Here is a 115,343-nt window from a genome sequence, read left to right on the forward strand (position 1 = left end):
CCCTTGCTGATACTTTTCTACTTAGGATTATAGGGATTTAATGGATAAGTTTAGAATAGATGGATTTAGAGATGATTCAGTCATCAATGGTATAGGCTCTTTGTTTCGGAGAACTGGTGGTTCTCTCTGGCGTATCAATTTATCCACTTCTCCTGTAAAAAGTGAGCGTTCGTATCTTACTTTGTCTCAATCTCCCATTATTGTGCGTCAACGGGTTTTAAATTCAAAAACTGAAGTCAGCAAAAAAGGCTACTATAAATCTTTTACTATCAAAGATACTCATGGCTGGCAGGTTGCTAAGGTAAAAGATTGCCAAGTTATTAAACATCATCGTAAAGCTGACGGTGAGCAGTATTGTTTTGTTTTTCAAATAGGTGATGGTACAACTGTTTACTTACCTCAATTTGAATTAGCTAGAGCATTATTTTTACATGATGGCTACTTATCTCGAACGGCTATGACACCAGATGTGTTACAAGCTGAATTCGATGTAATAGTAAATAAGGACATAGGCATAGCAACAATTGATGTAATGCCTAACTGTACTTATAAAGTTGACTATTATAATGAACCAAGCTGTAGGAGGTTACTTAGCTGGATATTGATAAATGATAACGTGCGTCGTTCGTATGAAAGTATTGGTCGTTATCAACTTTTGGAAGGCGAAGAGCTTGGTAAATACAGAGTTTGGGACTTCAAGTTCGATCCACCATCTTTGGAAAATACACGTTTTTCAGTTAAAGGGTGGTTTGATCCTGATTTAAACTCAATGTTCGTGCATGAAATAGAGGGACTTGCTGACATACCAATTGACTTACCAGATAAAGTACTATTTTCACATCCTAATTTTACTAAAGATGTCAGTGGTAAAGGTAATGGTGGATATGCCGCAGGAACAGAGCGACCACTTGAGCATAATATTAATGATGAAGCGAGTGCTAGTGCTGATAACAAGGTCGTAATAATAAAGCCTCCTAGCATTGCCATGTCATTTGATAAGGCTGTAGAAACGATAAAAGTAACTCAAAAAAGTCGTATTAGTCGAAGTGGTCACCTAGATGATCAAACTGACGATAGTCATTTGTATTTAAATAAATTTGAAAGCTATTTCAAAATGCTAGATTTGCTTAAAGATAATTACGGATGTAAATTAGTAGTTTACTCGTTACGAAAGTTACCTAAGGTTGCTCGCTGTACAAAACATATTCTGGCTACAGACGGTAATCCTAGGTGTGTGTCAGTGTCTTATATTGAAATTGATAATGGTGCATATTACCTGTTAGAAGTTGATACTTCAGATACAAATAAACCTTTGTCTACAAAAGCAATTCAGGCCTCTGCGATAGAAAATATTGATGATTTCATAGAAAATGTTGAAAAGCAGCTGCTTAGAGGTTCTCTTTCGTGGCCTAAAGAGTATTTTGATAATTTTGTAGGAAAAAATAATCACTTCGGAATATCTCATCAACAGTCAGATAAGAATGGAAGCTTAACGCAAGAAGATATTAATAACTGGGGTAAACGATTTTATCAAAAACTCAGCTAACCTCATAAATATGGTGAATAATATGAGCTTTTTTATTAAGTATTGAAGTTTATTCTTGAATACAGGTATTATGATGATGGATTTTTAGCTTGGTATATTAAGGAATAATCTTCAGAGATAAGGTATATTAAATTTAGAAAAATTAATATCTTGGTAGCAAAGCATCTCTAGTCGATAGAAAGGAATAAATAATTAAAATGAAAGAAATCCCCTTTAAAGTATCAGCTCGTGCTGCTCGATTAATTGGTGCAGAAAATATTGCCAATGCTGAAAGCGCAGTTATAGAGTTGATAAAAAACTCATATGATGCTGATGCTGAAACTTGCCTTGTTTATTTTGAACATGTTTTTAATGAAATCCCTTCCTGCTTTACTGAGCAAGAGTTTGAATACCTTTGTACTTCTCCCGCTTTCGATGATTTTTCATGCCACTTCAAGGCTTTACCAAAAAAAAATTATGAAATAGAAATAATATTAACTGACAAAGACATAAAGTTAGGGCTTACAAAAAATGAGCTGTATGAATCATTAGTCAGCTGGTTAAGCAATCTCTGTCGGATTTGGATTGTTGACGATGGCCACGGAATGAATGAAAAAACCATTGAAGACAATTGGATGACAATTGGCACAAATAACAAAGAGAAATCACCAATTACTAAAAAGTTTGAAAGGATAAAATCCGGAGCTAAAGGGCTTGGTAGATTTGCTCTTGATAAGTTGGGTGCCCTATCAAGTGTCTATATCTGTCCAGATTTAGAGTATTATCAGCTAAATAAAGAAAACTCAACGATGGAGTGGTATAACACATGGGAAAGTTTTCTAGAAGAGGGCCAAACACTTGATAATGTTAAGGCTCATCTTGGTTACGGTGAATTAGATGGGTTATTTCATTTAAATTATCTACCAAATGAAATTTTCATAAATGAATTAGACTTAAAATTTGAGAATCATGGCGTAATTATTTGCTGTGATTACAATAAAGAAAATTGGCATAAAGAAAGACAAAAGAGACTCAGTGACAGCCTAGAAACTCTTATTCCTCCAACAGAGAAGGATAATTTTTCTTTATTTTTTGTTTCAAATAAATTTAGTGATCTTAATAAAAAAGTATCGTCCGCAGTAAATACAAATTACGATTACAAGGTTAATGCGAGGTTAAACGATGATCATTCTATTATTATAGAAATAGATCGAAATGAATTTGAAGTATCAGAGTTTCCTGAAGAGTTTTATCAATCAGAAAAATTTAAAAATTTAGATACGACGGTAGATGATTTCAAAAAAGGTATAAAGGTTCACAAATTAACCCTCAAAAACCTCTTTCCAAAAATTGATGAGTTTGAATCAATTGGTGGTCTTTCGCTTAGCTTTTACTTTTCTAAGCAAGGAAGTCCAGGTGCACCTGATCGCGATAAATTTTTGTATAAATCATATGATTTTGCTACGAGAAAAAGTTGGGCAGAGACTTTTGGTGGTATTAGAATTTTTAGGGATAACTTTCGGGTTAGGCCATATGGTGAACCAGGCTCGGCGAAAGATTGGCTTGGGTTAGGTGATAGATCTGCAAGTAGCCCAGCAGGTATTGGTAAACCTGAAGGTGGTTGGAGGGTGAGGCCAAACCAGATATCAGGCGTTGTGAATATATCAAGAGTTAAAAATCCAAAATTAGCAGACAAATCAAGTCGTGAGGGGATACAGGAAAACGATGAATTTGCGCAATTTAAATCTGTAATAATAAAAATAGTAGAAATTTTTGAAAATGATCGTGCAGAAATTGGTGCTGAACTTAAAGCTATTTATGACCGTAAAAATGCGGACGCTCTCAAAGAAGAGCAAGCAAATGCACTTTCTAAGCAGTTATTAAAAGTTCCAAATCGTGGAAATAGTAATACTAGCACAAAAGAAACAACTCCAGAACAAGATAACTTAAAGCTTCTAGCCTCTCAATATGAGAAGAAAAAAGAACAACTAGAGGAGTTAATGGAAGAACAAAAAATTCTAAGAAGTTTGGCTACGATAGGAACGATTAGCTCATCGTTTAGTCATGACCTGAAACTTCTACATGGAAAGCTAATAAAGAGATTTATTCCTGTTCAAAAAGTTTTAGAGTTAAATTATCAATACTCCATTGATAATAACCTTCAATTTACAGAAGACTTACATGACTCATTGGAACGTGTTGAGATGTTCAAAAACCAAGATAGCTCTATGAAAGATTGGATAAATTTCTCACTCTTAGGTGTCAAAAAAGATAAAAGAAGAAGGCGTAAAGTTTATTTCGAACAATATTTTAAACAATTGAAAAAAGTGTGGGCAAAAAAGTTTGAAGATAGAGATGTAGTCTTCGATATTGATGAAATATCCCATGAGTCAGCTTTAAAGTGCTTTGAAATTGACCTAGATTGTATCTTTAACAACTTAGTCGTGAATAGCGTGGAGGCCTTTTCTCAAAAAGACGCTCCTCCAACAAGAATAATCAAGATAAAAATAAAAAGTAGCGATAAGGATATTATTATATTTTATTCGGATTCAGGACCTGGCTTGTCAAAAGATATCGTCAATCCACAACGTATTTTTCAATGTTTTTTCACTACAAAGGTAAATGAACATAGTGGAGAAGATGAAGGGACTGGTATTGGAATGTGGATGGTTAAAAGCACCATCAACGAATATAGAGGAAGCACAAAGCTGCTACTAGATAAAAGTGGATTTGGATTAGAAATAAAAATTCCAAAAAATATATAAAGGAAGAAAATGAATTCTAAGTTTAAAGTGGTCTACGTTGATGAAGATCCGGATGCCCGAAAAGAATTTGAACTAAATTTTGTAAATAAAGAAATGTGTGATCTTGTGATTGTTCACCCTAAATTTCAACTTGATGAAATGGTAGATTTTATCATAGAAGAAGGTCCAGAAGCCGTAGTTTCAGATTTTCGGTTGAAAGACAAAGAGCCGAGTGTAACATACGATGGGGTTGATTTAGTTAAAAAACTGAAAAGTATTAAAACAAAACTTCCTTGCTTCGTCTTAACAAGTTATGAGGGTGAAGCAATCAACGTCGCTTTAGATGTGAACTGGATTCACGATAAAGAAGAAATTCATGAAGATGAGAATGATAGGCCTGTATTTAGTCAGAAAGTTCTTCAACAAATTCATGTGAACAGGGGGTTGTTGGATAACTTACTTAATAAGCAACAAGAACTATTTAATAAACTACAGCAAAGTCAATTAACAGCCGAAGAAGAACGAGAACTAGTCGAGTTAAGTAATGAGATAGAGTTGTTCATTTTTGACGATAAGAAGATTCCAAATGAAATAAAATCTTACGACGGCTTAGCTAAATTAGACTCTTTGATTAAGTTGTCAGATCAGCTTTTAAAAGAAATAGATAAAAACATCGTAAAGTAGAAAGGACTCTTTATGTTATTAAGACGGATAGTTCCTCAACGACGGGATGAAATTAAGCAATATGCATCACATAGAAGTTACAAACCCTATCTAAGAGAAGATTTCAATAAACGCTGTGGTTATTGTGATGCCGATGATAAATTTTTAGGAGCAAGCGCTGCGTTTCATGTAGATCATTTTGCCCCTCAAAGGTTTGAAGAGCGGAAGACCGATTATACTAATCTAATATACTCTTGTCGCTACTGTAATGGTTCAAAATCTGATTATTGGCCATCAGATTGCTCCCAAACTTCAGTTTTAAAAGAAGAAGGTGTGATTGATCCTTGTGAAGCTAAATACGATGAACACTTAGCTAGAAATGAGAAAGGTTACATTTATCCACTGACAAACTTAGGCGGGTTTATACACAAACTTTTGAAATTAGGGTTAACACGGCATAGTGTTTTGTGGAAGCTTCAGCATATAGAATCAAATTTAGATAAGATGGACACCCAGATAGAGGAGCTATCAACAGAACAGTTAAAGATATATCAACTTTTGTCTTCTGAATATCGAAATTTGATCTCCTATATTTGCGAATATGGAAATAAATAAAGTGTAACGTTTATTATATACCTACTCTACTATCATTATAGGTGAATTAGAGTATTTTGACTTCGATGTAAGTGTTTTAGAGCTTAGTTGTGGCTGAGATTTGTTATTCAAGCCTTTGAAGTGGAGAATATTGAAGAAAGTATGTCTAAAAAAATCTTAAATTTTTATTTACCTGCAGACAACACCCCCACAATTACTGTAGTATCTAAACAATACATCAACGGTTGTTTTATCAAACAAATACTTGTTTGAATAATGAGCTCAAGGATTTAATACAAAGTGAGTAAAAAGAGCGGCTCTTATTACACTCCAGAAAATTTAGCTAATTTTATAGTTAAGTACGTGCAGGAAAATAACTTTTTCTCCAATAAACCTATTCATATTCTAGAACCTAGTTGTGGTGGTGGGGCTTTTCTGAAAGCTATCAGTCAGTATTTCTCTGAAAAAAACATATTTATTGATGCGATTGATTTTGATACTTGTGCGATAGAAAAAACAAGGAAAGTAGTTAGTACGCTTCACGGTGAATATACAGTCACTAAAGCCGATTATCTAAATTGGAGTGCTAATACTGACAAGAGGTATGATTTAGTCATTGGTAACCCTCCTTATATTTCTAAAAAGCTTTTAACAGAAGATCAAAAAGAAAGTTGTAAAAATATACATGCCAAGAATGGTGATTTTGGTACTGAAATTCATAACATATGGACTTCATTTTTATGTGATGGAGTAGAAAAGCTTACCTCTGATGGAACATTAGCTTTTGTTTTACCAGCAGAGATTCTTAAAGTTAAGTTTGGTGAAAAAATTCAAAGAGCATTACTTAAATCATTCCCACGAATTGAAATTTTCACTTTTTCTAAGAATGTATTTCCAAATATTGAGCAGGACACTGTAATTCTTTTTTTGTATAAGCAAAGTAACGAAGTAGGGTTATATTTTACAACAATACATGACTCCAATTGTTTAATAAATAATAGGTTTAAGCTTAAAAGGAAACGTTCACTTGAAGCAATGAAATTAAAGTGGAGTGCTTATCCATTAATGGAAAAGCAAATAAAAAGTGTTGTGAGCCTTAAAAAAAAGCTACCTCCAATAATTTCTTATTGTGAAACTATTCCAGGAATTGTTACTGCCGCAAATGATTATTTTATTGTTAACAAGTCAGTGGTGGATGAATTTGAATTAGAGGCTTTGTCTAAACCTATTGTACAAAAAGGAATTTTTGTTAATGGATGTGTGAGCCTTAGCAAAGATAAATTTAAAAGCTTGATCGATAAAGATAAACCGACATACTTTTTAGATTTGTCACAAGCGGATTTAACAAACCAAAAACATAAAAACTACATCAGTATAGGCAAACAAAGAAAAATTGATGAACGTTATAAGTGTACCCTTAGGAACAAATGGTACGAGGTGCCCGGTGCTTGGGTATCTGACGGCTTTTTCTTTAAAAGATGTCATGACTACCCTAAATTTATTTACAACGATGCTGATGCTCTTGTAACAGATTCATCATATAGAATAAAGATGAAAGATGGGTATGATATTCGTTCATTAATATTTTCATTTTATAACTCTCTAACCTTGGCATTTTCAGAGGTTCAGGGAAGGTATTATGGTGGTGGAGTCTTGGAACTTACCCCATCAGAATTTAAATCTTTACCTATTCCATACATGGAAGTTACAACAGAGCAATTTAATGAATTTGTTGAAGCTTTCCATAATAAGAAAAGCATCGATGAAATAATAGAGCGCAATGATGCCATATTACTGTCAGCTCAACTTGGGATGACTGATGATGCTATTGAATCTTTAAAGATTGTTAGAAAAACTCTTATGGACAGACGCCAAAATATTAGTAAGTCACAGTTTAGTTAATCTAGAGCTATTACTTATTTCGGCTGAATTGTTCGTTAATTCAGATTACCACATTATATAATATGGTAAGCCGACCGTTCAATATTTGTTAAGGGCTCATATAGAGGGGTACTCAAGTTTAAATTACATTTCAAATATAAATAAAACATCACACTTCTCAAATATGACACTTTTTTCTTATTATGAACCATCAAGTTTAGTATCTAAAAATCAACAAGCTTTCTTACGATAATGATTATCATAGAAGTAAGTGGAGCTCGAAATAAGTACAAAAGTAGCTCGATATATTATCAAAAAAAACAGGGCCGCCTAAAACATAACCAACTGAACAAATAAATATGAATATTATCTTTACAAGTGTAATTAATTCCACTTAATATGTGCCCGTTTTCAAGGAAGCTGTATTTTAGGAAGTAAATGCAGTTATGAATTATTAATAGGGATAAATGGTATGCAAGGAGGCTTATTTCGAAAAGAAGTTATTGACAATCAAAATAATCGTTTGCATGGTGATGTCATACTTCTTCCAAAGTTTTCTCATACTATTTTAATCATCAGTCTCATATTTTGGATTATTGCTGTAGCTATATGGCTAATAAATAGCTCTTATGAGAGAAAAGAAACCGTTGTTGGTTGGATAACACCTGATAACGGAATTATCAAAGTTTATTCTAAAAAAGCTGGAGTCATTAATAAAATTCTTGTTAAAGAAGGACAGAAAGTACAGAAAGGACAGCCTTTACTTATAATCGGTAATGATAAGAATCTAGCTGATGGGCACGAGCTTGAAGCAACGCTATTAAATGAATATGATTCACAGCGGTTATTGATCAAAGCACAGTTGGTGAGAGCTAATGAAATATATCAGATGCGTCTTATCAGCCTTCACCAAAAAATTAATTCATCCAAACAAAACTTATCTTTGCTTAGCAAACAGATTGTTAGTGCTAATATAAGATATCAAACCCAATTAAACAAAACTGCACAACTGACAACCTTGAAAAATCAAGGGCATATCAATCAAAACGATTTAGACAAAGCTAAAGAAAAAGAATTACTGCTAAAGAGTGAAGTTGAAGAGCTATCTAGAACTCACCTAAATCAAAAAAACCAAATAACTCAACTTACATCAGACACAAAACTACTTCCTGTACAGAATTTAAATGAAATAGACCAATTAAAAGAAAAGCTGAGCAAAATCGCTCAGAATGTAACAAATATACGTGGCGAACAGTCATATGTTGTTAAAGCTTCTAAACTTGGCACTATTACTAACTTGCAAGCGATAGAAGGTCAATCAACCAATTCAGCCTTGCCATTATTAACGATAATTCCTAGTAATTCGGTATTACAAGCAAAATTACTCATTCCTGTTTCTGCTTCTGGTTTTTTAGCTCAAGGTCAAGATATAAAAATTCGTTACGATGCCTTTCCATATCAAAAATTTGGAACATATTCTGGAAAAATACTACAAATTTCTAATTCTGTCCTACTACCCGGCGAACTAGTAACGCCAACTATTAAAGTGACTCAACCTGTATATTTAGTAGTCGCACACCTTGCGTCACCTCATGTAAAAGCATTTGGAAAAAACATTGATTTAAAGGCAGGAATGACACTCTCAACAGATATTACTCTTGAAGAACGCACACTTATAGAATGGTTATTATCTCCTATATATAGCCTTAAAGGGAAAATGTGATGTCGGGTGATTCATTTAAGTTGTTGAATTTTAATGATAAAAGAAAACTTCCTTCAATACTGCAAAGCGAAGCTTCGGAATGCGGTCTAGCATGTTTGTCGATGATATCTAGCTTTTATGGTAATAACTCTAGTTTAAATACAAATAGACAACATTATCCGGTTTCTATTCACGGTATAAACCTTAAGCAACTAATTGATATAGCATCAAAAATGAATTTTACTGCAAGGGCAGTAAAGCTCGATAGTGATCAGGTCGTTAATTTGCCCACTCCTTGTATTCTTCATTGGGATTTAAAACATTTTGTTGTATTGAAAAAAGTATCTGGAAACCAGTTTACAATTCATGATCCAGCTAAAGGTGTACAAAGGTTAAATCTCAAAGAGTTTAATAAGCATTTTACAGGAGTAGCTTTAGAATTAACGCCAACAAATGACTTTGATACTGCTCCAGTAAATGAAAAAAAATTAAAAATAAGAGATTTATGGGGAGATATTTCAGGTTTAAAACGCAGTCTACTTCAAATTTTAGTGCTTTCATTACTATTGCAAATTTTTGGAATTATTTCGCCATTCTATATGCAAACGGTAGTGGATGATGTCCTCTTAAGGAACGACACTAACTTACTTATAACTCTAGCTATTGGTTTTTCATTACTATTAATGATCCAAGTCGGGACTACGGTACTACGTGACCATGTGACTTTATACCTATCTAACCGTTTGAGCATTCAAATGGTCTCAAATCTATTTCGACACCTAATTAGGTTACCAATTGACTACTATGTAAAGCGACACATAGGAGATACAGTATCTAGATTTAATTCTCAAGAGAAAGTACGAAATATTTTGACCAACACAATTGTTGCTGTATTTATAGACGGCTTACTTGGCGTAATCACTCTAATTGTAATGTTTTTCTATGATATTAAGCTTACTTTAATAGTTGTTATTATTGTAGTGCTGTATGCATTAGTTCGATGGATACATTACCACCCTTTTAAAGTCATGACTGAAGAAAGTATAGTTTCAAAAGCCAAACAAGATTCGCATTTTATTGAGTCTGTTAGAGCGATCCAAACTCTAAAAATGTTTCAAAGTGAAAACGATAGACAAGGTCAATGGCAAAACTTAGTTGCAGATACTATGAACAAGAATATTAAAATAGCCAAATGGAATATTGGTTATGACTCATTTAATAAACTTTTATTTGGGTTTGAAAATATTCTCGTCGTATATTTTGCAGCTCAATCAGTAATGTTTGGGGGAATGTCATTGGGTATGTTGTTTGCTTTTATGAGTTATAAGAACCGCTTTACTAATGCTATGAATAGTTTAATCAATCAATGGATATCTATTAAAATGCTAGATCTTCATCTGAGTCGGTTAGCCGATATTGCTTTAACACCAGTAGAAAAAATTAGCAATAATTTGTCAAATTTGCATGATACCCCTTCGATAAAAGGGAAAATAGAAGTTAGGAATCTTTCTTATCGTTATAGCGAAACAGAACCATATGTTTTTGATAATGTAAGTTTCGTTATAAATGCAGGTGAAAACGTTGCAATCACTGGCACTAGTGGTTGTGGTAAATCTACGTTATTAAAATGCTTAATGGGGCTGCTAGAACCAACAAAAGGTGAAATTTTAATTGACGATGTACCATTGAAAAAAATTCCTGATTATCGAAGCCAAATTTCCGGTGTGATGCAGGATGAGCAACTACTTAATGGGAGTATATTTGATAACGTTGCTTGTTTTGAGACTACACCTCACTTAAAGAAAGTTCATAATAGTTGTTACTTTTCAGCTATTCATAGAGAAATAGAAGCCATGCCTATGCAGTATGAAACCTTAGTTGGTGACATGGGTGCAGGGTTAAGTGGTGGACAAAAACAACGGATTGTTATGGCTAGGGCGCTTTATCGTCAGCCTAAGATTCTGTTTATGGATGAGGCAACTAGCAATTTAGATGTGAAGACCGAATTGGTTGTAAATAACAATCTTCGAAATCTCGCTATAACTAGAGTGCTAGTAGCTCATAGACCTGAAACGGTCAAATCTGCCGAAAGGCAAATAAACTTAACCGGCTAATTAAAGCCAAATTTAGTATTTATAAAGGAAAAAAAATGGAAATTACTACTAAAAAAAGCATTACCGAATTATCTGCAAAGGAATTATTCATTGTTGCAGGAGCTGGGGATCATGAACCTGGAGACAATGGCGAACATTGGGAAGATATTGGTTTCAATGGTGGTAGTGCGAGTGGAAACTTAGGCCAGATAGCTGATGGTTTAAGTGATTTTGGTGATTGGTTAAATGATCTAGGTTCAGATCTGGGGGGCTGGGCATACGACACGTGGGGCTAAAATAAAAGCATAATAATAAGCAATTGGATTATCTAATTGCTTATTAAAAAATATCTAAGAAGTAAGTCTATTAACAAATAAAAATTGATACAAATGGACTTACTTCTAATTTAATAAGTGTCAACGCTTATGAGTTTAAAGAGTGGAATTTAGCCTTCTCAAGGCAAAATTAATTAAATGGGCTAATGAAGCCGTATGCGCACTTATAAGCAAAAAGATATGGAAATAATTATTAAAAATATTTACAGAATTAACTGCAAATGAATTATTTGCTGTTGCTGGAGAATATGGGTTTGATGACATTTTTTTAAGATGTCTGTGTTGGCGCGGGCTTTAGTGACTTAGGTGATTGGAACATGATACTTGGGTTTAGAGTAAAAAAACAATAAGAAATCTTCAACGTAATTCTATAAGTATAAAAATATGAAAATTGATATAAATGAGCTCACTCCTAATTTAATAAGCTTTAAGGCATATGAATTAAAGGAGTGTAAGTTATTTTGGCATAACCCCTCACTTCTAAAATCTATGAATATAGAAACAGCTTCTATTCTTTCTTATGCAACATTAAGTAATCAGTATATAAATAAGAGTAGGCTTAATTTAGATAAAGAAATTACTTTTACTGGGGAGCGTTATGGAGGTAAAGGTATCGGAACTAATGGCGGTGGCGCCAGATGTGGTAACTATAATAATTTACAATATAAGGGAATTGGAAGTAATATTTTAGCTAATAGTACAACGAATCATTCGCATACAAATGGAACACTATCATTATTGGATGGTGTTACTGAAGCCATTTATTCTGAAGTATTGAGTCATATATTGCCTAATGGTGTAGTAAAGGTTATTGGACTTATAAATACAGGGAAAGATACTGCATACTGTAATTATTCAGGTAAAGGAAGTAAAAAGATAACAGCTGGAGCTATACTTATTCGCGAAACATGTATTAGGCCTGCTCACTTTTTCCCCATTCCTTATTATCAATCTAAAGAAAACGACTCAGAATTTAATGATGTGATAAGAATCAAAAAATTACATCGTTTATTAGCTAAAAAGTTTAAAGATTTTGATGATTTTGCAAAATATGTTGGCCAAGTGATGAACCTTCATGCAAATCAATTTGCTTTCTCAAGAATTGCTAGGATTAGTCATGGGGCGGTCACCCCATCTAATATATCATTAAGTGGAAAATGGTTAGATCTAAATACAATCAATTTTTTAGATTCAAATAAAAACTATACAACTAGTGAACAACAAGTACCCTTTCATCAAGAATCTGATAGCATTAACCAAATATTTCAAGAGCTAGTTTATACTTTTTGTAAATACAATAATTTAAATTTTTCGTCAAAAAGTTTGTCTTTATTTTATAAAAATAATTTAAATCAGATGATTGAATTTCATACTCCTTGGGTTTTAGGGTTAGACCGCGATATAGTGAATGGTGATATTGGTTATATCAGCCAGTATATTATGAAAGCCATCTCTGCTGATTCTAATATTGTATTTGCTCTATCATATATTAAAACTAAAGATCCTATGACACTGCTTATTTCATCTCTATTTGAAAGTGTTTTTAATAGAAAAAAAACATTAATTCAACAACCAAATTCTGATATCAACAATCACTTCATCAAGCTGTTAAGAGCTGTATATCAGAAGAATATGTCAAGTGGCATGAGCTTTTTTAGCTTTCTTATTCAAACGTATTTAATAGCATCTAAACGCTCTTATTTTCATCAAGTGTTTAATAGAAACCGTATCACAGAATTAGTCATTCCAATGATTAACACTGCTCAGCTTAATAAACTCCCTCTATTTATAGATCAAATTACCAAAGCTTCAACTTGGATATTCGATGATAGTCATACAAAACTTACTAAAATATTTAGCTCCGTTGATGTCTTAATTACTTATAATTCAACGACTGAAACATTTGAATTTAACAACCTACTAATTAAAGATACCCACACTTTTAAGTATGCTTATCAATTAAAAGAATTTATGCAAACTGAAGATAATACAAGATTGGAAACAGCCTCATTTGATTTTAAGCCTGATCTCATAGAGATATTAGGACATATTTCTCATGTCTAAAGCAATCCAAATTTTAAATTATAAAGATTATTATGATCTTAGTCTTATAGCACTTAATTCTTGTGAAATCATTGAAAAAAAAAGGTATGGGTTAATAAAAACAGCATTTGGATATACTAATTTCAAAATTTTTAGAACTGAGAATAAACAACTTCCCATCGCTTATATATTGTGGGCTGAAGTAAGTCATGAAAGTTATAGTCAATTAATAAATTTTGGACGGCTCCCTCAATACAACTATGAATGGGTCGAAGGAAGTTACTTTATTGTTATGGATCTTGCAATTGCTAAAGGGTGGAGGTATTCGGCTATACCATTACTACGACAATTCTTACGGAAACAGTCGAAGTTTGCTTATAAGAGAAATAACAAAATTAAAATTATTAATCAGCCACTAAAAGAAGAATTATGATGCATCACACCCTAGAAAAAAAGCGTAAACTTTCTTTCATAGATATTAAGAAAATAGCCTATTTCACGGCTTTGTCATTAATCACAGCAATTGTTTATAAGTTTATATACATAATCATCGCAAATCTCTTTATTCTAAAAGATCCAATCCCTTTGAACATGATGTTTGAATCAGGGTATCAGATAAGCTTATCAAGATATATTTCATCAATATTAGTAGCGCCTATATTTGAAACGGCAATTTTTATTATATTAATTCATGTGGTTACAAATAAGTTGAATGATAGCCGTTTGTTTTTTATTTTATGTAGCTCGCTTTTATTTGGTATATATCATTTTCCAACAGGGGGCTGGTTCCTTACCATTAGCACGTTTTTGGGTGGTATTATTTTTGCTTGGTCATATCACTACTTTCGTAATAAACTCATTAAAGATCATGCTGCTTATGCAGTTATTTTGATACATATGTTATTTAATTTTGTTTTTTTACATTTGTAATAGTTAAGAACTATTTATTAACATGGAAGCATTTTAAAATGCCACAGAACTTAGTTAACATTCCCACTTCACATGTGAATTTATTTCACAAGTTACTCATTGAGCTTAATAGAGATATAACTATTGAAGCAATTATCGGGTATGGTTCCTTTTTTCAAAAGGAAAACAGCAAGAACAGTGATATCGATATAGTTGTATTAACAAAGCGTTCTATCCACCAAAAAAAACTACTACAAATTGAAAAACAGGACTTTGAAGTTTTTTATTTTGGTGTTGAAAAGTTTGCTACAATATTAAAAAATTTTGATGAGTGTTATGTTCCCGCTATGGCTAATGGGACCATCGTTTATGACCCTAATCAATTAGCCATTGAAGTGATTAATGCTGCGAAAACAATCTATCGAAAAGGCCCTAGAGATTTATTAAAAGATACGATGTTTATGAATAAACTCAGAAGCCGTGCCAGAACACACCTTTTGGATATGAAGGACTCAGTATCCAATCCAATACTATTTAATGTTTGCCATTATCGATTGCTATTTATAATTTATCGATTGATTTGTATGCAATACAAGGAATGGGAGCGTAGTCCTAAAAAAATGTTTGATCATGTTGCCCTGCTATCAACTCACTTACATGATATGTTAATAATTAGCTTAAGTAACATAAACCATAAGACAAGAGTTGAGGCATCTGAAAAATTAATCGAGGAATTATTGGCACCACACGGAGGGTTGTTGCAGCCTAATGAAATAGTATTCTACTAAGATATATTTAGTTGGTTTCTCATTACAGTAGATATTTCAAGTTACAAGTTTGGGATATGCATTCGTGTTCGAGTGATTATTATCTCTATGTTAGTCTTTGTAATAAAAAATTCTTACTATTTTAGTATGAAACTTTATTACTTGAAAAAAGCTATTATATATATTTTAGTATGATACTTTATTTTTTATATTCGTGTATTTTTATACATAAAATAGGCTGTACAGAGTGATTTAGTATGAGACTTTATTACTCTCCTACATCAATAATTGAGATTGAATGTATTTTACTTAAAGTTATAAATAAAAACGATACCGTTAAACGTATCGTTTTTTGTTATTAAGCGTTATTAAAATAGTACATATAAATTAAAATGAATATATAGCACTGTATTTTGAGTAAGTTATATAATTTCATTAGTAATATTTGGTATTAATTAAAAAAATTTGTGTGATATAATTAACGTCAGATTAGGTTTAATTATCATCTAGTCTCTGGCGTGAGTAATACAACCATTTAAGTCGTAAATTAGGGCTAGTTGCATACTTATATAACTCTACATTGATATAAGGTAAATCGCTTTGCGTGTTACGCCGCCCTAATATTCCTAATACAAAGCCATTCAATTTAGTGTGGCGCCCTCATACCGTTTTTCGGTGGGCACGTCAGTGCCAGAATTATTAATAAACAATTAAAAAGCGTTAAAGCATTAAATAAAATTTTTAGTTTAATAATATTGAGCTAAATATCGCATAGGCGTTTTGTTAAACTTATTACAAGGTTATTTATGTTAGAAAAAATGAAACTAGATTGGCTCTCTAATGTTCGAGGTGATCTACTCGCAGGTATTGTTGTAGCGCTGGCTTTGATCCCCGAAGCTATCGCTTTTTCTATTATTGCAGGTGTTGATCCTAAAGTGGGCTTATACGCATCATTCTGTATTGCTGTTATTATCGCTGTTGTTGGTGGACGTCCTGGTATGATCTCTGCGGCTACAGGTGCTATGGCATTGTTAATGGTAACCTTGGTGAAAGAACATGGGCTTGAGTACCTTCTTGCTGCAACCTTACTAACAGGTGTTTTTCAAATATTTGCTGGTTATTTAAAGCTGGGTAGCTTAATGCGATTTGTTTCTAGCTCAGTAGTCACTGGTTTTGTAAACGCACTAGCTATACTTATCTTTATGGCGCAATTACCTGAGCTTACAAACGTTACATGGCATGTATATGCGATGACAGCAGCAGGGCTTGGTATTATTTACTTATTCCCATACTTACCTGTTATTGGTAAAACTATTCCATCTCCATTGGTGTGTATTGTTGTGCTAACGGGGGTTGCTATGACCGTAGGGCTAGATATTCGTACCGTTGGTGATATGGGCGAATTACCTGATACTTTACCTATCTTTTTATGGCCTGATGTACCGTTAAACTTAAATACATTAATGATTATTTTACCTTATTCAGTGGGGCTTGCTGTTGTTGGTTTACTTGAATCTATGATGACAGCAACGATTGTTGATGACTTAACCGACACAAAAAGTGATAAAAATCGTGAGTGTAAAGGTCAAGGTATTGCAAATATTGGTGCTGGTTTAATGGGCGGTATGGCGGGTTGTGCCATGATTGGTCAATCTATTATTAACGTAAAATCAGGTGGTAGAGGTCGATTATCTACGTTTGTTGCTGGTTTATTCTTGATCATCATGGTGGTGTTTATGGATGAATGGATCAAGCAAATTCCTATGGCTGCACTGGTTGCCGTAATGATCATGGTTTCTATTGGAACCTTCTCTTGGACATCAGTGATTAATTTAAAGAAAAACCCGCTTTCAAGCAGCATAGTGATGATTGCAACTGTTGTTGTGGTTGTTGCCACACATAACTTAGCGATGGGCGTTTTAGTGGGGGTATTATTAGCAACCTTATTCTTTGCCAATAAAATTGGTCGTTTTATGGTAGTCAAAGCTGAAAAAACTGGTGAAAACGTGCGTACTTATCAAGTTATTGGTCAAGTCTTTTTTGCTTCCTCTGAGCAGTTTGTTGAGTCGTTTGACTTTAAAGAAGTAGTAAGTAAAGTTGTTATTGATTTAACTAATGCGCATTTTTGGGATATAACATCGGTATCAACACTTGATAAAGTTGTTATTAAATTTAGGCGTGAAGGTGCAGAAGTCGAAATTATTGGTATGAGTGAAGCAACAGAAACAATCGTTGATAAGTTTGGTGTACATAACGATCCGAAAGAAGTTGAAAAATTAATGGCCGGACACTAAGGAGAGAACCATGAAAAATATTATTACATGTGTAGATAGTTCGGCTTATGCGGATGATGTATGTAACGCAGGTATTTGGGTAGCTCAAAAACTGAATAAAACACTCTTATTTTTACATGCTATTGAAAAGGTGAATACGCCTGTAGTAGAAAATTTAAGTGGTAGTATTGGTTTAGGTGCTCATTCATCTTTACTCAAAGAAATGTCTTTACTAGATGAACAGCGTAGCAAACTAGCATTAACGGTAGGTAAAGAAATGCTAGAACAGGCTTGTGAAATAGCAGTTACTCATGGCTGTAGCTCAGTTGAGAAAACTCAGCGCCACAGCGATATCACTGAAGCTATTTGTGATCTTGAAGCCGATGCGCGTTTTATTGTTATTGGTCGTTCAGGTGAAAATCATGGCAAAAACTTTAAAGCTTTAGGTTCGCATATTGAACAAATTATTCGTCATGTAAATACGCCTGTACTTATCGCTAATAAAGGCTTCAAGGAGCCTGAAAACTTTATGTTAGCTTACGATGGACGAGAAACTGCTGATAAAGCTGTTAAGCGTATTATTGATGGTGGTTTACTGCATAATTTAACGTGTCATTTAGTGACAGTAAAAAATAAGCAAAGTGCTTTAGCTGAAAAATTTGAGCAAACTAAAAGTTTACTAATCGAAAGTGGATTTAATGTTAAAGCAAGCCTTTTAGAAGGTAACATTTATGATGTTTTAATGAATTATAAAACTGAAAATGATATAGAAATGCTAGTGATGGGGGCATTTTCACACTCTAAAATTGCGCAAGTATTTTTAGGTAGTAATACGTTAAAAATGATGGAAAATACAAACTTACCTATGGTGATTTTGCGTTAACTTAACCTGTTTATAAAATATCGTATTTTTATTTTAAAAAGTTAATTAGCTATCAAACGCTTTAAAGCTTAGCGTTTGATAGCATCATCATAATGATAAAACAGGTATAAATTATTTAAATACACCTATATATGAAGGGATAGAAATATCTAACTTCATATCAGTACTTGTTAATAAGCCTGTTTTCACATCACGTTTTAGAACCGTTACGGTATTAGAATTTTGATTAGCAATTAATAAGTGATTTTGGTTAGCCGACAATGTGATATCTCTTGGCCAGTTACCTAATGTAGTATGAGATTGAATAAACTTAACCCTTCCATCATCATTAATTTTTAACACAGCTATCTCATTAATACCTCTCACGGCAGCATAAAGATATTGGCCATCGTTAGATATTTTTATGGCAGATGAAATGTTTTTATCCCCTCTTCCTTTTGCAATATCAACGTGCTGAATTTGAGTTAACTTACCTGTTACTTCATTTTGGGTAAATACAGCAACAGTATTTGATAATTCGTTAATAACATATACCCAAGGCTTTTTCGGATGAAAAATCATATGTCTAGGGCCATCACCAGCAGGTAACTTAGCTGCAACAGCTGGCGTAAATGTTTTATCATTTGAATTAAACACTTTTACTTCATCTGTACCTAAATCAACCGCATACAAAAAGTTACCAACATTATCCCAAGTAACAAAATGCATATGTGGTTTTTCTTGTCGCCAACTTGGCCCTTTACCTGAGTTTTTAAAGTAACCCGATTTTGATAACTCTTGTGTTTTTGTATCAATATTAAATAAATGCACATCACCAGAGCCGTAATTAGCAATAGCTATTTGTGTTTCTTGGGGGTTTAACGATATGTGGCAAGTACCTTGGCCTAAATCTTTCATTTGTTGCGCTAAACTGTATTGTCCTAAGTCATTGTTCCAAGTAAGACGATCTACACTACCTGATTTACTTCCTGTTGCTGCAAACAATGTTGATTGGTTTTTTGATAGAGCTAGATAAGAAGGATTTTCAGCGGTCGCAATTACACCATCATTAGTAAAAGATTGTGCTGCTGGGTCTAACGTTACCTTATATACACCTTTACTCGACTCTTTAGTGTAAGTACCAATTAAAAAGTGTTCTTTAGTATCTATTATTGGTGATGCGGTATTTTCTGTTGTTTTACAACCTGTTAGCATTATAAGAGAGCTAATAAGTGCTGATTGTATTATTTTTTTAGATATAACGTTCATTCGAGGCCTTGTTGTCGAAATGTTTTTTAATGGCATTATCATATATAAATTCGTAAATATTTGTACAATTAATCATTTATTTGAAATGAACAAGCCAAATTTTTTATGTGTGAAGGCTATTGACGATATTTTTGATAGTGCGGATGAAATTCAAGAGAATCGCACCAGGTACTAAAACTTGTTTGATCATATAAATGGCTCGCTGCGGAGTACCATTTTGATGCTTTAAAGGGTTCTAATATAAATTTTTTTTTATGGCCATCAATAGCAATATAACAAGCTAAAGTTAATGCAGTTTCATTAGTTACCTTTATTCTTGGTGCTCCTTGTAGATTGGTACTATGTTCTATATTTACTTTAGGCAAAGCCTGTACAGATAAGGTAAACGTTCCTAAAATAGCAAAATAAAAGCAATAAGTTGTAATAGAATAATTATTCATGGTGTGAAGCGCTTAATGTTAAATGAGTCGATAAACTATAGTTAAAGCTAGGGTCTATTGATAAAAAAAATACGATTATTTAATATTTACTATTGAAAGCTTGAATAGCTGCCACCATAACCTTTATAAGAAATTCATATATGCTGCTATCTTTGAATAAAATAACCAGTAGCGATAATAAAAGAGAAAATAAAAATGGCTAATAATGTTCCAGTAAGAAGCGATCAGCATAAAAATTTAAAAGTAGCATCACAGCGTAACTTAGCACATGTAGCAGATCAACATATTGCTCCAATTAACGCGTTAGAGTTCGCACAAGCGGCAACAAGTTACCCTGTTATCATGGTAAAAGATCCAGAATCATCACGTTACCGTAGTGTTGTTATGTTAGGTTTAGAAGCTGGCGAAAATTTATATTACAGTGAAGACAAATGGGATGCTATCTATGTTCCACAAGGCATCTCTATGGTGCCATTTGGTTTAGGTTTAGATCCAGAAAAAGAAAAAACATTAACAACGTGTATTGATTTAGATAGTCCATTTGTTGGCGAAGATAAAGAAAACGCTCTTTTTGATGCTGATGGTAAAGACACTGAATTTTATAAAAATGTACAAGATTCATTAGGTCGTTTATATGAAAGCGAAATAATGACAGATAAGTTCATTAAAGAATTAGAAGAAAATAATTTATTAATGGAATTAGAACTTAATATTACTTTTAGCAACAACCAAACTAAAAAATTAGTAGGTTTATTTGGTATTAATGAAGAAAAACTTTTAGAGTTATCTGACGAAAAAGTTGTAGATTTCCACAAACGTGGCTTATTTATCCCTATTCATGCAATGTTAGGGTCAATTGCTCAAGTTAATCGTTTAGCACAATTACGTAACTTAAGTAGCTCAGAACAGAAAATTGCCGGCATTAAATTTACTCCAGTAGTTGCTGAAGAAAAAAAATAAAGCTTAGGTAGTTATATATAAAGAGGCTTAGGCCTCTTTTTTATTACCTAAAATAAATGAATGAGTTTTTTACCAAGGTAAATGAAGCGATGTTATTAATAAATTTTTAATCGTGGTATAACATTCACACCAGAAAATTATTCATTAACACATTGATTGACCTGTGTTAGTTTAAGCAAATGTTTGGAAAAACTATTGAGGGATATATGACACAGCAATCAAAAGTGCCTTTGGATATTGAGGAGCAAATTCAAAGTCTTGCTGGTGATATTTACGTTCAAATTGAAGATAAGGTATCAGCATTTGTTTCTACGTACGCAAAACCAGCAGAAATTACGAATGAAATAATAGAAAACCATCTAACTTATCAATCACTAAAAGCTGACTTTACAAAGTTAGAAGCAGACTTAGAAAAAGTTAATTCGGTTAATACGACTGAAATCGAAGAATATAAAAAAATTATTGCAGAGCTAAATACGCAAGTTACTAATCGCGATGAAGCTATTAAGAATAATGAGCAGTTAAACACCGCAAAACTGACCGATACTGAACAGGTGTTAAAAGAAAAGCTTGCTGAGTTGTCTACACTGACAGAAGCTTTTAATCAGTTAACACTTGAAAATAAAGAAAAATCAAAAGCTTTAACTCAGGTTACAGAACAGTTAGATGAGTCACTAAATAAAATTAAAACGTTAGAAACATCTGAAAGTTCATTAGTTAAAAATAACAAAGCTAAAGCTGCCACATTAGAAGTTCAAAACCATCAAATATCAGATCTCACATTACAACTTAATAATATAACCAGTGAACTCGATTATCTTAAAGCAGAGCATAGTCAGCAGGCTGAATCATCAAATAAACAATTATCAGAAGAACAACGTACAGTTAAACAATACCAGCAAGAAATAACGGATTTAAAACAAAAAATTACCAATGTAGAAAAATCTTTATCTACTGAAATGTCAGAGAAACAAAAGTTAGAAAGTCAAATTAATACATTAAATCAATCTATTACCAATATTGATAAAACATTAGATAATGAGAAAAATGTAATAGTTAAACTTAATAAAGAAATCGACGTATTAACACAAAAAAATACAGAAATAGAAACATCGCTACAAAGTGAAAAACAAGCGGCTAAACTTTTACAGGATAACATCATTCAATTATCTAAAGAAAGTTCAACACTAGAGCAAAAATTATCACAAGAACAAAAAAACATAGAGAGTTATAAAAAAGACATCGCAGAGTTTTCAGACAAGGTTACTGAGTTAGAAAAGCTTCTTGTAATAGAGAAAGATAAAACCAAACAAACTCAAGCAGGCTCAGAATCCCTTCAGAAAAAACTTAAAGCATTACATGAGCAACTCACAACTAGTGAGAATGCTAAAAAAGAGGCTGAACGTTTACTTAATGTTGAACGACAATTACAAGGCCAACAAAAGAGTAAACACTTATTAGAAATAGACTCATTGAAGAAAAGCATTGATGGGCACAGAGCTGAATTAGAAACGCTAGTTTCTACCAATGAAAAAAATAAAGCGGATGCTAAGAAATTAACTCAGACTATTACTGATTTAGAGAAAGAAAAAAGTCAGCAACAACAAGCCGTGGCAGAAAAAGAAAAATCTCACCAATTGGTATTAGCTGAATTAAATAAAACGCTTTCTCAAGAACAAAAAGTAGTTAAATCATTTGAAGAGCAACTGAATAATCAAAAAGTAGCGTTAGAAGAGCAAATTAAAGCTCATAAAACGCTAACAGAAAACTCAGCTAAGTCTGATAGCGAATCATTAAAACAAATAGCTGAATTAGGTAATAAACTCATATTGTTAGAGAAAGATGTAACAGAGTTAACGGCAAAAAATAAAGACTTATTGGACAACAATAAAAAAGCAGATAAAGCGATTGAAGGTTATCAACAAGAAATAAAAACCTTAAAAGAAAAATATGAAAGTACGCACAATAATGCTGAAGAAATTAAAAAACGGGTTGAAGCCAATAAAGAAAAACAAGAAAATGAGTATAATAAAGCGCGCGATACCATTAAATATCTGCGTGATGAAAACTTAGAGCTACATACTAAGTTAGATCAACAAGTCAGCGAGTTAGAAGATAAGCTACGCGAGTACCGTTTGCGTTTTGAATATGCTCAAAAACAGTTGAATCAACAATAATCTAATAATGAATAAGTATTAATACTTATTCATTATGTTGTAATGGAAAAATCTTTTGTCTAAACCTCTTTCTTTTAATGCATTAAGCCAATGGCAACAAATTGCATTTAGTGCGGCCCTATTAGAACGTATGCTACCTAATTATAAACTTTTTTCTGAAGCGACTGAGTTTGGGGAATATGCTGTATTACGTAATCAACTTGACACCGTTTGGCAGTGGTTAGATAAAAATAATCGCTGTAAAATTAATTATGAAGCACAGCTAACCAAGTTAGAACCGCAAATACCTGAACCGGAGTCGTTTGACTTTTTTGGTGTTTATCCTGCTTTAGATACTTGTATGGCCATGGTGTCGTTATTTCAAATAATGCAAGATAAAGACTCTGATGGATGCATGAATGTTAGTAAGCTGTCTGAAAATAGCGTAGTAAAATATGTAGAGTTAATGCTGAGCCAAGAGATGGAAGAAGACGCTATTTCTGATGAGCATATTGACTCGCACCCTTTAATGGAGTGGGAACTTGCAACCCAGCAAGAACTTTTTAATTATATTAGCATTGCACAAGAAAATAAAAAATCGTGTATACATGCTAAAGCACTCGTTCTTGAAGAAGGTTTATCTAATTTAGGCATAGAAATTTAATCATCAAAACCTAGATTAGGAATATTTAATGTGTAGAGTGACTAAATGAGACTATTATCATTATTCAGTTGCTTACTCATATCCTTATATAGCTGTTGTAGTTGTGCGGCGACTTTATCAAATAAAAATCTGAAAGTAGAACAAGCAATTATTAACGCCATGAATGTATTTAACGTTCCTGGTGTAGCTGTTGCTGTTGTGCAAAATAATCAAATAGTATTCAGCCAAGGATTTGGTGTTAAAGAATACGGTAAATTAGATCAAGTCACACCTGATACCTTGTTTGGTATTGCTTCAAACACGAAAGCTATGACGGTTGCACTATTAGCACAGCTAGTTGATCAATATAAAATTTCTTGGCAAACCAAAATCGTAGATATTTTGCCAGAATTTCAATTGTATAACGATGCCGTAACTCAAGATTTTACCTTAATTGATTTGTTGTCTCATCGTAGTGGGTTAGGTATGGGAGCTGGCGACTTATTAATATGGCCAAGTAATGTAAACACTGATGTAAATGTTATTCGTCGTTTAAAATACCTTCCCCAAGTTTCTCGTTTTCGAACAGAGTTTGCCTATAACAACTTAATGTATATTGTTGCTGGTAAGGTTGTAGAAAAAATCACAGGGAAACCATGGAGCAATGTTATTCAATCTAATTTGTTCAACGGATTAGGTATGCATAATTCTTTTGCTAGTTTTTCACAATTAGGCGATAAACAAAAAGATATCGCTACACCTCATGTATTTATAGAAAAAGAATTAATAGCGGCTAAAAATCATTATTTAGAAGGATTTTCATCCGCGGGTTCTGTTGTTTCTTCAGCGAATGATATGTCGCAGTGGATAAAAACATTACTAAATTCGGGAAAACTAACCTCTGAGAAAACAACCCTATTTAAACTGTTATATACTTCAGAACAAGCAAGAAAGATGTGGCAACCACAAACATTGCGTATAGTTACAGAAGTAGCAACTGAACATGATAAAACACACTTTTCAGCTTATGGTTTAGGCTGGTTTTTAAATGATTTTCATGGTGTAAAGCTGGTTCATCATAGTGGTAGTATCCAGGGTATGGTGTCTAAAGTTGCTTTAATACCAGAGAAAAATTTAGGCGTCGTTATTTTATCAAATCAAGAGTCAAGAGCTGCGTTAAATGCTATTTATAGAGAGATTTTCGAAGCTTATTTAGGTTTAGCTGAAAAGGATTGGGTCGAATACTACTATCAACAAGAAAACAGGATATTAAAGCAAGAGAAAAAACGCTTAAATAAAATTGAGTCTCATTTAGCTGAACTTTCTAGCCCACCACTCGCTTTAGAAAAGTATGCTCAAACTTATGTTGATAAATGGTATGGCGAAATTAAAGTTCAGCTAAAAAATAATAAATTATTGATGCAGTTTAGCAATACTCCAGCTTTAAAAGGCGAACTTATTCATTATAAAGATAATACTTTTATTGTACGTTGGTATGATAGAAAGTTAGAGGCAGATGCTTTTGTCAGTTTTGTAGTAACCCCTGAAGGGTACATTAGTTATGCCACTATGGAAGCTGTATCGTATTTAACTGATTTTAGTTTTGATTTTCAAGATCTTAAATTAAAACCCCTAAAGTAAATGTTATAGTATTTTAATTATTCTGATATAAACGATAAGCGACTTGCCCTGCTTTTTTCTCTTTTAATAATTGCCAGTTATTGGGTATCGCTTTAATTTCTTCTTCACTTTCCATTTCAATATAGATCAAGGCACTTGATTCAAGTCGATTATTATTTAACAAATCGATAGTTTGCTCAATTAACCCTTTACGAAAAGGTGGATCAATAAAAACAATTGAAAATTTTTGTGTACACTTTTCTAAATAAGTTAAGGTATTGGTATTTTCAATCGTTATATTATTGGCTTTCAATAAGGCTTTATTTTGTTCTAATTGCTGTGCTGCTGCTTTGTTGAGTTCAATAAGCGTAACGCTCTTAGCTCCGCGAGACTGCGCTTCAAAACCTAAACCACCAGAGCCAGCAAAACAATCCAAGCATATGCTTTCATGCATATAAGGCATTAACCAATTAAAAACAGTTTCTTTTACTCTGTCTGTTGTTGGTCTTAGCCCTTCAGCCATTAATACAGGGAGTTTTCTACCTCGATGTTTACCTGAGATAATTCTAATGCTTCCTTTAGCTGAGCTTTTTGATGTTTTTTGCTTATTCATGAAAGATGTTGTCGCTGATTATGACTGTTTATAAGGTATACATTTACAAAACCTTAGTTTTATCAAGGAATACCCGAAACAATCTTTAATGTCAGTGATATTAAATGATACTATGTGGGTAATATTATCCCTGTTTATTGCATTAATGCCATCAATATGTGTGGCACATAGAAGAAATAGTTTTATGTCTAAAAAGAAAGGTATGTTTTCTTGGTTAGGTTTTGGTAGCCAAGATAAAGAAAAACAAGAAACACCTATTGAAGAAAAACCTCAAGTAGAAGAAGTGTCTGCTGAAATTGAATCTGTAGCGGCAGTAGACGAAAAATTACTTGAAGATAACGAAAATAGTATTGTAAATACTACACTAGAAAACGAAACTATCCTGCCAGAGCCAGAGCCAGAGCCAGAGCCAGAGCCAGAGCCACAGCCAGAGCCAGAGCCAGAGCCAGAGCCAGAGTCAGAGCCAGAGCCAGAGCCAGAGCCAGAGCCAGAGCGTGGTTTTTTTGCTCGTTTAAAGCAAGGTTTGAAAAAAACCAGCCAAAATTTAGGTGGTGGAATATTTAGTTTATTCCGTGGTAAAAAAATTGATGATGAGTTATTTGAAGAACTAGAAACTCATTTACTACTTGCTGATGTTGGTGTTGATACCACCACTAAAATTATAGATTCATTAACGGCTTCAGCATCTCGCAATCAATTAAAAGATGCCGAAGCTTTATACGACTTATTGAAAGTTGAGCTTAAAAAAATTATTGAACCTGTAAATCAACCTCTTGTTATTCCTGAAGGTAAAGGCCCCTACGTTATCTTAATGGTCGGTGTAAATGGAGTAGGTAAAACAACAACAATAGGTAAACTTGCTAAACAATTTCAAGCTGAAGGCAAATCGGTTATGTTAGCCGCAGGTGATACTTTTAGAGCTGCTGCAGTTGAACAGTTACAGGTATGGGGCGAGCGAAATAATATTCCTGTTGTTGCTCAACATACCGGCGCAGATAGTGCGTCTGTAATATTTGATGCAATTAGTTCAGCCAAAACAAAAGGTGTTGATGTGCTTATTGCTGATACTGCCGGCAGATTACAAAATAAAGATCATTTAATGGAGGAGCTGAAAAAAGTTGTTCGCGTGATGAAAAAACTTGATGAAAATGCACCACATGAAGTCATGCTAACTCTGGATGCTGGCACTGGACAAAATGCATTAAGCCAAACTAACTTATTTGATAAAGCGGTAGGATTAACTGGGCTAACACTCACTAAGTTAGATGGTACTGCAAAAGGTGGTGTGGTATTCGCTATTGCAGACAAACATAATATTCCAATTCGTTATTTAGGAGTTGGAGAAGGTATTGATGACTTAAGACCTTTTAAAGGTGATGATTTTATTGATGCTTTATTTTCTCATGATAACGAACAGAGCTAACACTGCTAATTTATGATCCGTTTTGATAATGTAAGTAAAGTTTACCCGGGGGGATTTGTTGCACTTAAAGATGTCAGTTTTCAAGTGGAATCGGGGGAAATGGCTTTTTTAACTGGCCACTCTGGCGCAGGTAAAAGTACGTTGTTAAAACTTATGTGTTTAATGGAAAAAGCCACAAGTGGTACTGTTGAACTTAATAACACCGATCTCTCAAAAATCAAGTATAACAACATCCCTTACGCTCGTCGCAATATCGGTATGATCTTTCAAAATCATAATTTGTTAATGGATCGTACTGTTTTTGATAATGTTGCGCTGCCCCTCATTATTGAAGGTTGTAGTTTAAAAGAAACACGTAAGCGAGTTGAAGCTGCATTAGAAAAAGTACATCTACAAAATAAACTTAAGTATTATCCTAATATGCTTTCTGGTGGAGAACAGCAACGCGTTGGTATAGCAAGAGCTCTTGTTAATAAGCCTCCCATATTGCTGGCGGATGAGCCAACAGGAAATTTAGACCCTAAACTATCATTAGATATCATTAAGCTTTTTGAAGAGTTTAATGATTTAGGTGTAACTGTGCTTATTGCGACTCATGACTTAGGCTTAATTGCGCGCATGAAATATCGAACCTTAACCTTAAAGCAAGGTAAAATGATCACCGACGGATTAATTGAAGGCTTACATTCAAAAGGGAAACAAGATGCAAGATAGCGAACATTTTGCTCGTCCTTCGAATAAATTAGGCTTTTCGGCACGTTTTGCTGGCTGGGTTATTCGTCATGTTCAGCAAGGTATAGGAAGTTTAGGTGATTTATGGCGTACACCTTTTACTTCAGTGATGACTATTTTAGTTTTAGGTATTAGTTTAACCTTACCTGCTACACTTCACCTTTTTGTTAAAAATGCTAAAACCGTTACAGAACAGTGGAATTCAGCTTCTGAAATAACTTTGTTTTTAAAGCTTTCCGTTTCTGATAAATCAGCTCAGCAACTTGTTCAACGACTTTCTTTGTATCCTGATATTGCCAGTGTGAAATATGTATCGGCAGAGCAAGCATTAGCTGAATTTAAAGTGCTTTCAGGGTTTGGCGACGCTCTAGAATATTTAGACGATAACCCTTTACCTGCGACCGTTTTAGTGACGCCTACTCAACGAGCTAGTCAGGCCGAAGCAGCTGGCGACTTATTACTTAAATTAGAGCAAGAAAGAGAAGTAGAACAAGGTAAACTTGATTTAGAATGGTTAACTCGATTACAAGCTATGGCTGAATTGATTGAAGATATAGTTATCGGTTTAGCGTTATTGTTATGTTTATCCGTAGTGTTAATTATTGGTAACACTATACGTTTGGCTATTTTAAATCAGAAAGACGCTATTGCTATTATGAAGCTTGTAGGCGCTACCGATGCTTTTATTCAACGACCATTTTTATATGCTGGTATTTGGTACGGTATATTAGGTGGTTTAGTCGCTTGTTTATGCGTATATGTATTAGGTACATATTTATCTTACGCACTAGAAAATCTAACACATCTATATCACAGCAACTTTAAACTTGAAGGTTTAACTTCTTCTGAAATTCTATTATTAATATTATCCGCTATAATTCTAGGCTTTTCAGGCAGCTATATTTCTGTTCGTAAGCATATTAAAACAATAGAACCTACAGCTGATTAATACCACCAATATCATTTTTTTGAAATTACTCTGTAACTTTATCTTGTTATTCTAGGTCTTTTATTTTGAATGTAACTATAGATATGGCGAAATCATCCATATTCTTATTAGTATTGCAAAAGTAACAATTTCATACATATTAGCTTTTAAAAGTTGCGATAGCCTGTTGTATCGCTATCCCAGTTAAGTTAATGTGTTCTTATAAATGGTCGCGATATAAATAAAGGGATGTTATAATCGCGAGGAAAGCAAGGTAATACGGAGAAAGTAAATGAGTAATTCGATACAAACTACAGCATTGACTGTCCCACAAAGTGGCAGTATTGAAGCCTATATGCAATCTGCGTATAGCATTCCTATGTTAACGGCTGAGCGTGAGAAAGAATTAGCTACTCGTTTATACACAGAAAACGACTTACAAGCGGCGCAAGAATTGATTATGTCGCACTTACGTTTTGTTATACATATTGCTAAAGGTTATGCTGGATACGGTTTAGCACAAGCTGATCTTGTTCAAGAAGGTAACGTTGGTTTAATGAAAGCGGTAAAACGTTTTAATCCTGAAGTGGGCGTTCGACTCGTGTCTTTTGCCGTTCATTGGATTAAAGCCGAAATACATGAATTTGTATTACGTAACTGGAGAATTGTTAAAGTTGCGACAACTAAAGCCCAACGTAAATTATTCTTTAACTTAAGAAAGAATAAAAAACGCTTAGGCTGGTTCAGTAATGAAGAAGTTTCAAATGTAGCTGAAACATTAGGCGTTACAAAAAAAGATGTACTTGAAATGGAATCTCGAATGAGCAACCAAGATCAAGCATTTGAACTTTCTGCCGATGACGATGACAACGCCAATGCGACTACCTTTTCACCCGCTCAGTATTTGGAAGATAAATCGTCTGACTTAGCTGACTCGGTAGAAGCAAGTGATTGGAGTGATCAAGCTAACCAACGTCTGAGTAATGCATTAATATGTTTAGACGATAGAAGTCAGCATATTATTCGCACACGCTGGTTAACGGAAGATAAAACAACGCTTCAAGACTTAGCCGATAAATATCAAATATCAGCTGAGCGCGTACGTCAATTAGAAAAGAACGCATTAAATAAATTAAAAGCATCTATGGCTGCTTAATAAATATAAATGTGAGTAGAAAACCGACAGTAGTCGGTTTTCTTGTTTATAAAAAGATTTATAATAAGGTAAATTATTCTATTTAATTACCTTATATTTAAAAATTAAAACCTAACTATAATACTAATAAGCATAGGTAATTTTTGATGCAAGTGGGTGAAAAAGAAAATACTTTAGCTACTAAGCAGATACCAAAACTAAAGTCTTTACTGAAAAAGTACCGCCAAGCTAGAACTATACAGTCAGGGTTGTTACAACTTTCTGAGTTGGCTAGCTCTGTCACTGATATGAATTCTTTTTATTCTGCTTTAGAAGCTATTATTAAAACGATCCTGATAACCGATAGCTTTCATATTACATTACTTAATTCCCGCCAAAATTTATCATTAGCCTATTCCCATAATCCAAGTGAAAAAAGTATTCTCGCAAGACATGATAGTGATAATTGGGAAAATAGCTTAACAGGTTTAGTTTTTTCACAAGCAAAAATTATTTGCTGTAATGCACAAGAAAGAGACGAGTTAAGTAAAAAATACCATTTATCTTTATATAATTCATTATGTCATAGTTGGTTAGGTGTTCCTCTTAAACGAGGTAATCAAATAATAGGCGTTATAGCATTACAAAGTTATGATAGTATTACTGTTTTTGGTGAAAGAGATTCACAGTTACTTGAGTTTATTGCGGAACATTTAGTTACAGCGATTGATAGAGTAAGAAGCCGAGAGCTTTTAGAAAAAAATATTATTGAACGTACTCAAAAACTTACAGAAACCAATGAAAAATTACAGAAAGAAATAGCTGAACGTCAAAAGGCAGTAAAAATACATAAAGCGTTGTTAGCTATTTCTGAGATAACAGCAACAACAACTGATCTTGATTCCTTTTACCAAGTATTACATAAAGAAATAACCACTCTAATCCCTTCTAATAATTTTTATATCGCATTAACTTCTCAAAACAACCAGTGGATAGATTTTCCCTATTATAAAGATGAATACTACGATATAGCTGAATCTAGACAGTTTTCAAATGGTCTTACAGAACTAGCGATTAAAGTAGGAGAACCTTTATTGGTTAAAGGTTCTGAAATTATTACACTGGATGAGGATGGAAATGCAAAATATCATATTCATGCTATTAATTCGTTAAAAAATAAAACACCTAAAACGTGGTTAGGGGCTCCGTTGATTGATCAAGGCGTAGCTTTTGGTGTTTTTGCTGTTCATCATTATCAAGATGTTAATGCTTATCAATTAAGTGATTTAGATCTGGTTGAATTTGTTAGTCAACATATTGCCACTGCTATACTCAGAATTAGATCACAGGCCGAAATACAAAAAAGTAATGAAGCTCTCGAACAAGCTATTAATGAAAGAACTAAAGAGCTACAAAGTACAAATTTAAATTTGCGTATGCAAATAGAAGAACGCAGAAAAGCAGAAGCTCAGCTATATTATGAGGCGCACCATGATGCGTTAACTAAGTTACCTAATAGAGCTATGTTAACCGACCGATTAAGCTATTCGCTTCGTCATTTAAAACGTCACCCCTCTCATCAATTTGCGGTACTTTTTATTGACTTAGATCGATTTAAAGTTATTAACGATACCTTAGGTCATCATGCTGGAGATTTATTTTTAGTAGAGATTGCCGCTAGGTTACAAGACTGTGTGCGAGATAATGATATTTTAGCTCGATTAGGTGGAGATGAATTTGTTATTTTACTTGATTCATTACAATCAGAAGATGATGTTGAAGACGTTGCAAGCCGAATTATTAATAAAGTTGCAATGAGCTTTGAACTTGAAGGTCACACGGTACATTCTAATGCCAGTATTGGTATTGCTATGTGTGGTAAGCATTACAACGATTCAAATGAAATACTTAGAGATGCTGATGCTGCTATGTATCAAGCTAAAAGCTTAGGCTGCGGTCGCTATGTGTTTTTTGATGAAAGCATGCGAGAGCAACTAATAGCGAGTATGACTTTAGAGCAAGAGCTACGAGTTGCAATAAAAGAACGTCAGTTTGAACTGCATTACCAAAAAATATCTGATCTTGAAAATACTAAAACTATTGGCTTTGAGGCTTTACTTAGGTGGAATCATCCTGAAAAAGGTTTATTAACGCCTAGTGAATTTCTTTTTATGGCTGAAGAAACAGGTATGATTTTAGATATTGAAACCTGGGTAATAGAAGATGTATGTCTTCAACTTAAGCATTGGCAATCATCCGTTGAATATAAAAACATTTTTATTGGTGTTAACTTATCAGGAAGGCACTTAACTCAAGCCAATCAATTATCAAAACTTATTCATTTGATTGAAGCTAATACAGTAGAGCCGCAACGTTTGATTTTAGAGTTTACAGAATCTGCTTTTGCACAACATACTGAACTAGCTTTAAAAGGGCTGAAAAAACTTAAAGAGTTTGGTGTTAAATTGGCACTTGATGATTATGGTGCAGGCTTATCTTCACTCAACTTTTTGCACGGCTACCCGTTTGAATTTATTAAACTTGATAGAAGTTTTATTAAAACATTAAATTTAGATAACAAAAACTTATCGTTAGTAAAAGCGTTACATGAATTAGGCGGTAATTTTGGTTACAGATTGGTTGCCGAAGGTATTGAAAGTGCCGAGATGTTAGAAAAACTGAAAAATGTAGGTTGTGATTTTGGGCAGGGCTTTCATATTAATCGTCCATGTCGAATAGATAACGAAGATAACAGTATTATTCATGTGATAAATGGCTAATTAACCTTTATAAAAGTAGCCTTCAACCCTAAAGGCTATACCTGGCGTAGTACTATAGTTTTCAACTTCAGGCCATTCCAAAAAGGGTTCTACCTCAAAGAAAAGCCATTTTTTATAAGCATTAAATCTGTATCTATATCCAACTGTGTAGTTATCAACAATAAAACCTCTTTCACCGTTACGCTCCCCTTCTACTTGTAAAGAAATAATTGAAGCTGTTTTATCATTTAAATGTTTTAATTTATATACGCCGTGTTTCCATCTTATGCCGCTGAAGGATTCCGAGCCTTTTATACTGTAATTTATTCTATATTGAGTATGAGAATCTTGCTGAAAGTTATATTCTAATAATAGTCGAGCACCTAACCCTTCGTCTAAAAAGTAAAATATTGAAGGTTCTATTTTAAATGCACTATTTTTATTCCAATTAATATATCGTTTATGACGACTACGTATGAAAATATCACCTCCTGAGATGCCTATTCTGGTATCTGTGTATTTTCCCGTTTCACTTTCATGCATATACCTAAGAGAAGCTGAAAATTTTTCTTCCTCGGGCTGTATATGAGTGGTTTCTAGTGGGAGATTGTTTTGCTCTGATTCGTCATCATCAGATAAAATGATATCCATTTTATTTTTAAAATGAGGGAGTTTAACTTTAACTTTAAATCTTGCTTTTATTTCAGCCCAATCTCGGCTTCTTGGCCTCCATTCTAATTTCAGTCTTGCATTAATTTTGGGGTTTTGCTTTGTGTTTGCTTCGTCAATAAAAAAATCGTCAAACCACGCCGCTGATTGATACACTGAATCAGAAATAGTGTCATGAAAAGCATTGATCCAAGGCGTGTTTTCATCATTGGTTTGAGAATTTTCTGTGCTTATCTCTTCACTAAAACAGTAAATGGGCAATAAATTGAAAATAATAAACACAAGCTTACAAATGTTTTTAAACAAACTTTGTTATACCTCATAAAATTAGTGTGAGAAAAGGTGCTTTTTACATCTAAAACTTTATAATAACTATAATTAAATAATAGGAGATTTTTCATGAGTAATATAGGTATTTGGCAATTATTAATAGTGGTTGTAATTGTTGTCTTGTTATTTGGAACAAAAAAATTACGTAACTTAGGTGGTGATCTAGGTTCTGCTGTTAAAGGATTTAAAAAAGCGGTTACAGATGAAGATACAGCGAAAACTGTAGAGTCAGATAATAACGATTCAATTGTAGATAAAGCAGCGGTTGAAACTACAACAGAACAAAAAGAAAAAGACCAAGCTTAATTATGTTTGATATAGGCTTTTGGGAACTTTTACTTATAGGGTTATTGGCTTTAATTATATTAGGGCCCGAACGCTTGCCTGTAGCTATTAGAACAGTACGCAATTGGATCGCGAATGCCCGTAGAATTAGTGAAAATGTAAAAAGCGAGCTGACAGAAGAGCTACGTATTCATGAGCTACATAGTAATTTAAAAAAAGCTGAAGAAGCGAATATGGAAAATTTATCTCCAGAGGTTGCTGAGTCATTAAAAACTTTGCGGGATGCAGCCGATATGGTGAATAAACCCTATCAAGTGAAAGTAGAAGATGCTGAGCAAACAGCAGAGCCTATAACGAAAAAGAATAACTAATGAGTACCACTCCTAATAATTATACCTTGTTTGATCATCTGCTAGAGTTACGTTCACGTTTATTAAAATCTTTTGTTGGGGTTTTAGTTATATTATGTTGCTTAATTTATTTTGCACAGGATATTTATCATTATGTTGCTGAGCCATTACTTGCAACTATGCCAATAGGTACACAGATGATAGCAACGGATGTTGCATCTCCTCTATTTGCCCCTTTCAAACTGGTTATTGTGTTATCTGTTTTTATTGCAATGCCTTATATTTTATTTCAAATCTGGTCTTTTGTGGCCCCGGGTTTATACCGTAATGAAAAACGCTTAATTGCCCCTCTAATGCTGGGTAGTACTTTACTTTTTTATAGTGGTATAGCCTTTGCCTACTTTGTTGTTTTTCCTGTTGTTTTTGCTTTTTTTAATTCAGTTGCTCCTGAGGGAGTAACAATTGCCACAGACATAAGTAGTTATTTAGACTTTGTGCTTAAACTCTTTTTTGCCTTTGGAGCTGCTTTTGAGATACCAGTCGCTATTATCTTAATGTGCTGGACCAATTTTACTTCACCTGATAGTTTAAGAGCTAAAAGGCCGTATATTGTTGTTGGTTCATTTATTATTGGTATGTTGCTGACACCTCCCGATATTATTTCTCAAACAATGCTTGCTATACCTATGTTGATATTATTTGAAGTAGGTGTATTTATTGCCTCTTTTTATTATAAAGAAAACGAGGTTGAAGAAGTTGAAGATTAAGCAGCATAATTCAATGGTATAAGTAGTTTTACTACGATTAAATAAAACTATCATTGTGCTTACAAGGATGTAGACGTGTTGATTACTATAAAAAAGCAGAGCAGAAAATTGAAATGTCATTTGTTTACTAGCAGGTACTTTTTTGATTGATATAGGTGTGAATTTAACCAATAGTCGTTTTGAAAAAGACGTAGATGAAGTGATATCTCAAGCTAATGCATGCGGTGTTAAACACTTATTGGTAACGGGTACAAATGTGTTTGAAAGCCAAAAAGCTTTAGAACTTTGTTTGAAGTATCCGCAATCTTTATCTTGTACTGTTGGTGTACATCCTCACGATGCCGATAATGTAGCTAATAATTATTTAGAAGTCTTACAATCATTAGCTAGTCTACCAAGTGTTAAAGCTATTGGTGAATGTGGTTTAGATTTTAATCGTAATTTTTCAACGCCAACCAATCAAAAAAAAGTTTTTACTGAGCAAGTTAAATTAGCTCAACATTTACAACTACCTTTATTTTTGCATCAAAGAGATGCATTTAAAGAATGGTTTGAAATTCTCACACCGTACTTTACTCATGTGCCCTTCATGGTTTCTCATTGTTTTACGGGTACAGAAGAAGAGCTTAATTTATGTTTAGAGGCCAATATGTATATTGGTATAACGGGTTGGATATGTGACGAGCGAAGAGGGCAAGGTCTTCGAGATATTATTGAGAAAATCCCTTTAAATAGATTGCTGATAGAAACGGATGCGCCCTATTTAACGCCTAGAACAATACGACCTAAACCTAAAAGTAGTCGAAATGAACCCAAGTATTTACGTTATGTTGTAGAAGAAATAGCGAGGCTAACAGATTATTCAGAGCAAGATATCATTAATAACACAAGTGAAAACGCACAACGTGTTTTTGGATTAGGAGTAAAGGCATGATCCAAAAATTAGCACTGCTGTCAGCTCTATTTTGTGTTTTTCTTTTGTCTACTTTTTTTATTTATATAACTGACGGTGTTATTGGTTTTCATTATGATGATTTTAAAGAGAATGTAAATGCGTATTCTTATTTGCTAAATAACCCAGAAACCACTTATTTATCTAAAGAAAATAGCTTTTTTACCGATGGTTTAGCAATTGGCTCCGCTTTTGCCTTAGCCTTTTCAATGTTTTTTATTTACTTGGCTAATGGTCGAATAACCGTGCTCCTGTTATGCGGATATTTTTTATCAAGTGCTATGCTGCTTTCCCTGTTCTTAGGCTTTCCGCTTTCAATTGTATCAGCAGGCTTTTATCAATTACACAGTGTAGATATTCCGGTATTAATTGTAATTTCTAAACTTTTACTTATGTGGTTTTCGGTACTCATTTTTAAAGCTAAATCTATTTCAATAAGAGTTTATTGGGTAATAAAATCAATCTGTTGGCTATTACTTTTTTACCTACCAATATGTTTTATTTTACCGATTAAAATAAGCTTATACCTTAGTGTTTATATTGAACTATCCATTAGTACATTATTGTTAATAGTCGGGGTTTATTTAATACAAAAATCTCACCGTCTATCTGTTTTGTTTACACTTTTTGTTTTCATACAATTTATTTTTGCGCTACTTAATTTTGTCGCATTATATGTTTTTAGTATTGATGTTTATTATAAGTATCCTTATTTGTATACCGTTTCTTTTTGGTTGAGTGGCAGCATTACGGTGTTTATGTTGAGTCGAGGATATTATTATCAAATTCAAGATAAAAAAATTGCTGAGCAGAAGGCCCTAAAAAGTTTAGATAAATCTAAAAAAGCCCAGGCTGAGTTATTAATGTTACAAGAAGAGAGTCAGGAAAAATTAGAAAGCAGGGTTCAAGAACGTACATTAGAACTAAATATTGCCTTACAAGAACTTGAAAGTGTAAATAAAGAGTTGGCTGAAAAAAACACATTAGATGAACTTACAGGCTTATATAATCGTCGCTATTATGATCAAAAAGTAGTTGCTGAATATCGTCGAAGTCGTCGTAATTTAACACCGTTAAGCTTAGTTGTTATTGATATAGATCACTTCAAAAAAGTGAATGATAATCATGGTCATATAGCAGGTGATCAATGTTTAATATGGGTTGCAGGTAAAATTAAAGCAGCATTAGGACGAGTAACCGATTTAGGGTGTCGTTACGGTGGTGAAGAGTTTTGCTTAATATTACCTGAAACAGATACTAAAGGTGCTATTTCGTTAGCTGAAACACTGCGAGAGTCTATCGAATCAGAAATTTTTGTTTTTGATAAAGTAAAAATACCCATGACAATAAGTTGTGGCGTTAGTACCTATTGGCAGCAACCAGATATAACACCTGAAAATATATTCGCAGCAGCAGATGAGGCATTATACAGTGCTAAGAAAAATGGCCGTAATCAGGTGCAGAAAAAAATACTTACCGGTTCTACAGAGTCCTAATTAAGGTTGAAAAATGAATAATACATTTGGTCAATATCCTGCCCGTCGTTTACGTAGAATGCGTGCAGATAGCTTTTCTCGACGTTTAATGTCTGAAAATCAATTAACCGTTAATGATTTGATTTATCCTGTTTTTGTTTTAGAGGGAGAAAACCAACGAGAAGTCATTAACTCAATGCCAGGTGTAGAAAGAAAGAGTATTGACTTATTGCTTGAAGAAGCTCAGGAACTTGTTGATTTGGGCATTCCAGCGATAGCTATTTTCCCTGTGACACCTAGTGATGCCAAATCATTGATGGCTGAAGAAGCTTATAATCCTGATGGTTTAGCACAAAGAACCGTAAAAGCTTTAAAAGAAAAATTCCCTACCTTAGGTGTTATTACTGATGTCGCCTTAGACCCTTTTACAACACATGGTCAGGATGGAATTATTGATGACAACGGTTACGTGCTTAATGAAATAACAAAAGACATTTTAGTAAAACAAGCCGTATCACATGCTCAAGCGGGTGCTGATATAGTTGCTCCATCAGATATGATGGACGGTCGGGTGGGCGCTATTCGCCAAGCCCTAGAAGCAAAAGGTTTTGTTAATACCAAAATTTTAGCTTATTCAGCTAAATATGCATCTAATTACTATGGACCTTTTAGAGATGCCGTCGGCTCTGCAGGCAATATTAAGGGAGGTAATAAATACTCATACCAAATGGATCCTGCAAATAGCGATGAAGCTTTACATGAAGTTGCACAAGATATTTACGAAGGTGCTGATATGGTTATGGTCAAACCAGGCATGCCTTATTTAGATATTGTTCGAAGGGTTAAAGATAATTTTCATGTGCCTACATACGCTTATCAAGTGAGTGGAGAGTATGCGATGCATGTAGCGGCGATTCAAAATGGCTGGTTAGCGGAAAAACCTTGTGTTATGGAAGGGCTTCTTGCATTTAAGCGGGCTGGCGCTGACGGTATTTTAACGTATTTTGCTAAAAAAGTAGCATACTGGTTGAAGGAAGATTCTAAAATTTAAGTCTGGTTGAGCATTTATTAAAAATATATTGAATTAATAGTGGTAGTTTTTGTGTATATGCTTAAAAATATGTGTGTGATATCAGTTTTATTTGTCGACTGGTATCGTATTCATTGGAATACTAAAAAGGTCTGAAATGAAATACCAAGATTCCATTAAACAAGCAGATGTCATACTCGCTCAGGCCATTAAACAACTACAACTGTGGCATTTAGCAGCCACGCCTATAAATTATGCTATTAGTTACGAATTTGTTGCACAAACTAACAAAGCACTTACAGCAGCTATAAAATACCAACTTTCCACAGGAAAAAAATTAGATAACTTTTATATGGAAGCTGTTTATCAACAATTTATTTTAGGACAAAGTAAATTTAGGGATGAGATGCTTAGCGAATTTGATGGTTTGATTAATTCTGTTCAAACAAATGTTAACGATTCAACCATATCTGTAGATAGCTTTATTTCTAAACTAGATTCTAATTTAAATGATTTAAAGTCAGGCGATAAAGAAAAGGTAAATCATGCTTGCAATAATTTAGCTAAAGCAACGATTGTATTTAAAACCGAGCAGCAACGTTTAACTGAGCGTTTGCAAAAAGTGCAAAAAAATAGTCAAGAGTTGCAATTAGAGTTAGAAGATATTAGAAAAGAAATATATTTGGATCCATTGACGGGGCTGTATAACCGCAAAGCCATGTCGAAAAATATTGAAGCTTGGTATAAAGAAAATCCTGATAAAAGTGTTGCAGCTATTGTAATTAATGTTGATCAATACAGCCAAATAACACAGCGTTTTGGTACACTTATTGGTGATGTATTACTATCTAAAATTGCGCATAAAATCGAAAGTTACGTTGACGATAGTGGTTTACCTATTAGAACTGGTGGAGATGAATTTTTAATTTTATTGCCAGAGGTTGATAGCCAAATTGCCTATGAAATAGGTGAAAAAATCAGAGAAGGCGTTAGTAAGCTGCGGTTTATTAGCAGCAAATCTGGTGTTCGGTTACCGCAAATGACTATTTCGGTAGGGGTTAATAAGTTTAATGTATCTCAGAACGTTAATGCTGTTATTGATAAAACCCGCAATTCTATTAGTACTTAATTCAGCTATTAGACGTTAGGTTTCGCTATTGTTGATTGCATCTATTAATGCATCGATTGTTTTTTCTGAAAATACGGTAATATTATGTTTTGTTAAAACTTGAGTAGTAATACCTTGGCCGACAATTTTTGTATTAGAAAATTCACCATTATAAATTGTATTACTGCCACAAGAAGGGCTTGATTCTTTTAATAAAGCAAATTTTATATTGTTTTTCAAACATATTGATAATGCTTTTGATGCGCCATTATTGAAGCTTTCAGTTACATCTCCCCCTTGAATAGTAATGATTTTTTTGTCTTTTTGTTGAATTTCCGCCGGTTCTCTTGGTACGGGAAGGCCTCCTAAACATTCAGGGCAACCACTTACTAGCCTATTTTCTTTTTTCCATTTTTCAATCACCTGATGAGTTAAACTTTGGTGACCTCCATCATACCTAACATTCTCACCCATAAAGCAGGCACTAATAAATATTTTTTCCATGTTTAAGGTGTCTCTATGTATTGTTTTATTAAGTTTAATAATGGAGTGTTAGTTTTTGTTTCGTTTTCAATCCAGCATGACTCACTATAACATTCAAAGTTAAGTATAAAATAATCATCCTGCCATTTAAAACGTGTGTATTCTCGGTCAGCCCCTTGTGTTGTTTCAATAAGGTAATGATCTTTTAAAAGGCTTAATACTAAAGAGGTTAATAGAGGAATATCTTCTTGATACCAACCTGCAACAAAAGTAATTTGTAAACTGGTTTGATTAACCAATTCAACAGACGATATTTTAAGAGTTTCAGTAATAGCCATTGATTAAATCCCTCGTTTTTGTAGGGTTAAAATAGATAAATTCAATATTGACAAAGATCTTACTCTAAAAAACTTAAGACAATCGATATATTTTTTTCTATAATCAATGTAGTCTAAGTAATAATATCAACATTCTTAAGTTTAGAGAGATAAATATATGAAAAAATTGACTATAGCTGTTGCATTAACAGCACTAATGGCATCTCCTGTCTTTGCGGGTGATATTGCTGCTGGTAAATCAAAAACTGCTATGTGTGCAGCTTGTCACGGAGCTATGGGGGTTTCTGCTGTTCCTATGTACCCTAACTTAGCAGGACAAAAAGAAGCATATATTGTTAAGCAATTAAAAGATTTTAAAGCGGGTAACCGTAAAGATCCTGTTATGGCTCCAATGGCTATGGGATTATCTGATGCTGATATTGCCAATGTTGCAGCCTACTATGCAAGCCTAAAATAGGTTTATGTCTTAATTAATATTAAAGCGCCTATTGGCGCTTTTTTTATATCTTAAGTATTATGCTGTTGAATCAGTTCTAAAAACGGCTGGCCATACCTAGCCAATTTAGTATCCCCAATTCCACTTATTGCCAACATTTCTCTTGAATTCATAGGTTTTACTCTCGCTAGCTCTGATAATGTTGCATCACTAAATACAATAAAAGGTGCAATGTCTTCAGCGTCGGCAATATCTTTTCTAAGAGAGCGTAATTTGGCAAATAATACTCGGTCGTATGTTTGAGTTGCTTTATCTCTTTTCCAATAACTTGCTTTTTGAAGGCGTGGAGATGCAAGCATGAGTGGTTCTTCAGCTTTTAATACAGATCGCGAAGCTTCTGTTAAACAAAGGGTTGATTGTTGAGAGATGTCTTGCTGTAAAAAACCCAAATGAATAAGTTGTCTAACAATAGAAAACCAATATCCAGGAGTTTTCTCTTGGCCAATACCGAAAGTTGAAACTAAATCATGTTTTTTTTGTTTAATGGCTAGAGTATGTTCGCCTCTTAATACATCAATTACATGTTCTATATCGCCCTGTTGTTGAATACGATAAACACATGAAAGTACTTTTTGAGCTTCTATGGATGCATCAAATAAACTGGGCGGATCTAAACAAATGTCACAGTTACCACAGCGTTTTTGCGTGTATTCAGCAAAATAGTTTAAAACTACCTGTCTTCTACACGTTTGTGCGTCAAAGAAGCCAATCATGGCTTGAAAGCGTTGTAACTCTACATTTACCCTTTGTTCATTTTCGCCTTCACTAATGCGTTTTTTGATGCGTTCTACGTCTTTAGCGTCATACAAAAATAAGGCTTCTGCTTCTAGCCCATCTCGTCCGGCTCGGCCTATTTCTTGATAATAAGATTCTAGCGTTTTAGGAGGCTCAAAATGAATAACATAACGGATGTTTGATTTATTAATACCTAAGCCAAAAGCGATAGTGGCAACAACGACTTGAATATTGTCTTTAGCAAACGCATCTTGCACTGTGTTTCTAATATCGACTTCCATACCTGCATGGTAAGCTGCACAGTTAATACCTGAATTACCTAAATATTTTGAAATTTTTTCAACTTGCCAGCGGCTATTACAATAAATAATGCCACATTCATCACGTCGTTTTTTTATATAACCCAGTAACTGTTGTTCGCCGTTATATTTTTCGGCCATGGTTAAGCGAATGTTAGGTCGATCAAAACTATCAAGATGGATATAAGGATTAACTAAATCTAATTGAGCTAATATATCTTTTCGTGTGGTTACATCAGCTGTTGCGGTAAGTGCCATAACAGGCACATAAGGGAAGCTTTGTTTAATGGTATTTAATTTTGTATAGGCAGGTCGAAAGTCGTGACCCCATTGCGAAATACAGTGAGCTTCATCAATAGCAAATAAACTAATGTTAAGTTGCATCAATTCTTGAATAAAATAATAACTATTAAGTCTTTCAGGCGCTATGTATAAAAGCTTTATTTCGCCTCGGTATAGCGCCTGCATGGTTTGCGTTATGGTCGCCTGATCTAAACTTGAGTTAATGTAGGCAGCTGAGATCCCTTGGAGTGTTAAGCTATCAACTTGATCTTTCATTAAGGCAATTAAGGGTGACACTACAATAGTGACGCCGGGTAGTAAAATTGCTGGTAACTGGTAGCACATTGATTTTCCGCCACCTGTTGGCATTAAAACAAGACTATCTCTACCCATAAACAGTTGTTGAATAATATCTTCTTGCCCTTGACGAAAAGATTGATAACCAAAATTATGTTTTAACGTATCGAGTAGTACAGAGGTTGATATGCTCGGTTCAGCGTTGTTGATCACATTATTCTTCAGTGTAATGATAAGAATTGTATTTTAACGCAGCTGGAGCCAATGGTAGAGAATTATTTTGTTCGCTCTTGATTTATTTGCTAATCTACATCTAAATAAAGAGGTCTGATGAGTTTATGATTAATAAAACAATAGCTTCACAAGTAATAGAGTTTTGGAATGAAAAAATGCCTTTTAATCAGTTATTGGGCCTTAATATTACTCAATTTGATAGTAAGCAATCTGAAGTAAGGTTTTTATGGCAAGATAAACTCATTGGTAACCCTATTCAAAAAATATTACACGGAGGTGTTACGGCTGCAGCTTTAGATTTAGCTGGAGGCGTTGTAGCTGCTGCGAATATTCTTGAAGGGGTAGAGCTTACCTCACCGCAATCGGTGCAAGATAGTCTGAGTAAACTGGGCACTATTGATTTAAGAACTGACTACTTGATACCGGGTAGAGGGAAAGAATTTATTGTGACTGCTCGTATTATCAGAGGCGGCACAAAAGTCGCAGTAGCTAGAATGGAAATGCACAATGAAAAGGGTGAGCATATAGCATTTGGCACCGGAACTTATATGGTGGGTTGAGTTATACCAACTTCATATTAATTTAATACGAAGTTGGTATTTATTTAAAGTGCTTGTAAATTTGCGTAAGCGACAACTAACCATTTACTACCCACATCAGCAAAGTTAACTTGTATTCGGCTTTGCGCACCAGAACCTTCATAGTTCAGTACAACACCCTCACCAAATTTAGCGTGCATAACCGACTGGCCTAATGAAAACCCTGTGTTGTCGAAAGTTTCAGTCGTAAAGGTATTTGAAAACTTACCAGTACTTGCTGGTCGAGATACTTGGTTTTGTAAACGTATTTCTTCAGTACATTCGTTCGGTAATTCTCTTAAGAATCGACTAGGCTTATGGTATTTTTCTTGGCCATATAAACGTCGGCTTTCTGCATGGCATAAGTATAATTTCTGCATAGCGCGAGTCATACCTACGTAACATAAGCGTCTTTCTTCTTCTAAGCGCCCTATTTCTTCAACCGATTGCTGAGAAGGAAACATACCTTCTTCTAAGCCGGCAATAAACACTAATGGAAATTCTAATCCTTTAGCTGAATGCATAGTCATTAATTGCACTGCAGATTCATACTCATCAGCTTGAGACTCGCCTGATTCAAGTGCGGCATGAGTTAAGAATGAAGTGAGTTTTGTTTGCTCTTCTTCTAGTTCAGGATCAACTTCAAAGGTTTGGCAAGCGGTTACTAATTCATTTAAGTTTTCAATTCTTGCTTCAGCTCGTTCGCCTTTTTCTGCTTGATACATGGCTTTTAAACCACTATTTTTTATAACAAAATTAGCTTGTTGATCTAAATTTAAGTTACATGAATCATCTTCAAGTTGATTAATAAGCTCAACGAAGTGAGTAATAACTTTTGCGCTTCGCCCTTTGAGATCTTGATTGCTGATCATATGTTGGCAAGCTTGCCATAACGTAACATTCAGGCTTCTCGCTGCATCCCTTATTAGTGAAATACTTTGATTACCGATACCACGTGTAGGGGTATTGATAATACGCTCAAAAGCAGCGTCATCGTCTCTATTATTAATTAAGCGTAGATAAGCAAGCGCGTCTTTAATTTCTTGTCGTTCGAAGAAACGTTGACCACCGTATATTCTGTACGGTAAACCACCTTGTAATAAGGCTTCCTCTAATAAACGAGATTGTGCGTTACTACGATATAAAATAGCGACGTCGTTTAATGAGCCGTTTTCTTTTTGCCAATCTTTAATTCTGCCTGCTATAAAGCGTGCTTCATCTATTTCGTTAAATGCGGTGTAAATAGATATTTTTTCGCCTGATTCGTCTTCGGTCCACAGGTCTTTACCTAAGCGATTATTATTATTTGAAATGAGTTGGTTAGCTGCATTTAGTATATTAGCGGTCGAGCGGTAGTTTTGTTCAAGTTTGATGGTTTGTGCATTATCAAAGTCTTTTAAAAAACGCTCAATGTTTTCAATTTTTGCTCCACGCCAGCCATAAATAGATTGATCATCATCACCGACTATCATCACTTTACTTGATGTTTTACCTAAAATATTTAGCCAAGCATATTGAATGCTATTGGTATCTTGAAATTCGTCTACCAAAATATGTTTAAAACGTTGTTGGTAATGTTCTAATAATACTGGGTTGTTAAGCCAAAGCTCGTGAGCTCTAAGCAGTAATTCAGCGAAATCAACTAAACCTGATAAATTACAAGCATCTTGATAGCCTTTGTATACCTTTACAAAGGTTTGCTCTGTAGGATCGTCGTACACTTCAATGTGTTGGGGACGAATACCTTCGTCTTTTTTACCGTTGATGTACCATTGTAATTGTTTGGGTGGATAACGTTTTTCATCGATATTGAGAGAGCGAACAATACGTTTAACTAATCGTAATTGATCGTCAGAATCTAATACTTGAAAAGTTTGCGGTAATTTTGCTTCTTGAAAGTGCATACGTAATAAGCGATGGGCTAAACCATGGAAAGTACCTATCCACATTCCGTGGGTATTACCGCCAACCGTTTGCTCTACTCTAGCGCGCATTTCGGCTGCGGCTTTATTGGTAAAGGTTACCGCTAAAATACTATGAGACGATGCGTTTTCAACCTGCATAAGCCAAGCAATTCGTTGTACAAGTACACGTGTTTTTCCACTACCAGCTCCCGCGAGTACCAGCATATTTTGTAGCGGAGCAGCGACAACGTCACGCTGTTTTTCGTTTAACGAGTCGAGTAATTGAGAAACATCCATAGATAAACCAAATTATTGATAAAGTTACAAAAGCGTAAGGCTTTTTTATGATAAAAATTGATGTAGTTCTTCTACATCAGATAATTCAAGGTGAGGCAAAATAGATAAAGGTTTACCTACATTAAAACTAGATACCCAAGCCGTTTGGCAGCCAGCCAATATGCCGCCTAAAATATCTGCTTTTCCGCAATCACCTATATGTAAAAGTTCTGAAGGCATTATGTTTAAATGGTTACAGGCATTATCAAACATATCTGAACACGGCTTTTGTCTATTTTGCTTACCTAAGCTTTGCCCACCTGCATGATATACAGCACTGAAATATTGATTAAGTTCAATGGTATGGGTGTTTACATTACCATTGCTGATGGCAATTAAAGGCCACTTTTTAGCAAGGGAAGATAACAAGTTATGTATGTTATTCGGCACGGTAAAGTTGCTTCGATGAAAATCAAAATGAGCGAGTGCTTTTTCTGCCGCTTGGCGAGCTTGTTTTTTAGCAATGCCTAGGTCTATTAATCCTAAATAATATGTTTCCAATCTGAGTTCGGTAACGTTATGTGTGAGCTCAGGATTAAAAGTGATGGCTTTATTTTTGTATGGCGACCAAAAGTTGATGTCGTATTCCGTTTGAATATCTGTAGTATCTTCAAGTAGCTTAGGCAGCTCATTATGAAAATAAGCAATCATTGCCCTGCTGGTGAGCTGCATGATTGGATGATTGCTATATAGCGTATCATCCAAGTCAAAACTAATGGCTTTAAAGGGGGCGAGTTTACGGTAAAATTTCATTAAACTTCTTTAAAGGTTAAATGTTGTTTAAGTAGTTTAGCGACTAACTTTTTAAATTGACTTAACAATAAAGTGTCCATGCGAGGATCAAAGTGTTCAGCATCTGCACTGCTAATGGCTAAAAATCCTAATACTTTATTTTGGTGTTCTAGTTTTACCAGTACAACAGAGCCTTCGGTGACTTGTGAAAATACAAGTTCTTGTTCACTTTGTTGTAAACGGCCAAAGTAATAATCGTCTTTATCTAATCTGTTTTGAATAATGCCGCCACAGTCATTTTTAATTAAGCTATGGTGATCAACAGCTATTGGTTTTACAAGCCATAATTTCAAATTTGATAATGATAAGAGCTCAGTTGTTGCTTGAAACAAACAATCCAGTAATTCATTTGCTGAAGTACAATCAAGCAAACGTAAATATAAATCACTGTACAATGAAAACAATTGTTCATTGTTATTAGCAATAGACATTAATTGCGTAATTTCATCTTCTAATGAATGAATTTTCAATCTCAGTTGTTGTTGCTGGCGCTCAACTAAAGAAACCGTTCCACGTTGATGATCAGCAAGGCGTATGCTGGTTAATAACTCAGGATGTCGAGCGAAAATTTCAGGGTTATCTTGTAAATAACTCACCACAATATCATCTGAAAGTATTAGTTCTGCAGATTGCATTAAATTAGCCTTAGTTATTTGAGTCTCTGTGCTTGAACTCTTATCTGAACTCATAAATGTAATTGTCCATCAAAAACATGAACGGCTGGACCTGTCATTTTTACAGGGTTACCAGGGCCTTTCCAAAATATTTTCAGTTGGCCACCAGGTAGTTCTACCGTCACTTCTTTTGCTAATTTTTTTTGTGTTTGCCCTATAACAACTGCGGCGCAAGCTCCACTACCACAGGCTAATGTTTCTGCAGCACCACGTTCATAAACGCGTAGTTTTATAAACTCAGGTGAAACCACTTCCATAAAACCTACGTTTACATCTTCAGGAAAACGTTCATGAACTGAAAGAGCTTTACCTAATGTTTCAAGTGGAGCATCTTTAACTGAGTCAACTGTGATCACACAATGAGGGTTACCCATAGAAACAGCGCCACATAAAACGGTTTCATCGTCGCAGCGCAAAATATAAGTGCCTTCAGCTTTTTGTGCTGTAAAAGGTATTTTATTTGGCTCAAATTGAGGAACAGGCATGCTCACAGTAATATTACCATCGCGTTCCACAAACAGGGTCATTTTCCCTGATTGAGTCGACACTTTGATTTTGTTTTTGTTGGTTAAGTTTTTTAATCTAACAAACCGAGCAAAACAACGTGCGCCATTCCCGCATTGACCAACTTCACTACCATCTGCATTGTATATACGGTAGTGAAAGTCTAAATCAGGGTCGTAAGGAGGCTCTACAACCAATAGTTGGTCGAAGCCTACACCAAAGTTACGATCGGCAAGTTGTTTTATTTGTTCGTTCGACAAATAAACATTTTGGGTAACGTTGTCTAATACTAGAAAATCGTTACCTAAACCATGCATTTTTGAAAAATTTACAAGCATCTATTTATTGTTCTCATTACTAATTCTGTTTTTCAATGAACTGTTTATGCTTAAGGAAGCAATGATTCGCCTTGCCAAAGTTGTTCTATTGTTTCGCGTTTGCGGACCACATGAACGTCTTCACCGTCTACCATAATTTCAGCAACACGTGGTCGGCTGTTGTAGTTTGAGCTCATAGTAAAGCCATAAGCACCCGATGAACGAATCGCAAGTAAATCGCCTGCTTCAATAGCTAATTCACGTTTTTTACCTAAGAAATCACCAGTTTCACAAATAGGACCCACAATATCGTATACTTTAGTTGGAGCATCTCTTTGTTCTACAGGAATAATCGCTTGCCATGCTGAGTATAATGACGGTCTGATTAAGTCATTCATTGCTGCATCGACAATAGCGAAATTTAGCTCTTCGTTTGATTTTAAAAACTCAACTTCAGTAACTAATATGCCTGCGTTAGCCATAATAGCGCGACCCGGTTCAAATATTAGCGTTATTTCACGGCCCTCTAATTTATCGGCAATAGCTTTTGCGTATTGTTCTGGATGTGGTGGTTTTTCGTCGTCGTAACAAACACCTAGTCCACCACCTACATCAATATGCGATAAATGAATGTCTTTCGCTGCTAAGTTATCTACTAGCACTAATACGCGGTCTAATGCATCGAGGAAAGGTGCAACTTCTGTGATTTGAGAACCGATATGACAATCAACGCCTTTTACAGCAATGTTTGATAATTTAGACGCGTAAACGTAAAACGCTTCCGCATCATCAATATTAATACCAAACTTATTATCTTTTAATCCCGTAGAAATATAAGGGTGAGTACCTGCATCTACGTCTGGATTTACACGTAAAGAAATAGGGGCAACAACATTGAGTGATTTTGCTACGTTTTGAATACGATCAAGCTCAGCGCCAGATTCAACATTAAAACAGTAAATACCTTTATCAAGTGCATAGGCAATCTCATCAGAGGTTTTACCAACACCAGAAAACACCACTTTTTTAGGATCACCACCTGCCTCTAAAACACGTGCTAATTCACCTTTTGATACAATATCAAAACCTGAACCTAATCTAGCCATTACATTTAATACGGCAATGTTGCTGTTTGCTTTTACGGCATAACATACAATATGTGGGCGACTACCTGCAGCGTTATCAAATGCTTTCCAATGTCTTTCAATGGTGGCTCTTGAATATATATATAAAGGCGTGCCATGTGCATTTGCAATGTCAGATACTTTGCTGTCTTCAGCATATAAAGATGTATTTTTACGATTAAAAAAGTCCACCGGTGTTTCCTACCTTCTACTAGTGCTAATATTTAAATTTATTTATTGTTGACTCATTTCCGTCTTTTCAGGAGGATTAGGTTCAACATTTTCTGATGGTGTTTGATACAAAGGACCTTTTATACCGCACCCTGTAATTGCCGTTAAAGAGACAATACAGACCAAAATAATTGAAATTTGTTTACACATAATTGATTAATTCGATTTTTTTCCCATGATAGACGTTTTATAATCAGATTGGTATAACAGCGATCTTAAATAATTTACCAAATTAGGTATAAAGGACAATTAATGAACGATAGTGAATATAATATAGCAGCTGAAGATTTATTACTGGCTGTAGAAGAGTCTATTGAAGATTGCGGTCACGATATTGATTACGAAGGTTTTGGTGGTTTACTTACGTTAACATTTAAAAATGCCACTAAAATTATCATTAATAAGCAAGCTCCTCTTCATGAAATTTGGGTGGCGACAAAGTTTAATGGCCATCATTTCCATTTTGAAAATGATCAATGGATAGATAAACGCGGCGGAGATGAATTTTGGCAATTTATTTCAGAAGCCGTTAGCGTACAGGCTGAAGCTGAAATTTCATTACAAGCTAATTAACCTCCACTTAAGGTATCCATATCCGTAAGCATCGAATAAATATTTGATTGGTAAAGGGTATATATTAAATAAGCACGATCATCAGAATATAAAATCAGGCAACAAACTATGAACAATAACATTGTACGCATTGCAACCCGTAAAAGCGCCTTAGCACTATGGCAAGCAGAATATGTAAAAGCACAACTTGAAAAGTTTCATAACAATATTACCGTTGAACTTGTACCTATGACCACCAAAGGAGATGTTATTTTAGACACGCCTTTAGCTAAAGTTGGCGGTAAGGGGTTATTTGTAAAAGAACTTGAAGTGGCTATGCTCGAAGATCGTGCTGATATTGCGGTTCATTCAATGAAAGATGTTCCGGTAGAATTTCCTGAAGGACTTGGTTTAGAGGTTATTTGTCCACGTGAAGATCCTCGTGATGCTTTTGTTTCAAATACTATCACCAATTTCGAATCGTTACCTGCTGGCGCTATTGTCGGTACTTCAAGTTTACGTCGACAGTGTCAAATTAAAGCAATGCGTCCTGATTTAGTGATCAGAGACTTACGCGGTAACGTAAATACACGTTTGAAAAAATTAGACGATGGTGAGTACGACGCAATAATACTTGCAGCAGCTGGCTTGATCAGATTAGAAATGCCAGAGCGCATAAAAGAATATATAGCGCCAGAACTTATGCTACCCGCTAATGGTCAAGGTGCTGTAGGTATTGAATGTAGAACTGATGACGAAAAGATTAAAGCGCTACTTGCTCCACTTGAATGTAAAGAAACACGTATTCGAGTACTCGCTGAAAGATCAATGAATAGAGCACTAGAAGGTGGTTGCCAAGTACCTATTGGGAGTTATGCTGTTTTAGAGCAAAGCTCATCTGACCCCGTGCTTTATTTACGTGGTTTAGTCGGGGCTGTAGATGGCAGCACAATATTGCACAGCGAAATTCGTGGCCCTATTGAACAAGCTGAAACGTTAGGTAATACATTAGCGCAAAAATTATTAGCACAAGGTGCAGATAAAATATTACAACAGGTATATGCTGATCAATAACCTTAACGTGCTGATCACTCGTCCTGAAAATGAAGGGCGAGTGTTAGCTAGCAAGCTAGAAAAACTTGATGTCAATTCACTTTGTCAGCCTATGTTTGATTATCAAGGTAATGATAATCAAGAAATACTACATAAGCTATTAAGACAAGTTCAACAGCCTATTGTTATTTTTATTAGTGTTTCAGCCGTAACTTATGCAAATAAACTTTATGCGTTGTCGTCATGGCCTGTCCGACAATTTTTTGCTGTAGGTACAGCTACTGCACAAGCATTAAAAGCGCTTAATATAAAAGCAACATCACCAGAAATACAAACTAGCGAAGGTTTACTGACTTTTGCTGAACTACAAAATATTACCGACCAAGACATCATTATTGTTCGAGGAGATGGCGGACGTGAACATTTAGCTGACTCTCTTAAAGCTAGAAACGCGAATGTAACCTATTTTGAAGCGTATCAACGCATTTGGCGACAATTACCCAGCAATATTGAACAACATTGGCGAAATCACCATATTAATTGTATGGTGATAACTAGTGACGCTATATTACAAAACATAGTACAATTAATTAATCGATCAGATGGATATTGGCGAACCGCTTGTTATTGGGTGGTTGCAAGCGAACGTATTGCAATGAATGCAAAAGCGTTGGGCTTTAAGCGTGTTATTAACGCTAATGGCGCTAACGATAACGCTATTTCTAAAGCAATAATATCTGATGTAACAAATAACATGGAATAAGATGATGACCGATAAGCCAACGTCTAAAAATAGTGATAATCCAAAAGAGCCAACCAGTAAGGCGAATACAATTACTAAATCTGCTCAAAAGTCTGCTGATAGTTCATCTTCAAATACGTCCCAAACCAAAGTCTCGGTTAATATGTCTAATAGTACAGATGCTATAAAAAACAGTGAGCCTAAGGATAAAATAGATAAAGCTGATAGCAAAAGTTCAGCAGAAAAATCTATTGAGCCGCCAGTAAGTGATAAAAAGGCTGTTACAAAAACGCCATCATCACCTAAATCTTCTTCAGAACAAGCAAAAAAAACTATGAAATCAGAATCTCGCTCAGAAGCGCCATCTAAAATATCTAAACTGGCTATTTTATCTTTTCTTATTGGTCTACTCGCCATAGTAGGTGTTGTTTTACTTTATTTTTGGCATGTTCAACAGCAAACTGACGTTATTACTCAGTTACAACAAGTTAAAATTGACGCCTCAAAAAGTAATCAATTGGCCCAAGAAAAAATAATGAAAACTTTGCAAGCTCAAGAAAAAAGTCTCGCGATGCAATTTACTGATTCTGCTAATAATATGAAGCAAGAAACACAAAACAATATTGAAAAGCTTAATCAAATGGTTGAAAAGTTTAGTCAAAATCAACCAACCGACTGGCTAGTCCATGAAGCGGAATATTTAGTGCGAATTGCGGCTCGCACCTTATGGTTAGAAAAAGACACAACGGCTGCAATTGGCTTACTACAAGATGCTGACGCGCGTATTACTGAATTAAATGATCCTCAAATATTACCTATTCGTCAGCTTATTTATCAAGATATTGAAGCATTAAAACTCATACCTAAGCTTGAAACAGAACAAACCATTTTGTCGTTAATGGCATTAGGTGAACAAGTACAGTCATTACCCTTAATTACCTTGACTGTTGCTCGAGAAGCTGAAAATGCAGACCGTTTTACATTATCAGAAGATGTATCTGACTGGCGTGAAAATATTTCAAAAACATGGCTGAAATTTTTAGAAACGTTTGTTGTTGTGCATAGTAAAGTGGGCGAATTAGAACCTATTTTACCAGCAGAGCAACGTCAGCATTTAAAAGAAAATTTAAACCTTAAACTGCAAGTAGCACAGTGGGCAGTGAGTAAAGGTAAGCATAACATATTTATTAAATCGTTAAACGATGCGCAATCATGGTTAACCCAATACTTTGATTTGAATGATGTAAAAAACAAAGCCTTTATCGAATCAATTGAAAGCTTAAAAGAGAAAGTAATTTCAGTAAATACCAATCATAAATTGGTTTCTTTAAAGGCGATCAGAAAAGTATTAACCGATAAAAAATCAGTTAGCTTACCTATTACACCGATTCAAAAAGAGGTGATAGAAACGATTGATGAAACAAAAGAAAACGTAAATGAAAAAATTAAAGATGTAGAAAAAACCGTTCAACCTGAAGTTCAATCTAATAACGTAGAAAGCCCTAAAACTATAGATAACTCACCTAAAAACATACAAGACGAAGTCATAGAAAAAAGCGCTGAACAAGCCACTAAAGTAAGCGAGGCAGCGTAATGAAAAAACTCGGTGTTTTGCTATTAATATTTTTTACCTTTATTGCGTTTGCGCCAATGTTAATTGACGATCCTGGTTACATCTCTATTGCTATGGGGGGCATGATTTACGAACTTACTCTATATACGGCAATGTTCTGGATCTTATTTGTTTTTCTTATTCTTATCTTACTTTTTATCCTTTTACGAGGTGGTTTTAGGTTCAGCTTAGGTACATGGAATAAATTGGCCTTTGCGAGTAAGCGTCGTGGAGTAAAAGATTTTGAAAAAGCAGTAGCGGCTTACATTTTAGAAGATTACGTACAAGCGGAACATTTGTTCGCTAAAAGTGCAGAACCCGCTCAACAACAACGTGTTGGATATTTACTTGCCTCCTCTGCTGCATCTAAGCAAGCATTACGTTCGAATACGCAACATTATTTGGGCTTGTTAGACAGTATTGGTAACAATGTCAAAAATGGTAATTTAGAGTCAGTCCTTGTGACTATTAAATTGCACATTGAACAAGATGACTTTGAAAAAGCACGTGCTTTAATTGATGAACATCATAAATTTATTGGGCATGACGCTCGCTTGCTTTCATTAGATATTGACTTAATGTTAATTGAAAAACGTTTTATTGCTGCTGTTGAATCTTTAGTACTGGCTCGTAAGCAAAAAACGATAACAGAACAAACCATTAAACAATGGGAAGAGACGGCTTTTTACGGCGCGTTTAACCAGCTAGTGCTTGAAAAAAATGCGGAAGAACTTTCTCGTTACTGGAACAACTTATCAAGTAAAGTTAAACAGCGTGAAGTTATTGTTATGGCTTACTGTAAAGTACTTGCAGAGCAAAATATAATACAGCCATTAAATAAAATATTACTGCCTGTTGTTAAAAAAGGAACAGATAAAGCCTTTTTACAACAAATGCGAAACTTACCGTTAAGATCAGCGGATGAACTTATTGCTGTAGTGCAAAAGCATTTACACAAAGATCCACAAAATGGTACATGGTTAAGTTGTTTGGCGCATTTAGCCGTTTCAAGTAAACAATGGGATATGGCTGAAAAAGCGTTTAATAGTTTAGTTAACTTAGGTGAGATTCAATACGATAATGTTGACCTAATTGCCTTTGCTAAAGTATTACAACAACGAGAGCAGTTTGAAAAAGCAACGCAGGTTTACGCTAAGTTGCATTGATAAGGTATTTATCTTAATTTATTGAAAGCCAGTATTTTGTTGGCTTTCAATATTATTCATTCATAAGTACTTTAGTCATCATTTCATGTCGATTTAAAAAATCTCTAGTAACTTCAAAATGTTCAGTATCTTCATAGGTAGTTTCATGAATGCCAGAGTCACTAAAATGGTATATTTTAGCTCTAGGATAAGCGAGCAGAATGGGTGAATGCGTAGCAATAATAAGTTGAGAATTATTTTTTACTAGTTCATGAATAACAGATATTGCAGTCATTTGTTTTGTTGGTGACAACGCCGCTTCAGGCTCATCCATAAGGTATAACCCATGACCTTTTAGTTTATTCATAAACGTCGCCATGAAAGATTCCCCATGCGATAGCTCATGTAATGATTTTTCACCATATCCATGAATTTGTGGGCCTAGTAGAGGATCAACGTCTAAATTTTCAGTATAAGTAGCCACATTATAAAAACTCTCAGCACGAAGGAAGTAATAGTCTTTTGGTTTTTTATAACTTCTCACTGTTTTAAGATAGTTACCAAGTTCAGAGTGAGTTTTCTCAGTGCTAAAATTTGTATTTTTATTACCACCTTCAGGGTTTAGACCCAGTGTTACTGCAATTGCTTCAAGTAACGTAGATTTACCTGAACCGTTTTCACCTACTAAAAATGTCACGTCTGGATGGAACTCTAAAGAATCTAATGCCTTAATTGTAGGAATACAAAAAGGAAAATCATCAAAGTTATCCACCTTATCGCGTTTTAATGTTATCTCTTTAAGGTATGGCTTGTGATCAAAACTCATAAAAAATCCATGGTTAATAAGTAACCTCAACTCTGGATAACAACTTGCTTTCTAGCAGCTGTTTTTCCTTATTACTTCGTTAAATTCGATTGCAATAGCTCGCTATTGACGCTCCCATTTAACTTGTACTAAGAAAAAACATCAAGCTAGAATATATAAAACCAATAACAGTTTATATTTCAGACCGTTAGCTAATTTCTTATCCAGAGTTGAGGTTAAGTAAGTTGTCTGTTAATTAGCAAAAATAGTGGCTAAGACATATTAAGGCGTAATAAATTTATTTGCCTGCGCTGAATACATTTTATTGTATAGACTATTTTTTTCCATTAACTCATCGTGTGTTCCGTCTGCAACTATTTGGCCTTTATCCATAACTAAAATTCTAGTGGCATAACGAATAACTGATAAACGATGCGTTACAAAAATAGCGATTTTATTTTTACTCATTTGCTCAAAACGCTTAAAAATTTCTTCTTCGAATAAAGGGTCAATTGCAGCGGTAGGTTCATCCATAACAAGAATATCTCTATTTTGAGCAAAGTGCAGGCAGCGTAATACAGATAACCGTTGCCATTGCCCTTCTGACATTTCTTCACCATCAAACTCTTTACTTAGTTGTGTATCCATCTGAAAATTTTCTTTGTAAAAGTCTTTTAAAAAATTGTCGTTTAATTCACTTAAATCAGTATCAAAGCCGATATTTTCACCTAAGGTAAATTTATATTTAGGGTAGTCTTGAAAACAAACAGCGCAGCGTTCCCAAAAACTTTGGCGATTCAATTTTTTCAATGATAGAGAATTGACATTAATGTCACCAGAAGTAGGTTGGTAAAGGCCAAGCAACAATTTAACGAAGGTACTTTTTCCTGCTCCATTAGGACCTACAATAGCAATTTTTTCACCTTTTTCTGCAAAGAAAGAAATATTATTTAAAACCAATTCGTTTTGTGGAAAAGAGAAACTACATTCAGATAAACTTAAATTATTAACTGTTAATATTTCTTCTTTGTTATTTTTATCATCAGGTAAAGGTTGAGAAAGGGCTTTGATATAAGCGTAATATTGTTCAAAATAAACTAACCTGCCAACAATTCCTCCTAAATAAGCAGCAACCCCTCCAATTGATGAACGTAGTGCTAATATAGCGGAAAGTATAAAAACTACATCTCCTGTTGCTGAAGCTTCTGTAGTACAGACTTTAATAACGACAAAAAGTAACCAACTTAATAAAACTAGAGACGGTATAATTGCTAATAGTTGTATAGATACGCTGCGCCATCTTACTTTATTCATTATAAGTCTGAATGAATGAAAGGCATTGATAAACTTTGATGTTAAAAAGTTGGGTAAATTATATAAGCGAATTTCTTGGCGACTTTCTCTGTGAAATGATAAATCCATTATATAATGCATCGCACGAGAGTCTTTTGAATGGCCAATTATTGCAGACCAACTAAGGCGACCAACTTTAACGTGGATAATGTATTCAATTATACCGAGAATGAGGACTATAAAAGAAATTTCCCAAGCATAAAAAAATGTTGCTAATGACAATGTACCTACTGTGAAAATTGACGATAACAATTGAGCTAATGTATTAATTAAAATATTGGGAGCATTTGCTATTTGGGATTTTATGGCCTCAGCTTCATTGAATATTTTTTGCCCTTCAAATACAGCTAAATTTTCGGCTTTATTGGTTGCTGTCATTAATTGCGTGCAAAAATATTTATAACAGTTTTCGCCTAATACCTGGTTTGATATTGAAGTAATAAATCCAAATATTTTAGGTATTATTTCGATTCCTACCCAAGCAATAATAAAATATATCAGTGTTGGGTGAGCTATAATTGCCGCAAAAGAATACTCGGTATTAACGAATGTAAATATGAGGTCTATTAAGCTAGCAGTAATAAATATTTTGGCTATAGGAATTAAACCTACAACGAAACTTTGTAGAATTACAATAGAAGTAAGCCACGGAGACACTTTAAATATGGTTTTAATTAACTTCCAAGCGAGCCTTAAATTATTCCCATAACTCGTTAAAGCCGCTGATACTTTACTGACTTTGTTATTTTCGGCTTGGTCTGCATTATTAGTTTTAACCTTTCCATTTGTTTGCATATATATCCTTATTTTTACCTTTTAAAACAGGTGAGCACCTTAAAATAAAGCTGCCTTATAGCTGGATTTACGACCTATTAACGGTTTGTTATACCTCTTCAGGATCAACTCCTAATGCTTTAAGTAATAGAATTGAAGATCTAACATTGGTTAACTGCTGTTGCAGAAGGTTTTCTTGTTCTGAAATTAAAATACGCTTTTGAATAGAAACATTGAAAGCTGAAACACTGCCATATTTATATCTTTCCTGAGTTTCAAACGTTAATCGCTGTTGGGCTTTTAATCTTAACTTTGCAATATCTAGTTGTCGCTTACCTGAAGCTTGTGATGCTAGCGCACTTTCTACATCTTTAAGAGCATTTAAGATAACTTTGCGATAGTCGTTTAATTGCAGCTCCGCGTTTATTTTAGCTTGCTGTATATTACGCTCTCTTGTACCTGTATCGAGTAATGTGTAAATAATGTCGGCTCCTAGCGTCCAATTTAATGCATTATTTTTTAATAAATCGCTTAAAGCATTTGAAGCAAAACCTGAATTAGCTGTTAAGGTAATATTTGGGTAAAGTGATTTTCGTGTTAAATCAAAGGTTTTATAAGCAGACTGTAATTTTGCTTCCGCCAATTGAATATCTGGCCTATGTCGTAATACTTGGGAAGGTGTTTCAGCCGTTAATAATTGAGCAGGAAAAATAAAGTTTGCTCGTGGTGCTAAGCTAAATTGATGTGGTGGTAAACCCAGTAAATTTCCGAGAGTTAATTCTGAAACAATGCGTTGGCTTGTTAGATCTTCAATACGCGCTTTTACAGTTTGTATCTCTACATCTTGATTGTTAATTTCTAAACTGGTGATAATACCTGCTTTTTTTCGCGCTAATAACATCTCTTTTTGGTGTTCTAATTCTGTTAATGTTGCACGTTGAAAATCAAGTTGCTTATCTTGCAAACGAACAGTGAAATACGTTTCTGCAATGGATGACGTTAATGAAATTCGTGCCGTTTTTAACAATATTTTTTGGCTTAAAACATTCAGTTCGGCTATAGCAAGTTTGTCTGTTTTTTTATTCCAAAAATCTATTTCATAACTTGTGTTGGCGTTAAGTGCATAATTTGTTTGTTTATCATCCTTACGGGTTTTGTTAATGCCCGTTCGCGCCTCAATATTATAATTAATACCGTTATTTGCTTCTTGCTCTTTAGTTGCTAAATCTGCCGATTGAATAGCTAAAACAATAGAATAAATGTCAGGGTTATTTGTTAAAGCGAGTTCCGTTAATTCTTTTAGTTTACTATCTTCAAAATCGCGCCAAGTAAATGAAGGATGTTCAATTTCATTTTGTTGTTGTTCCCAAAATTCTGGCGTTAATGTAGCCATAACATCTTGCTTATCAAGTTTTATTGTAGAGCAAGAGGCTATACAGATAAGTGATAAATACGCGAAAAATAATGGGAGTTTTTGGCAAAAATTCATTTTAGTTATTCTCAGCTGCATTATCTGTTGTTTTAATTGGAAAGCGTACTAAAACTTGTTGACCAATTAAAAGAGGGATTTTACCTGCAGCAACTACAATTTCTATTACGTAATCATTGTTAGAACCACCTCTCATACTTGAAGAGTCGTTCGTGGTTTTTCGACCAAATATTTCTCCCACTCGCAATACCTCTCCTTGGTATTGTGTTTCAGGGTTAGCATCAGGAGAAATAATCGCTTTGTCGCCAACTTTTACCGCGCCAACAAAGTTTTGGTCTAAGTCGGCTCGTACTATTTTTTGAGTATTAGGCATTAATGTAAATGCAGCTGATATATTTAAGGTTGACGCACCCATACCGGGTCTTGCTTTAGCTTCGATAATACGACCCGCAACTGGAGCACGTATTGTTCTTTGTTCTAACTTAAATTGTGCACTTTCAACGGATGCTTGAGCGCGTAAGATTGCAGCTTCCTGTAGTTCAATATCTAATGTAATCTGATCAATGTCGTCCATAGCTCGATCTAAATCTAATTGCGATGATGCATCAATTGTTAATAACGGTTTTAATCGGTCATATTCTCTTTGTGCAATTTTCTTACGTAATAATAAGCTATTCATTGTTGCTTTAGCCGACATCAGTTGTGCATTAACAGACTTTAGTGCAATTTGTTCTTCGTTATCTTCTTGCACAGCAAGTACATCACCAGCTTCAACAATATCTCCTTCTTGTACATATACTTTGCGAAAAGTACCGCCTAAACGAGCAGACACTTCAATAATGCCGCCATCAACATCTATTTTTCCTTTAGCAACGGCTGTATAGTTTGAAATAGGAGGCTTAATAGCTCTACTTTCAAATGTTGCATTTTCTTGGGTAAAACTTTCTTTAAATAGGAAGCCGATAAAAATGACAATGAGAATAGTAATCCAAAATTTAAATGACTTCAGCATGGTTTTCCTATTAATTTTTAAGAGGTTGTGGGCGGTAATCTGAAGAGATAATACCGTCTTCAAGTGTTAGTATTCGATCGGCATGAGAACTCAAGCGATCATCATGGGTTACACAAAGCACCATAGCATTGTGTGATTTGGCGCTACGGTGTAATAGCTCTGCAACTATTCTTCCATTTTTACTATCAAGCGCCGATGTAGGTTCGTCAGCAAAAATAATTTTTGGCTCTTTAGAGAACATACGAGCGATAGCAACACGTTGATTTTCACCTCCAGACATTTGTGCTGGGCGCACGTTTTTTCTGTGAGATAACCCTACTTCTTCAAGTAAAGCATCAGCTTTTATTAGTGCTTCTTTTTTACTAAAGCCCATGTGTTGCATTGGAAATAAAATTTGTTGGCGTGCTGTTAATGAAGCGAATAGCCCCATACTTTGAAAAACAAAACCGACATGTTGGCGACGAAATTTATCTAAATCATTTGATGACAGGCTCCAGAGCTCTTGTTCAAAGCTAAATACTTGTCCAGCATCAGGTTTTTGTAATCCACCTAAGATTGCTATTAAGGTTGATTTTCCTGATCCTGAAGGACCTTTAACTAAGGTCATTTCACCTGCAGCTAAATCTAAATCTAGATTGTTCATGGCGATTACACTTGCGTCGCCTTCACCAAATTTTTTCATTAAACCTTTGGCGCTAATTGCTATTAAAGATTTACTCATCGTAATAACTCTGCAGGTTCGGCTTTAAAAATGACGGTTAAGGAAAATAGCCCCGCGAATAATGCGACAACCAATAAAAGAGCGGAGCTAGCAGCCATTAAATATACGGGTAAATCAATAATAATATCAAAGCGCTTTGATACTATGCGGATCAAGTGAGCAATAATAAAGGAAAGTGGTATGCTAGCTATTCCTATCCAAAATGCTTGCTCCATTGCTATACCTGCCAATACTCTACGACGTATACCTAATGCTCTTAATGAACCAAATTCTTTTATTTGCGCCAGAAAAGCCCCACGTAAGGTTTGACTTGCAATACCACAGCCTACTAATAAAGCAAAAGCCGCTGAGCCAAGTAATATTTTTCCTGGTCCTTGGAATATGTCACTAATACTATTATTTTTTGAGAAGCCTTCTACTGTTGTAGCTATTAAATTTTTGCCGCTTAGCATTAAATTTAATTCTGCGATTGTTTGTTGAATAAGTTGGGGATTTTTAACTTTTACAAGGTAAGCAGAGATATCTCTTTCTCTATCGCTAATTAATCTTAATGTTTGCTCAGAAGTAAATACATTTGGAAGCTGTGGGGTTGGTAAACCATCAAAAATAGCACCAACAATTATTTCTATATTGTCTATAGTAACTTTCTCCCCAACGCTTGCTGATAATAGTTTAGCGGCTGATCTGGATAGAATAACGGTACCTGGTGTTGATAATAATGCTCTAAAGCTTTCAGGAAATTGTTTCGGAAAAGACATTGAATGCTGACTAGGATCAACAGCTATGAGCATTACACGTATGATGGGCGGGCGGCTATTTGATGAACTTATAGTGTTTTCCTCTATTTTTTGCCATTGAGCCATGGCTCCAAAGCTAGACCAACCTGACACCATTTCAACTTGAGGATGCATCCAAATACTACTTTCATAACGAGTATCAATAGGTTGGGCTCTATAATGAGATTGCGTAGCAATAACAACATCTGCTGTTATTTGTTGCTTTATTAGGCCAAATGTTTTGATATAACCGACAACAAAGCCGAGTTGTATCGTCATCAGTAAGCCAGCTAATACCAATACAAAAATGGCTGTAGAATGACGTCGCCAATCATGTATTAAATTTGCTCTAGCTAATGAGATCATCATGTAAAGTGGTATTTCCTATAGTAACTTTTTTATTGGGTCGTTTATTTTTAGCAGGGAAAGTTATGGCTGATTGATGTTCATAAAATCAACAGAAGTCCTTCAGAATTTAGGGGGTAGGTTGTTTTGTTATACTATATATCAATTCGCTATTAAATTAAAATAGAACACCGTAAAAAGTTAATTTTAATTTGTAACAATATTACTAGGTAATTGTTGTAAAAGATCTACTTCATCGTTGTATGATAAAACATAATAATAGAACCTAAAGCAACATGAAGGAAAGTAGAGTGAAAGATGAAATATCTTTTGAAAACAATGAAGTGAATGTTCAATCTTTACCTCAAATTGAACAACTTAAGCTTGTAGCTATATCCAGTAAGCACCGTATGGCTAATTTAGGTATTAATATACTTTTAACCCTACTCGCGCTTATTATTGCCTTGTTTGTTCATTTTCAAAATTTTATGCCTATATCCCCTAACGCCGTAAAAACGGTCCCAATTATTTGCGTGATATTAGCACTCATATTGTTAGGTAAAACTATCTTTGGTTTTTTTGCTGATAAACGAAAATTTTACGCATTAAGAAACCAAGATTTAAGTTACATATCAGGCCTTATATTTAAAAAAGCAGTTACCCAACCTATATTACGTATTCAACATGTTGAGCTAAAGCGTGGGCCTATAGACCGTAAACTTGGATTGGCTAAAATACAGGTATTTAGCGCTGGCGGTGCGACACATACTTTTGAAATTCCGGGATTAGAAGTCGATACTGCAGAGTCTATTAGACAATTTATACTTGATCATAAAGATGTTGTTCATCATGGATAATATTGAAAGTTCGCCTGAACAAGACAAACAAAAAGATACAGAGTTGTCACAGGCTAAAGATAATATCGTTAATGAACGTTTAACTCAAACGTGGCAACGGCTTGCTCCTATTGCCATGTGTTATTTTTTCGTAAAATTGCTTTATGTCTTTTTCAGTAATTTATTCTTTTTAATTCCAGCCGTTATTTTTGGCTATAAGCATATTATTAATAACCCTTGGATATGGTTACCTGCATTATTGGGTGTGGTTATTTTTATTGGCTTGATTGTATTTTTAAATTTTTACTTTTTTCAATACCGTTTAGTTAACGAACATATTGAAATTCGATCAGGTGTTTTTTCTAAAAAGCATATCAACTTACCTTTTACTCGTATTCAAAACGTAAAACTTGTTCAACCCATTTATTACCGCCCTTTTGGTTACACTTGCTTGGAACTTGATACCGCAGGCTCTGCCCAGCAGGAAGCTAAAATTGTTGCATTAAAACTCTCGTTTGCTGAAGCCTTAAAAAAAGAAATTTTAACCACACATGGTCAAAATGATATTCAACCTACAGAAATAAACGTAGAGCAAAGTAATGAACAAATAGTTGAAAACGACACTCAAGATGAAACCATATTAAACACGCGTTCCCTCAAAGACCTTATTATTCATGGAATAACCAATAATAGAGTATGGATATTTTTAGGGGGCTTAGCACCTTTTTTAGATGATATAGGGCGTTATGTTGATAACTTTTTTCAGAATTTAGGGATTGATATAGAGCAGTTGCTAACCTTTGCGGATAAGTCTTGGTGGCAAATTAGTTTATGGGCGTTAACATTAACCCTTTTGATTTTATTGCCTATTGTGCTGTTTTCAATAATTGGTTCCATCATTACTTTTTATAACTACACCTTGAGTAAAATAGGCGACAGATATATTCGACGCAGTGGGTTATTAACTAAGCATGAAGTAACGATGAAATTACCCCGCTTACAAATGGTGTATAGGCAACAAGATTGGTTAGATATACTGCTTAATCGTATTAATCTAACCTTTGAACAAAACAATGTGATCGGGCAAAACGTTCAACCTGGCGGCTTAAATAATAAAATTATGGTGCCGTCGATTACTGCGGATGAATGCCAAACGCTGATCAATGATGTGTTTCCTGACAATACCATGGAAACATTAATTTATACGCGTATTAGTAAGCGATTTTTGTTACGCAATATCGGCTATATATTAACGCCTTTATTTATCGTGCTATCGGTTTTCGCGGCTACTACAGGGAAGTTCACATTACTAAATTATTTAGTACCTGCATACTTAATATTGAGCGGATTAGTCTTTTGTCGTTGGTATCGTTGGGGTTATGCACAAGACAAATATTTTCTATATGTGCGTAAAGGAGTTTTAGGCGTCGACTATTGTTGCTTTCCTATCTACAAAGTACAACAGACTAAATTTATTCAAAGTGTGTTTATGAAACGCCACCAACTTTGTTCGTTATCTATCGTATTAGCATCAGGTGCGGTAAATATTCCGTATATCAATGAACAACAAGGTTATAACATGACCAACGAGCTTTTATATCAAGTAGAAGAAAGTCGTCGATCTTGGATGTAATTCTTAAAAAACGTTAACGTATTTGTTGGCGGGGGGATTTGTCATGCTTAGGATTTATTTTAGCCGTTAGAATATGGTCTTGCCAATGGCCATTAATTTTCAAATAAGACTTAGCTAAACCTTCTTTTTCAAATCCACAACGTTGCAATAAACGTTCACTTCTTTTATTTTCAACCATGTAGTTTGCCATTATTCGGTGTAAGTCATATCTATCGTAAACGTAGGCAATACATTCGCTTAAAACATCATACATAATGCCTTGCCCTTGGTATCGAACGTCAATTGAATACCCTAAATAACATGCTTGAAATACACCATGCACAATATTAGTAAAGTTGCATGACGCGACCATCTCTTTGTTTGTCGTATTTATAACTACAAAGTGTAGTGAGTTACCTAAGCAATAATTTTGATAGTGGCTCATTATTCTGGCTTTTGTTTCGGCCTCATTATAATAATGGCTATCACGCAAAGGCTCCCAACAAGCGAGATGTTGCTTATTTCTAATTTCGTATGCGTTAACTAAAGTAAAATGTTCGGGTGTTAAAACATTGATTGATAAATTATCTTGAGTGCCTACAGTAAAGGTAGGAATTTCCTTATTCATGTATTTATTAATCCTTTTATATATACCCGTAACTATTCAAGGTGCAGGTTTCAGTGGGAACTAAAAACAATTTAGGCACAGATTTTACGTTCCAAACAAAATCTAAGGTCTACATCCATGTATGCAAGGCATTAAGTTTACGTCATGGTTATTCTCGGTAACTGCTCCTGCGTTACCCTAATGTCCTACATCCGTGTAGGAACCTGACTAAAGTTAATAACGAAGCATAAATTGTTTTTAGACCCATCGAAGAAGCGCTTGAGCAAAATCACTTCATCGTTAATTCTTTTTATAAGGGAACAACCATTATTGCAAAGCATTGCCTTGAATTGATATCGCTCAAGTGCTCTGAAATAGCCTCTTGATTGGTAACGGGTATATTGTTCAATTTCATTTTACGTTAATTGAGTATGAATTCTAATGAAAACCCCATAAAATACGCACCATCTTATTAAAAATCGTCATTTGACCATCAAGGTAGCGAGCATTTCGTAAAACGTTTATGTTAGCTAAACACATATGAACTTATCAATAACCTTTAAAAAACCAACGGTAAAAGGCGCGTACGATTGGCAATTGTCGCAAGAGATCAACGTGAGTAATGAAGCTGGCGATGTTATCGCAAAAGCGGAAATAGAGCTTATAACCCTTAACAAACATCGCGATGCTGATAAAAGCTTTGCAATGCTTGATGAGCAAGAAGCTACCGATTGGGAATTACCATTAGGTGTTTATTTTAAAAAACAAAATTTAATAGCAGAATATTGCGAAAAGCTTTTAGTTAAGCCAGATACTAACGCAAAAACACATATTATGATTGAAGCAATAAGTGTACAGCCTGCTTACAGAAAACAAGGCGTAGCTAAGTATTTATTGAATGAAATTGCTCTACATTACCCTAAAGTTCAATCGTTAAATGTGATGAGTATGGCGATGAATTTATTTGTAGATTTAGAGTTTTGTAATGGTGAAGAAAATACGCAATATTACACAAAACTAGCACTTGAAAATGAAGCCATAGCAAACGAAGAGCTAAAAGCATTTTTTACAGCAAGTGGTTTTATGCAGGTAGAAATAGATGAAAGCTTATTAGCTGAACCACTGCCTTTTGAATTGTTTATTGCAAGTCCCGCAACGATTAAAGCTATTGCTTAAGCATACAGCCTTACTCAATAGAAGAGTGAGTTATCCATTCATAAGTATGATTGGATAACTTTAAACGCTTACTTACTCGCCATTAAAAATTGCCACTGTTCGTTAAAATCATCACTTGGTTTTTTAGCAAAGCTCGATCTTACATATTGGCTGATTTTACCTTCAGCAAAAGAAACAATAATATTAGCTAAGGCAAGTTCGTTAATGGTAAAACCTTTACCTTCTCTTAATTTACGTTCTCTTAATACTTGTTTGAATTGAGATTCTAGTTTTTCAAAAAACTGATTTACACGCGCGCGTAAACGTTCGTTCTCACCCATTAAAGCATCGCCACTTAAAATGCGGCACATACCCGGATTGCGTTCAGCAAATACTAGCAACACATGTAAAATATGATGGCAGCGTACTAACGCTTCTTTATGATCTGTTAAAATAAGATTTATTCTTGAGAAAATAGATTCTTCTATAAAATCAATTAACCCTTCAAACATTCTCGCTTTTGATGGGAAGTGACGATATAAAGCGGCTTCAGAAACACCTACATCAGCAGCTAATTTTGCGGTAGTAATACGTTGTCCAGGGCTAGTTTCAAGCATGCTAGCTAAACATTCTAAAATTTGCTGTTTACGATTGGTTTTTGGATTTACAGCCACTGAAATTCTCATTATTTTAATTATTAATAAACGAATTCTAACGGTTTTATATTGGTGCTTTCAACTACTTTAATATGGAAGTTATTTATTATCCTGAAAATGGCTTATTAATCAGTAAGTATATTTAAATTAATAAATGTAGGGTATGTGGTTACTTACTATTTTTAAAAATAAAGTACGTTATTTAACGTACTTTTTAGCTATTTCAGCGACTAAGGTTTGTGCTAGTTTTGCTTTGCTGGTAAGTGGTAAATGTATTTCATTATTCGCCGTAAATAAGGTTAACGAATTATCATCACTGTTAAAACCTTGCCCTTGTATAGATACATTGTTTGCACAAATTAAATCTAAATTTTTGCGGGCTAGCTTAGCTTTAGCGTATTGCTCTACATCTTGTGTCTCTGCGGCAAAACCAACGGTATAAGGCTTATTAGTTAGTGATGCAACATCAGCCACAATGTCTGGGTTTTTCACTAATTCAATGGTTAGGTTGTCGTTATCTGAGGTTTTCTTAATTTTGTGATCAGCAACTTCAGCAACGCGGTAGTCGGCAACAGCAGCACAGGCGACAAATACATCGGCTTGTTCTGCTAATACGAGTGCGTGTTTATGCATATCTCTTGCACTTTCAACTTTTATTACCTTACAGTTTTGTGGTGTGGTAATCGTTACAGGGCCTGAAATAATCGTGACTTTAGCACCTGCTTTTTGTGCCGCATCAGCAATTGCATAGCCCATTTTTCCGGAGCTATGATTAGAAATGTATCTAACGGGATCAATCGCTTCACGCGTAGGGCCAGCAGTGATCACCCAATGTTGATTCGCTAATAGATTATTTGTTTTATTTTCTTGATAAAAATCGCAAGCAAGGGTGACTAAATCAGGTACATCAAGCATTCTGCCCAAACCTATATCGCCACAAGCTTGTTCGCCTGCACCTGGTCCCCAAAGTGTTACGTTACGAGCTTTTAAAATACTTATGTTGTTTTGAGTAGCTTGTGCGTGCCACATTTGTTGATTCATCGCTGGCGCAATAACCAAAGGAGCGTCGCTCGCTAAACAAATGGTAGTGAGTAAATCATTCGCCATGCCATGACTAATACGGGCGATAACATCGGCTGTTGCTGGCGCAATTAAAATTAAATCAGCCCATTTAGCTAATTCAATATGTCCCATGGCAAGCTCTGCTTGCGTGTCTAGTAAGCTGTCTGAAACTGCATTGCCAGAAACGGCTTGTAGGCTTAATGGGGTAATAAAGGCTTTCGCACCGTTGGTCATTACTACTCTAATATTAGCGCCTTGCTCTTTTAAGCGGCGAACTAACTCAGGTGTTTTATAAGCAGCAATTCCACCACTTATTCCCAGTACAATATTTTTACCTTTCAGCATTTTCTAACTACACGTATATAAATTCAATAAGTATAAAGATACCACTAATCGCTAACATATTGAAATTTTGAGTGGAATACTGGTATAACTATTCATGTATGAATTTTGTACAAAAAAATATTGAATTTACGATACGCAATACAAGGATGTCATTATGTTAAAGGATTGGCCAAGTGTAGAAAGACCTAGAGAAAAATTATTAAATCAAGGCGCTGCAAGTTTAAGTGATGCTGAATTATTGGCAATATTTTTAAGAACAGGTGTGCAAGGCTGTAATGTGGTTGATTTAGCTCGCCAGTTATTAGTGAGCTTCGGCAGCATTTCTGCCATATACAAAGCGTCTGAAGAAGAGTTTTGTACCCGAAAAGGCTTAGGTACGGCTAAATACGTACAGTTGCAAGCTTGTTTAGAAATGTCGAAAAGGCACTTAGCTGAGCAGCTTCAACAGGGTTATGCATTAACTTCTTCACAAGCCACTAAAAACTACCTTATTAGCGAACTACGTAACGAAACTCGAGAAGTGTTTGCCGTGTTGTTTTTAAATAATCAGCACCAAGTAATTAAATTTGAAAGACTGTTTTATGGCACCATTGATGCGGCAGCGGTTTACCCTCGTATAGTAGTTGAACATGCTTTAAAGAATCAAGCTGCAGCCGTTATATTAAGTCATAACCATCCTTCTGGAATTGCAGAATCTAGCACGGCAGATAAACAGATAACGAGTCGTCTTGAAAAAGCATTAGATTTAATCGATGTGAGGGTTTTAGATCATATCATTATTGCAGGTCATCAATGTTATTCGTTTGCGGAGCAAGGAGAATTAGGGCGCTAAAAAAGTTGCAACTAAGGTTAATGACAGTTAGTTTTACATTATAAAGATGGGATTAAGGAATCTATATGTCTGATATTACAAGTAATGAGGAAGACCGCCGACAGTCATTCCGATTAGATATGGAAAAAGAGCTAGTTGATATTGTTTGGACTGATAGTGCTGGTGTAGAACGACAAAAGAAAATAGCATGTCTTGATTTTTCTAGAGGTGGTTTAAAAATCGATTGCGACCAAGCTATTGAACCGCAATCGCAAGCTGTTGTTATTTTTAAAGCGGCCAATCCTAATAGCCAAAAACTGCACGGTCGTGTTATACGTTGTATTAAACAAGATAATGGTTGGTTTGAAATCGCTTTACGCCTTGACGAAAATGCGCAGTAATACGTTAACAATGTTTGTTAAAATTTGAACTATAATTGGTGCATATCACTGATTAAGTGATAGCAGGAGAAATAGGTAATGATGATATTAGTAGGCGGTGAAAAAGGTGGTAGTGGTAAAAGTTGCCTTGCACAAAACTTAGCGGTTTATTTTGCCAGAGATAAAGAAGCCATTGTATTAATGGTTGATTGTGATCCGCAACGTACAACGTCTGACTGGATACAAGCCCGAAATACCGATCCTAGTTTGCCTGCCATTAACTGTATTCAACTTTATGGAAAAATTCGTAACGACTTATTAAGCCTTAATCAACATTACGATTACGTGATTGTTGACTGTGGTGGTCAAGACAATCTCGCCTTACGTGCTGCAATGTCGGTAGCTGATCATGTTATTATTCCGTTAAGACCAAAACGTCGCGATTTAAAAACTGTTCCGCACATGGAAGACATGCTCAGTACATGTAAAATGGTTAATCCTAAAATGCTAGCTTCGTTTGTTATTACCCAATGTCCTTCGTTACCCAATCAAGCAGGGCGTATATTAGAAGCCAAGGATGTGTGTAGCTCGTACGGTATAAATGTTTTAAATGCTGTTACGTTTAGCCGAAATGTATACGACGATAGTGAAGAAAAAGGCTCTTCTGTGTTAGAAATTGATCCGGATGGTAAAGCCGCCGCAGAAATGATTTCAATTGCAGAAGAATTAATGGCAATGAAACCGGACAACTCCCATGAGTTTAAGTGATCTTAAAAAATCCAAGGACGGTAATACAAAAAAAAGACAATTCACTGTAGACGAATTTATTTCTGACGCAGAAAATTACGCAAAGGGTGCCCCTGAAATTGTTAGTAGCGACATTAATAATCAGCTCAATTTAACACAGGCGGTTATTGCAGCCAAAAAATACGTTGCTGATAAAAAAGCAGAACAAGAAGCAGCCAATAAAACCAAAAAACCTTTCAGGCATGCCACCTTTACTCTCAGTGAGGAAGCTATTACACAACTTTCAGAATTAGCTATTGAGACTAAACTGGCTAAATCTCACATTTTACGTATTTTAATTGATGAATTATGTAATAAAGCGCAGCAAGAAAAAATACATAAATTATTAGGATCTAAAATAGACTAAGGTCGTTTGTTTTTTATGCTATCTGTTGGCAAATAAACCATAAACCACCTTGTAACACTGATTTTTACTTCCTTTTTTATCTTTTAACTTATTGAAAAACAATGGTATTGTATAGTTTTTTAATAGGATCTTTAGAAAAGCTAGCAATAACTTTTCAGTTTCTCTATAATATGCCACCTTTTTCAGGATCCCGAGGCGACGGTCTTGGGGAATAATAGCTCGAGCTGAAATTAATATTGGAGTACTCATTATGTCTAAAGTTTGCCAAGTAACAGGCAAAAAGCCAATGGTTGGAAACAACCGTTCGCATGCGAGAAACGCGACACGTCGTCGTTTTTTACCTAACCTTCAAACTCACCGTTTTTGGGTTGAAAGTGAAAATTGTTTCGTTAAATTACGTTTAACTCCGAAAGGAATGCGTATTATCGATAAAAAAGGTATTGATGCAGTTTTAACTGATATTCGTGCCAATGGCGAAAAAGTTTAAGGAATCATCATGCGTGATAAAATTCGTTTAGTTTCTAGTGCTGGTACTGGTCATTTTTATACTACAGATAAAAATAAAAAGACTATGCCTGAGAAAATGGAGATCAAAAAGTTTGATCCTCGTATTCGTCAGCACGTTATGTACAAAGAAGCAAAAATCAAGTAATTGATAACTGCTTATTTAAAAACCCAGCTTTTGCTGGGTTTTTTATTGCCTAAATTACGGTATTATTGTTGTTCTTCAATTTAACTGATCAGAGTTTATGAAATTATCTCGTACAGGTTGGAACAACGTTATTATCTTCGCAGTAATGGCGTTTATTTTGTTAATTAATGTCACTAACAATAAAATATTTTCTGAAGATGAAAACACCTCAAATACGGAACAAGCAACGTTATTTGGCGCACATGCCACTATTCTCACGTTAACCTTTTATCCCAATGTAACAATTGAACGTATAGGAAAAACATGGCGCTCTACCCCTGCTACGCTAAATGAACAAGGGCTAGAGCAAATGATGCGGTCATGGAAACATAGCGAAGGCGATACCGTTAAGCATCCTCCATTACTCGACGAAAAAATGGCTTTAGTGGTTAAAGTAGAACTTGCTGGGCAAGATGAACCTCATACGTTAAACCTATATGCCACTGATACAGAGCTCCTTATATTTAATCGCACCACACTGGTATGGAAATCTTTCCCTCTCGCTATTTTTTCACAGCTCGTACCGAATGAAATTTTTTCAGTATAACGATAATTATCGCCTTAACTATGAATGGGAATTTCAACATGAGTTCAACTCAACAGCACTGTGTTATTTTAAGTATGGACTGCTTAGATGATTTTGAAGTTTACGACCACTTAATTGACGAACCACTACAAAAATTAGGTTGGAAAACTCATACTATTTCATGGAAAGCAGAAAATGTGGATTGGAACAAATACGACGCTGTAGTGATTCGTTCGCCATGGGATTATCAAGATCATGCGGATGCTTTTTTAAAAGTACTCTCAAATATTGAAGCTTCATCGGCACATCTAGAAAATAGCTTATCAATTATAGAGTGGAATATTGATAAAATTTACTTAAAAGCCTTAGAAGAAATACGTATTAATATAGTACCTACGCTGTGGGAAAATGAAATTTCTGTTGCGTCAGTTAACCGTTTTTTTAATTATTTCAATACTGATCAGTTAGTGATCAAACCTCGTATTTCTGCTAATGCCGATAATACGTTTTGGCTGACTAAAAATAATATTGAAAGCCACTTAGCGGAATTAACAGCCATATTTAAAAATGAATCATTTATGGTTCAACCCTTCATGGAAAGCGTGATAAACGAAGGTGAATTCTCGTTGTTTTATTTTAATGGTACGTTGAGCCACACAATCCTTAAAACGCCAAAAAACAACGATTTTAGAGTACAAGAAGAGCATGGCGGCAGGTTAACTACCGTTGAACCTGAAGCCGAGCTATTAACACAAGCTGAAAACACATTAGCGGCCATAGCTAAAATTCATAATATGCCTTTGTATGCACGGCTTGATTACGTACGCGATCAAACATCTTTCGCTTTAATGGAAGCTGAACTGATAGAGCCTTCGCTGTATTTTAATATGGATCCTGAATCACCCACGCGCTTTGCCCAAGCATTTGTTGATAAAATGAATACTCACAATGCATCTTAACCTCCTTAACTTGGTTCTAAATTATGCCTGAATTACCGGAAGTAGAAGTATGCCGACAAGGCATTACACCCCATATACTTGATCAAACCGTTACCAAGGTTATTGTACGTAATGCTAAATTACGTTGGCCTATTCCTGATAGCGTTCAGACCATGGTTAACAGCAAAGTTGAATCAGTAGAGCGTCGCTCTAAATACTTATTAATTAAATTTTCGCACGGTACTTTAGTTTTACATTTAGGGATGTCGGGTACGATCCGTGTTATTGATGCTAATACCGAAGTGGCTAAACACGATCATTTTGATTTAGTGTTAAGTAACAACAAAGCATTAAGATTGAACGATCCAAGACGTTTTGGTGCGGTATTATGGTTTGATCAACATATTGATGAACAAGGTTTACTGGCTAAATTGGGGCCTGAACCATTAAGTGATGATTTGACCCCCGATTATCTGTTTGAAAAGTCGAGAAATCGTAAAGTTCCCATTAAAACCTTTCTAATGAATAGCCATATTGTTGTGGGCGTAGGTAATATTTATGCCAATGAATCGTTATTTAAAGCGGGGATATTACCTACAGCACTTGCAGGAAGTATATCGAAAAAACGTTTTAACGCCCTAACTGATATTATTAAAGAAGTACTTGCTGCAGCTATCGCACAAGGCGGCACAACCTTAAAAGATTTCACCCAAGCTGATGGGCGCCCTGGGTATTTTGCTCAGCAACTTTTAGTGTATGGCCGAGCAGGGAAAAAATGCATGGTGTGTGAAACCATATTAGAAGAAGTAAGGCAGTCCAACCGAAGCTCAGTTTTTTGTCCTACTTGCCAGAAAAAATAAGCTGGGCAGTTTAGTTTAAGGCTTTAGTGCTTCATCTAAAGCCGTTTTTACTATCGGATGTACAAAACTACTCACATCACCATTATGTAAAGCCACCTCTTTCACTATTGTTGACGAAATAAAGCTATTCTCTTCAGAAGGCGTTAAAAATACAGACTCTAAATCAGGCGATAAACGTCTATTCATGTTCGCAAGCTGAAACTCATATTCAAAATCAGAAACAGCACGTAAACCTCTCACTAAAACAGAAGCATTTTGTTGTTTAGCAAAATCAACCAATAGTCCTGTAAAGCCTACCACCGTTACATTAGGTAAGTGCTGTGTAACTTGTTGTATCATTTCAACGCGCTTAGCTAAATCAAAACAAGGCTTTTTACTTGGGTTAGATGCCACCGCAATTACCACCTCAGAAAACAAATTACTTGCACGTGTAATTAAGTCAGTATGACCATTCGTTACTGGATCAAATGTTCCCGGATATAGCGCTTTTATAGGCATAAAATAATCTTCATCAAAAGTAGTGAAAGCTATTGTAATGGCCTACCGTTTTAAATTCAAAAGACATTATTAAAGATATTGCATTTTAAAAAGAGAAAACTTAAAGTATTTACTCGAAAAACCTTTCAGTCTTATTGAATTTGATAGTAATATAGGTTGATCGGCAGTAAGCAAAAAACACAAGAAGTGGGATTAATGAAAACTCGTGATAAAATAATTCAGGCTAGCATCGCTCTATTTAATGAAAACGGCGAAAGGAATGTTACAACGAATCATATTGCGGCAGATCTCGGTATAAGTCCAGGTAATCTCTACTATCACTTCCGTAATAAAGAAGACATTATTTTGTCTATTTATGAAGAATATGCCCGCACACTTTTATTAGAAAGTATGCCCGAAGTATCCCCAGACGTAAAACCACTTGATGCCATTATTCTTTACATGGATATGGTTTTTCAGGCCATGATGAAATTTCGTTTTTTCTACAGTAATCTTCCTGTTTTATTGGCTAAAAATCCCTTGTTGCACGACAAATATGTTGAAGTGCAAAGCTTTATTGCAGACAGAGTAAGCCAATTACTACTTTCGTTAAAACAAGCTGACATGATGGAATTTGACGATGAAGACTTACCTGAAATTGTAAGTATTCTACGTTTAGTTAACACGTTTTGGTTAAGCTTTTATCAAACACAAAACAATGAAGAAGAAATTAACGACTCTGTTTTTTATCAGGGCGTGTTGAAAATCTTAGTCATTATTCATCCATACATTAGCGATTCAGCTAAAGAAGAGTTTTTGGCTGCTCGTACTATGTACCGTAAGCGCTTAGAAGCGAGTTTGTCTGCGGTTTAATATGCCAAATATAGCGAATGATTTTTCATAATTATTCGCTTTTATATCCTGCTAGTAACAATTCCCACTCACTTTCTTGCCAATGTATCGTATTACATTTTGTTTTTTCTTTATTAAACGAACGTAATAATCGGCTCATATTCTCTTGTTTCCAGTTACCAGAGCTAGAGCGAATTTCACCTTGGTCAAAGTCGATAATCCAAACCTTTTCTTGGTCATCAATTAAAATATTGTGAATATTTAAATCATGATGATAAACATTATGATCATGAAAGCTTTTGATGGTTTTACCAATACGCTGCCAAAGACTAGAACTAACCGATTGTTTCATAAGTAACGATATTAAGTCTTGAGCATTACACACGCGTTCAGTCAAAATATCCGCTTTATAAAACAAGCCGGTATTGATAATACGATAAGCGATGGGTTTTGGTGCCGGTAAGCCTAAGTCGCAAAGTTGATTTAATAATTCAAACTCTTTAGCCGCTCGGGTGTTAGCATTTGTAGAAAATAAATAAGAATCTTTATTAAATTTACCAATCAAGCCGCCACGATAGTAATGTTTTAATACCCAGTTTTTATTATTAACTTCAATAAACCAAGTAGTTCCTCGGCCTTGAGCTGTGCCTACAATATGATTGTTTTTTTGCCAGTAGCTGCTATCAAGAAAGGCTTCAGAAAAGTTTTCCACTTCATTTTCATCATAAACACAAAATATATTGTTGTTTTCGCAAACTTTTTTGCTACAGGGTTTTACAAATGTTGAAGGGTTCAAGATAATAGACCAATTATATTACTTTAATTTGTCTATTGTGGTGAATCCTTTATGCTGGGTCAATTAGCTGCACCAAAAAATTTATGTGTTTTACGTTTATCTGCCATCGGTGATGTTTGTCATGCCGTTGCAGCGGTGCAAAATATTCAAAAACAATGGCCACATACTCAAATCACTTGGGTGTGCGGTAAAGTAGAAGCTAATTTACTGAAAGGGCTAGAGAAAGTAGAAATTATTGTTTTTGACAAGTCTGCTGGTTTGAAAGGCTATTCTGATTTACGCGATCACATGAAAGGCCAGCACTTTGATATTTTATTGCATATGCAAGTTGCCCTAAGAGCCAGCTTAGCGAGTTACTGTATTCCAGCCAAAACAAAAATAGGCTTTGATAGTAAACGCGCAAAAGAGGGTCAATGGATATTCACTAACTATAAAATTGCACCGCAAAACGAGCCACACGTGCTCGATGGTTTTATGGGATTTACCCAAGTATTAGGTTTAACGGTAAGCGAGCCAGTATGGAATATGCCATTACCTGAAGAAGACGAACAGTGGGCGCACAACACGTTATTTGAAAAAAACATCAAACCCGTTGCTGTTATTAGCCCTGCAGCCAGTAAAGCAGAACGAAACTGGCATGTAACAGGCTATGCACAAACGGCTGAATACCTACAACAAGTGGGTTTTCGTGTTGTTATATGCGGTGGCCCAACGGCGATGGAAAAACAACTCGCTGAAGATATTTGCAAACAAAGTAACGCCTCTATTACCAACTTAGTTGGTAAAACCTCACTTAAACAACTACTCGCTGTTTTAAAATTAGCACACATTACCATAGCACCAGATACTGGCCCTGCACATATGTCGGTAACAGTTGGTACACCTGTTGTTGGCTTATATGCTCATAGTAACCCGCGCAGAACAGGACCGTATTTATATCAAAAATACGTAGTCAGTTGTTACGACCAAGTGATCGAAGAGCAAAAAGGTAAACCTTATACACAACTACCTTGGGGCGTTAGAGCGAAAGGCAGTGATTTAATGGAAAGACTAACGATTGAAGAGGTTAAAGCTAAAATTAACCTCGTGGTTGAAGATTTTTATCCAGAGCTTTTAGCATTCAAATAAATCGAGGCAGTAACTTAAGCCACCTATTGCAGTAATTGATCCAAATGAGCAAGTGACCGGTCACTTGCTCCTTGGTTTTGTAGCACTACGTTATACGCATTTTCACCAAGGGTTAGCTGTTTGTCGCTATCATTTAATAGCTCAGTTATTACCTGAACTAACTCGCTTTCATTATTAATACCGTTAAGTTGCACTATGCCTTTGGCGTCAGTTAGTTGTTGCATTACCTCGGTAAAATTGCTCATGTTAGCGCCGACTATCACGGGCTTTTTAAATAAGGCGGGTTCTAAAGGATTATGTCCGCCAATAGTGCTAAAGCTTCCGCCCATAGTAACAATCGACGCTAATGCGCACATTGGCATTAGCTCACCTAAGGTATCTAATACCCAAACATGAGTTGCTGTATTAACTTGTGTGTTCTCACTGCGTTTACATGTAGTAAAGCCGCTGTTTATCGCTAATTGGGCCACGTCAGCAAAACGTTCTGGGTGTCTAGGCACAATCACAAGTAACAATTCTGGATACTGTTGATGCAGAGGTTGAAAGGCTTTTAAAATTATTTCTTCATCACCTGGGTGTGTACTGGCAACAACCCATAATTTACGTGTACCTTCAATAAACGCAGCTAACTCGGCTTGTTTGCTGGTAATACTTGGTGTAATTGATATATCAAACTTTAAGTTACCTGAAAGATCACAGTTTAATGCCTTACCACCTAATGCCAGAAAGTTGTTTTGATTGATTTGGCTTTGGGTGAGTATTTGATCGAAAGCTTGTAAACAAGGTGATATTAACCACGTTAATTTTTTATAACTTTTCATTGATTTAGTCGATAAACGGCCGTTTACCAATAATAATTTAGTTTGTCGGTTTTTACATTGGCTGATTAAATTTGGCCATAACTCGGTTTCCATAAAAACCATAGCTTTGGGCTGTAAGCGTGATAAAAATAGCCAAGTACAAATAAAAGAATCTATGGGTAAATAACAATGTTGAACACGATCACCAAAAAGCTTGTTAACTTGTGCTGAGCCGGTTGGTGTAAAGGTGGTAATAGTTACAGGTGTATTAGGTTGGCTAGCGAGTAATTTTTCGATAAAGGCTTTTAAGGCAATAACTTCACCGACACTTGCTGCATGAATAACAATGCCATGTTTGCTTAATTTTTTATCAATAAATCCGAGGCGCTCAAATAATCGCTGGCGATATTCTGGGTGATTTTTAGATCTAACCACTAATATTAGCAACAATACAGGCAGTAATAAGAAAAATAAAACGCGATAAAAGAGTAAAGATAAAAAGTATTTCACAAAAATTCTCGTTGCTAGCAGTGCGCTAAGTATACCTAATAACACTTTTACAATGATAGCGTTTAGTATTTTTGAGTATAAATATGGAGATGTTATTAAAAGTTTACAGTGAAATTTTTATTTATAACGTAAACTATTTTCTTTTTGTGCGTTAAAACGTACAATCAAAATTAAGAGGCTATATTTTTAATTAAAAAGGCCAATAAAGTCGCAACATTCAATTAATAGTAAGCGATAAAAATATAACAACTATTACTTTTACAACAAGCGGAGCGTTAAAACACATGCGTACATCTCCTTTTTATTCACATATTACGAGTCAAATCGATCAAGTAAAAACTGACGGTTTATATAAAGCCGAACGAGTTATTACAACCGCTCAGCAACCATCAATTGCCGTAGCTAATGGTGATAAGGTGATTAACTTTTGTGCAAATAACTATTTAGGTTTAGCTAATCACCCTGACTTAATTGCGGCTGCAAAAGAAGGGTTAGACGAGCATGGTTTTGGTATGGCGTCGGTACGCTTTATTTGCGGCACGCAAGATATTCATAAAACCCTTGAGCAAAAATTAAGTGAATTTTTAGGCATGGAAGATACTATTTTGTATTCGTCATGTTTTGATGCAAATGCGGGTTTATTTGAAACGTTACTTGGTCCAGAAGATGCGATTATTAGTGATGCGCTAAACCATGCGTCAATTATTGATGGTGTACGTTTGTGTAAAGCCAAACGTTTTAGATACGCCAATAATAACGCTGAAGAATTAGAACAATGCTTGAAAGATGCTGATGCCGCAGGCGCAAGATTTAAGTTAATAGCTACCGATGGTGTATTTTCAATGGACGGTGTTATCGCTAATTTAAAAGCCGTGTGTGATTTAGCTGATAAATATAATGCTTTAGTGATGGTTGATGACTCTCACGCAGTAGGTTTTGTTGGCGAGCAAGGGCGAGGCAGCCACGAGTTTTGTGATGTAATGGGGCGTGTAGATATTATTACCGGTACTTTAGGTAAAGCCATGGGCGGAGCTTCAGGCGGTTATACATCAGGTAAAAAAGAAGTGGTTGACTGGTTACGCCAACGTTCACGTCCTTATTTGTTTTCTAATTCGCTAGCGCCCGCTATTGTGAATGCGTCAATCAAAGTTATTGAGTTATTAAAAGGTGGCGATGCTTTACGTAAGCAGCTTATCGAAAACTCTCAATACTTTAGAACACAAATGGAAGCCGCAGGATTTACTTGTGGTGGTGCAGATCACGCAATTATTCCTGTAATGTTAGGCGATGCGGCTGTAGCAACACAAATGGCCAATAAGCTGTTAGAAGAGGGCATTTATGTGATCGGTTTTTCATTCCCTGTTGTGCCGAAAGGCCAAGCTCGTATTCGAACGCAAATTTCGGCAGCACATACTAAAGAGCAATTAGATCATGCGATTGGCGCGTTTATTCGTATTGGTCAATCAATGAATATTATTAGTTAAAGGTTGAGTTAACATGAAATCATTAATTAAATTAAAAGCAGAACCCGGTATTTGGATGGGCGATAGCCCTAAACCAGAAATGGGACACAACGATTTATTAATTAAAATTAATAAAACGGCTATTTGCGGAACAGATATTCATATTTATAACTGGGATGAATGGTCGCAAAAAACCATACCTGTTCCTATGATAGTAGGCCATGAATATGCTGGCGAAGTAGTTGAGATAGGGCAAGAAGTTAAAGGTTTTACTATTGGTGACCGAGTGTCAGGCGAAGGGCATATTACTTGTGGTCATTGTCGAAATTGCCGAGGTGGGCGCACACATTTATGTAGAAATACTGTTGGCGTAGGTGTAAATAGACCGGGCTCGTTTGCTGAATACCTAGTGATACCCGCTTACAACGCGTTTAAATTACCTGATGAAATTACAGATGATTTAGCTGCCATTTTTGATCCCTTTGGTAACGCTGTTCATACTGCATTATCGTTTGATTTAGTGGGTGAAGATGTACTTATTACAGGTGCCGGACCTATCGGAATTATGGCTGCAGCTGTAGCTAAACACGTAGGAGCAAGGCATGTCGTTGTTACTGACGTAAACCCTTACCGATTAGACTTGGCGTTAAAAATGGGCGCAACAAGAGCCGTTGATGTAAGTAAAACTAAGTTAACAGATGTAATGTCTGAATTAGGAATGAGCGAAGGCTTTGATGTAGGTATGGAAATGTCAGGTGTGCCTACAGCCTTTACCGATATGCTGAATAACATGAACAACGGTGGAAAAATTGCCATGTTAGGTATTCCAGGAACGGATATGGCGATTGATTGGAGTAAAGTTATTTTTAAAGGGCTTACCATTAAAGGTATTTATGGCCGCGAAATGTTTGAAACATGGTACAAAATGGCCAGTTTAATTCAGTCAGGTTTAGATCTTACTCCAATTATTACTCATCACTATTCTATTGATGAATTTCAACAAGGTTTTGATGTGATGAGATCGGGATTGTCGGGTAAGGTGATTTTAGACTGGACTTAATCCCTTCAAAAAAGCCCAAAGTGAAAATTTTGGGCTTTATACCCGTTACCATTCAATATGCAGGTTTCAGTGGGAACTAAAAACAATTTAGGCAAGGCATTAAGTTTACGTCATGGTTATTCCCTTACTAAAGTTAATAACGAAGCATAAATTGTTTTTAGACCCATCGAAGAAGCACTTGAGCAAAATCACTTCTTCGTTAATGCTTTTTATAAGGGAACGACCATTATTGCAAAGCATTGCCTTGAATTGATATCGCTCAAGTGCTCTGAAATACGCATCTTGATTGGTAACGGGTATATACCTTTTGAACAATTCTCTAAATAATCCTTTAAACAATGATATTATTCTTATCAACAAATGAGTTAACACATATAATTATTTAAATTATTTACGAGAAGGTGAGATACGTGTCAGACAGTACAACGAATTTTAAGCACATGCAGATAAATGAACTACACCAAGCGTTAGCCGAAAAAACTTACGTTGTTGTTGATATTCGAGATCCTAATTCATTTAAAAACGGACATATTCCTGGCGCTATAGAGTTAACCAACGAAACCCTTGCTGATTTCATGCGCGAAGCGGATCTTGATGCACCTGTTGTTGTTTGTTGTTATCACGGTCACTCTAGCCAACAAGCTGCTCAATATTTAATAAGCCAAGATTTTACAGACGTATATTCGTTAGACGGTGGTTTTACACAATGGCAATTAGAGCATCCGAGCGACGTTAGTACTTCATGAGTAATCACGATGCGTCTATAGAATTAGGCGCTTTTGTAAAGATAGAGCATCACAATATTGCTTTATTGTTTTGTAATTATTTATTGAGCCAAAATATATCAGCTAAAGTTTTGTCTGAAGATAACACGTTTGTTATTTATTGCGATATTCACCAGCAAGATCAGGCCAAAGATATTTTTGAAGATTTTATAAAACAACCGCATCACCCTAAATATCAACAAGCAGCCTGGGATAATGCCGAAGTGTCTCAACTTAAAAGTAATGAGCCTTCTGTAGTTTCTCAATTTAAAGAGCAATTTTTTCGCCATGCAGGTTTTGTTACTTTAGTTGTTTTTGCTATTTGTTGGTTCACTTTTATCTTAGGTGAACTCGGCTGGCAGCGAGACGTTTTTAATAAAATTGGCTTTTTTAATCATTTAAATATGGCTAATTTATTAGAGCAACCCTACCGACTTATTGGCCCTGCTTTTTTTCATTTTACTTGGCTTCATATTATTTTTAATACGATGTGGTGGTGGCAAATTGGTGGCTCTATTGAACGAACGCTAGGTAAAGGGGCGTTAATTAACCTATTTCTTGTATCGGCTATAATTTCAAATGTTGGTCAGTTTATTGTGTCAGGCCCCAGTTTTGGAGGTTTGTCTGGCGTGGTGTATGCACTATTTGGTTATGTATGGTGGTATGACTGGCTAGCGCCGGAGAAAGGCTTAACTATTTCAAAACCTATTGTGGGCTTTTTACTGTTTTTTATGTTGTTAGGTTTTGCCAACGTGCTACCCGTTAATATGGCAAATACCGCCCATTTATTGGGCTTGCTTTCTGGTTGTGGTTTAGCTTGGATTAAAATTAAATATGCTAAAAGTTAATCAAGCAACTTAGTATAAGGTTAATAAAAAAGGGTGATATTTACAAAAATATCACCCTTTGTTTTTAGCATCAGTCAAATAAAAACTTATTCACTTAACCATTGGGTAAACAATAGTTTTTTAATTAACGTTCCGCCTGTTTCTTTTTTCAGTAATTCTTTTACTTTATCTTCACATAACCGCTGTATTTCGTGTCGGCCATTAATCGACTTTATTTTAGATTCAGGCTGCTGACCAATAATGGTAATAATGGCGTCGCGGAGTAATGGCGCATGATGTTCAACTATTTCAAAGTTTGAAGAGTTCTCAATCATCAATTCAACGCTAATTCTTACGTAGCCCATTTTCTTTTTTACAGCGATGTAATTGGTAATAATAGAAGGCTCAAAGCCATAATATGCATAATCAGCCGCTTTAATCGGAGAAAAGGGTAGTAAGCAGCAAAGGGCTAAAATTAGCTTTTTCATCACAGAAAGGATCTCTTTATACAAATAGGGTTAATTACAGTATAGATTAACCTGCTTTACTATGTTTTTTAAATAAATAATTCGATTTAGCACGTTTAAGTTATTCATTCTGTTTTAATAAAAGACTGAGCTACTAGGTATGAAGTGATAAATCCTGATATGATAAAGCGTTTTTAATTCAATATTTTTTGCTATGAGCCTTCATTCACATTTATTCCCAGTAACACTTCAAACACAGTGGAACATTGCAGCTAGCTATTCTTCTGATGATACTTTACATGAAGGATTATTAGATTGGTTACTCGATCCTAGTTCTTTAACGGCACGTTTAAAAACTCATTGTGAGCATTTTAGGGTTGAGGTACTAGGCCAAAAAATTATACCGTGTAGTGAGCTTGAGGCTAATAAAGATATAGCTGCTGGTGAAGAAGTGCTAGTACGTGAAGTGCTTTTATTTTGTGATGATAAACCCCAAGTTTTTGCGCGCAGTTTATTACCATTAAAAAGTTTAACGGGCGAAGAACAAAAATTAGCAGAATTAGGTGAACAATCTTTAGGGCAAGTACTTTTTAATCATCCTAATTTGATCAGAAAGTGTATTGAAGTTGCACCATTTAATTCACCCAGTTCGCTATCAGCGTTAATAGGTGAGTTAAACTTATCTCAAACGAGCACTTTGTGGGGGCGACGTTCGGTATTTGTTTTAAAAAACAAACCGATTATGGTGGCTGAAGTGTTTTTACCTGAATCTGTCGCTTACGATGTGGTGCTAGGTGCAGCTCCATCATTATTACCAATACATTCAACATTTAATCAATAATAAAAAGTAGCTTAATATTTTATGAATGCATTTATAGCTAAGTGGCAAGCCATTAAATCAATTACTCGAATAGATAAACCTATTGGGACGTATTTATTATTATGGCCAACCTATTGGGCGTTGTGGATTGCTCAAGAAGGTATGCCTAGCTATCACTTACTTGTAGTATTTACGTTAGGTGTTTTTATTATGCGCAGCGCTGGTTGCGTGATAAACGACTTTGCCGATAGAAAAGTTGATGGTCATGTAAAGCGTACTGAAAATAGACCGTTAGTTTCAGGTGCTATAACAACAACTGAAGCGCTCACATTGTTTTTTTTCTTGATTTTAAATGCCTTGATTTTAGTTTTAACCCTACAGCCGTATACAATTATGTTGTCGTTTGTTGCGGTGTTTCTTGCTGTTATTTACCCCTTTATGAAACGCTTTACGCATTTTCCACAAGTCTTTTTAGGGGCCGCGTTTAGTTGGGGAATGATTATGGCATTTGCTGAGTCGACAGGGAAAATACCTTTGGTTGCTTGGTTGTTATTCGCGGCTAATTTATGTTGGACGGTTGCTTACGATACTATGTATGCCATGGTTGATCGTGACGATGACCTTAAAATTGGTGTGAAATCGACCGCTATTTTATTTGGATCTTTCGACAAGCGTATTGTTTTGTTTTTACAGCTTATAACACTGGCTTTATTATTTACGGTAGGCGATATGCTGGCCTTTGGTTGGCCATATCAATTATGTTTAGTGATTTGTGCGGGCTTGTTTACCTATCAGCAATTTTTAATGGTAAATCGTGAAAGAGATAAGTGTTTTCAAGCTTTTTTACATAATCATTTTGTTGGCTTAGTTGTATTTATCGGTATTTTTATAGAACACCTATAAATATACCCGTTACCATTCAATATGCAGTTTTCAGTGGGAACGGGTATACACCGTTATCTAGCAATACTTTGCAGTACTTCAATATCGGTTAAGTTAACAACTATATCTTTTAAAGGTTTCAACGATTCTGTGGGTACGAGTTGACTGTCTTCATTTCTGTCAATGTATCCCAACTTTTGCATTGAACTGATCAGCATAGATTGAGCTTTTTTATCGATAAACTCTGGCGCACTAATATTGTTTAAAACACATAAACGTTTAGCAATAGAAACAACTTTTTCTTCAAAGCTTGCTTTATCAATAGGTGATAGACGATAAATTAACGAACAAATAATGGCGAAGCGTTGTATGGTTTCATCAATACATTCTGCTAATATTCTTGCTTTAGAACGCAGGTTGTTATCTTCCATTAACGACCAATTACCGTCATCGTTTTGCTGTGCGATATTAAGTTCAGAAAGTACGCTTAACGTAGTTTCTATATTAGTACGCATTTCGTCATCAGACCCCCATAAAAACAGCTCTGATTTAATTAATTGCAGAAGTATTTGAACTTGTTTCACTATGGTTGATGTTGAGACTTTCGCATTACATTCTAATACTCTGCAAACAAACGCATGTAATACGTAAGTGTGTAAAATATTATTACGGTAATAACGCATTTCAAGCGTTGCTGATTCGTCTAAAGATATAATTTCACCAAAGCTGTCTTCATTTACGGTCACTTTATTTAAAGCAATAACTTCTGCTAATAATTCGGTACCAGACTCTGGCGGAACCGTTAATTCGGTGCTGTAAGGGGCTGAACGCTGTAGCATTAAAAAGAAATCTAATTGGGATTCTAATTCTGATTTTGACAGTGCTTTGTTGTCTGTTGCATGTAATATAAGGGCCACTAACGAAACGCCATTTAATGCGGCACATTGGTTAATGTTGGTCATTACTTTATCGGCTAATAGGTTGACTGTGGGTGTTAACCATTTAGGTTTTTGTGGATCTAAGGGGTTAATTGCACTTTTCCAATCAGGTACTTCGTCTGTTAAAAATTTATTAATATTAATAGGTTCGCCAAAATTAATATAACCTTTACCATAGTTACGTAAGCTTTTTATAGCTTTAAAAACACCTAAAAAAGATTCTTTTTTCTTTTCGCTACCACTTAATTCTTTATGGTATGTACCTACTTCCATTACATGTTCGTAGCCAATATACACAGGTACTAAAGTTAACGGGCGATCTATGCCTCGTAATAAACTTTGTATGGTCATAGCTAACATACCGGTTTTGGCTGGTAGTAATCGCCCAGTGCGGCTTCGGCCACCTTCCGAGTAATATTTTACTGAATAGCCCCGTTCAAAAAGTAAACCTAAGTACTCTCTGAATATGGTGGAATATAATCGATTACCGTTGAAACTTCGGCGAATGAAAAACGCTCCCGCTTTTCTAAAAATAGGTCCCGCGGGCCAAAAGTTAAGATTGATACCTGCTGCAATACGCGGAGTTACTAAGCCTTCTTGCGCAATAATGTAGGTAAGGAGTAAGTAATCCATATGGCTGCGATGACAAGGCACATAAATAATTTCATGCCCTTCTTGTGCTAAGTTTCTTACGGTGTTTGCATTACTAACTTCAATTTTTTTGTATAGGCGTTTCCATAGCCAAGTTAGTACGCGGGTCCCTACACTGATCATCGACTCACGATAGTCGCCAGCGATCTCGTCCATTATTTCTAACGCTTGTTTTTTAACTTTAGCTTGAGAAATATTTTTACTTTTAACTTCGTCAGCAATAATTTTTTTTATGGCAGGGTTAGCAAACATTGCCGTAAACATTTGCTGGCGGTGCATTAACCGTGGGCCGGTGACTGAAATAGTTTGACGATAAAAATGAAAGCGCGCAATACGTATTAATTTATGAGCTGTTGCTTCGTTGTCGCCATGCTTTTCTTTAACATCTCTAAAATGTAATGGATCGCTGAATCTTGCTAGCGTGTCTCTACCGGTAAATAAAACAATAAATATTTTACGTAACCAAGTTGGCGACTCTTCGTCGGCAATAACAGTACCTACATTGGCAGTGTTTTTTTCTTTGGTTGGCGTTCTTCCCCAGGTGATATTAACGGGGATCATTTGAGCGTTTAGTTCAGCGTCTAATTCATGCTCAGTTAATATATTAAAGCCTTGTTCAATAGCATTGGTTTTTGCTTTAGCTTTCCAAGGGAGAACTGATTTTGTTTTTTCTAAAAAGAATACACGAGGAAAGCTTTTGCCATTAATAATGACTTTTTTTAATGGATTAGGTAAATCGAGTTTTTTACAAGCGCTTTGTAATGCTAAAACATCGCTGGTTGATTGATACCTAATCACATAAAAAATGGGTTGTTCTGGATCTATTTGTTTCTGATCCGCCAAATTGTCAGGGATAACTTTACATTTTACGAATAGTTTTACGGGGAATTTTAATAAGTAATGATATAACGAACGTAGTGCTGACATCTGGTGTACTCAATAATTTAGTGCGGTAATATTATCATCATCTTAGTTTTTTGTCCTCAAAAAGTCGTATGATGAGGTGTTGCTTATATATGATATCAATCAGGTAAATTTATTAAACCGTTTGGTGTTAATCATTTTTATTTTCATAAAATGGATCCTAAATGAAAAAAATCGCAGTTTTTGTTGATGTACAAAATATTTATTACACCACGAGAGACGCCTATAAACGTCAGTTTAATTATAGAAAATTTTGGGAACAGTTAAGTTATCAAGGTGATATTGTTGTTGCCAATGCTTATGCTATTCAACGTAGTGATGATCAACAACATAAATTCCAAAAAGCACTTAAACATATTGGTTTTAATGTAAAGCTTAAACCTTATATTCAACGCAGCGACGGCTCAGCTAAAGGAGATTGGGATGTTGGCATTACAATCGACATAATGAAAATAGCCTCTGAGGTTGATACCGTTGTTTTACTTTCAGGGGATGGTGATTTTGATATGTTGTTAAATGAAGTTAACGCAACACATAACATTGAAACACAAGTTTATGGGGTACCACAGTTAACCGCTAATTCTTTAGTGAATGCCGCCACCTCATTTTATGAAATTAATGAAAGCTTATTGCAATGATGCTATCAAAATAATCAAAAAGCGTAGAAATATTGTCTTGCAAAGCGCTAATTCCTCTAGTAATTTGTTAGATGGTAACAATCAATAATAACAAAGAGAGTGCTCATAAATGTCGTCAGTTGATACAATTTATAAAGTTATTTTATACCCATTTATTACAGAATCTATTGCTAGCTTAAAAGCGATGACTAATTTGTCTGGTGCTTCTGGTGATACCTTTATGGACAATGTTGATGACTTTCGTTTTAAAGGTTATGCGGTTTGTTCTGATGTAACTGGAAATCTAGATGGCGTTATTATGATGCATCATTATCCTGAAACTGCTGTGGCAATTGGTAACTCTGTTTGTGAAAATATGCTCAATGAAAAATATGAGTTTACAGAAATCAACGAAGAGCTAAGTAACGCGCTTGCTGAGTGGGGAAATACCATAGTAGGTCGTGCTACCGACTTACATAGCCGTTACAACTTAGAATATAACTTTTCTAGCCCTTATTTTGTTAACGATGTTAATGACATGTCTAAGTATTTAGAGGGGGTTAAAGAAGTTGTTACTGTGCCTATTACAGTTGAAGGTGTCGGTCGTTATTATTTTAATTTACTTGTTCGTAGTGTTAACTATCAATCAGCAGGTATTAAGCGTGAAGAAAGTACGGGCATAGCGAATCCGCATACTAAAAACTTACCTACGGACGCAAAAATATTACTCGTTGATGACAGTTCAATGATCCGTAAAGCCTTGAAAAATATTCTAAGTAAACTAGGCTATAATAATATTATTGAAGCTGATGATGGCTCCACTGCCTTGACCATGGTAAAAGAACAGAATCCAGATTTTATGTTTATGGATGTGGTTATGAATGAGGTAAATGGTAATCAAGCTTTACAAAATATTCGTAGTGCCGGATTTGATGTACCTATTGTGATGCTATCTTCAGTTACAGACAAAACACTTATTGATGAATGTGCCGGCTATGGTATATCAGGTTTTATTTTTAAACCCATTCAAGCAAGTAATGGCGCAGATATTATTAAAAACTATTTAAAGATTGCTTAGTTTTAAACAGCTCAGGTTGTTTAATAAATATCATTCTTAAAATAAAGGATATAAGCCATACGTATAAACTTGGGATATAGAAATAACGGATATGATAGAGAAAAACACAGGTCATTATATTAAACCAAGACTATTGTCCGTTTTTTTATTGCTTGGCCTATGCCCTTTTACTTTTTATGCGGCATACCATTTACGCTATGGTATGTTTGATATTGGCATTATTTCTCTTGTTAATGTTATTTTTACTGCGTTCCTTTTATTTCAAAATCACTTTAGAAGAAGAATAACGTGGCAGCTTGATGCTTTCGTTGTAAGTATTTCTTTCTTTATTATTTATGCCTGCTATTTTTTAGGTATTAAAGGGCTCTTCTTCGTTTTTCCTTTTATTATCGGGATATTTTTTAACTACTCGGTAAAATTTGCTCTCATTACCAGCTCAATTCTTGCCGTTTTAGTCATACTTGCCTCTTTACATTCTATGGATTCAGCTGTGGTTGCGCGGGTAGCTTTTCCTTTGATCATGACTATTATTATTTCTTATCTCTATGCCAATACAATTACACGCCATAGAGAAGCACTCACGCTAGAAGCGAATGTTGATTACCTTACGGGGATATATAATCGACGTAATATAAATTCATGGTTACAGCAGCAATTAAAAAATGTTGATGAACATGCTTTATTGGCTTTGTATTTTATTGATATAGATGATTTTAAACGTGTTAATGATAATTATGGGCATGCGATAGGCGATAAACTATTAGTTTCTATCAGTAAAAAGCTATTATCTGTTACTCATGCTATTACCGATGATTTTTTTATTTTACAGGGAAAAGTAGGACGATTAGCCGGAGATGAGTTTGTTGTTATTATTTCAGGAATAGCACTTGAATCGGAAGTCAGGTTGTTCGCTGACAAGTTGTTAAGCGAATTTAAAGAGCCTATTGTTATTGATGATGTGCAATTAGATACGCAAGTGAGTATAGGTGTTGCTTCAACACAAGACTATTTGATGACGCCTGATACGTTATTAAACTATGCTGATATCGCAATGTTTGAAGCGAAAAAACAAGGGAAAAATAGAATTGGTTACTTTAATCAATTTATAGCAGATAAAATTAGCCATAAAAATGATGTATCTCAAGCGATTAAAGATTCATTAGCTCAGAATCTTTTTTATCTAAATTTTATGCCAATTTACGATTCAACCGCTACTCAGATTGTAGGGGCTGAAGCCCTTATTAGAAGTCATCATCCTTTACTTTCTAGCATTGGACCTGAGGCTTATATCAGAATAGCGGAAGAGTATGGTTTAGTTGCAGAAATTGATTTATTTGTTATTGAGTCCTGTTTCCAATATATGGAAAAACTTATTCCTGAATTGACGCTAAGGCCTTTCTTATTGGCGATTAATATTTCATCTTTAGAGCTTAAAAATGAACAATTGCCTAGTAAAATAGAGGCATTAGCTAATCAATATCATATCCCTCCATCAATGATTGAATTTGAAATCACAGAAACAAGTTTAGTTGATCATGGTTATAAGAGTATTAAACTGTTACAACGCATTAAAGAAATGGGTTATAAGCTATCTTTAGATGACTTTGGTACAGGCTATACCGCATTTAATCAGCTACAGCATTTCCCTGTAGATACGCTTAAAATAGATAGAAGTTTTATTTGGGCGATTGATCCAAATTATAATAACGAAGGGTTAATGATCGATGTGATTTTATCTCTAGCAAAATTATATAAGTTAAATGTTATTGCTGAAGGTGTAGAAGAACCTTACCAACTTGAGTATCTTAAAAAACTTAAATGCTCGCAATATCAAGGATACTTGTTATCTAAACCTTTAGGCTGGGAAGCTTTTAAAGAAGAATTACACCTTAATCAACAGGAGTTTAGGATGGCTGTAGCCAGATAATAAACTTTCCTAATATTTCTCACAAATAGGCTATTTACTCTTTTTTATCCTCATTACACTTATTATATATTACTCATTAAAATTTAAGGTTACTCGTAATTCGTATGGGAAAATAGGCAATTCCTCGCTATAATCACATCATAAAAATAGTGTCGTTTTCAGGTGCTATCACTCATATTATTAGTAAGGTGTCATGTGACTACTCCGGGTAATTTATTCATTCTATCTGCGCCAAGTGGGGCAGGAAAATCAAGCTTAATCAAAGCACTACTTAAACAAGATTCAACAAGAGAAATGCAAGTTTCTGTATCGCACACTACGCGTAATATTCGTCCCGGTGAGGAAAACGGTCAGCATTATCATTTTGTTTCTAAAATTGAGTTTGAAAAGTTAATTGAGAAAAAAGCATTTTATGAACACGCTGAAGTTTTTGGTAATTACTATGGTACGTCCGAAGCAGCTATTGATGAACAACTAGCAAAAGGTATTGATGTTTTACTTGATATCGATTGGCAAGGCGCACAGCAAGTTCGAATGAAAAAACCGAGTGTTACCACTATTTTTATTTGTCCTCCTTCTAAAGATGAATTAGAGAAACGTTTACAAGGTCGAGGTCAAGATAGCCAAGAAGTTATTGATGAGCGTATGGCACAAGCACAATCTGAATGTTCGCATTACCAAGAGTTCGATTACATTATTGTTAACGATGATTTTGATCAGGCATTAGTTGACTTAACAACGATTGTAAATAATCAACGCTTAAAACGTAGCCAACAAGTGATCACTCATCAAACGCTTTTTGATGATTTACTATCAGATTAATTAATTTATTTTTAATGATTAAATCACGCCAAGTTGCTTGCGTAGTGGGCGTATGATCGAGTAAACTACCCGACTATTTTTTGAAATTTTAAATGCTGGAGTGACCAAATGGCTCGCGTAACTGTTGAAGATGCCGTAGATAAAGTCGGTAATCGTTTTGACTTGGTGCTTATTGCATCTCGTCGTGCTCGTCAAATTGCAACTGGCGGTAAAGAACCTTTGGTTGATAGAGAAAATGATAAACCAACAGTGTTAGCTTTACGTGAAATTGAAGCAGGTTTAATTACTACTGAAGTAATGGACCATTCAGATCACCACGAGCAAATACAACAAGAATCTGCTGAACTAGCGGCAGTAGCTGCAATTGTAGGTGGTCATAACCAGTAGCTTTCACATAGTGAAGGTAAGCCACCCAAAAACGCGTAATAAATTGTTTGCAATGATTACGCGTTTTTTAATGCTTAATTTTTAGCATTCATCAAGTAAAACGTTGGCATTGTTAGTAATTCAACGTATTCTTATTTTATTAGCTGTAAAGCAAAATGCATCATCACTTCTTAAGTTAATTTAACTTATTTTATATATTCAAATGTGTTGCTCTTTGTTTTACTTGTATTGTTATTCAGACTATTGCTATCAAACAACTTAGTTTGGTTGGTATTATTTTTTAAGGTGTTGTGAGTGTATCTTTTTGAACCATTAAAAGATCTTGTCTCAAGTTATTTGTCGAAAGTACAAATAGACTTACTTAAACAAGCTTATATTGTTGCTCGAGAAGCACATGAAGGACAAATGCGTTCAAGTGGCGAACCTTACATTACACACCCTGTCGCCGTAGCGATTAATTTAGCTAAAATGAATTTAGACCATGAAACTCTCATGGCTGCGTTATTGCACGATGTTATTGAAGACACCAGCACCACTAAAAAAGAACTTGCTGATTTATTTGGCGACACGGTTGCTGAGTTAGTTGAAGGTGTGAGTAAATTAGATAAGCTAAAGTTTGATAATAAAGAACAAATGCAAGCGGAAAACTTCCGTAAAATGATCCTTGCTATGGTGCAAGACATTCGTGTTATTTTAATTAAATTAGCTGACCGTACTCATAATATGCGCACATTAGAGTCGCTTAGGCCTGATAAACGAAGACGTATTGCTCGTGAAACATTAGAAATATATGCTCCGATAGCAAACCGCTTGGGTATTCATGATATTAAAAATGAATTAGAGTCTTTAGGCTTTGAAGCCTTATACCCTATGCGTTCAAGAGCGCTTAAATCAGCAGTTAAGCAAGCGCGTGGTAATCGTAAAGAAATTATCAATAATATTCTCAAAGAAATAGCATCAAGACTTGAAGAAAGTGGTATTAAAGCTGAAGTGCAAGGTCGTGAAAAGCACTTATATTCTATTTATCAAAAAATGCTCAATAAAGAATTATCTTTTAACGAAGTGATGGATGTTTACGCTTTCCGCGTTATTGTTGAAGATAAAATTGACGATTGCTACCGTACGCTAGGTGCTGTGCACAACTTATTTAAACCTGTTGAATCACGCTTCAAAGATTATATCGCTATTCCTAAAACTAACGGTTATCAGTCGTTACATACCGCATTAATTGGTCCTCATGGTATTCCCGTTGAAATTCAAATACGTACTCGAGACATGGACCAAATGGCCGACAAAGGCGTAGCAGCCCATTGGTTATACAAACAAGCTGGCGACGATACGGGCACTACGGCACAAATGAAAGCGCGCCGTTGGATGCAAAGCTTAATCGAACTGCAACAAAGTGCAGGTACTTCATTTGAGTTTATCGAAAACGTAAAATCAGATTTATTTCCTGAAGAAATTTATGTTTTTACTCCTGATGGACGTATTATTGAGTTACCTATGGGAGCAACGCCTGTCGATTTTGCTTACGCGGTGCATACCGATGTAGGTAATTCATGTGTAGGTGTTAAAGTTGATCGTAAACCTTATCCATTAAGTCAGCCTATTGATTCAGGGCAAACCATTGAAGTTATCACCTCGCAAGCTGCTAGACCAAATGCTACTTGGTTAAATTTTGTTGTTACCTCTAAAGCGCGTTTACAAATTAGAGCTTATTTACGTTCAAGAGAACAAAGCGATTCAGAAACGCTAGGCTTGAGATTACTTAGCCATGCTTTAGGAAAAACCAAGTTATTAGATATTGCCGAAGAAAAAGTTCAGCAAGTTATTAAAGATAGCGGTTACGAAACATTTAAAGAATTGTTGGTCAGTATAGGTTTAGGTAACTCATTAAGTATTGTTATTGCTCGCCGCTTAACTGATGAATTCACAGAAGAAAATGAATTAAATGGTGCTAATAATGCACCCACAAAAACTAAAATGCCAATAAAAGGTACAGAAGGCATGGTGGTTACTTACGGTAAGTGTTGTCGCCCTATTCCTGGTGATGGTATTTTAGCGTATTTAAGCCCCGGTAAAGGATTGATTATTCATCAACAAGGATGCCGTAATATTAAAGGTCATGGGCAAAAAAGCTTATTCCCAGTAAGATGGGATACAGAAATAGACCGTGATTTTATTGCTAAACTACGTATCGAAATTATCAATCATCAAGGCGCCCTAGCCGCATTAACTAATGTTATCGCGCGCCGTGGTTCAAATGTACATTCATTAAACTCAGGTGAAAAAGAACCTGGCGTTTATGCTATCGACATGGAAATAACCTGTCGAGATCGAATACACCTCGCAGATATTATCCGTAAAATAAAAGTTATGGTTGATGTACAACGCGTTATCCGTAACAAATAAACATCCCCATTTATTACATATTAAATAAAGACGTAAATAGAGTATTAACTTATGAAAACAATTATCGCTACAGACGCAGCACCAAGTGCTATCGGTACATACAGCCAAGCTGTAAAAGTAAACAATACCGTATATCTTTCTGGTCAAATTCCTCTAGTACCTGCAACGATGACAGTTGTTGAAGGCGGCTTTGCAGAGCAAGCACATCAAGTATTTAAAAACTTAGTAAGCGTATGTGAAGCAGCAGGTGGTGACTTAAATGACATGGTTAAAGTAAATATCTTCTTACAAGATTTAGAAAACTTTGCTGTAGTAAATGAAGTAATGAGCGAATATTTCGACGCCCCATATCCCGCACGTGCAGCTGTACAAGTAGCAAGGTTACCTAAAGACGTAGAAATAGAAATCGATGGCATTATGGAATTACCAAGCACTCGATAAGCAAACGTAGTGAACCTTAAATTTACCTTTTGAGCCAGTATTAGCATGACACCAGAAAGACACCAGCGTATTTTAGCCTTGTTAGATAAAAGGCAGCCCGATCTAACCGTATGCATGGAAGGCGTGCATAAAACTCATAATTTAGCAGCAGTGGTAAGAACCGCGGATGCTATTGGGATAAGCGATGTTCACGCTGTTTGGAAAAGCGATAAAATGCGTGTTTCAGGTGGTAGTGCTGTAGGTAGTCAAAACTGGGTTGATGTTCACGGACATAAAAACACCAAAGATGCTATTGCTGAGTTAAAACGACAAAACATGCAAGTGTTAGTTACTAACTTATCAGACTCGGCGGTAGACTACCGCGAAGTTGATTATACTAAGCCAACGGCTATTATTTTAGGTCAAGAAAAGTTTGGTGCTTCACCCGAAGCGTTAGAACTCGCTGATCAAGATATTGTTATTCCTATGGTAGGTATGGTGCAATCACTTAACGTGTCAGTAGCTAATGCGGTTGTTTTGTATGAAGCTCAGCGCCAGCGACAGTTAGCTGGGCTTTATGATAAGCCTAGATTATCTGAAGAGCGTCGCCAACGTGTTTTATTTGAAGGCGGACACCCGATTTTTGCTGAAGCCTGTAAACGTAAAGGTTTACCTTATCCACAAATAGATGAAGAAGGGCAAATAGTCGCTTCAGAAGATTGGTGGCAAAAAATGCAAATGACAAAAGACGCATGGCAAAACATCGACGATTAACATGGATTCACCTGCATCAGGACGCTAGTTTATGACTCAAGCTCGGCTGGGTATTAGTAATCTAGCGCAAACCCCTATCACTGTATTAAAAGGTGTGGGGCCAGGTTTAGCGTCTAAACTAGAAAAGCTTGGTCTTGAATCACTCCAAGATTTATTATTTCATTTACCTCTACGTTATGAAGACCGGACACGCATTACGACAATACGTGATCTTATGGTGGGCACACATACCAACATTATTGGTGAAATAACCGATAATCAAATCGTTCAAGGTAAACGCCGTATGCTGATGGTTACGTTGAGCGATGGCACAGGCGTTATTAATTTACGCTTTTTCCATTTTACAGCGAATCAAAAAAACAGTTTAGCCATTGGTACAAGCATTCGTTGCTATGGTGAAATTAGTCGAGGCGCGCGCAGTTTTGAAATAGTTCACCCTGAATATAAACCACTTGATAACGATGTAGAACTTACCCCTGTTGAAGAAACATTAACACCGGTTTATTCAACCACTGATGGTTTAAGGCAAATATCGTTACGTAATTTAACCGAACAAGCGTTAATACGATTAGAGCGCGGCCAAGTGGAAGAACTATTGCCTGCAGAATTTATTGATTCGTCATACACCTTAACCGAAGCGTTAAAAACACTGCATCGACCACCACCAGATACATCTATTTCACAAATCGAAGAAGGCAAACATCCGGCACAAATACGCTTAATTAAAGAAGAACTTATCGCCCATAATTTAAGTATGCTTAAATTGAGGCAGTCGGTAGATAAAGAAAATGCTTTTCCTTTAACTGTGAACGAAAGCCTAAATCAACAATTTCTCACGAGCTTACCGTTCGAACCCACAAATGCACAAACACGTGTGGCAAACGAAATACGTAAAGACTTAGCCAATAGCACGCCTATGATGCGTTTAGTGCAGGGTGATGTTGGATCAGGTAAAACCTTAGTTGCCGCTTTAGCTGCACTTACCGCGCTAGGTGAAGGCTTTCAGGTTGCCTTAATGGCACCTACAGAAATATTAGCAGAGCAACACGCCATTAACTTCGAAAAATGGTTTGCGCCACTTAATATTTCAGTGGGTTGGCTAGCAGGAAAAACCAAAGCAAAAGCTCGTAGATCAGCATTAGAAAACATGGCCAATGGTAATATGCAGCTGGTTATTGGTACCCATGCATTATTTCAAGAAGACGTTGTTTTTAAAAATCTCGTGTTAATTATTATTGATGAACAACATAAGTTTGGTGTTCATCAGCGTTTAACGTTACGAGAAAAAGGCGCGTTTGATAACAAATATCCGCACCAGCTTATTATGACGGCAACCCCTATTCCTAGAACCTTAGCCATGACCGCTTATGCCGATCTCGATACATCGGTTATTGACGAGTTACCACCGGGTAGAACCCCCATTACAACCATTGCCTTACCCGATTCTCGAAGAGATGCCGTAATAGATCGTATTCGGGAGGGTTGTATTCAAGATAACCGTCAAGCTTATTGGGTATGTACACTTATTGAAGAATCAGAAGTACTGCAATGCCAAGCGGCTGAAGACACCGCTGTATATTTACAAGAACAACTGCCGGAATTAAAAATAGGCTTAGTACATGGGCGAATGAAAGCCGCTGAAAAACAAGCAATAATGGACCAATTTAAAGCAGGTGAACTCCACTTGTTAGTGGCAACCACTGTTATTGAAGTTGGCGTAGATGTACCGAACGCAAGCTTAATGGTGATTGAAAACCCTGAACGTTTGGGGTTAGCGCAGCTACATCAACTACGAGGCCGAGTCGGTCGTGGTGCCGTAGCGTCACATTGTGTGCTCATGTATAAAACACCTTTATCTAAAACCGCAACAAAACGTTTAGCGGTATTACGAGAAAGTAACGATGGTTTTGTTATTGCCGAAAAAGATTTACAAATACGTGGCCCAGGTGAATTATTAGGAACACGACAAACAGGCTTAGCTGAATTAAAAATAGCGGATTTAGTAAGAGATGCTCACTTAATTCCAACGATTCAACAACAAGCCTATTTATTATGGAACAAATATCCGCAACAAGCGGTCTTACTTATCAACCGATGGTTAGCTAACAAGGAAAAATACTCAAATGCTTAAAAATATAATCAAAACAGTAGCGCTACTCAGTGGCATTATTGTTAGTGCAATGGCTTTTAATGCCTCTGCAACTAGCTTAAAAGTGGGTGATAAAGCACCTAACTTTAACCTACAAGCCACAACGGGCGATTTTTATAACCTGAAAGACTTTTTAGGTAAAACTAATGTTGTTTTAGCTTGGTATCCAAGAGCAAATACACGTGGTTGTACAATAGAATGTAAATCGTTAGTTGAAAAAGGTCATTTAGTCCGTGCATTTAATGCAACATACTTTATGGCAAGTGTTGATCCATTAGATGCCAATCGCGATTTTGCTAAAAAAACGAATGCTGATTTTCCTATGTTGAGCGACCCTACAAAAGAAGTTGCAGAAGCTTACGATGTGCTACATATGCTAGGTTTTGCAAAACGCATTACTTTTTATATTGGAAAAGACGGCACTATTTTAAAAATAGACGAAGACATTAAACCAGCCACAGCAGCTGAAGATATGGCCGCAACATTAGCAGAATTAAATGTAGAGAAAAGTGGCCAAGCCGAATAAAAAAGGCCCCACAAAAACTGTTAATGTTTATTGTGCAAAGTGCCGTAGTCAGCTTTATAAATATCGTAAAGGTGGTACAGGTACTTTGCTCAAATGTTTTAAAGAACGCATTACTCAAGATTTTACCAACGAAAGCTGTATTTGTCCTTCATGTAATAGCACCTTTGCCAGAGAAACATTGATTCGTGGCGTACCCGCTTTTAAAATTATTGGTGGCAAAGTGAGTGTAAAGTAACTCATTTACTTTCCGTTTATTATCTCTTGTCGCTCTGCTTCGTATTCTTTATAAGGTTTCGTATTTATTTTATCGAGGCACTGCTCTCTTTCTACCCCTACTTTGTGATTACAATTAATTTCCACTTGGTTTTGTGTGTGTTGGTAAAGTTGCTGAGAAGAACAAGCGGATAACACTATTGGTAAGCTTATCCATAGTATTTTTTGCATCATTTTAGTCCCTGTATTAAATAGTTGTTGTAAACAAATCGTGAGCCAAGTCATGATTAATACGATTACTGAAAATCACAAAGGTTCAATTAAGAGACCAAATTTATTCTATTGTGTTTGGTATGACTTAACTATTAATAATTCAGTCAAAGTGAGTTAAACTAAAGCTAATTATTGCTACAAGCGAATTTAAGATGTCACCTCAAGATCAAGACAATCAAGAAAACAGCACTCACTTTGGTTACCAAACGGTAGATAAAAGCGAGAAAGAATCTAAAGTTGCCGGAGTATTTCATTCTGTGGCTGCACAATACGATGTAATGAACGATTTAATGTCGTTTGGTATTCATCGATTATGGAAACGCTTTACCATTGATGCCAGTGGTGTACGCCCCGGTAACAAGGTGCTTGATTTAGCTGGTGGTACGGGTGACTTAACCGCAAAGTTTTCTCAACTTGTGGGTAAAGATGGGCAAGTTATTTTAGCTGATATCAACAGTTCAATGCTTAATGTAGGTCGTGATAAATTACGTGACCGTGGTTTAGTACAAAATATTGAATACGTACAAGCTAACGCACAACACTTACCTTTTGAAGATAACACCTTCGATATTATTACTATTGCATTTGGTTTACGTAACGTAACCGATAAAGACGAAGCATTACGTTCTATGTTCCGTGTACTTAAACCCGGTGGTCGTTTATTGGTATTAGAATTTTCAAAACCCGAGCAAGAGCTTGTGAGTAAAGCCTACGATTTTTACTCGTTTAATATTTTACCTAAAATGGGTGAACTAGTGGCTAAAGACGGTGATAGCTATCAGTATTTAGCTGAGTCTATTCGTATGCATCCTGACCAAGATACATTAAAAGAGATGATGAATAACGCGGGCTTTGAGCAAACTACCTATAAAAACTTAACTGGCGGCGTTGTAGCTCTGCATAAAGGTTATAAATTTTAGTGGCAAACAATACCACCTTGCATCAGCAACTTTTATGCTCAGCGCTTGAAGCTATTATTAATAAGGCTTTAGCATTAAGCTTAAATGGTACGCAAAGCCTTTACCCGCTAGAGCAAAAAAACTTAGTAGTATATTTGGCTGAGTTGGGCTTCCCATTAAGTTTTATTGTGAATAACAGCAAGGTATTGGTGACTTCGTTAAGCGAAAACCCTGATTGTGCCATTCATACTAGTGTTAAAACCTTAGTAGCTTTAAAAAACGAGCAATCCTTAACCGAGCTAATAAAACAAGACAAGCTAGATATTGTTGGCGATATTAAAATTGCCCAGCAATATGCCAACATGGCTGAAACATTAGAGATTGATTGGCAAAGCGAATTAGCCAAACACATTGGTGATGTGCCTACCTATAAATTAACCCAGTTAAGTAAAAAATTAGCCGATAAACTAGGCTTTGCCGTTAAGCAAATTCAAGCGGATTCAACGGAGTGGTTAGTACACGAAAAGCGTTTAGTGGTTACTAGTAGTCAAATAGCGGCATTTAATTTACAAGTAAGTGAGTTAGAAATACACACTGAAACAGTAAACGACAGGTTTTTAGCCATTGAAAAAGCGCTACTAAATCGCTCCAGCAAACAATTTGCAGTAAACAGCAACAAGGATTCTAGTGAGTAGCTTACGCCTTTATAAAATTGTTCAAACTTTTCTGCAATATGGATTAGACGAGCTCGTACCTAAAAAGTCTCTGCCTTGGTATGCAAAGTTAGCTCGCGTGAGTTTATTTTGGTTAGGTAATAAACATAAAGATAAGCCTGTTGCCTTAAGGTTTCGATTAGCTATTGAATCGCTAGGTCCTGTTTTTATTAAATTTGGACAAATGCTTTCAACGAGGCGCGATCTACTTCCGCCCGACTTTGCTGATGAATTAGCACTTCTTCAAGATCAAGTTGTGCCGTTTGATGGTGAAAAAGCTAAACAGCTAATAATTGATGCCATGGGTGAAGATGTTTTTAACGAACATTTCAGCGAATTTAATATCGAACCACTAGCTTCAGCTTCTATCGCGCAGGTGCATACAGCTAAGTTACATACTGAAAAACATGGCAATACGAATATCGTTATTAAGGTATTACGCCCTGATATTGAAAAAGTGATTATTGCTGATATAGAGGTTATGTCGCTTTTTGCAGGTATTGTTGCTCGCTGGTTGTCTGATGGGAAAAGACTACGACCTAAAGAAGTGGTACAAGAATACAAAAAAACAATTTTAGATGAACTCGATTTAAATCGTGAAGCGGCTAACGCTATTCAGCTGAAACATAATTTTTCACAAGGTCGTGAACAAGACCACGTTTTATATGTACCTGAAATTTATAGCGAATACAGCAGTAAACATGTACTCGTTATGGAGCGTATTTACGGTATTGGTGTAGGTGAAATTGAAACGCTACACGCATTAGGCGTAGATATGAAGTTATTAGCTGAACGCGGCGTTAAAGTGTTTTTCACGCAAGTATTCCGCGACAGCTTTTTTCATGCTGATATGCACCCTGGCAATGTATTTGTTGATGCAACTAGCCCGGCAGATCCAACATGGATTGCCATAGATTGCGGCATTGTAGGTACACTGAACCAAGAAGATAAACGTTATTTAGCTGAAAACTTTGTTGCCTTTTTTAATCGCGATTACCGAAAAGTAGCACAGTTACACGTAGATTCAGGTTGGGTTCCTAGCAATACCAGTGTTGATGAATTTGAGTTTGCTATTAGAGCGGTATGCGAACCTATTTTTAATAAACCTTTGGCTGAAATATCGTTTGGGCAAGTGTTAGTAAACTTATTTAGTACAGCACGTAGATTCAATATGGAAGTACAGCCGCAGCTCGTTTTATTACAAAAAACCTTACTGTACATTGAAGGTTTAGGCCGTCAGTTATATCCGCAATTAGACTTATGGCAAACCGCAAAACCCTTTTTAGAAAATTGGGTAAAAGAGCAAATGGGCATAAAAGCTGTATTTGCAAAAATTAAAGAAAATATTCCTTTTTGGAATGAAAAGCTTCCTGAAATTCCTGATTTAGTTTACGACTATTTACGTGCCGGTAAAGAACAACAATATAAACAAACCGAATTACTCACTCAATTGCTTAAACAGAATCAGCAGCAATCTAAGTCTATTACTTATGCGATCATAGCGAGTGCTTTAATTATTTCAGCTACTTTGTTATTTCTTTCCATATAAATATATCTTCACACTTTTATCTAGCATTTGTTAGGTAATCAACACTAATAAATGTTAACGTTATCTTTTGTGTTTTTGAATATCTAAAATAGTGTTTTTTCATGTTTTTTGTTTTTTGATACGAATGTTTTTTCTTCCTTGTTTTTTACTGTAATCAAAGGCAGAATAAGATAAAAAGGTGGTTTTATATATGAGTTTTATAAATAGTAAAAATATTTCAATAGTGCTTTTAAGTACATCTTTAGCTTTATTGTCAGCTTGTAGTCTAGTGTCTATTAGTGAAGGGAAATCAAATAATGAGTCAAATAAGTTAACGCAAACATGGAAGTCTTTGCTGGACAGTAACCTGTCTCAATGGGATGTTTGGATTGGAGTACCTCACTCTTCTGTAAAAGGGTTACCTGAAGGCACATATACTGAAAATAAAGTGAGTCATGGTGATCCAAGATTAGCATTAGGCTTGAATAATGATGTAAAAGGCGTATTTACTATGATCGAAGAAAACGGTCAGCCTGTTTTACATATTAGTGGTGAAATTTATGGTGGTATTAATACCAAAGCTGAATATCAAAATTACCATTTAAGTTTTCAAATGAAATGGGGCGATAAAAAGTGGGCACCACGAAAAGATGCTATTCGTGATAGCGGTTTGTTATTTCATTGTAAAGGTGAACATGGTGCTTTTTGGAAAACGTGGAAATTATGCCAAGAGTTTCAAGTACAAGAAAGTGACTTAGGTGATTACATTCCGCTAGGTAATGCTGGAGGTACCGTAAAAGGTAAAATTCGTTCACGTAAACCTGCTGTAGGTAATAGACCTGTCTATGATGTTAAAGGCCAATTAGGCAGTGTAGGTTACGCCAGTGCTTTTCCTGAAGTTGATAAAGCGCATGGTGAATGGAATACTTTAGAGTTATTTGCGGTCAATGATTACGCTGTATTTGTTGTTAATGGTGAAGTGGTTATGGCTATTCAAGATTCAAAAGATCCCATGGGTGAAGTATTAAATTCAGGACAGTTGCAAATACAGTCTGAAGGGGCTGAATTGTACTACCGAGATATTAAAATTAAAGCTTTAGATGCGTTACCAAAACAGTATATGGAATACATCTATTAGCTAATATTTTGATTGAATAATTAAAGATAAGCGAATGTTAACAATTTATTAGCCTCTGTTCGTGGTAAGCAACTCACGAGCGGGGCTTGTTCAAATTGTTTTTTTGTAACTACCACTTTCTCGGTGGTTTTATTTTTTGAGTCTGCTGATACTTCCACACGACAAATAACGATATCTTCTTTTTCAGTAAAGAAAATCTTTACTGATTCAGCCTTGTTGATCAAGTTTTTGTAAGGATAACCCGCTTCAGAATACAATTGTATTTCGTCGTTTGCTTGAATGGTTATAACGAATGATGTACTTAAAATACTCAATAGTAGTATCGATTTTGTTAACATAATAACCTCTGTGTTTGTTGTAAGTTTCATCCGTAAATTAAACCTTGCACTTGAGTTAAACAAACGATATAAAATTAACATCACTTAAGTTTTTCTAAAGCGCTATGAAGTTGCCTCCATTAAAATCACTATCATTTTTTCTTGCTGCCGCACGTAATAAAAGTTTTAAGAGCGCGGCACAAGAGTTATTTGTAACTCAAGCGGCCGTAAGCCAACAAATTCGATTACTGGAAGAAAATTTACAATGTCAGCTATTCATTAGAGACAGCAAACAAACCCTGTTAAGTAATGAAGGTGAACGTTTATTTCCGTTTATTGAAAATGCTTTTAGTCAAATATCTCAAGGGATCAGCTTGTTGTCTGCAGAGCCTGATCCAAACACCCTTAAAATAACGTCTTTGCACTCTTTTACGTCTTTGATACTTATTCCTAAAATCAATGAATTTCAATTAATGTATCCTGAAATGATGTTGCAGTTTTCACCAAGTAATCAATTGGTTGATTTTAAAGATAACAATGTAGATATCGCAATCAGAAGAGGAAAAGGTATTTATCAGGGGTTGGAAAGTAGAGAGCTTATAAAAGATGAAGTTTTACTTGTGGCAAGTAGCTTGTTATTTGAAGATGCTTTTCCATCAATGGATATACTATTAAAAACACCCATGCTTTTAGATATATCTAGCGACTTAAAGCCTGCATTTGAACTATTTTGTAATCAGTATAAAATCACGGTAGATGATTTTAAAATTAGCCTACAAACAACAGATTCAGTGCCTGTAATTGAAAAAACAATTGCAGGCCAAGGTATGTGTTTTGTGAGTAAATCGTTAGTATTTGAACGACTTAATGAAGGCACTTTAATTAATCTATTTGATTTTTCAGCGCAAAGCCCTATTTCATTATTTTTAGTTGCTCCTCCCAAAAACTTTCAATGGGAAAAAGTAAAAAAATTTGAAGCTTGGTTAAACGTTTTATTCAATTCAGGGTGATATTTAGTAAAACAGTCACACTTTATTGTTATTATTAACCTTATTGTAAAAACTTATGCTTTACTCTATTTTATGGATTTTTTTATTATTTCACTAGTCGCTATGGCGGCTTCGTTACTTACGTTATTTTCTGGCTTTGGTTTAGGCACCTTATTAATGCCTATCGTAGCTTTATTTTTCCCTATTGAAATTGCGGTAACCATTACAGCAATTGTTCATTTTGCTAATAATGCTTTCAAGATTTTTTTAGTGGGGAAGCATGCCGATTTGGCCGTTATTCTAAAGTTTGGTTTGCCTGCTGTTATTTGTGCTTTGTTGGGGGCGTTATTATTAACCAATATGTCTGGCAGTCATGAGCTAGTTAGCTATCATCTTTTATCTTATGAATTTACTACAAGTGTAATGAAGCTTGTGGTGGGTGGCCTTATTTTATTTCTAGTGGTTGTAGAGTTACTACCTTTTTTTAAATCGCTTGCTATTGATAAAAAGTACCTGCCTTTAGGTGGAATGATAAGTGGATTTTTAGGTGGTTTATCTGGTCATCAAGGTGCTTTTAGAAGTATGTTTTTATTAAAAGCAGGCTTATCAAAAGAACAGTTTGTAGCAACCGGGGTCATATTGGCGGTACTTGTTGATATAAATAGGTTGGCGGTTTACGGCTGGCACTTTGGTTCTAGCCAAAGTTCGGTTAACTGGTGGTTAGTATTAAGCGCTTGCTTGTCAGCTTTTATTGGGGCTTATTTTGGTAAAAAACTCTTAACTAAAGTAACCATTAATACGGTACAACAGTTTGTATCAGTATTACTGGTTTTTATCGGCTTAGGGTTAATAACAGGTAAGATATAAATTCAGATCTTTAGTTGTTGAATTTAAATAAAGTTAGGAGATTAACGCCTAACTTTACTTAATTGAAAACAATTGAATAGTGATTAAGAAGATTTTTGTTCTACGGTATAACCTTTATTTTTGAGTAAGGCAATTAAGCCCTCTTTACCAAACAAGTGTCCAGCTCCTACTAAAATAAACTCTTTGTTTTTATTCTTGAATAAATCTTCTATTTTAGGCACCCAGTTTTTATTACGATGAGTGAATAGCGCGTTATACGACTTTTCATCTGATTCTATAGCAGCGATATTAATCAAGTTTTCTAACTTAATTGCGTCTCCTATTCTCCATGCGTCTAAGGTTTGTTGGAAAAAATCAGTAAAGCTAGAATTCAATTCTAAATTAGCTTCAATAAAATCGTCTTCGTATCCCTTACCTAAGTTGCTTAGCATGTTAAATTGCATTTCAGCGGTTTCTAAATAATGGATGCTTTTTTTATCTGCTATGGCGAGCTCTTCAAAATAAGCATCAACACCTGCGCCTGATATATCAGCTTTTTGTAATTCAATTAGTGCCATTATTGAAATAACAAAGCCGGGCTTAAAGCTGGTAAATTGGTGCACATTACTGCCAATACTGTCGAAGTAATTGGTTAATAGTTTGAAGGTGTTGGGTTTTAATATGCTTTCTAAAGTTTGGCCATCGCTGTAGCTCATTTGAGCGATCATTGCTTGTTGCGCAGCTGCATCTGTTGGGTCTGGCAGCTGTGCTTCTAAGACAATGAGGTCGGTATTTTTATAAGCTTCAAGAAACTCTTTAGGCAGAGGGAACTCTGATTCAGGTAGCACGTGAATAGTGCCACCAATAAATACGTGATCGTTGTCTTTCGACACTTTCCACACCGAACTGTCAGCCATAGCTGTAATAGATAAACTATAAAACGTAACTGTTGTTAATAAAGTGAGTATGTATTTTTTCATATTATTTATTCTTATTGAGCATTTCTCGTAAGTTAGCGACACCCATTTTGGCTGTAGCCTGTTTTTGTTCGTTACTTTTTTTAGCTTGAGTTAATTCCCAGCTCAAATCGTCTTGCGGCAATTCATGTAAAAAGCGACTGGCTTCTGTTCTGGCCACTTCACCAAATTGTCTGCGCTCTCTTGCATAAGTAAAAATAAGTTCTTTTTGCGCCCGAGTAATACCTACGTAAGCCAATCTACGTTCTTCTTCTACATTACCTTCATCCATACTGGTTTGGTGAGGTAGTAAGCCTTCTTCCATACCAATTAAAAATACGTAAGGAAACTCTAGCCCTTTTGATGCATGCAATGTCATTAATTGCACTTGGTCTGAGTCGTCTTCGTCTTCGCTACGTTCCATCATATCGCGCAAGGTTAAACGCGTGACTACTTGTGGTAATGTCATAGGGTCTTCGTTTTCGTCACCTTCTAACATTTGTGTAACCCAACTGAAGAGTTGAGTCACATTTTTCATACGCATTTCAGCTGCTTTAGCGCTTGGCGAAGAATCGTATAACCAATCTTCGTAATTAATTTCTCGTACAGCAGATCTTAAAACCGCTGCGGTATCTCCTCGTTCAGCATGATCGGCTGTTTCAACAATCCAACGAGTAAAGCGTTGTACACTCGCTAAACCACGGCCAGTGAGTGTTTGTTCTAGCCCAAGCTCGAAGCTAGCTGCAAACATACTAATTTGGCGCATGTTGGCGTAACTACCTAGTTTTTCTAAGGTTGTTGGTCCTATTTCGCGTCGAGGTACGTTTACAATACGTAAAAAAGCGTTGTCGTCGTCAGGGTTCACTAAAACACGTAGGTACGCCATCATATCTTTAATTTCAGATCTTGAGAAGAATGATGTTCCGCCACTGATTTTGTAAGGAATACGGTTAGTCATTAATGCTTTTTCAAGTAAGCGAGATTGATGATTACCACGATATAAAATGGCGTAATGTTTAAATTTAGATTTATTTAAAAAGCGATGACCGATCAGCTCACCGACAATACGCTCAACTTCGTGTTCTTCGTTTTTGGTTTGCACAACCCGTAATTCAACGCCGTAATTAAGCTCACTAAATAGTGCTTTGTCGTATACATGAGGATTATTCGCAATCAGTATGTTTGCACACTTAAGAATACGGCCACTAGAGCGATAATTTTGCTCTAATTTGATCAACTTAAGCTCAGGGAAGTCTTCCCCTAATAACACTAAATTTTGTGGTTTAGCGCCACGCCACGAGTATATTGATTGGTCGTCGTCGCCAACTACGGTTAATAAGCCTTTTTCACCGGCAATTAATTTAACTAATTCGTATTGGCTGGCGTTGGTGTCTTGGTATTCATCTACCAACATGTACTGAATTTTTTTACGCCAGCGCTCACGTACTTCAGGGTAATTTCTTAATAAGAGCGTAGGGATTAAAATCAGATCATCAAAGTCTAACGCGTTATAGGCTTTCATATGTTTTTGATATTCAGCATAAAACTCTGCATACATGATGGTGTCGGCATCACTTGCGCTTTTAATTGCTGCGTCAGCCAGTTGCAGTTCGTTTTTCCAATTTGAGATCATTGACTGTAACTTACTGAGTAAATCTTTATCGCCCCCAAACTCATCTTGTGTCAGTTCTTTTAATAGCGCTAGGGTGTCTTGATCGTCAAATAGAGTAAAGCCCGGCTTGTAGCCTAATGTTTTTATTTCTTTTCTAACAATATCTAAACCGAGAGAGTGAAAGGTTGAAACAGTAAGACCACGAATTAAATCTTTACCTAGCAATTTGCCGACACGCTCTTTCATCTCTTTAGCGGCTTTGTTGGTAAAGGTAACAGCGGCAATGTTACGTGCTTTATAGCCACACTTTTCAATAAGGTAGGCGATTTTTTTACAGATAACCCCTGTTTTTCCACTACCAGCACCTGCCAATACTAAGCAAGGTCCACTTACGTATTTTACAGCTTCATTTTGTCCGGGGTTTAGTTTCATTATCTTTAACGATTTCTGGGGCTATTCAAAAGAGGCGACGATTTTATAACAAATTTTTTAAATAAGCCGAATATTTTTAGTCTCAATCGTTAAAAATGTTTACAATAGTAAAATAAGCAACTTAAGTTAAAGCCAAATAAGGCTAAGAGTTTAAAATGATTAATGCTAAAAAAATTGAAGAAATTGCTCAGCAAGTATCAAATGCTATTCCTGCAGGATTAAAAAATGCAGCGAGCGATTTTGAAGAGAAAACGAAAACGGTTTTACAACGTAAATTAGCCGAGCTTGATGTAGTAACGCGTGAAGAGTTTGATGTGCAAACACAGGTGTTAATTAAAACCAGAGCTAAGTTAACTGAATTAGAAGCTAAGCTCGCTGAAATTGAAGCGAAGTTAGCTGAGTAATGTGTTTGTTATTAGTTTTAAAGCCATAACTCACTTAGCAAGCTATGGCTATTCAACTAATGTATTTTTCTATTGAGTAAAATAAAGAGAAAAGCTAATCGGTACTGCGTTGCTAATGCTAGGTAACACGGCTAAAGCTTTTAATTTTTCTACACCTGCAACTAAATTAAAATCGTTTGCTTGAATAATAATAGGTTTTAAACTGTTAACCATTATATTGTTGTTACCTAATTTTATTACCTGTACTTGGGTTGTAACCGTTTTCTTTGCACCATGTAATGCTATTTCACCGGCTATTTCGATACGAGCAACTTCTCCAACATTCAGTTTTTCAATGACTTGATTATCAATACTTGTGGTAAAGCTGGCTTTAGGAAATAAATTTGTTTCAAAAAGAAATTTCTGCATTCTTTCATTTCGAATTGGAATGTTGGTTTCAACGCTACTTAAATCAATGGTTAAATTAACTTTACCTTTAGGTGATATAGCGCCTTTTAGTTGAGTAAACTGATGAACTTCTGTGGCACTATTTTTTTTAGTTGTTACGAAGTTAAATTGAGATTTATCATTCGCTAATTGCCAATTTGCTAAGCTTGGCAGAGTAAACAATAATCCGATTATTAATGTAAAAATACGCATTTTTTTTCCTTAATTTTTAGCTGCTGCTAATTGTTTAGTGTGGGTTAATAAGTTTATATCGCCTAGTTTACCATGCCCAGGAATAACAATTTCAACTTGTGGATATTTTAATAGCACTTTCTCGACTGAAGATGGCCATTGTTCTATTGAAGCTTCACCTGTATAGCCTAACCCCTGAGTTTGTAAACTACGAATAAAGCAACCACCAAATAGTAGTTTAGATTTAGGTAGCCATACGACTAGGTTATCTATTGTATGACCGCCACCCGGATAAAATATTTCAATTAATCCATCTTCTAACTGAAAATTAGGACCTGTAAATGAATGACTCGCTAGTGTTTGTTCTTTTTTGGCTAATAATTCGTTCGTTAATGTAGACGCATAGGTTGGAATGTTTTGTTCATTAAGCCATTTAATACCTGCCGTGCGATCTTCGTGCGAGTGGGTTGATATACTTGCCGCAGGTTTATAACCTCGTTTCTCTATCCAGCCAACTAATGTTTTTGTATCTTGTTCAGACCATGGCGTATCAATAATAAAGGCTTTTTTCTCATGGAATATAACTAGTCCATTTGAACTCATTAACCCAAAACCGTCTACGTTTTGAAATGATTTATATAGATAGGTGTTAGGAGCTATTTTATTGATTTTTAATTCAGGTAGTGCCTCTTCTGCATGAACCGAAAAAGTGAGTAGTAAGGTATAAACGATTAACAATAGTTTCATGGCTTCTGATGTCCTATCAATTATATGGAAGTTTTATATTAATACTGAGTCGTTAGTGAATTATTGTTCTAAAATAAGCGTGTTACGACCTTTTTTTTTCGCTTGTTTTAAGGCGTTGTTCGCTATTTTAATGAGGGATTCAAGTGAGTTTTCTGTGTTCATCGTTGTTGTTCCAATACTAATGCTAAAACGTGTTTGTTCATCTTGTAATTGCACATTAAATTGGCTAACGGCTTGTTGTAAATTAAGTAATTGATCTTTGCCATTTTCGACACTTTCAGCTGAAATGAATACCGCAAATTCATCACCACCTAATCGAGCGATAACTTGACCTTTAAAGTGTTGTTTAAGTAATTTAGATAACTCAATTAATATTTTATCTCCCATGGCGCTACCATGTTTTTCGTTAATGCTTTTAAAGTTATCGATGTCGATCACAGCCAAAATATTTGTACTTAAATCATCTAAAGAAAATTCTAGTGCTTCGCCTACTGTACTCATAAAATGTCTATGGTTTAATAACTCGGTTAAGTAGTCTTGATTTGCAGCGAGTTTAATCTTTTCTAAATATTGAAATTTTTCAATATGCTGCATAATGCGACAATAAAACTCTTCAGGACATAAAGGTTTTTGTAAAAAGTCGTCTGCGCCATTTTTAATAAATCGGGCTGAATTAATATCTTTTCTGGTACCTGAAATACCAATAACAATAAGCTCATTATTTGAATACTGCCTTCTTATTTTTTGTAGAAGCTCAATACCACTCATGCCTGGCATTTCATGATCGGTAACAACAATTTTAATTTCTGGGTTGCTGTGTAATATTTTTAAGGCGTTGGCACCGTCAACGGCTATATGAACAGTAAAGTTTCGACGCTTTAATAGTTGCGCGGTATGATTTCTTGATGTTAAGGAATCGTCGACGACTAAAACGCTAATGTTTTTGTTGGTGAGTTGATTGTGTAAAACACGTAATAGGTAATGATAAGCCTGTGCATTTTCTTTAGTTATGTAGTCAATAACAGGTAAGTTAAGAATTTTTTTACGTGTTGCATCATCCATTCTACCTGTCATCACGATACTCGGTATTTTATGTTGTAAAACATAAGGGATAGCTTCACCATTAGGGGCATCAGGTAAAGATACATCCACGGTTGCAGCAAAAAACTTGGGGTTAGTTGCAAGAATACTTTTAACTTGTGCGAACGATTTAGCAATAGTAACTTGGTAGCCTAACGAAAGCCCTATACGTTCAATAACTTTGGCTATAGATGAACTGTCTTCAATAACGAGTAATTTGGGAGACACAATAATCCTATGTTTTTACGTAAATAAATAACCTGAACTCTGGTTAAGCTATTTTACTCAGTAACGCTATTTAAGCGCCTATCTGCGTTTTTTTACTTCCAATAACCCGTTATTGGTACGCAAAAATGCTTTGATATACTCTTAAGTTTCATCACTGAGCTTAATTGTCTTATAAAAACTCAAGGTATACTAAGTGCTTTTTATAAATATTTATTATAAATCAAAACATTATAAAACCCGTTAACCAAAGTTCAGGTTAAATAAAATTTTCCACTTGTTTTGGCATAATATTTATATTGAAAATTAAGGTAATAATATCATCTTTAAGTATTTTTTAAGTGTTTTTTGCACAAGATATACGATATGAAATGTTGGCAATTAAACTTGAATTTTTATACTTTCATCGGTTGTATTTTTTTATAGGTTAAACTGCGCCATAACCATTCCATTGGCCCAAAGCGGTAGTGGCTCAACCACCATTTTGAAAAAACGAGTTGGCCTGTAATAATTCCAAAAACAAGCAGCATTTGTGGCGCACGTGAAATTTCACCATATTGTCCACCTGCATAGCCATAAAAAATACTGGTTAAGATAACTGAATGCATAAGGTAGTTAGTTAACGCCATTTGTCCCATAGGTGCAAATACCGATAATATACGTTGCCATTTTTGTTTATTCAACGCAAAAACTACCAACCCTAAATATCCTGCGGCCAGAGTTAGTTGCGCAATATAAAAGAGTATTTCTCCTGCACCTAACAATACAAAAGAGATGCTCGCAGCAGGATGTTGAATAATTAAAAGGCTAGCAACATTTAACGGAATACCTGCAAGTAGACCCACTCGCGCTAACGTTTTGAAAAAAGTTTGATGTTGCTGGTGTTGCGTGATTGTTTTGGAAATAACCAACCAAAAACCTAAAATGAATATTGGGATCAGCACCGCTAAGGTGATAAGTGGTGAAAACATGAGCATAACGCCAGAAAAACTTATTCTATATTGAGTTGCTTCCCAGTAGCTACCTTCTGTAAATGCTCTGTTTTCTTTATCAATATCTGCTTGTGCATCTAAGCGGTCTTGTATGGCTGTGGCAATTGTTTCTGCTGTTATTTCTTCATCTGTAAGTTCTACATGTTCAGTTTTTTCGGCAGGTTTAATAGTTGTTTCATTCGTTATTTCTGTTGATGTAGTACTATCCATTTCACTTTTACTAGAAAATTTTTGTTCAACCAGCGTATAAATATCAAGTTCACTTTTCCACATTTCTTGAAACTTTGCATCGTTGAATACGGTGCCAAATATAATGCCCGCTAAACTGGTCAGAAAAATTGGCACAATTAACCAAGTTAACCCTAACTTAAGATAAGACTTAGGCTCTTGTGATTTTTTCTTTCGTACTAAAAGTAATAAAATAAAACCTGCGAAAGCATAGTCATGTAAAATATCGCCACCCCATATAAATATCATGTGGGCGATACCTATGAGCAAAAGTACAAACATACGACGAGAGAACCATGCACCAAATGGACGATCCATTTCTTTAGCACGCAGTAGCATAACAGCGAAGCCCATGCCAAAAATAAGCGCAAATAACTTATAAAACTTGCCTTCAACAAAACAACGGATCAACCAACCGACAGCGTGATCTACGCCTGTGAGTGATGTGTCTTGGCCACCTAATGAAATTATTGCACGGTTAAACCATTCAATATTCATTAGTAAAATACCAACTAAACATAAGCCACGCAGAATATCTAATGCATCAATACGTTTATTTTTTTCTAATGGTTGTATAGGTAATGTTTCTTGAGGGGAGGTGGTGATTTGGCTATTGTCTGGACTAACTTGCATTCTGAATGATCCTTATTCTTTTTCCATACAATAAACTAATCTGACGATAAGTTAAAAGAATAAAATGTAAAAAGCCACTAGATTTAGTGGCTTTAGTTCTTGATCTTTAGTCCTTTTAACTCAGAAAAGCTTTATACGCTTCGTTGTTCGTTTCTTCTTGGCATTCATAGCCTAATGCTTCGATATGTTGAAAAAAAGCATCTTGGCTATCGTTAGCTACTGAAAAGCCCGCAAGCACTTGTCCAAACGCTGCACCATGATTACGATAATGAAATAGCGTAATATTCCAATGTTCACCAAGGGTTTCTAAAAATTTTTCAAGAGCTCCCGGATATTCTGGAAATTCAAATCTAAAGATACGTTCTTGTAAAGGTGGTGTTGATAAACCACCTATCATGTATCGCACATGTAATTTAGCGAGTTCGTTTTCTGTTAAGTCAGTAACGTTATAACCTTTTTGGTTTAAATCTGCAGATAGCTGCTGGCGTTCATCAGGTTCTCCCCCTAAACGAACACCCACAAATATGTTTGCATGAGTTTTGCTTTGATCAGACTCGACATACCGATAGTTAAATTCGGTAATCACTTTACCACCAATCGCCTTGCAAAAGTTTTTAAAACTGCCTTTTTCTTCAGGGATTGCCACAGCAAAAACGGCTTCTTTTTGCTCACCTAGTTCACAACGTTCAGATACATAACGCAAACTATGAAAGTTCATGTTAGCGCCTGACAAAATAGCAACTAGGTTCTCGTTTCCTTGGCTTGTTTTACAGTATTTAGTAATACCTGCTAACGATAAAGCCCCTGCGGGTTCGGCAATTACGCGCGTTTGTTCAAAAATGTCTTTGATTGAAGCGCATATTTCGTCGGTTGTTACCGTAATAACGTCGTCGCAATATTGTTGAATTAGCTTAAAAGTATGCTCACCAATACGTTTTACAGCAACACCATCAGCAAATAATCCTACTTGCTCTAGGTCGGTAGGTTCACCTGCTTCCATCGCGACTTTTAAACAGGCAGAATCTTCAGCTTCAACGCCAATGACTTTGATACTAGGCTTTAACTGTTTTAAGTAAACAGCCATACCGGCAAGTAGACCACCACCGCCAACAGGTATAAAAACAACATCTATTTTAGATAGTTGTTGTAGTAACTCTTTGGCTACGGTGCCTTGTCCAGCAATAACATCAGGATCATCAAAAGGATGAATAACTGTTTTTTTTTCGTCAATGGAAAATTGCTGTGAAGCGAGTTGAGCTTCGTTGAAGCTTTTACCTATCAAACGCACTTCTGCACCAAAACGACGCACATTATCCACTTTAATATCTGGTGTGGTAATTGGCATGACTATGGTCGCTTTGATGCCTAGCTTATGTGCAGCAAGTGCTAGGCCTTGAGCATGGTTACCCGCTGAAGCGGCAATAACACCATGAATACTTTGTTCTTCTGATAAATGAGAAAGCTTGTTATAAGCGCCTCTTAATTTAAAAGAATGAACAGGTTGCTGATCTTCACGTTTTAAATAAATCGTATTATTTAAACGAGTAGACAACTTGGTTAATGGCGTTAAATCAGTTTCAACAGCAACATCATACACAGGCGCTAATAAAATTCGACGTAGGTATTCTAAGCCGATTTCACTTTGGGTTTTATTAGCAAATGCCTGCGTCATTATTCTTCCCCGTCAAGTAATGCTCTGTTACGCACTGCGCCTTTATCAGCACTTGTTGCTAACATTGCGTAGTTTTTCAATGCGTAGCTGATTGGACGAACACGATCAACAGGTTTCCAAGCGCCTTTGCCTTTAGCGTTCATAGCCGCGCGACGTGTTTCAAGCTCAGTTTCAGATACTTGTAAAGTAATTTGGCGGGTAGGAATATCAATATGAATGATATCGCCTTGCTCAACTAATGCGATAGTGCCACCATCAGCTGCTTCAGGCGATACATGTCCAATAGATAAACCTGAAGTACCGCCAGAGAAGCGACCATCAGTTAATAAGGCACAGGCTTTACCTAATCCCATCGATTTTAAGTAAGTGGTTGGGTATAGCATTTCTTGCATACCTGGACCGCCTTTAGGACCTTCATAACGAATAACAACCACTTCGCCAGCAACAACTTTACCATCTAAAATACCCGCTACTGCTGCATCTTGGCTTTCAAAAATATGTGCAGGACCAGTAAATACTAAGTTATCGTCAGAAACACCTGCGGTTTTAACAACACAACCATCAACAGCAATATTGCCTGAAAGTACGGCTAAACCACCTTCGGTAGAAAAGGCGTGTTCAATACTACGAATACAGCCATTTTCTCTGTCTTCATCTAATGTATCCCAACGACAATCTTGACTAAATGCTTTCGTGGTACGAATGCCAGCAGGACCTGCGCGGTAGAATTTTTTAACATCTTCATCG

113 protein-coding genes (2 of these 113 cut by a window edge) are annotated in these 115,343 nt (G+C 35.4%); 76 read left to right on the top strand and 37 right to left on the bottom strand.

What is annotated here, in order from left to right:
- From B0X80_RS09210 to B0X80_RS09280, 15 genes are all read left to right on the top strand, one after another.
- Positions 1 to 41 carry the final stretch of a TnsD family Tn7-like transposition protein gene (locus tag B0X80_RS09210; RefSeq protein ID WP_077339692.1) on the top strand. 1,471 nt of this gene lie to the left of the window's left edge, so the window shows 41 of its 1,512 coding nt (coding positions 1,472–1,512); the start codon falls outside the window, past its left edge; its stop codon occupies positions 39 to 41.
- Positions 41 to 1,546, top strand: coding sequence for a Tn7-like element transposition protein TnsE (locus B0X80_RS09215; protein ID WP_077339693.1), 1,506 nt, complete (start codon positions 41 to 43; stop codon positions 1,544 to 1,546). Before B0X80_RS09210 ends, B0X80_RS09215 begins: the two co-directional genes overlap by 1 nt.
- Positions 1,547 to 1,743: 197 nt before the next feature.
- Positions 1,744 to 4,290 carry an ATP-binding protein gene (locus B0X80_RS09220; protein WP_077339694.1) on the top strand — a complete coding sequence of 849 codons (2,547 nt, stop codon included), beginning with the start codon at positions 1,744 to 1,746 and terminating at the stop codon, positions 4,288 to 4,290.
- Between the two features lie 9 nt (positions 4,291 to 4,299).
- On the top strand, positions 4,300 to 4,953 hold the full coding sequence (locus B0X80_RS09225; protein ID WP_077339695.1) for a response regulator transcription factor FixJ: 654 nt from the start codon (positions 4,300 to 4,302) through the stop codon (positions 4,951 to 4,953).
- A 12-nt stretch (positions 4,954 to 4,965) separates the two neighbouring features.
- The gene (locus tag B0X80_RS09230) at positions 4,966 to 5,547 is read left to right on the top strand and encodes an HNH endonuclease (protein WP_077339696.1); all 582 of its coding nucleotides are present in this window, start codon (positions 4,966 to 4,968) and stop codon (positions 5,545 to 5,547) included.
- A 279-nt stretch (positions 5,548 to 5,826) separates the two neighbouring features.
- Positions 5,827 to 7,428 carry an N-6 DNA methylase gene (locus B0X80_RS09235; protein WP_077339697.1) on the top strand — a complete coding sequence of 534 codons (1,602 nt, stop codon included), beginning with the start codon at positions 5,827 to 5,829 and terminating at the stop codon, positions 7,426 to 7,428.
- Positions 7,429 to 7,879: 451 nt separating this feature from the next.
- A complete protein-coding gene (locus tag B0X80_RS09240) occupies positions 7,880 to 9,130 on the top strand; it encodes an HlyD family secretion protein (RefSeq protein WP_077339699.1) in 1,251 nt (416 codons plus the stop codon).
- The gene (locus tag B0X80_RS09245; protein WP_077339701.1) at positions 9,130 to 11,223 is read left to right on the top strand and encodes a peptidase domain-containing ABC transporter; all 2,094 of its coding nucleotides are present in this window, start codon (positions 9,130 to 9,132) and stop codon (positions 11,221 to 11,223) included. The genes B0X80_RS09240 and B0X80_RS09245 overlap by 1 nt, the downstream gene beginning before the upstream one ends.
- Before the next feature lie 35 nt (positions 11,224 to 11,258).
- Complete coding sequence (locus tag B0X80_RS09250; RefSeq protein WP_077339703.1) at positions 11,259 to 11,498, top strand: hypothetical protein; 240 nt, start codon at positions 11,259 to 11,261, stop codon at positions 11,496 to 11,498.
- Between the two features lie 423 nt (positions 11,499 to 11,921).
- A complete protein-coding gene (locus B0X80_RS09255) occupies positions 11,922 to 13,601 on the top strand; it encodes a hypothetical protein (protein ID WP_077339705.1) in 1,680 nt (559 codons plus the stop codon).
- Positions 13,594 to 14,013 carry a hypothetical protein gene (locus B0X80_RS09260; RefSeq protein WP_077339707.1) on the top strand — a complete coding sequence of 140 codons (420 nt, stop codon included), beginning with the start codon at positions 13,594 to 13,596 and terminating at the stop codon, positions 14,011 to 14,013. The genes B0X80_RS09255 and B0X80_RS09260 overlap by 8 nt, the downstream gene beginning before the upstream one ends.
- Complete coding sequence (locus B0X80_RS09265) at positions 14,010 to 14,510, top strand: CPBP family intramembrane glutamic endopeptidase (protein ID WP_077339709.1); 501 nt, start codon at positions 14,010 to 14,012, stop codon at positions 14,508 to 14,510. The genes B0X80_RS09260 and B0X80_RS09265 overlap by 4 nt, the downstream gene beginning before the upstream one ends.
- 38 nt (positions 14,511 to 14,548) lie before the next feature.
- Positions 14,549 to 15,277: a nucleotidyltransferase domain-containing protein gene (locus tag B0X80_RS09270; RefSeq protein WP_077339711.1), complete on the top strand. Its 729-nt coding sequence runs from the start codon at positions 14,549 to 14,551 to the stop codon at positions 15,275 to 15,277.
- Positions 15,278 to 16,062: 785 nt separating this feature from the next.
- Positions 16,063 to 17,550, top strand: a complete 1,488-nt coding sequence (locus B0X80_RS09275; protein WP_077339713.1) for a SulP family inorganic anion transporter — start codon at positions 16,063 to 16,065, stop codon at positions 17,548 to 17,550.
- Between the two features lie 10 nt (positions 17,551 to 17,560).
- Positions 17,561 to 18,412, top strand: a complete 852-nt coding sequence (locus B0X80_RS09280) for a universal stress protein (RefSeq protein WP_077339715.1) — start codon at positions 17,561 to 17,563, stop codon at positions 18,410 to 18,412.
- A 111-nt stretch (positions 18,413 to 18,523) separates the two neighbouring features.
- On the opposite strand, the gene B0X80_RS09285 is transcribed toward B0X80_RS09280, so the two are convergent.
- Both B0X80_RS09285 and B0X80_RS09290 read right to left on the bottom strand, forming a co-directional pair.
- Complete coding sequence (locus B0X80_RS09285; RefSeq protein ID WP_175623916.1) at positions 18,524 to 19,660, bottom strand: lactonase family protein; 1,137 nt, start codon at positions 19,658 to 19,660, stop codon at positions 18,524 to 18,526.
- 116 nt (positions 19,661 to 19,776) lie between these two features.
- Positions 19,777 to 20,100, bottom strand: coding sequence for a hypothetical protein (locus tag B0X80_RS09290; RefSeq protein WP_077339719.1), 324 nt, complete (start codon positions 20,098 to 20,100; stop codon positions 19,777 to 19,779).
- 195 nt (positions 20,101 to 20,295) lie between these two features.
- Here B0X80_RS09290 and B0X80_RS09295 point away from each other — a divergent pair, with 195 nt between their 5' ends.
- The 4 genes from B0X80_RS09295 (at position 20,296) to B0X80_RS09310 (ending at position 25,500) form a co-directional block, all read left to right on the top strand.
- Positions 20,296 to 21,060 (top strand): SapC family protein, encoded by a 765-nt coding sequence (locus B0X80_RS09295; protein ID WP_077339721.1) that lies wholly within the window; start codon positions 20,296 to 20,298, stop codon positions 21,058 to 21,060.
- Positions 21,061 to 21,266: 206 nt separating this feature from the next.
- Positions 21,267 to 23,237 (top strand): hypothetical protein, encoded by a 1,971-nt coding sequence (locus B0X80_RS09300; RefSeq protein ID WP_077339723.1) that lies wholly within the window; start codon positions 21,267 to 21,269, stop codon positions 23,235 to 23,237.
- Positions 23,238 to 23,292: 55 nt separating this feature from the next.
- Positions 23,293 to 23,880 carry a YjaG family protein gene (locus B0X80_RS09305; RefSeq protein ID WP_077339725.1) on the top strand — a complete coding sequence of 196 codons (588 nt, stop codon included), beginning with the start codon at positions 23,293 to 23,295 and terminating at the stop codon, positions 23,878 to 23,880.
- Between the two features lie 45 nt (positions 23,881 to 23,925).
- The gene (locus B0X80_RS09310) at positions 23,926 to 25,500 is read left to right on the top strand and encodes a serine hydrolase (protein WP_077339727.1); all 1,575 of its coding nucleotides are present in this window, start codon (positions 23,926 to 23,928) and stop codon (positions 25,498 to 25,500) included.
- A gap of 13 nt (positions 25,501 to 25,513) precedes the next feature.
- On the opposite strand, the gene rsmD is transcribed toward B0X80_RS09310, so the two are convergent.
- Positions 25,514 to 26,092: a 16S rRNA (guanine(966)-N(2))-methyltransferase RsmD gene (rsmD, locus tag B0X80_RS09315; RefSeq protein WP_077339729.1), complete on the bottom strand. Its 579-nt coding sequence runs from the start codon at positions 26,090 to 26,092 to the stop codon at positions 25,514 to 25,516.
- A gap of 184 nt (positions 26,093 to 26,276) precedes the next feature.
- Between rsmD and ftsY the strand changes: the two genes are divergently transcribed.
- The 5 genes from ftsY to B0X80_RS09340 all read left to right on the top strand — a co-directional run bounded on the left by ftsY (position 26,277) and on the right by B0X80_RS09340 (position 33,090).
- Entirely contained in the window at positions 26,277 to 27,515 is a 1,239-nt protein-coding gene (gene ftsY, locus B0X80_RS09320; RefSeq protein ID WP_077339731.1) for a signal recognition particle-docking protein FtsY, read from the top strand.
- A 12-nt stretch (positions 27,516 to 27,527) separates the two neighbouring features.
- Positions 27,528 to 28,229 (top strand): cell division ATP-binding protein FtsE, encoded by a 702-nt coding sequence (ftsE, locus tag B0X80_RS09325; RefSeq protein ID WP_077339733.1) that lies wholly within the window; start codon positions 27,528 to 27,530, stop codon positions 28,227 to 28,229.
- Positions 28,219 to 29,196 carry a permease-like cell division protein FtsX gene (ftsX, locus tag B0X80_RS09330; RefSeq protein ID WP_077339735.1) on the top strand — a complete coding sequence of 326 codons (978 nt, stop codon included), beginning with the start codon at positions 28,219 to 28,221 and terminating at the stop codon, positions 29,194 to 29,196. The genes ftsE and ftsX overlap by 11 nt, the downstream gene beginning before the upstream one ends.
- Positions 29,197 to 29,467: 271 nt before the next feature.
- Positions 29,468 to 30,331: an RNA polymerase sigma factor RpoH gene (gene rpoH, locus B0X80_RS09335; protein WP_076417429.1), complete on the top strand. Its 864-nt coding sequence runs from the start codon at positions 29,468 to 29,470 to the stop codon at positions 30,329 to 30,331.
- A 146-nt stretch (positions 30,332 to 30,477) separates the two neighbouring features.
- Entirely contained in the window at positions 30,478 to 33,090 is a 2,613-nt protein-coding gene (locus B0X80_RS09340) for a sensor domain-containing phosphodiesterase (RefSeq protein ID WP_077339737.1), read from the top strand.
- On the opposite strand, the gene B0X80_RS09345 is transcribed toward B0X80_RS09340, so the two are convergent.
- A complete protein-coding gene (locus tag B0X80_RS09345) occupies positions 33,091 to 34,044 on the bottom strand; it encodes a hypothetical protein (RefSeq protein ID WP_077339739.1) in 954 nt (317 codons plus the stop codon).
- Positions 34,045 to 34,137: 93 nt separating this feature from the next.
- Here B0X80_RS09345 and tatA point away from each other — a divergent pair, with 93 nt between their 5' ends.
- The 7 genes from tatA to B0X80_RS09380 all read left to right on the top strand — a co-directional run bounded on the left by tatA (position 34,138) and on the right by B0X80_RS09380 (position 40,056).
- On the top strand, positions 34,138 to 34,374 hold the full coding sequence (tatA, locus tag B0X80_RS09350; RefSeq protein WP_077339741.1) for a Sec-independent protein translocase subunit TatA: 237 nt from the start codon (positions 34,138 to 34,140) through the stop codon (positions 34,372 to 34,374).
- Positions 34,375 to 34,376: 2 nt separating this feature from the next.
- On the top strand, positions 34,377 to 34,724 hold the full coding sequence (gene tatB, locus B0X80_RS09355; protein WP_077339743.1) for a Sec-independent protein translocase protein TatB: 348 nt from the start codon (positions 34,377 to 34,379) through the stop codon (positions 34,722 to 34,724).
- The gene (gene tatC / locus B0X80_RS09360) at positions 34,724 to 35,470 is read left to right on the top strand and encodes a twin-arginine translocase subunit TatC (protein ID WP_077339745.1); all 747 of its coding nucleotides are present in this window, start codon (positions 34,724 to 34,726) and stop codon (positions 35,468 to 35,470) included. Before tatB ends, tatC begins: the two co-directional genes overlap by 1 nt.
- Before the next feature lie 142 nt (positions 35,471 to 35,612).
- Positions 35,613 to 36,404 (top strand): TatD family hydrolase, encoded by a 792-nt coding sequence (locus B0X80_RS09365; RefSeq protein ID WP_077339747.1) that lies wholly within the window; start codon positions 35,613 to 35,615, stop codon positions 36,402 to 36,404.
- Positions 36,401 to 37,918 (top strand): sensor domain-containing diguanylate cyclase, encoded by a 1,518-nt coding sequence (locus tag B0X80_RS20570; protein ID WP_245825428.1) that lies wholly within the window; start codon positions 36,401 to 36,403, stop codon positions 37,916 to 37,918. The genes B0X80_RS09365 and B0X80_RS20570 overlap by 4 nt, the downstream gene beginning before the upstream one ends.
- Before the next feature lie 13 nt (positions 37,919 to 37,931).
- The gene (gene hemB, locus B0X80_RS09375; protein ID WP_077339749.1) at positions 37,932 to 38,948 is read left to right on the top strand and encodes a porphobilinogen synthase; all 1,017 of its coding nucleotides are present in this window, start codon (positions 37,932 to 37,934) and stop codon (positions 38,946 to 38,948) included.
- A 136-nt stretch (positions 38,949 to 39,084) separates the two neighbouring features.
- On the top strand, positions 39,085 to 40,056 hold the full coding sequence (locus tag B0X80_RS09380) for a GGDEF domain-containing protein (RefSeq protein WP_077339751.1): 972 nt from the start codon (positions 39,085 to 39,087) through the stop codon (positions 40,054 to 40,056).
- 15 nt (positions 40,057 to 40,071) lie between these two features.
- On the opposite strand, the gene B0X80_RS09385 is transcribed toward B0X80_RS09380, so the two are convergent.
- Positions 40,072 to 40,539 carry a 2-thiouracil desulfurase family protein gene (locus B0X80_RS09385; RefSeq protein ID WP_077339753.1) on the bottom strand — a complete coding sequence of 156 codons (468 nt, stop codon included), beginning with the start codon at positions 40,537 to 40,539 and terminating at the stop codon, positions 40,072 to 40,074.
- Between the two features lie 2 nt (positions 40,540 to 40,541).
- Complete coding sequence (locus B0X80_RS09390; protein ID WP_077339755.1) at positions 40,542 to 40,856, bottom strand: DUF3630 family protein; 315 nt, start codon at positions 40,854 to 40,856, stop codon at positions 40,542 to 40,544.
- 157 nt (positions 40,857 to 41,013) lie between these two features.
- On the opposite strand from B0X80_RS09390, the gene B0X80_RS09395 reads away from it, so the two are divergent.
- Entirely contained in the window at positions 41,014 to 41,313 is a 300-nt protein-coding gene (locus B0X80_RS09395; RefSeq protein ID WP_076417440.1) for a c-type cytochrome, read from the top strand.
- 50 nt (positions 41,314 to 41,363) lie between these two features.
- Here B0X80_RS09395 and recQ read toward each other — a convergent pair whose 3' ends face one another.
- Entirely contained in the window at positions 41,364 to 43,178 is a 1,815-nt protein-coding gene (gene recQ, locus B0X80_RS09400; RefSeq protein WP_245825429.1) for a DNA helicase RecQ, read from the bottom strand.
- 125 nt (positions 43,179 to 43,303) lie between these two features.
- Here recQ and B0X80_RS09405 point away from each other — a divergent pair, with 125 nt between their 5' ends.
- Positions 43,304 to 43,759, top strand: coding sequence for a thioesterase family protein (locus B0X80_RS09405; protein ID WP_076417441.1), 456 nt, complete (start codon positions 43,304 to 43,306; stop codon positions 43,757 to 43,759).
- Between the two features lie 44 nt (positions 43,760 to 43,803).
- Here B0X80_RS09405 and uvrD read toward each other — a convergent pair whose 3' ends face one another.
- From uvrD to lptM, 6 genes are read right to left on the bottom strand one after another with little or no spacing between them, the layout of a single operon-like run.
- On the bottom strand, positions 43,804 to 45,978 hold the full coding sequence (gene uvrD, locus B0X80_RS09410) for a DNA helicase II (protein WP_077339759.1): 2,175 nt from the start codon (positions 45,976 to 45,978) through the stop codon (positions 43,804 to 43,806).
- A 45-nt stretch (positions 45,979 to 46,023) separates the two neighbouring features.
- On the bottom strand, positions 46,024 to 46,770 hold the full coding sequence (locus B0X80_RS09415) for an HAD-IA family hydrolase (RefSeq protein ID WP_077339761.1): 747 nt from the start codon (positions 46,768 to 46,770) through the stop codon (positions 46,024 to 46,026).
- On the bottom strand, positions 46,770 to 47,498 hold the full coding sequence (locus B0X80_RS09420; RefSeq protein WP_077339763.1) for a DUF484 family protein: 729 nt from the start codon (positions 47,496 to 47,498) through the stop codon (positions 46,770 to 46,772). Before B0X80_RS09420 ends, B0X80_RS09415 begins: the two co-directional genes overlap by 1 nt.
- Positions 47,495 to 48,325 (bottom strand): diaminopimelate epimerase, encoded by an 831-nt coding sequence (gene dapF, locus B0X80_RS09425; RefSeq protein WP_077339765.1) that lies wholly within the window; start codon positions 48,323 to 48,325, stop codon positions 47,495 to 47,497. Before dapF ends, B0X80_RS09420 begins: the two co-directional genes overlap by 4 nt.
- Before the next feature lie 50 nt (positions 48,326 to 48,375).
- Positions 48,376 to 49,620, bottom strand: a complete 1,245-nt coding sequence (lysA, locus tag B0X80_RS09430) for a diaminopimelate decarboxylase (protein WP_077339767.1) — start codon at positions 49,618 to 49,620, stop codon at positions 48,376 to 48,378.
- A 42-nt stretch (positions 49,621 to 49,662) separates the two neighbouring features.
- On the bottom strand, positions 49,663 to 49,809 hold the full coding sequence (gene lptM / locus B0X80_RS20345; RefSeq protein WP_139345303.1) for an LPS translocon maturation chaperone LptM: 147 nt from the start codon (positions 49,807 to 49,809) through the stop codon (positions 49,663 to 49,665).
- 102 nt (positions 49,810 to 49,911) lie between these two features.
- Between lptM and cyaY the strand changes: the two genes are divergently transcribed.
- The 5 genes from cyaY (at position 49,912) to B0X80_RS09455 (ending at position 54,784) form a co-directional block, all read left to right on the top strand.
- On the top strand, positions 49,912 to 50,232 hold the full coding sequence (gene cyaY, locus B0X80_RS09435) for an iron donor protein CyaY (protein WP_077339769.1): 321 nt from the start codon (positions 49,912 to 49,914) through the stop codon (positions 50,230 to 50,232).
- A 108-nt stretch (positions 50,233 to 50,340) separates the two neighbouring features.
- Positions 50,341 to 51,285 (top strand): hydroxymethylbilane synthase, encoded by a 945-nt coding sequence (gene hemC / locus B0X80_RS09440; RefSeq protein ID WP_077339771.1) that lies wholly within the window; start codon positions 50,341 to 50,343, stop codon positions 51,283 to 51,285.
- Complete coding sequence (locus B0X80_RS09445; protein ID WP_077339773.1) at positions 51,272 to 52,027, top strand: uroporphyrinogen-III synthase; 756 nt, start codon at positions 51,272 to 51,274, stop codon at positions 52,025 to 52,027. Before hemC ends, B0X80_RS09445 begins: the two co-directional genes overlap by 14 nt.
- A gap of 1 nt (position 52,028) precedes the next feature.
- Complete coding sequence (locus B0X80_RS09450) at positions 52,029 to 53,600, top strand: uroporphyrinogen-III C-methyltransferase (protein WP_077339775.1); 1,572 nt, start codon at positions 52,029 to 52,031, stop codon at positions 53,598 to 53,600.
- A complete protein-coding gene (locus tag B0X80_RS09455) occupies positions 53,600 to 54,784 on the top strand; it encodes a heme biosynthesis HemY N-terminal domain-containing protein (protein WP_077339777.1) in 1,185 nt (394 codons plus the stop codon). The genes B0X80_RS09450 and B0X80_RS09455 overlap by 1 nt, the downstream gene beginning before the upstream one ends.
- 52 nt (positions 54,785 to 54,836) lie before the next feature.
- Here B0X80_RS09455 and B0X80_RS09460 read toward each other — a convergent pair whose 3' ends face one another.
- The 6 genes from B0X80_RS09460 to B0X80_RS09485 all read right to left on the bottom strand — a co-directional run bounded on the left by B0X80_RS09460 (position 54,837) and on the right by B0X80_RS09485 (position 62,002).
- A complete protein-coding gene (locus B0X80_RS09460) occupies positions 54,837 to 55,589 on the bottom strand; it encodes an AAA family ATPase (protein ID WP_077339779.1) in 753 nt (250 codons plus the stop codon).
- 261 nt (positions 55,590 to 55,850) lie between these two features.
- Positions 55,851 to 57,716 (bottom strand): ATP-binding cassette domain-containing protein, encoded by a 1,866-nt coding sequence (locus B0X80_RS09465; RefSeq protein WP_077339781.1) that lies wholly within the window; start codon positions 57,714 to 57,716, stop codon positions 55,851 to 55,853.
- 88 nt (positions 57,717 to 57,804) lie between these two features.
- On the bottom strand, positions 57,805 to 59,184 hold the full coding sequence (locus B0X80_RS09470; RefSeq protein ID WP_175623917.1) for a TolC family protein: 1,380 nt from the start codon (positions 59,182 to 59,184) through the stop codon (positions 57,805 to 57,807).
- 1 nt (position 59,185) lies between these two features.
- Positions 59,186 to 60,136: an efflux RND transporter periplasmic adaptor subunit gene (locus B0X80_RS09475; RefSeq protein ID WP_077339785.1), complete on the bottom strand. Its 951-nt coding sequence runs from the start codon at positions 60,134 to 60,136 to the stop codon at positions 59,186 to 59,188.
- Between the two features lie 10 nt (positions 60,137 to 60,146).
- Complete coding sequence (locus tag B0X80_RS09480) at positions 60,147 to 60,857, bottom strand: ABC transporter ATP-binding protein (RefSeq protein ID WP_077339787.1); 711 nt, start codon at positions 60,855 to 60,857, stop codon at positions 60,147 to 60,149.
- The gene (locus tag B0X80_RS09485) at positions 60,854 to 62,002 is read right to left on the bottom strand and encodes an ABC transporter permease (protein ID WP_077339789.1); all 1,149 of its coding nucleotides are present in this window, start codon (positions 62,000 to 62,002) and stop codon (positions 60,854 to 60,856) included. The genes B0X80_RS09480 and B0X80_RS09485 overlap by 4 nt, the downstream gene beginning before the upstream one ends.
- 287 nt (positions 62,003 to 62,289) lie before the next feature.
- On the opposite strand from B0X80_RS09485, the gene B0X80_RS09490 reads away from it, so the two are divergent.
- Both B0X80_RS09490 and B0X80_RS09495 read left to right on the top strand, forming a co-directional pair.
- The gene (locus B0X80_RS09490; RefSeq protein WP_175623918.1) at positions 62,290 to 62,835 is read left to right on the top strand and encodes a PH domain-containing protein; all 546 of its coding nucleotides are present in this window, start codon (positions 62,290 to 62,292) and stop codon (positions 62,833 to 62,835) included.
- Complete coding sequence (locus B0X80_RS09495) at positions 62,828 to 64,447, top strand: PH domain-containing protein (RefSeq protein ID WP_077339793.1); 1,620 nt, start codon at positions 62,828 to 62,830, stop codon at positions 64,445 to 64,447. Before B0X80_RS09490 ends, B0X80_RS09495 begins: the two co-directional genes overlap by 8 nt.
- Positions 64,448 to 64,460: 13 nt before the next feature.
- Here B0X80_RS09495 and B0X80_RS09500 read toward each other — a convergent pair whose 3' ends face one another.
- Positions 64,461 to 65,054, bottom strand: coding sequence for a GNAT family N-acetyltransferase (locus B0X80_RS09500; protein WP_077339795.1), 594 nt, complete (start codon positions 65,052 to 65,054; stop codon positions 64,461 to 64,463).
- A 519-nt stretch (positions 65,055 to 65,573) separates the two neighbouring features.
- On the opposite strand from B0X80_RS09500, the gene B0X80_RS09505 reads away from it, so the two are divergent.
- Positions 65,574 to 66,209 carry a GNAT family N-acetyltransferase gene (locus tag B0X80_RS09505; protein ID WP_077339797.1) on the top strand — a complete coding sequence of 212 codons (636 nt, stop codon included), beginning with the start codon at positions 65,574 to 65,576 and terminating at the stop codon, positions 66,207 to 66,209.
- Positions 66,210 to 66,277: 68 nt separating this feature from the next.
- On the opposite strand, the gene slmA is transcribed toward B0X80_RS09505, so the two are convergent.
- Positions 66,278 to 66,862, bottom strand: coding sequence for a nucleoid occlusion factor SlmA (slmA, locus tag B0X80_RS09510; RefSeq protein ID WP_077339799.1), 585 nt, complete (start codon positions 66,860 to 66,862; stop codon positions 66,278 to 66,280).
- Between the two features lie 180 nt (positions 66,863 to 67,042).
- Complete coding sequence (coaBC, locus tag B0X80_RS09515; protein ID WP_077339801.1) at positions 67,043 to 68,251, bottom strand: bifunctional phosphopantothenoylcysteine decarboxylase/phosphopantothenate--cysteine ligase CoaBC; 1,209 nt, start codon at positions 68,249 to 68,251, stop codon at positions 67,043 to 67,045.
- A 151-nt stretch (positions 68,252 to 68,402) separates the two neighbouring features.
- Here coaBC and radC point away from each other — a divergent pair, with 151 nt between their 5' ends.
- From radC to mutM, 9 genes are all read left to right on the top strand, one after another.
- On the top strand, positions 68,403 to 69,083 hold the full coding sequence (gene radC / locus B0X80_RS09520) for a RadC family protein (RefSeq protein WP_077339803.1): 681 nt from the start codon (positions 68,403 to 68,405) through the stop codon (positions 69,081 to 69,083).
- Between the two features lie 65 nt (positions 69,084 to 69,148).
- Positions 69,149 to 69,463: a PilZ domain-containing protein gene (locus B0X80_RS09525; protein ID WP_077339805.1), complete on the top strand. Its 315-nt coding sequence runs from the start codon at positions 69,149 to 69,151 to the stop codon at positions 69,461 to 69,463.
- A 78-nt stretch (positions 69,464 to 69,541) separates the two neighbouring features.
- Entirely contained in the window at positions 69,542 to 70,210 is a 669-nt protein-coding gene (locus tag B0X80_RS09530) for an AAA family ATPase (protein ID WP_077339807.1), read from the top strand.
- A complete protein-coding gene (locus tag B0X80_RS09535; RefSeq protein ID WP_077339809.1) occupies positions 70,197 to 70,595 on the top strand; it encodes a hypothetical protein in 399 nt (132 codons plus the stop codon). The genes B0X80_RS09530 and B0X80_RS09535 overlap by 14 nt, the downstream gene beginning before the upstream one ends.
- A gap of 250 nt (positions 70,596 to 70,845) precedes the next feature.
- Entirely contained in the window at positions 70,846 to 71,082 is a 237-nt protein-coding gene (gene rpmB / locus B0X80_RS09545) for a 50S ribosomal protein L28 (RefSeq protein WP_076417462.1), read from the top strand.
- Positions 71,083 to 71,091: 9 nt separating this feature from the next.
- The gene (rpmG, locus tag B0X80_RS09550; protein WP_070375415.1) at positions 71,092 to 71,247 is read left to right on the top strand and encodes a 50S ribosomal protein L33; all 156 of its coding nucleotides are present in this window, start codon (positions 71,092 to 71,094) and stop codon (positions 71,245 to 71,247) included.
- A gap of 97 nt (positions 71,248 to 71,344) precedes the next feature.
- Complete coding sequence (locus tag B0X80_RS09555; protein WP_077339813.1) at positions 71,345 to 71,833, top strand: hypothetical protein; 489 nt, start codon at positions 71,345 to 71,347, stop codon at positions 71,831 to 71,833.
- Positions 71,834 to 71,871: 38 nt separating this feature from the next.
- Complete coding sequence (locus tag B0X80_RS09560; protein ID WP_077339815.1) at positions 71,872 to 72,771, top strand: ATP-grasp domain-containing protein; 900 nt, start codon at positions 71,872 to 71,874, stop codon at positions 72,769 to 72,771.
- A 23-nt stretch (positions 72,772 to 72,794) separates the two neighbouring features.
- Positions 72,795 to 73,610 (top strand): bifunctional DNA-formamidopyrimidine glycosylase/DNA-(apurinic or apyrimidinic site) lyase, encoded by an 816-nt coding sequence (gene mutM, locus B0X80_RS09565; RefSeq protein WP_077339817.1) that lies wholly within the window; start codon positions 72,795 to 72,797, stop codon positions 73,608 to 73,610.
- 15 nt (positions 73,611 to 73,625) lie between these two features.
- On the opposite strand, the gene coaD is transcribed toward mutM, so the two are convergent.
- Positions 73,626 to 74,108, bottom strand: coding sequence for a pantetheine-phosphate adenylyltransferase (gene coaD / locus B0X80_RS09570; protein ID WP_077339819.1), 483 nt, complete (start codon positions 74,106 to 74,108; stop codon positions 73,626 to 73,628).
- 195 nt (positions 74,109 to 74,303) lie between these two features.
- Between coaD and B0X80_RS09575 the strand changes: the two genes are divergently transcribed.
- Positions 74,304 to 74,960 carry a TetR/AcrR family transcriptional regulator gene (locus B0X80_RS09575; RefSeq protein WP_077340133.1) on the top strand — a complete coding sequence of 219 codons (657 nt, stop codon included), beginning with the start codon at positions 74,304 to 74,306 and terminating at the stop codon, positions 74,958 to 74,960.
- Between the two features lie 31 nt (positions 74,961 to 74,991).
- Here the strand turns inward: B0X80_RS09575 and B0X80_RS09580 are convergent, their stop codons facing one another.
- Positions 74,992 to 75,735: a 3-deoxy-D-manno-octulosonic acid kinase gene (locus B0X80_RS09580; RefSeq protein WP_077339821.1), complete on the bottom strand. Its 744-nt coding sequence runs from the start codon at positions 75,733 to 75,735 to the stop codon at positions 74,992 to 74,994.
- Between the two features lie 51 nt (positions 75,736 to 75,786).
- On the opposite strand from B0X80_RS09580, the gene B0X80_RS09585 reads away from it, so the two are divergent.
- Complete coding sequence (locus B0X80_RS09585) at positions 75,787 to 76,863, top strand: glycosyltransferase family 9 protein (RefSeq protein ID WP_077339823.1); 1,077 nt, start codon at positions 75,787 to 75,789, stop codon at positions 76,861 to 76,863.
- Between the two features lie 23 nt (positions 76,864 to 76,886).
- On the opposite strand, the gene waaA is transcribed toward B0X80_RS09585, so the two are convergent.
- The gene (waaA, locus tag B0X80_RS09590) at positions 76,887 to 78,173 is read right to left on the bottom strand and encodes a lipid IV(A) 3-deoxy-D-manno-octulosonic acid transferase (protein ID WP_077339825.1); all 1,287 of its coding nucleotides are present in this window, start codon (positions 78,171 to 78,173) and stop codon (positions 76,887 to 76,889) included.
- Positions 78,174 to 78,457: 284 nt separating this feature from the next.
- On the opposite strand from waaA, the gene B0X80_RS09595 reads away from it, so the two are divergent.
- The 4 genes from B0X80_RS09595 to glpG all read left to right on the top strand — a co-directional run bounded on the left by B0X80_RS09595 (position 78,458) and on the right by glpG (position 82,308).
- Positions 78,458 to 79,657 carry a glycine C-acetyltransferase gene (locus B0X80_RS09595; protein ID WP_077339827.1) on the top strand — a complete coding sequence of 400 codons (1,200 nt, stop codon included), beginning with the start codon at positions 78,458 to 78,460 and terminating at the stop codon, positions 79,655 to 79,657.
- A gap of 13 nt (positions 79,658 to 79,670) precedes the next feature.
- A complete protein-coding gene (gene tdh / locus B0X80_RS09600) occupies positions 79,671 to 80,696 on the top strand; it encodes an L-threonine 3-dehydrogenase (protein ID WP_077339829.1) in 1,026 nt (341 codons plus the stop codon).
- A 410-nt stretch (positions 80,697 to 81,106) separates the two neighbouring features.
- Positions 81,107 to 81,442, top strand: coding sequence for a thiosulfate sulfurtransferase GlpE (gene glpE, locus B0X80_RS09605; RefSeq protein WP_281253008.1), 336 nt, complete (start codon positions 81,107 to 81,109; stop codon positions 81,440 to 81,442).
- On the top strand, positions 81,439 to 82,308 hold the full coding sequence (glpG, locus tag B0X80_RS09610) for a rhomboid family intramembrane serine protease GlpG (protein WP_077339831.1): 870 nt from the start codon (positions 81,439 to 81,441) through the stop codon (positions 82,306 to 82,308). Before glpE ends, glpG begins: the two co-directional genes overlap by 4 nt.
- Positions 82,309 to 82,394: 86 nt before the next feature.
- Here glpG and B0X80_RS09615 read toward each other — a convergent pair whose 3' ends face one another.
- Positions 82,395 to 82,775: a flagellar basal body-associated protein FliL gene (locus tag B0X80_RS09615; protein ID WP_089024863.1), complete on the bottom strand. Its 381-nt coding sequence runs from the start codon at positions 82,773 to 82,775 to the stop codon at positions 82,395 to 82,397.
- A gap of 193 nt (positions 82,776 to 82,968) precedes the next feature.
- On the opposite strand from B0X80_RS09615, the gene B0X80_RS09620 reads away from it, so the two are divergent.
- Together B0X80_RS09620 and ubiA are read left to right on the top strand one after the other, a co-directional pair.
- On the top strand, positions 82,969 to 83,595 hold the full coding sequence (locus tag B0X80_RS09620; RefSeq protein WP_077339833.1) for a chorismate--pyruvate lyase family protein: 627 nt from the start codon (positions 82,969 to 82,971) through the stop codon (positions 83,593 to 83,595).
- 21 nt (positions 83,596 to 83,616) lie between these two features.
- Entirely contained in the window at positions 83,617 to 84,477 is an 861-nt protein-coding gene (ubiA, locus tag B0X80_RS09625; protein WP_077339835.1) for a 4-hydroxybenzoate octaprenyltransferase, read from the top strand.
- A 53-nt stretch (positions 84,478 to 84,530) separates the two neighbouring features.
- Here the strand turns inward: ubiA and plsB are convergent, their stop codons facing one another.
- A complete protein-coding gene (gene plsB / locus B0X80_RS09630) occupies positions 84,531 to 86,972 on the bottom strand; it encodes a glycerol-3-phosphate 1-O-acyltransferase PlsB (RefSeq protein WP_077339837.1) in 2,442 nt (813 codons plus the stop codon).
- 161 nt (positions 86,973 to 87,133) lie between these two features.
- On the opposite strand from plsB, the gene B0X80_RS09635 reads away from it, so the two are divergent.
- The 11 genes from B0X80_RS09635 (at position 87,134) to B0X80_RS09685 (ending at position 98,316) form a co-directional block, all read left to right on the top strand.
- Positions 87,134 to 87,607: a LabA-like NYN domain-containing protein gene (locus tag B0X80_RS09635; protein ID WP_077339839.1), complete on the top strand. Its 474-nt coding sequence runs from the start codon at positions 87,134 to 87,136 to the stop codon at positions 87,605 to 87,607.
- Between the two features lie 109 nt (positions 87,608 to 87,716).
- A complete protein-coding gene (locus B0X80_RS09640) occupies positions 87,717 to 88,664 on the top strand; it encodes a response regulator (protein ID WP_077339841.1) in 948 nt (315 codons plus the stop codon).
- Positions 88,665 to 88,755: 91 nt separating this feature from the next.
- Positions 88,756 to 90,591 (top strand): putative bifunctional diguanylate cyclase/phosphodiesterase, encoded by a 1,836-nt coding sequence (locus B0X80_RS09645; protein ID WP_077339843.1) that lies wholly within the window; start codon positions 88,756 to 88,758, stop codon positions 90,589 to 90,591.
- Between the two features lie 195 nt (positions 90,592 to 90,786).
- Positions 90,787 to 91,413, top strand: a complete 627-nt coding sequence (gene gmk, locus B0X80_RS09650) for a guanylate kinase (protein WP_077339845.1) — start codon at positions 90,787 to 90,789, stop codon at positions 91,411 to 91,413.
- A 108-nt stretch (positions 91,414 to 91,521) separates the two neighbouring features.
- Entirely contained in the window at positions 91,522 to 91,800 is a 279-nt protein-coding gene (gene rpoZ, locus B0X80_RS09655) for a DNA-directed RNA polymerase subunit omega (protein ID WP_077339847.1), read from the top strand.
- 294 nt (positions 91,801 to 92,094) lie between these two features.
- The gene (gene spoT / locus B0X80_RS09660; protein ID WP_077339849.1) at positions 92,095 to 94,212 is read left to right on the top strand and encodes a bifunctional GTP diphosphokinase/guanosine-3',5'-bis pyrophosphate 3'-pyrophosphohydrolase; all 2,118 of its coding nucleotides are present in this window, start codon (positions 92,095 to 92,097) and stop codon (positions 94,210 to 94,212) included.
- 51 nt (positions 94,213 to 94,263) lie between these two features.
- On the top strand, positions 94,264 to 94,653 hold the full coding sequence (locus B0X80_RS09665; protein WP_076417484.1) for a RidA family protein: 390 nt from the start codon (positions 94,264 to 94,266) through the stop codon (positions 94,651 to 94,653).
- Between the two features lie 45 nt (positions 94,654 to 94,698).
- Entirely contained in the window at positions 94,699 to 95,406 is a 708-nt protein-coding gene (gene trmH / locus B0X80_RS09670) for a tRNA (guanosine(18)-2'-O)-methyltransferase TrmH (RefSeq protein ID WP_077339851.1), read from the top strand.
- A 52-nt stretch (positions 95,407 to 95,458) separates the two neighbouring features.
- Positions 95,459 to 97,537: an ATP-dependent DNA helicase RecG gene (gene recG, locus B0X80_RS09675; RefSeq protein ID WP_217697143.1), complete on the top strand. Its 2,079-nt coding sequence runs from the start codon at positions 95,459 to 95,461 to the stop codon at positions 97,535 to 97,537.
- Positions 97,530 to 98,081, top strand: a complete 552-nt coding sequence (locus tag B0X80_RS09680; protein WP_077339855.1) for a peroxiredoxin — start codon at positions 97,530 to 97,532, stop codon at positions 98,079 to 98,081. The genes recG and B0X80_RS09680 overlap by 8 nt, the downstream gene beginning before the upstream one ends.
- On the top strand, positions 98,065 to 98,316 hold the full coding sequence (locus B0X80_RS09685; protein WP_077339857.1) for a hypothetical protein: 252 nt from the start codon (positions 98,065 to 98,067) through the stop codon (positions 98,314 to 98,316). Before B0X80_RS09680 ends, B0X80_RS09685 begins: the two co-directional genes overlap by 17 nt.
- A 5-nt stretch (positions 98,317 to 98,321) precedes the next feature.
- Here B0X80_RS09685 and B0X80_RS09690 read toward each other — a convergent pair whose 3' ends face one another.
- Positions 98,322 to 98,579: a hypothetical protein gene (locus tag B0X80_RS09690; RefSeq protein WP_139345306.1), complete on the bottom strand. Its 258-nt coding sequence runs from the start codon at positions 98,577 to 98,579 to the stop codon at positions 98,322 to 98,324.
- 140 nt (positions 98,580 to 98,719) lie between these two features.
- Here B0X80_RS09690 and ubiE point away from each other — a divergent pair, with 140 nt between their 5' ends.
- The 4 genes from ubiE (at position 98,720) to B0X80_RS09710 (ending at position 102,845) form a co-directional block, all read left to right on the top strand.
- A complete protein-coding gene (gene ubiE / locus B0X80_RS09695; protein WP_077339859.1) occupies positions 98,720 to 99,487 on the top strand; it encodes a bifunctional demethylmenaquinone methyltransferase/2-methoxy-6-polyprenyl-1,4-benzoquinol methylase UbiE in 768 nt (255 codons plus the stop codon).
- Positions 99,487 to 100,161 (top strand): ubiquinone biosynthesis accessory factor UbiJ, encoded by a 675-nt coding sequence (locus B0X80_RS09700; RefSeq protein ID WP_175623919.1) that lies wholly within the window; start codon positions 99,487 to 99,489, stop codon positions 100,159 to 100,161. Before ubiE ends, B0X80_RS09700 begins: the two co-directional genes overlap by 1 nt.
- The gene (ubiB, locus tag B0X80_RS09705; RefSeq protein WP_077339863.1) at positions 100,154 to 101,728 is read left to right on the top strand and encodes a ubiquinone biosynthesis regulatory protein kinase UbiB; all 1,575 of its coding nucleotides are present in this window, start codon (positions 100,154 to 100,156) and stop codon (positions 101,726 to 101,728) included. The genes B0X80_RS09700 and ubiB overlap by 8 nt, the downstream gene beginning before the upstream one ends.
- Before the next feature lie 190 nt (positions 101,729 to 101,918).
- Positions 101,919 to 102,845, top strand: coding sequence for a 3-keto-disaccharide hydrolase (locus B0X80_RS09710; RefSeq protein WP_077339864.1), 927 nt, complete (start codon positions 101,919 to 101,921; stop codon positions 102,843 to 102,845).
- Between the two features lie 20 nt (positions 102,846 to 102,865).
- Here B0X80_RS09710 and B0X80_RS09715 read toward each other — a convergent pair whose 3' ends face one another.
- A complete protein-coding gene (locus B0X80_RS09715; RefSeq protein ID WP_077339865.1) occupies positions 102,866 to 103,213 on the bottom strand; it encodes a hypothetical protein in 348 nt (115 codons plus the stop codon).
- Positions 103,214 to 103,287: 74 nt separating this feature from the next.
- Between B0X80_RS09715 and B0X80_RS09720 the strand changes: the two genes are divergently transcribed.
- Both B0X80_RS09720 and B0X80_RS09725 read left to right on the top strand, forming a co-directional pair.
- The gene (locus tag B0X80_RS09720; protein WP_077339866.1) at positions 103,288 to 104,172 is read left to right on the top strand and encodes a LysR substrate-binding domain-containing protein; all 885 of its coding nucleotides are present in this window, start codon (positions 103,288 to 103,290) and stop codon (positions 104,170 to 104,172) included.
- A gap of 72 nt (positions 104,173 to 104,244) precedes the next feature.
- Positions 104,245 to 105,018, top strand: coding sequence for a sulfite exporter TauE/SafE family protein (locus B0X80_RS09725; protein WP_077339867.1), 774 nt, complete (start codon positions 104,245 to 104,247; stop codon positions 105,016 to 105,018).
- A gap of 83 nt (positions 105,019 to 105,101) precedes the next feature.
- Here the strand turns inward: B0X80_RS09725 and B0X80_RS09730 are convergent, their stop codons facing one another.
- Together B0X80_RS09730 and rep are read right to left on the bottom strand one after the other, a co-directional pair.
- Positions 105,102 to 105,977 (bottom strand): TraB/GumN family protein, encoded by an 876-nt coding sequence (locus B0X80_RS09730; protein WP_077339868.1) that lies wholly within the window; start codon positions 105,975 to 105,977, stop codon positions 105,102 to 105,104.
- A gap of 1 nt (position 105,978) precedes the next feature.
- Entirely contained in the window at positions 105,979 to 107,997 is a 2,019-nt protein-coding gene (gene rep, locus B0X80_RS09735) for a DNA helicase Rep (protein WP_077339869.1), read from the bottom strand.
- 155 nt (positions 107,998 to 108,152) lie between these two features.
- Between rep and ubiK the strand changes: the two genes are divergently transcribed.
- Positions 108,153 to 108,401 carry a ubiquinone biosynthesis accessory factor UbiK gene (gene ubiK, locus B0X80_RS09740; RefSeq protein ID WP_077339870.1) on the top strand — a complete coding sequence of 83 codons (249 nt, stop codon included), beginning with the start codon at positions 108,153 to 108,155 and terminating at the stop codon, positions 108,399 to 108,401.
- A gap of 69 nt (positions 108,402 to 108,470) precedes the next feature.
- On the opposite strand, the gene B0X80_RS09745 is transcribed toward ubiK, so the two are convergent.
- From B0X80_RS09745 to ilvD, 6 genes are all read right to left on the bottom strand, one after another.
- Positions 108,471 to 109,040, bottom strand: coding sequence for a YceI family protein (locus B0X80_RS09745; RefSeq protein ID WP_077339871.1), 570 nt, complete (start codon positions 109,038 to 109,040; stop codon positions 108,471 to 108,473).
- A 9-nt stretch (positions 109,041 to 109,049) separates the two neighbouring features.
- The gene (blaDIM, locus tag B0X80_RS09750) at positions 109,050 to 109,766 is read right to left on the bottom strand and encodes a DIM/SIM/IMP family subclass B1 metallo-beta-lactamase (RefSeq protein WP_077339872.1); all 717 of its coding nucleotides are present in this window, start codon (positions 109,764 to 109,766) and stop codon (positions 109,050 to 109,052) included.
- Between the two features lie 60 nt (positions 109,767 to 109,826).
- On the bottom strand, positions 109,827 to 111,074 hold the full coding sequence (locus B0X80_RS09755) for a GGDEF domain-containing response regulator (protein WP_077339873.1): 1,248 nt from the start codon (positions 111,072 to 111,074) through the stop codon (positions 109,827 to 109,829).
- Between the two features lie 392 nt (positions 111,075 to 111,466).
- On the bottom strand, positions 111,467 to 112,924 hold the full coding sequence (locus B0X80_RS20575) for a DUF418 domain-containing protein (RefSeq protein ID WP_077339874.1): 1,458 nt from the start codon (positions 112,922 to 112,924) through the stop codon (positions 111,467 to 111,469).
- A 115-nt stretch (positions 112,925 to 113,039) separates the two neighbouring features.
- Entirely contained in the window at positions 113,040 to 114,596 is a 1,557-nt protein-coding gene (gene ilvA, locus B0X80_RS09765) for a threonine ammonia-lyase, biosynthetic (protein WP_077339876.1), read from the bottom strand.
- Positions 114,596 to 115,343: the 3' end of a dihydroxy-acid dehydratase gene (gene ilvD / locus B0X80_RS09770; RefSeq protein WP_077339878.1), read on the bottom strand. 1,109 nt of this gene lie beyond the right edge of the window; 748 of the gene's 1,857 nt are visible here — the last part of the coding sequence; its start codon lies beyond the right edge, outside the window; the stop codon is at positions 114,596 to 114,598. The genes ilvA and ilvD overlap by 1 nt, the downstream gene beginning before the upstream one ends.

This window comes from Pseudocolwellia agarivorans, assembly GCF_002000085.1.
GTDB lineage: Bacteria > Pseudomonadota > Gammaproteobacteria > Enterobacterales > Alteromonadaceae > Pseudocolwellia > Pseudocolwellia agarivorans.

What these genes read in the sequence shown, in the direction of transcription:
- B0X80_RS09215 (WP_077339693.1), top strand. Translation starts at nt 41, where the DNA reads ATGGATAAGTTTAGAATAGATGGATTTAGAGATGATTCAGTCATCAAT.
- B0X80_RS09220 (WP_077339694.1), top strand. Translation starts at nt 1,744, where the DNA reads ATGAAAGAAATCCCCTTTAAAGTATCAGCTCGTGCTGCTCGATTAATT.
- B0X80_RS09225 (WP_077339695.1), top strand. Translation starts at nt 4,300, where the DNA reads ATGAATTCTAAGTTTAAAGTGGTCTACGTTGATGAAGATCCGGATGCC.
- B0X80_RS09230 (WP_077339696.1), top strand. Translation starts at nt 4,966, where the DNA reads ATGTTATTAAGACGGATAGTTCCTCAACGACGGGATGAAATTAAGCAA.
- B0X80_RS09240 (WP_077339699.1), top strand. Translation starts at nt 7,880, where the DNA reads ATGCAAGGAGGCTTATTTCGAAAAGAAGTTATTGACAATCAAAATAAT.
- B0X80_RS09245 (WP_077339701.1), top strand. Translation starts at nt 9,130, where the DNA reads ATGTCGGGTGATTCATTTAAGTTGTTGAATTTTAATGATAAAAGAAAA.
- B0X80_RS09250 (WP_077339703.1), top strand. Translation starts at nt 11,259, where the DNA reads ATGGAAATTACTACTAAAAAAAGCATTACCGAATTATCTGCAAAGGAA.
- B0X80_RS09255 (WP_077339705.1), top strand. Translation starts at nt 11,922, where the DNA reads ATGAAAATTGATATAAATGAGCTCACTCCTAATTTAATAAGCTTTAAG.
- B0X80_RS09260 (WP_077339707.1), top strand. Translation starts at nt 13,594, where the DNA reads ATGTCTAAAGCAATCCAAATTTTAAATTATAAAGATTATTATGATCTT.
- B0X80_RS09265 (WP_077339709.1), top strand. Translation starts at nt 14,010, where the DNA reads ATGATGCATCACACCCTAGAAAAAAAGCGTAAACTTTCTTTCATAGAT.
- B0X80_RS09270 (WP_077339711.1), top strand. Translation starts at nt 14,549, where the DNA reads ATGCCACAGAACTTAGTTAACATTCCCACTTCACATGTGAATTTATTT.
- B0X80_RS09275 (WP_077339713.1), top strand. Translation starts at nt 16,063, where the DNA reads ATGTTAGAAAAAATGAAACTAGATTGGCTCTCTAATGTTCGAGGTGAT.
- B0X80_RS09280 (WP_077339715.1), top strand. Translation starts at nt 17,561, where the DNA reads ATGAAAAATATTATTACATGTGTAGATAGTTCGGCTTATGCGGATGAT.
- B0X80_RS09285 (WP_175623916.1), bottom strand. Translation starts at nt 19,660, where the DNA reads ATGAACGTTATATCTAAAAAAATAATACAATCAGCACTTATTAGCTCT.
- B0X80_RS09290 (WP_077339719.1), bottom strand. Translation starts at nt 20,100, where the DNA reads ATGAATAATTATTCTATTACAACTTATTGCTTTTATTTTGCTATTTTA.
- B0X80_RS09295 (WP_077339721.1), top strand. Translation starts at nt 20,296, where the DNA reads ATGGCTAATAATGTTCCAGTAAGAAGCGATCAGCATAAAAATTTAAAA.
- B0X80_RS09300 (WP_077339723.1), top strand. Translation starts at nt 21,267, where the DNA reads ATGACACAGCAATCAAAAGTGCCTTTGGATATTGAGGAGCAAATTCAA.
- B0X80_RS09310 (WP_077339727.1), top strand. Translation starts at nt 23,926, where the DNA reads ATGAGACTATTATCATTATTCAGTTGCTTACTCATATCCTTATATAGC.
- rsmD (WP_077339729.1), bottom strand. Translation starts at nt 26,092, where the DNA reads ATGAATAAGCAAAAAACATCAAAAAGCTCAGCTAAAGGAAGCATTAGA.
- ftsY (WP_077339731.1), top strand. Translation starts at nt 26,277, where the DNA reads ATGTCTAAAAAGAAAGGTATGTTTTCTTGGTTAGGTTTTGGTAGCCAA.
- ftsE (WP_077339733.1), top strand. Translation starts at nt 27,528, where the DNA reads ATGATCCGTTTTGATAATGTAAGTAAAGTTTACCCGGGGGGATTTGTT.
- ftsX (WP_077339735.1), top strand. Translation starts at nt 28,219, where the DNA reads ATGCAAGATAGCGAACATTTTGCTCGTCCTTCGAATAAATTAGGCTTT.
- rpoH (WP_076417429.1), top strand. Translation starts at nt 29,468, where the DNA reads ATGAGTAATTCGATACAAACTACAGCATTGACTGTCCCACAAAGTGGC.
- B0X80_RS09340 (WP_077339737.1), top strand. Translation starts at nt 30,478, where the DNA reads ATGCAAGTGGGTGAAAAAGAAAATACTTTAGCTACTAAGCAGATACCA.
- tatA (WP_077339741.1), top strand. Translation starts at nt 34,138, where the DNA reads ATGAGTAATATAGGTATTTGGCAATTATTAATAGTGGTTGTAATTGTT.
- tatB (WP_077339743.1), top strand. Translation starts at nt 34,377, where the DNA reads ATGTTTGATATAGGCTTTTGGGAACTTTTACTTATAGGGTTATTGGCT.
- tatC (WP_077339745.1), top strand. Translation starts at nt 34,724, where the DNA reads ATGAGTACCACTCCTAATAATTATACCTTGTTTGATCATCTGCTAGAG.
- B0X80_RS20570 (WP_245825428.1), top strand. Translation starts at nt 36,401, where the DNA reads ATGATCCAAAAATTAGCACTGCTGTCAGCTCTATTTTGTGTTTTTCTT.
- hemB (WP_077339749.1), top strand. Translation starts at nt 37,932, where the DNA reads ATGAATAATACATTTGGTCAATATCCTGCCCGTCGTTTACGTAGAATG.
- B0X80_RS09380 (WP_077339751.1), top strand. Translation starts at nt 39,085, where the DNA reads ATGAAATACCAAGATTCCATTAAACAAGCAGATGTCATACTCGCTCAG.
- B0X80_RS09385 (WP_077339753.1), bottom strand. Translation starts at nt 40,539, where the DNA reads ATGGAAAAAATATTTATTAGTGCCTGCTTTATGGGTGAGAATGTTAGG.
- B0X80_RS09390 (WP_077339755.1), bottom strand. Translation starts at nt 40,856, where the DNA reads ATGGCTATTACTGAAACTCTTAAAATATCGTCTGTTGAATTGGTTAAT.
- B0X80_RS09395 (WP_076417440.1), top strand. Translation starts at nt 41,014, where the DNA reads ATGAAAAAATTGACTATAGCTGTTGCATTAACAGCACTAATGGCATCT.
- B0X80_RS09405 (WP_076417441.1), top strand. Translation starts at nt 43,304, where the DNA reads ATGATTAATAAAACAATAGCTTCACAAGTAATAGAGTTTTGGAATGAA.
- uvrD (WP_077339759.1), bottom strand. Translation starts at nt 45,978, where the DNA reads ATGGATGTTTCTCAATTACTCGACTCGTTAAACGAAAAACAGCGTGAC.
- B0X80_RS09415 (WP_077339761.1), bottom strand. Translation starts at nt 46,770, where the DNA reads ATGAAATTTTACCGTAAACTCGCCCCCTTTAAAGCCATTAGTTTTGAC.
- B0X80_RS09420 (WP_077339763.1), bottom strand. Translation starts at nt 47,498, where the DNA reads ATGAGTTCAGATAAGAGTTCAAGCACAGAGACTCAAATAACTAAGGCT.
- dapF (WP_077339765.1), bottom strand. Translation starts at nt 48,325, where the DNA reads ATGCTTGTAAATTTTTCAAAAATGCATGGTTTAGGTAACGATTTTCTA.
- lptM (WP_139345303.1), bottom strand. Translation starts at nt 49,809, where the DNA reads ATGTGTAAACAAATTTCAATTATTTTGGTCTGTATTGTCTCTTTAACG.
- cyaY (WP_077339769.1), top strand. Translation starts at nt 49,912, where the DNA reads ATGAACGATAGTGAATATAATATAGCAGCTGAAGATTTATTACTGGCT.
- hemC (WP_077339771.1), top strand. Translation starts at nt 50,341, where the DNA reads ATGAACAATAACATTGTACGCATTGCAACCCGTAAAAGCGCCTTAGCA.
- B0X80_RS09445 (WP_077339773.1), top strand. Translation starts at nt 51,272, where the DNA reads ATGCTGATCAATAACCTTAACGTGCTGATCACTCGTCCTGAAAATGAA.
- B0X80_RS09450 (WP_077339775.1), top strand. Translation starts at nt 52,029, where the DNA reads ATGATGACCGATAAGCCAACGTCTAAAAATAGTGATAATCCAAAAGAG.
- B0X80_RS09455 (WP_077339777.1), top strand. Translation starts at nt 53,600, where the DNA reads ATGAAAAAACTCGGTGTTTTGCTATTAATATTTTTTACCTTTATTGCG.
- B0X80_RS09460 (WP_077339779.1), bottom strand. Translation starts at nt 55,589, where the DNA reads ATGAGTTTTGATCACAAGCCATACCTTAAAGAGATAACATTAAAACGC.
- B0X80_RS09465 (WP_077339781.1), bottom strand. Translation starts at nt 57,716, where the DNA reads ATGCAAACAAATGGAAAGGTTAAAACTAATAATGCAGACCAAGCCGAA.
- B0X80_RS09470 (WP_175623917.1), bottom strand. Translation starts at nt 59,184, where the DNA reads ATGAATTTTTGCCAAAAACTCCCATTATTTTTCGCGTATTTATCACTT.
- B0X80_RS09475 (WP_077339785.1), bottom strand. Translation starts at nt 60,136, where the DNA reads ATGCTGAAGTCATTTAAATTTTGGATTACTATTCTCATTGTCATTTTT.
- B0X80_RS09480 (WP_077339787.1), bottom strand. Translation starts at nt 60,857, where the DNA reads ATGAGTAAATCTTTAATAGCAATTAGCGCCAAAGGTTTAATGAAAAAA.
- B0X80_RS09485 (WP_077339789.1), bottom strand. Translation starts at nt 62,002, where the DNA reads ATGATGATCTCATTAGCTAGAGCAAATTTAATACATGATTGGCGACGT.
- B0X80_RS09495 (WP_077339793.1), top strand. Translation starts at nt 62,828, where the DNA reads ATGGATAATATTGAAAGTTCGCCTGAACAAGACAAACAAAAAGATACA.
- B0X80_RS09500 (WP_077339795.1), bottom strand. Translation starts at nt 65,054, where the DNA reads ATGAATAAGGAAATTCCTACCTTTACTGTAGGCACTCAAGATAATTTA.
- B0X80_RS09505 (WP_077339797.1), top strand. Translation starts at nt 65,574, where the DNA reads ATGAACTTATCAATAACCTTTAAAAAACCAACGGTAAAAGGCGCGTAC.
- coaBC (WP_077339801.1), bottom strand. Translation starts at nt 68,251, where the DNA reads ATGCTGAAAGGTAAAAATATTGTACTGGGAATAAGTGGTGGAATTGCT.
- B0X80_RS09525 (WP_077339805.1), top strand. Translation starts at nt 69,149, where the DNA reads ATGTCTGATATTACAAGTAATGAGGAAGACCGCCGACAGTCATTCCGA.
- B0X80_RS09530 (WP_077339807.1), top strand. Translation starts at nt 69,542, where the DNA reads ATGATGATATTAGTAGGCGGTGAAAAAGGTGGTAGTGGTAAAAGTTGC.
- B0X80_RS09535 (WP_077339809.1), top strand. Translation starts at nt 70,197, where the DNA reads ATGAGTTTAAGTGATCTTAAAAAATCCAAGGACGGTAATACAAAAAAA.
- rpmB (WP_076417462.1), top strand. Translation starts at nt 70,846, where the DNA reads ATGTCTAAAGTTTGCCAAGTAACAGGCAAAAAGCCAATGGTTGGAAAC.
- rpmG (WP_070375415.1), top strand. Translation starts at nt 71,092, where the DNA reads ATGCGTGATAAAATTCGTTTAGTTTCTAGTGCTGGTACTGGTCATTTT.
- B0X80_RS09555 (WP_077339813.1), top strand. Translation starts at nt 71,345, where the DNA reads ATGAAATTATCTCGTACAGGTTGGAACAACGTTATTATCTTCGCAGTA.
- B0X80_RS09560 (WP_077339815.1), top strand. Translation starts at nt 71,872, where the DNA reads ATGAGTTCAACTCAACAGCACTGTGTTATTTTAAGTATGGACTGCTTA.
- mutM (WP_077339817.1), top strand. Translation starts at nt 72,795, where the DNA reads ATGCCTGAATTACCGGAAGTAGAAGTATGCCGACAAGGCATTACACCC.
- coaD (WP_077339819.1), bottom strand. Translation starts at nt 74,108, where the DNA reads ATGCCTATAAAAGCGCTATATCCGGGAACATTTGATCCAGTAACGAAT.
- B0X80_RS09575 (WP_077340133.1), top strand. Translation starts at nt 74,304, where the DNA reads ATGAAAACTCGTGATAAAATAATTCAGGCTAGCATCGCTCTATTTAAT.
- B0X80_RS09585 (WP_077339823.1), top strand. Translation starts at nt 75,787, where the DNA reads ATGCTGGGTCAATTAGCTGCACCAAAAAATTTATGTGTTTTACGTTTA.
- B0X80_RS09595 (WP_077339827.1), top strand. Translation starts at nt 78,458, where the DNA reads ATGCGTACATCTCCTTTTTATTCACATATTACGAGTCAAATCGATCAA.
- tdh (WP_077339829.1), top strand. Translation starts at nt 79,671, where the DNA reads ATGAAATCATTAATTAAATTAAAAGCAGAACCCGGTATTTGGATGGGC.
- glpG (WP_077339831.1), top strand. Translation starts at nt 81,439, where the DNA reads ATGAGTAATCACGATGCGTCTATAGAATTAGGCGCTTTTGTAAAGATA.
- B0X80_RS09615 (WP_089024863.1), bottom strand. Translation starts at nt 82,775, where the DNA reads ATGAAAAAGCTAATTTTAGCCCTTTGCTGCTTACTACCCTTTTCTCCG.
- B0X80_RS09620 (WP_077339833.1), top strand. Translation starts at nt 82,969, where the DNA reads ATGAGCCTTCATTCACATTTATTCCCAGTAACACTTCAAACACAGTGG.
- ubiA (WP_077339835.1), top strand. Translation starts at nt 83,617, where the DNA reads ATGAATGCATTTATAGCTAAGTGGCAAGCCATTAAATCAATTACTCGA.
- plsB (WP_077339837.1), bottom strand. Translation starts at nt 86,972, where the DNA reads ATGTCAGCACTACGTTCGTTATATCATTACTTATTAAAATTCCCCGTA.
- B0X80_RS09635 (WP_077339839.1), top strand. Translation starts at nt 87,134, where the DNA reads ATGAAAAAAATCGCAGTTTTTGTTGATGTACAAAATATTTATTACACC.
- B0X80_RS09640 (WP_077339841.1), top strand. Translation starts at nt 87,717, where the DNA reads ATGTCGTCAGTTGATACAATTTATAAAGTTATTTTATACCCATTTATT.
- B0X80_RS09645 (WP_077339843.1), top strand. Translation starts at nt 88,756, where the DNA reads ATGATAGAGAAAAACACAGGTCATTATATTAAACCAAGACTATTGTCC.
- rpoZ (WP_077339847.1), top strand. Translation starts at nt 91,522, where the DNA reads ATGGCTCGCGTAACTGTTGAAGATGCCGTAGATAAAGTCGGTAATCGT.
- B0X80_RS09665 (WP_076417484.1), top strand. Translation starts at nt 94,264, where the DNA reads ATGAAAACAATTATCGCTACAGACGCAGCACCAAGTGCTATCGGTACA.
- trmH (WP_077339851.1), top strand. Translation starts at nt 94,699, where the DNA reads ATGACACCAGAAAGACACCAGCGTATTTTAGCCTTGTTAGATAAAAGG.
- B0X80_RS09680 (WP_077339855.1), top strand. Translation starts at nt 97,530, where the DNA reads ATGCTTAAAAATATAATCAAAACAGTAGCGCTACTCAGTGGCATTATT.
- B0X80_RS09690 (WP_139345306.1), bottom strand. Translation starts at nt 98,579, where the DNA reads ATGACTTGGCTCACGATTTGTTTACAACAACTATTTAATACAGGGACT.
- ubiE (WP_077339859.1), top strand. Translation starts at nt 98,720, where the DNA reads ATGTCACCTCAAGATCAAGACAATCAAGAAAACAGCACTCACTTTGGT.
- B0X80_RS09710 (WP_077339864.1), top strand. Translation starts at nt 101,919, where the DNA reads ATGAGTTTTATAAATAGTAAAAATATTTCAATAGTGCTTTTAAGTACA.
- B0X80_RS09715 (WP_077339865.1), bottom strand. Translation starts at nt 103,213, where the DNA reads ATGAAACTTACAACAAACACAGAGGTTATTATGTTAACAAAATCGATA.
- B0X80_RS09720 (WP_077339866.1), top strand. Translation starts at nt 103,288, where the DNA reads ATGAAGTTGCCTCCATTAAAATCACTATCATTTTTTCTTGCTGCCGCA.
- B0X80_RS09725 (WP_077339867.1), top strand. Translation starts at nt 104,245, where the DNA reads ATGGATTTTTTTATTATTTCACTAGTCGCTATGGCGGCTTCGTTACTT.
- B0X80_RS09730 (WP_077339868.1), bottom strand. Translation starts at nt 105,977, where the DNA reads ATGAAAAAATACATACTCACTTTATTAACAACAGTTACGTTTTATAGT.
- rep (WP_077339869.1), bottom strand. Translation starts at nt 107,997, where the DNA reads ATGAAACTAAACCCCGGACAAAATGAAGCTGTAAAATACGTAAGTGGA.
- ubiK (WP_077339870.1), top strand. Translation starts at nt 108,153, where the DNA reads ATGATTAATGCTAAAAAAATTGAAGAAATTGCTCAGCAAGTATCAAAT.
- B0X80_RS09745 (WP_077339871.1), bottom strand. Translation starts at nt 109,040, where the DNA reads ATGCGTATTTTTACATTAATAATCGGATTATTGTTTACTCTGCCAAGC.
- blaDIM (WP_077339872.1), bottom strand. Translation starts at nt 109,766, where the DNA reads ATGAAACTATTGTTAATCGTTTATACCTTACTACTCACTTTTTCGGTT.
- B0X80_RS20575 (WP_077339874.1), bottom strand. Translation starts at nt 112,924, where the DNA reads ATGCAAGTTAGTCCAGACAATAGCCAAATCACCACCTCCCCTCAAGAA.
- ilvA (WP_077339876.1), bottom strand. Translation starts at nt 114,596, where the DNA reads ATGACGCAGGCATTTGCTAATAAAACCCAAAGTGAAATCGGCTTAGAA.